Below are 92,034 nucleotides of genomic sequence, written 5' to 3'. Positions count from 1 at the left end.
AACAACATTTTGATATGTACGGGTCATACAATGCCAGTATCTTTTCAATCGAATTTACGTTGCCGTCCACAGCCGACGAGATAAGGTAAAATGACGGGCGTGTGTTATTCATCATTCATGTTCTCCTTTAATTTTTTCTTGATTTCTTCAAGTGAGTTCTTCCTACTGCGGAACGACGTTGAACGGTTAATCTTTAATCTGTCGCCGATTTCTGTATCGCTCATGCCTAAGAAGAAATACATCAACAAGATTTCTCTGTCTTTTTCAGACAGATACTTAATCGCTTCTGCTAAATTATCATCAAGGACACGAACCTCAATACCACATACATCAAAGGCGGTATAATCGCTTTCGTATTCGTCCCAGACTGCCAGCTTTTCCACGACGATTTCTGGAAGCTCATAATAGGAAATTTCCTTATTTCTTCGTCGTTTTAATTCTTTGCGATAATTACGGACAATGCCTTTCACTACACGTTTGATCTTGCAGTCAAATTGACATTGTATTGTCTTTTGGAAGTCCGACGGTTTCATATCATCACACCCCCTTTCCGTTATGACGTGAAAAGTGTTTATCCCTCTTTCCGCACCATATCTGTACAGCAAGGTGTGATTTGTTGCATGATTTTGAAAAAAAATGAAAAAATTTTTTCGGGTACAAAAAAAGCCCGCACAAAACATATAGTCTGTACGAGCTATTAAAGCTGTGAGATATTCAGTTGTTAATAAAATGCTGTTAGGTAGTGTATGACCGTATAAGATTATGCTTAAAACTTTCCATGACACAAGCCCCCTTACAGCACTTGATTTCTATTAAACTTTTGTCTTTTTTGTAATCTTGTAAATATATTCTTCTGGAGTAGGGCGTTTATTTCCAAAATATTTTCTGAAATTTGCCTGCACTTCTGGGTCGGTGCTGTTCATAGCTTCATCAATCGTCGCTTCAATATCAGCTCGAACATCAGCTAATGACACACCGCCAGCTTTTGCACCAGCTTTCAATGCTTTTTTAATATCTCGTTTTTTAAGTCCTATCATAGTATTACCTCGTCACAATTTACTGAATGTTTTAGAAATGTTTTTCAAAATGCTTATATAGAATAATCCCTAAAAATGTTTGCAGTAGGAATAAACCAAATATAATGCCTATAATCCATGCTTCAATATGAAGTAACGCAAGTACAAAAGCAACAAACAAGTACACGAAAGTCATTAACTGATATACTAAAGAACCAGCTTTCATTCTTAAAAATATTTTTCTTTCATCAACATTATTGATGTGATTTTCTCTATTTATATTTTGTAATTTTTCTTTATTTTTTGGCATTTCATAATAACAAATTTTCAATAATTGAACACCAGAAGCAAAAGCTAAACCGAACCCCATTGCGTAAAAAAGTGTAGCGTAATAATCAGTATCAATAACGAAATATCCAAAACATATAAAGATTATACCTATAATAATCTCAATGATAAATGATAATTTTTTCTTCATTGTTAATTCCACCTTTCAAAAGACTACATTTTCTGTATTAAAAAAATCGTTTTATGGTTGTTCAAATTATCCTGAATGTAAGTTTACTTTAGCTGAACATTTTAGAAAGAAAAAACTAACCAAAACGAATGTAAAAGAATTACTGGAGGGAAAAGAAACCCTGGTAAAAGGAATCAAAAACAAAGAGAAAAAGCCCTACAATGCCGTTGTAAAAATTGGGGAAAAGGGATATATTGATTTTATATCTTTCTCAAAATAAACATAAAAGCCCTTTAAAGAGGGCTTTTATATATTAATCACAAATCACTTATCACAAATCACTTATCACAAATCACAAGTGATTTGTGATTGTTGATGATAAAATAAGAATAAGAAGAAATAGAAAGAAGTGAGTGATTGTGGGAAATTTAGGCGCACAAAAAGAAAAACGAAATGATACACCAATCAGTGCAAAAAAAGATATAATGGGAGATAAGACGGTTCGTGTTCGTGCTGACTTGCACCATATCATAAAAATCGAAACAGCAAAGAATGGCGGAAACGTAAAAGAAGTTATGGAAATAAGACTTAGAAGCAAACTTAAGAGTGTGTTGATATTGCAGTATCTTAAAATTTTGTGTATAATAGGAATTGAAGTTAAATTAGATGCTAAAAATTTGTAATTAAGAAGGAGGGATTCGTCATGTTGGTATTCCAAATGCGTAATGTAGATAAAACATCTACTGTTTTGAAACAGACTAAAAACAGTGATTACGCAGATAAATAAATACGTTAGATTAATTCCTACCAGTGACTAATCTTATGACTTTTTAAACAGATAACTAAAATTACAAACAAATCGTTTAACTTCTGTATTTATTTACAGATGTAATCACTTCAGGAGTGATTACATGAACAAAAATATAAAATATTCTCAAAACTTTTTAACGAGTGAAAAAGTACTCAACCAAATAATAAAACAATTGAATTTAAAAGAAACCGATACCGTTTACGAAATTGGAACAGGTAAAGGGCATTTAACGACGAAACTGGCTAAAATAAGTAAACAGGTAACGTCTATTGAATTAGACAGTCATCTATTCAACTTATCGTCAGAAAAATTAAAACTGAACATTCGTGTCACTTTAATTCACCAAGATATTCTACAGTTTCAATTCCCTAACAAACAGAGGTATAAAATTGTTGGGAGTATTCCTTACCATTTAAGCACACAAATTATTAAAAAAGTGGTTTTTGAAAGCCATGCGTCTGACATCTATCTGATTGTTGAAGAAGGATTCTACAAGCGTACCTTGGATATTCACCGAACACTAGGGTTGCTCTTGCACACTCAAGTCTCGATTCAGCAATTGCTTAAGCTGCCAGCGGAATGCTTTCATCCTAAACCAAAAGTAAACAGTGTCTTAATAAAACTTACCCGCCATACCACAGATGTTCCAGATAAATATTGGAAGCTATATACGTACTTTGTTTCAAAATGGGTCAATCGAGAATATCGTCAACTGTTTACTAAAAATCAGTTTCATCAAGCAATGAAACACGCCAAAGTAAACAATTTAAGTACCGTTACTTATGAGCAAGTATTGTCTATTTTTAATAGTTATCTATTATTTAACGGGAGGAAATAATTCTATGAGTCGCTTTTTTAAATTTGGAAAGTTACACGTTACTAAAGGGAATGGAGATAAATTATTAGATATACTACTGACAGCTTCCAAGAAGCTAAAGAGGTCCCTAGCGCCTACGGGGAATTTGTATCGATAAGGGGTACAAATTCCCACTAAGCGCTCGGGACCCCTTGTAGGAAAATGTCCTAAGTGTGGCAACAATATTGTATTAAAAAAATCGTTTTATGGTTGTTCAAATTATCCTGAATGTAAGTTTACTTTAGCTGAACATTTTAGAAAGAAAAAACTAACCAAAACGAATGTAAAAGAATTACTGGAGGGAAAAGAAACCCTGGTAAAAGGAATCAAAAACAAAGAGAAAAAGCCCTACAATGCCGTTGTAAAAATTGGGGAAAAGGGATATATTGATTTTATCTCTTTTTCAAAATAAACATAAAAGCCCTTTAAAGAGGGCTTTTATATATTAATCACAAATCACTTATCACAAATCACAAGTGATTAATCACAAATCACTTGTGATTTGTGATTCTTAATGATACAATATTACTATACAAAAAAAGAATGGGGCGTAGTTATGGAGAAGGAAAAACTAAAAATACTTGAAGAATTAAGACGTATTTTTATCTAAATAACGAGCTGTTATAACCCATGTAATTTGTCCGATAGCAATAACTCCTGCTATCGAAAAAAACACAACTTTACTCATATATCCCATAAAGACAAGAGCAAATAATACAAGAACCAATAATGTAAGTGTTACTTTGTAAGCATTCGCAAGAGAAGCATTAGTAATTGCGATATTTCTTTCATCATTTTCTAATATTTGCATTTCTTTTGTTGGCTTACTGAATATATCACAACCCATAAAAATCAATATTATTCCAATAAGCGTTGTACCATAGACAACCAAATCTGGACGAGGTACGGGCAATAGTTGGTGTACGCCTAAACCATAAGTTAGTAAACCACCTAAAAAGATTATTACACCGATAAATAATTCAACTTTTTGTATCTTATGTTTCATTTGCTTTCCTCCTCATAAATAAATATTTCTTCAATACTCATTTGAAAGTACCTTGCAATTTTAAAAGCTAAGATAATAGAGGGATTGTAGCGTCCATTTTCTAAAGAGCCTATTGTTTGACGAGATACTTCAAGAGCAGTTGCTAAATCTTCTTGTTTAATACCTCTTTGTTTTCGTAATTCTTCTAAACGATTTTTCACAACATACCCCTTTCTTGAACAAATGGAAAGTTTGCTTTCCTTTTCTAATCTTATGATACTCCTGCAAGTAAAGAATGTCAAGCAAACTTTCCATATTTTATTATCCTACAATCTTCCAGTTGCTATCCTTATGTAGCACAAGTTCATACTGCGATATTTGTGTAGCCTTTGTCTGATTATCAAGGAATTTCACAGCAACTTTGACTTTCACATTGTCCCCGTCCTTTGTAAAGATAGGGTTTACCAGTTCAGCATAAATGTAGTCCCTGCCGATAGGCTCAAGCACATTTCCCGATACATAGTAGGCAAGCTCTTTTTCTGTGGCTGTCGGGTACAGCTTAAAGAATGTTTCAAGAAATGCAGTAGCGTCATTGACGGTATCAGCGTCTACACTTGCATTTGCTTCTGGTGTCTTAGGCTCATAATCTGATTTCTCGATTGCTGGTGCAAGGGTAGGGTTCTGAACGATTACCATATCCCCGTCAGCGTCTACATGGACTTTTACGGTATAGGTTGCTTTCACATTGCTTGTCTGTTCTCCCTCTTTTATCTGCTGATCCACTTCGTAGGTAGCAGAAAAAGTGTCCGTTCCCGACTGTTCAATACTCCATACAATCACATCTGTAACTGTGGAGCTGGTCGGTATATCGGTTCTAATGGTATCCACATTCAAGTCCTGCAATTCCTTTGTCAGATAACCGCTGATTGCCTGCGTCCTTGCTTCAATCGCTTCTTTGCTGTTACTCCATGTGTAGTAGGGCTTTGCAAAGTTCTTCACAAAATTTTCTATCCCGTTGGTGTCCTGCAAGCGAAGCTCTATGATTTCTTTTTCATGGGTCGTGTGCTGGTCGATAGCCGTAAAATTCTTATACGCCCCAAAGCTCACGCTTGCGATAAGCACCACCCACAATGCAATCACGGATTTTTTATGTGTGCCTACCTTGAAAGTACGCACCTTTTTTTCTTTGGGTTCTTTGATAGTTTCTGTCTGTTTCTTATTCTTTCTAAACATGATGAAATCCTCACTTTCTATTGTTTTACTCGTCCTGCACCGATTAAGTGCTGTTGCCAGTAACTACTACTTAGGTCTGCATATCCTATCGGGTCGCCTGCGTGGTACATCTGTGTCGGCGAAACAAGAATACCGACGTGTGTTACATAACTTCCAGCGTTATAGGTAGAATGGAAAAATACCAAGTCCCCAGCCTTTGCCTGCGAAAGTGGAAGATGTTGGGTTGCGTCATACTGTGCTTGTGCGGTTCTCGGTAAGGAGATACCAGCTTTTCCATAGCACCATTGCGTCAGTCCCGAACAGTCAAAAGAAGTGTTGGGATTGCTACCGCCATACACATATTTCCAGCCTTGATATTTTAACGCTTCATTCATGACCTTTTGTGCCAGCTCTCCCGATACCTGCGGAACAGTTAAATACTGATTGACTAATTCGACGTAAAATTGATTGCCATACTGATACCGCCAACCCCCGTTCTTCGCAACGGCTATCGGGTTGGTGTAGGTTACTTTCTTTCCACCCGACTTCTCACGGGCGAAGCTCTCTGCAAGGTTAAAGGTATGTTTCTTTCCTTTTCCTGCCACATATCCCACATAACCACCGCCATAGTTATAGGACTGTATCGCTACATTCAAATCGTCGATACCTTGATTTTTACAGGAAGAAAGCAGGGACGCAAAATACTTACACCCCTGCTTGATTGAGCTTTCCGTATCTAAAGAGTTGGGCGGTAAACCAAGACTTTCTGAACTCTGCATAACATCTTCTGCCGTACCGCCACTTTCTACTTGAATGATAGCCAGTAGCACGTTGACATACTCGGAGATACCGTTTTCTCTGGCGTATTTTTCCACCATAGGCTGATGTTTCAAGACTTCTGCGGATAAATTCATACCCGTAATGCCAGAAGAAAAGTTGCTGTTCTCGTCGTCGCTGTCCGCACTAATGAGGACACCAAAGAAAAGGACTATGGAAAAGAGGATAGGAAACAGACTGCCAATAAGAGCGATATGTTTCAGTTTCATTTTTTCTTCTGTCCTTTCTTCGTTACAAGGTTACGGTTCTTTTCGGTATGTTCCGTTGTACGCTTTGATTGTTCAAAGGTCTGTTTCTTTGTAGTACGCTCTGCTTTGTAATTCTGGCGTGTTTCCTGCGATACTACTTTTTCTACATTCTGCCTATGTACTGGCTGTGCAGGCTGGGTCGCTTTCTTATCAGAAGCACCAGAAGATAACGGACGCTCTTTCACAACATTTGTCTTGACTGGTTCACTTGCTTTTGAAGTGGTCGCTGTGGCAGGACGTTTCACTTCCTGCATTTTTTCCGCACTCGGCTTTGGAATGGTTGAAGCTGTGGCTGGTCGCTCATGGGGACGGGTAGCTCCCGTTGTCGCTGATCCGTCCGTCTTTCTTTGTCTTGCTTCTTGTGCCTTTTGAAGCTCCATACGTTTGTCAGCGATATTCTGTCTATGCTGTTCCTGCTTTTCCAAGCGTCCCGTCTGTCTGGACTGCTGTTCCTGCACCATGCCACGCTTGAAGTCTGATACGCTGGACTTTGCCTTTTCCTTTGCGGAATACACCGCATAAGCGGTCTGTGTCGGCATATCCTTGATATTCTCTTTGACAGCGTTAGCCTTGTCTTTCACTTTATTTTTCGTATCTAAGACAGCACCTACCTTTGAGCCTGCACGTTGTCCCATGCTGGAAGTGGTATTGCCCCGATTTTCTTTAGAAGCCGTATTTTTTCTTTCGGCTCTCTTGCCAGCAACGGCACTTCCAGCTACCGCACCAGCCACACCACCCGAAATACCGCCAGCACTTACCGCCCTTGCAATACGGTGTTCCATACGCCTAGCCCTATGTCGCATAAACAGATACGGTCTGCGGAAAATTCTTCGTCCCATGCTTTGACTGTCGCCAGCATTAAGTGAGAACATACTCATTAAGTCGCCCAGTTTCATATAGATACCAGCAAAACACACTATCTGCAAGAACGCCACCATGAAAAACGGATAGTCCGTGGAGATGTTATAAAACATACTGGAAATGCTGAACGCCACCGTTACAATGAGCGTAATTCCTGCCCTTGTCATAATGGTATTAAATACCCTCACGATTGCCTGCTTTGCCATGCTTTCATAGCTCGGTATCATGGAAAGTAGAAAGCTGATAGGTAAAAACATTGCAAAGATAATAAAGAGTATCTGGCTGAACAACATCATACCCGTAAGCAAGAATACAAATATCGTGATACCTAAGTTAAAGAATAGCAGGAAGAACACCATACCTAAACGGTTTACGACCTGCGGTATCGTCAGATTGTTGTTGTCATTGTCCTCGATTTCTGTTTTCACGACTTCCTCTCTGGTCTTGCCGTCCTCGTCCTCTGGACTTACTGATACCAGAGCTTCTACACGGTCTGTCCCGATTTCCTCTGCGTTGCTGTTACCAAATTGAAGCAAGAGCCACGGCTGTTCCACTTGAATGGAAAACAAGCTGTCCCGTATCAAGTCCACGCTGTCCTTGCCCTCGCTGTCAGAGTTGGGGAGCATGATTTTTGTTCCCAAGTCCAAAGAAGCGGTACTGATGTCTGATGAAAATTCATTTATCTTCTTGATGTAATCGGGAGCGTAGGCAATAAAGGAAGCGGACAACACGAACACCACCACAAAGTTAATAACAGCGTGAAGTGCCTTGCTGGTTTCGCGTTTGATAAGTCCCGTATAGGCAACATAAAGTCCCACTATTAAGATAATGAGAAGCAGGAAACCGACATAGAAGCCCGTAGAAGAAAAGCCGTTCTCGGTAACGCCTGCAAGGGTCTGTATGCTTTGTCCGATACTGTCTGCCATATCGTTAATAAAATCAAGTTTGTATGCTTCCTGCACCACATAGCCCGTAGCATTGCTTAAATAAAGGCTTATCGTCCAGACAAAATTGGTAATGCAGTAAAGTCCGTACTGCACCGATTTTCCGATACCGTCCAGCCAGTTCCATGGCAACCACGACCAGCTATTATCCACATAAAAATCAAGCTGGTAATTCGACAGCGGATATTTTGAGTAAAGATTTTCTGCGTTTATGGTATCGTCCACAAGCCCCGTCGCATGAGCCACCGTCCCCAGAAGTGAGAGCAGGATAAGGGAGAGTGCCACGACAAACAGAGCCATTTTGAGAAAGTGAAGTATCTTCCTTTTTGTGAACGCACCTTTTATCCTTTCTTTCATCACTCCACCTCATTTCTCTGTACGGGCGGTCTGGTATCAAAGGCGTGTAGCAGTTCTTCAAAGACTGGGTGTATCTGCACCACACCGACACGCCCGTATAAGTCCTGCAATAAGCATTGTCCGTTCTCCAAATCACGCAAGCGTTTCTGGTTGTTCTCGTCGTCCTTGTCGATACCGAAAAATTCTAAGGTCTGCTTTATCTCGTTGATGTCAGTAGAACGAAAGGCAAACTTCAAGCCGATATTGTTTTTCAGACTTTCCTTTGACACGTCGCCAGAAGATTGTGTAACAAAATAGACGCCTGCCTGCATAGCTCGTCCAGCACGCACCAGCTTATTTGATAAAGTTTCGCCTTGTGCCACATTTAAGAACGCCCACGCTTCGTCAAGGTCTACAATCTTAAAAATACTTCTGTCCGAATGGATAAAATCAAGGGCAAAGGTACTAATCACAATCAGCATAGACACCGACAATAATTCAATGGTCGTGTATTCCTCAAATGTTGTATCCTTATCTGGTAATACTAAGTCCGCTACTTGAATGATATTGAGTTGGTTATCCAGACTGATTGCATTTTCCACCGTACCGTCTGAAAACAGCAGGTGTGCAAAGTCGTAGTCCGTGAAGCTGTCGATATGTTCTGCGATATTTCTTGATATGGGTGTATCTTCACGGCGTAGCTCGTCTATCACATGGAGCAAGCCCCGACTGTCGCTCTGGGTAACGGAGCGTACCGCCTTACGAAGTACAGGGAATTTTTCGCCGTCCCTAGAGGAAATACCCGTAAGGAATGTTAAGATGTCGATTGCCAGACTTTCAGCGTCTTTTACATTCTTCATAATCACGAACGGGTCAAGAAGTCCTGCATTGTCCTTGTCGCTGGTAAGGTTTACGATATTGATTTCATGGGCGATTTCTGGGAGCGTTTCTTTCCAGTTGCCCCTCTCAGCTTTGGGGTCTAAAATGACTGCTTGACCGCCAAACAGCACCGCATAATATACCAGAAGATTGTTGCAGAATGACTTTCCACCGCCAAGCGAACCGACAAAAGCAGAAGCAAGAGCGTTTGTTACTGTACCTTTTACACCCTGCGAAGCTAACGACGGTTGCAGGTACACATTTCTTCCCGTATCAACGGAATAGCCCATATAGATACCCGTAGTTTCCCCTAACTGCTGGGTCGCACCAAAACCAAGACCTGCCAAGAAATCTGATTTTACATACTGCACGTAGTCATTGATATATCGCTTGCTGGCAGGAAGAAATTCAGAATGAAGCCCCAGCATATCCCCAGCAGGACGCACCAGCTTTACATTGAGGTCGTCGTAAAAATCTTTGACTTCATCACAACGGCGTTTTAATTCGTCCAAATCATCAGCCGATACACGCACTACATAAGAGAGCTTATACATACTTTCTTTTGTCTGGTCTAAGTCCGTTTCCAGCTCATCCACGCTGTCTAATGCGTCCACCACATTTGAGCTTGTTTCACTTCCTGCTTGATAAGCGTGATTGTCAAGGTCTTTCAATTCCTTTTTCTTGTTGCGGACGGTTGTTAATGCTTTACGGTTCTCCACGATTTCTACATTCATAGAAGTATCAACGGGGAATGTGAATTGCTGTTGCTGGAAATAGAAGATTTCAGACGACGGAAAATCAAGCTCGCCAACAATCGCATTGACGGTAAAGTAGGACACATAGCTTTCCCTGTCCTCATGTTCCAATCGCAAATACCGCTGGCTTTCCTCAATCACACACCTTGTCGGACGGATAAGGTCGTAGTATTTTATCAGCGTTTCTTTCTGTAATTTCTTCTTTGGTAGCTGGTACTCATAATCTTCATAGGCGATCCCGTCCCTGCCGTAAAGATGTTCCATGAGATACCCAAAATCATGGATTTCCAAGCGACGCACCTTAAAGCGACGGGAGATTTTATTTTCCAGCAACTTTTCCATTTTCATATAACGGTTGATTTCATCATTCGGCATGGAAACAAAGTCATTCATCAGCGTGTGGTTCACTTCATGGAGAAATTCCTTGAATGTCAGCCACGCCGATTTTTTGATGTTCTTCAGATTGAGCTGTTCTTCCGTAACCATGAGCTTAAAGCCAAGAAAAAAGCGGTAGTCCACTTGATTGTCCCCAATCATTGATACTAACGCTTCGGTCTGTTCGTCTATCTTCTGGCAGGCAACTTCCTTTAATTTCCCCGTAACCAGCTTCTTTGACTGCTCCTGCATACTTCGTATGGAGCTTTCCGTTGCAATCTGCAACGCATGAATTTTTCCCTCACGGGACTGTGCGATAAGCTGTCGGAAACTGTCATGCACGATAAATTTCTGCTCTGCGGATAGGAAAGAATAGTTGTATGGTATCAGCTCATAATAAGCAAACACCTCATTGTCCTTGTTCCAGACAAGGTTATTGTCAATATATTTTATCGGGAACATAGTTCACACTCCTTACTGCCGTGATTGTTTCATTCAAGGTCTGCTTATGCAGTTTTACGGCTTTTCCTGCATAAGTGATTTTCGGTCGCAGGGCATAGGTTATCTGTGATTTCAAAAAGCTGTACGGCTTCTTTCCGTCAAAGGTTTTCTGCGACATAAACCAAGTGAGAGCAACGGGAATACCAAAGTATTTGAGAAATGCTCCCTCAATCATGGAAAGTGGGGGAATATCCCCAAACAAAATGATGATAAATTCCGTAATCACAAACCATGTAATCTGTGTAAAAGTAACGGGAAAGGGCAAGTTAAAGTCATTGATTGCATACAAGACTTTTTCCACGTTCCAGATACCCGTATAAGATTTAATCTTTTTCAAGTTCTTTCAACTCCTTTCATAAGTTCTAAATGAGAAAAGGACAGCCATGTTTCAGACTGTCCCTTAAAAGAGAAATACGCTGTCAGTAGCAACAATGCTTGTCGCTGATCTTCCAGCGTTAATATGGTATCTCGCACATACCTCGGCTTGTTTCAATAAAGCAACCGCCCATATCCAAATCTCGCCCGTAGGCTTCATAGTCAATGTAGTTCTGTAAGCTGGGTGGAATGTCGCCAAGTGCCTGCAATTCGTCTATGTAGTAGTAGGCAACATCTGTCATGGTTTCACAGTTGGGATAATAGTAAATATCGTCCTTATGTTCCACGACTTCTTCCAGCGTCCCATAGTGGCTGATAAATTCGTCCAGACACTCTGCGATATAGTCTGGAAGTTCCTCTATCATTTCATACATTTCATTGAGTTCTTCAATGGAAACATACTCGCCAATCGCAATGGGGAAGTTGTCAGTATCATGGATAGCGTATTCCTCGTACTGTTCATTCAAGCCGATTTTTTCTTTTACATCTTCCTCGTCAATGGGAAATGTGAACCAAGCACCGACTAAATAGCCCTCATTGTATTTGCCAAGATTAGCAATGTAAACCGCCATATCATCAATCATAAGCACCACCTCATTTCCTACTCTGGCAGTTCAAAGATACCGTGTTCTGTTACTAAAAATTTCCCGTGTTCCTGCAAGTGAGAAGCGTAGGCTTCAAAGTCAAAGTAATATTCTTGACAGTCCTCGGATAAATGCTTAAATGTCGGGTCGTTCATCAGCTTTTGCCTTGCAACATCTATCATGCTTTTGCAGTCGGGATAAACCGTAATCACGTTCCTGCAAATATAAAGTGCTTCTAAATTTTCATACACGGTAAGAAGTGATACATATTCTTCCTGCATATCGCTTGAAAGCTGGCGGTACATAAAATCTAATTCGTTGAGCTGGTACACGCTTGTATGTTCGTGGACTTCATCAGCAAAGGGCAGTACCTTTTCGATAATGCGGTAATCCCCACTTTCTGCACCGACACCTAACTTTTCTTCAAACTCTGCAACATCTATCGGCAGGTCAAACCAGTATGATGTTGTTTCTTCGCCAGTTGTTCCTTTCGTTTCCACCAGCACCCTTGTTTCCTGCATTGTTCCTCACGTCCTTTCTGTTGTTTCATCACATCTTGTAAGGTCTGGTACGACATACCAAACACATATTTAGAAAAATCTTCTAACTGTCTTTCTTCATAATCGGCAGGGTTCAGTCGTTTCATTTCCTGCCACACCTTACGCTTGTAAGAGGGCAGGTCGGAAATATAATCACAGCCGACTTTCGTCTGCATATCCTTAAAAATATCGCTCATTTCATCACTCCAATCTAAAATTTAGGTAAGAAAAAAGCAGTCAATCCTAAGACTAACTGCTTTGTGTGTATGGATATGAAATTGTCAAACTGGGATTTATCAATATAAACTACCATGGAAAAATATAATAAAATACCAAAGTACTTAATACAATTCCGACAATATACATTTTTCTATAGTTTACTTTTTTGAAAAATATTATGGTAAACACAACAGCTCCTATAATATCCATTAACAACTGAAATAGGAATGTTTGATGTTCCAAAAAATAAATAAAAACTGCTATTGTTTCAGCAAATAATGCTCCTACTGGTAAAGAATATAATACTGAACTAAAAATATGTTCCCTATTCCAATAGTACAGAATAAATGCTGCTATTGCACAAGCGATTGACCAAACAGTAAACAATATGAATAGCCCAAAGCGGAATCCGCCGGAAAACATAGGTATAAACATTCCTAATATTGCTTGTAAAGCATAAAAACTTAATGTCATTCCAAACATATACAAGAACGAACTAATTCCTGCACAAATATTTGAGGTGCTTAACATAACGATGATAGTATTGGTAATAATCCAAAAACCAAACAATGTTTGAGGTGATGAAAAACTCCATAGTGTATCTGCGGGAAAATAATCTAACAGTCTACATATACACCCTACTAATATACCAATTACAAATATCGCTGTATAAGACTTATATGTATTTCTTAGTTTTATATTTGACACAATAGTTTTCCTCCTAAGTTCAAATTCATATTTGTCGTTTTCTTCATATCCATATTATATCACTCACATATTAGCACTACAATAAAATTTTATGCACCGATAATCTTGTTGAACAGCTCTAACAGTACATCTTTCACACCGCCGGCATTGAATACCAAGCCGACAGCAATCAAGGCAACTACCAAGAAGCCAATGAGCTTTGAAAACTCACGCTTGAACCCTAAGTAGATACCGATAACCACAATCGCCATAAGCACTAAGCTCTGTGCGTTTGATAAAAACCATTGATATAAATTTTGTCCGAAATTCATTTAATTGTCCTCGCTTTCTTTTAATTGTTCCATTTCATAGTCAGCTTCTTTGCCGACATTCAAAATACACATCAAGACTACGCCGATACCCATTCCCATAGATACCAGCAGGAAGTCTTTTAATAATACCCACATTTTTTATCACTCCTAACTTTCTACTAAATCTTTTGCAGGGGTCGTCTGCTGTTTGATTATCATTTCATGCTTTTCTGTGAGCTTTGCCTGCTGTTCGATTGTTTCCATGTAGTCTGTACCGTTTCCCTTATCAATCTTTTTCAGCATTTTTAAGGTCGGTGCTACCTGCCGTTGTACCCACCGCAATGTGCGGTCTAAGGTGTAAGGCTCTGGTTTTGTCGTCAGCTTCAAGCTCTGTCTGTTATCGCCGATAAACCAAGCCCAGCGGTCATTGAGCTTCCAGTCATTTTTTCGCTTGTCGGGTTCTTCATCAACAAACCGCACATACTGATTGATGATAGAAAAAGCGGTCTGTTCTGCGTCATAATAGGTCAGTAAATCTCGTACCGCATAATAGGCTCGTTCATTGCGAAGCCGTATTTCAAAACGGTTGATAATGTCGGCTTCTTCCAGAGGTGTCCCTAACTTGACGTACTGCTCATAGTCCTTTTCATAGATACAGAAATACACATCTGATTTCAGCGACCCAAGATAAAGGGTACGCCCCATATATTCTCTGTCGTCCTCTCTGTGCTTGATAAGCTCGCCCGACTGGTAAAACTTATAGCTTCTGGACTTTCCGATATATTCCCGTTTCCTGCATTTTTCCGCAAGCTCTGGAATATCCAAAATGCCCGTATGGTCGTTGATAGCAAGGTCGATACGCTTCATCACGCCACCGTCTATAAGTGCGTCCATAAGAAAGTCATACCAGCTTCTTTGCTGTGCCAGCAGGTAACTTTCAAACTGCCTGCAACCACGCCCCTTTAACTCTAAAAGGACACCTTTTTCTTCGTCAGCCGACGTATAGATAAAGATGTCCCCTAAAGAGTAATGCTCCGTATAACTGTAACGCCCGTAATTTTCATGGAGCATATAGTTGATATTCAGTTTTAATATATCTTTGATGATGTGCTGTATATCCAGCGTGGGAAAACGAATTTTCACATAATCAAACAGCATGGTAAGCGGTGCTTCTGGATTGAACTTTGCCAGTTCTTTATGCAGAGTATTCAGAAGTTCCTTTGACGGCTTCATTTTTCCGCTTTCTATCTTGTTGAGATATTCTCTTGTGATACCAGACGCCACCGCCAGCCTGCCTTGTGAGATACCGTAAGCAATCCGTTTTTCCCGTAATTCTTTTATCCATTGTTCTTCATTCAGAACCATACCCCCAATCTGTAAAGTGTGAAGTTTTTTAAGGCGACTTCACAGCCGATTTTTGCTAGGAAACCATGCGATAAGCCTTATGTTTCCTGTGTTTTTCGTCTATTGTCTATTTGCAAACGTACCCCTCTGTTAGATACCGAGGGGTTTTACCTGCTGGCGTGGCTTACGCCACACCAGCAACGGCTAGTCCGTGCCGTCGCCTTTCGCTTCGCACGTCGCCGTCCCGTCCTGCCTTGCTTGTGCAAGAGAGCCGATAGTCTGCAAAAAATCATGTCCTTTCGGGACTAAAGGCGTGTAAAATTCACTGATAACACTTGTTCCCACATCACAATAGCCACGCCCCTTGATACGCTTCTGGAAAAATTGCTTTTTCACATCTGAACCGAACAGCATACCGTAACCTAATTCGCTGATACGCCCAAGTCCCACACGGAAATTGAAGTTATCTCTGATACCGTCCGAGAAATACTTTGCGTCTGGACGCTGGCAGGCAACGATAAGGAAATAACCTGCTTGTCGTCCTAACATAACGATTTTCTTTAACTGGCTAAGTAAGCCCACGCTTTCTTTCGTCCCCAGCATTTCAAAAAATGCCACATATTCATCAAAGATAAGAAAGCAGGGAGGCAGTCCAAGATAGGCGTAGTTTTCGCCCGTCTTATAGTTCGGGTGTCGTTTCATTTCCTCGCTTCGTCGTACCATGCCCTCATAAAAGGCATTGACGCAATCTATCATTTCTTCTTTAGTATGGTAGACGTTTGGCATGACTGTTCCCAAGTCCGCAAGGTCGCTGTTCTTTGGGTCTAAAATGTAAAGGACAGCGTTTGTATGCAGTAAGGCTTCAATGAGCGTCAGCAGAAAATAGGTTTTACCGCCACCAGTCCCACCAGCGATAAGAGCGTGAGGGAGTGCGTCATATTCCCAGACAAGATTTTTCATCAGTCTAAGACAGCCATTTTCTGCCCGTACTTCATCAATGGTAATGCGGTTCGCTATCATATCATAAAGCAGGGTATATTCAATATAGCCGTCATGCAGGGTCTTGTCAGTCAGCTCGCAATACAAGCCACTTTCCAGCTTATCCTCTAACCGTAAAAGCTGGTCTTGATATTTTCCCAGCGTGATTTCACAGCGGATATGAAGCAAGCCTTTTTCCATTTGATAATAAATCTTTGGAAACCAGACGATTTTTTCCCTTGATCTGCTTTGCAGGTCAGTAAAAAAACCGCTGTCTTGTACGGTATCGGCTTCATACCACTTGTTTTCCAGTACCATTCTTGCCAGCTTTTGACGGTGCAGGAGCTTCTTGAAACTGTCGTAACAGAAGCGGTAATACCCAAAAGCGACCAATGCACAAACACCAGTCGCTATCAGTATAGTTATGAAGTTGTAAGGGCAAAGCGTCAAGCCGTTCTCTAACAAGCTGAAATGCTCCCAATCGGTACGCATGAGCTGTTTACTATTCAGTAGCAGGAGAACCGCCACGAATACAAACAGAAGCGTTCCTATGGAAAAGTGGTAAACAAGGTGCTTGTCGCTGGCTCTGATACGGTGTCCTTTATTCCAAATCTTACGCATAAAACAATCTCTCCTTTCTGTGTACGAAAAAAGCAGTCAATCCTAAGACTAACTGCTTTAAACTGTCTTTATTCAAAAATAAATATATCTTCTATCGGAGCTTTTACAGCTCTTGAAATATCTATTGCCAATTTAAGTGACGGATTATATTGTGCTTTTTCTAATCTCATAATAGTTTCACGACGAACACCTACAATGTCAGCGAGTTGTTCTTGTGTTAATTCTTGTGCTACACGATATTTTTTTAAATTACATACAAACTTTGCTTCCATAATTTATTCCCTTTTTTCATAACGATATAATAAATAGTTGCTAAGAAAAAGAACAAGAGCATAGATAAGTGAAACAGAAATCAGCATAAACATTGCACACCACTCAACATTACGGGAAAACATACCTATTGCCATAAGCCAGATAACTACAAATAATAGTTTAAAACCTATCTTGTAAGCTTCTAATTGTGCCTTACGTTTATTTTCTTGAAAAAGCTCATCTTCTAAGATATGAGAAAGTTTACCTTCAAAGAAAAAACTGAAAAAACCAAAAAATATGAAAAAAGCAAAAGGAAATATTTCTCCAAATTTATAGTATGTCCAAAATCCGCCAAACCCCAGAAAACCAAACATTCCACAAAATCCCCAGTAAGGAGAAATTGTTCTTGAATATCGTTTTTCCCTGCTGTTTTTTGAAAAGACATTTTTAAAGCAGATAATTACTATATAGATAGCATATAGTGCTATTAAAGCTCCAATTACTAACATAGGAATATCCTTGTAAGAAAATACATATTCCGACATATCCATATTTTTGACCCAGCGTCCATTATTGTATAATAGGGAGTAGATTGTACCAACAATAAGCAATAAAGCACACCCTACCCCCATAAAAATAATTTTTTTAATTTGTTTCTTTGACATATTTATCTCTCCTTTCAAATGAGATGTTTTTGTATCTTTATGAGATAAATATATCACTCCGCATTGTTTGTGTCAATCAAAATTGGTCAATCAAAATTAAGACAAATACATCACTTTTATTTCTTCGGCTGTCCCTGCGTTGTAGGGTTCTGTGGACTGCCTGCGTTCTGGTTGCCTTTATTCTTCAATACAATATCCTCTGCCTTTACATACCAGTCCACATCTGCACCCGTATAAGTCTTTCTTGATACCGTATCGGCTACGGGATTGACAAGCTCCACAACTGCATTGTACGGAAATTCCCTTAACGGTACTTCTGGCGGTACGGACACGGGGATAATTCCTCCATGCAGACTGCACTTCAAATCATAGATACGCTTTTTAAGCTGGGTACTCGGTGTCCCGTCCTCATTTTGTAAGAACACATCACGCACCGCTGTAAATTTTAATTCTCCAAATGTTTTCTCTTTGTCAATAACAAACCCGTTTGATAATCTCATAAATTCTTCACTCCTTTACTTCTCTTCAACTGCTACAATATCATCAGCAACTAACACATAATCGGTATGTCCCATATCCCCGATTGCGTAACCTCTGCCGTATAACTTCGGATTGACAAGTTTTACTTTCTGTTCATACTTGAACTTCTTTTCGCCAGCCTGCACGGGAATTTCCACCACAACATTTTCGCCTTTTTGTACGTCAGAATAAAGGTTATAGCTTCGTCTGGCTAAGACCCTGCGGTTATTTTTATCTCTTTCAAAGACTGGCTCACTTTCGCCTGCAAATTCAAGAGTTCCAAAAGACTGTGCCATATCTGGCACGACATATTTCATTTCCATATTGTTTTACCTCGTTTCTTTCTATTTTTGATAAATTGATTGTGATTTCTTATTCTGGCGGTTTGGGAAGTACCAGCAATCCCACCGATAGTAAAGGGTAAAATCAATGCTTACGCACCCTTGACTATCCGTGTTCTTGCAGGTAAGTAGCAGACAAGCCAGAATAAGCGGAAGTCTGCCGTTTGACAGCTTCGGCGGAGAGCGTGATTTTTCTTTCCTCATACCGTTACCGCCTTATGATTTCTTCATTTTACGGCGTTTGTAGAAGAAGATACCTGCCAGCCCAGCACCAGAAGTTAAAAGAAGTGCAAGCAGTCCGTAAAGGTTTGTGTTATCGCCCGTTTTGGGACTGTCGCTAGGTCGGTGTGGCTTCTCTGGTGTCGGCGGTGTTTCGGGTTTCTCTGGTTCTTCTGGGACTTCTGGTTTTTCCTTAAAGGTAATCGTCTGTCCCTCGTCCTCAATGTCTTTATGCTCGGTAACTTTCTTCGGCTCGTCTGGATTGCTTAAATCGTACAATTCTTCAAAAGTTACAAGCTGTTTGCCATCAAGAGAAGTAGCGTCAAAGGTAAAGGCAACTTCCACTTTCATAGTTTCGCTGTCAGCGGTAAATGTATAATCACTTTCCACACGTTTTCCGTCGATAAGAAGCTCTGCATTTTCTTCTTTCAACATCTGCCAGCCCACAAGTTTGTACTGTGTACCGATTTCTAAGCCCTCTAAGGTTACGGTATCAATGATTGTTACCTCTTTTCCAGCTTCAAGTTCTTTGTTGCCGTCCTTATCCGTAGCAGTCGTATGAATTTTGATGATACGTTCTGTAATAAGTACCGTCTGCCCGTCGTCCTCAATGTCTTTGTGTTCCGCAACTTTTACAGGTTCTTTTGGATTGCTCAAATCATACAATTCTTCAAAGGTAACAAGGTTCTTGCCACCTAAAGCAGACGCATTGAATGTATAAGAAATTTCCACTTTCATTTCTTCATCATCAGCGATAAAGGTATAATCGTTTTCTACACGTTTCCCGTCAATGACAAGCTCGGCGTTTTCTTCCTTTAACATCTGCCAGCCTTTGAGCTGATATTTTGTGCCTTTGGTAAGTCCGTCTAATTTGACAGTATCAACGATTGTAACCTCTTTTCCTGCAAGGATTGTCTTTTCGCCGTCCTTGCTGGTCGCTGTGGTATGGATAGAGATTTCTTTTTCGTATTCATCAGTCAAAGTCCCTAAATCAATCACAAGGTTATTTCTTGATACCACGATTTCAAAAGGTGGGATAAGTTTAAAACCTTTGTTGCTGTCGCATTTCATTTCTTCAATGATGTAAGTATCATAAGGCAATGCACCCTTGCTGTCGTCTGGTTCAGAAGTTCCAAACCACACACCGTCCTCGCTGGTCTTGCCTGCGTTGGTATTGTGCTTATGAGAAGCCCAGTCAGCAGAAGTGGAGAATTGCCCGTTATCATCAGTTACTACAACATGACTTTCTCCCGTCGTCTTGCTTGTGATCCGAAACGGAACATCAGCAAGACGCTTGTGTGTGCCTGCACCGATTTTTACGCCCTCAATATCCCCACGCTTAATCTGATTGTAGATAGAATGAGATTCGTCGGTTAAGTCCACGATTTTTCCATTTTCTGTGATTGTAAAATCAATCGGTTTTACACCGTCAGTTAAGTAACCGTCGGGAGCTTCACTTTCAACGATACGGAAGTTTCCATAAGGTAAAAGGTCAGAAGAAGTAGAAGCGACACCCTCAAGGTCTGTATGGATTGTTTTTACCACTTCATTTTTCTTGTATAGCTTGCCCTCAACCAAAACAGAATTATCATTTAAGGAAATGATGTCAAAGGCAGTATCTTTCAAAGTGGCACTTCCTTGTGGCTTCGTATCGCCCGTTTCTAAATCTCGTTTCTGAATTTTCACACCGCCACGGATAATCTTATCTGATACGGAAAACTGGTTACTTCCAGATAATACGGCAAGGTCGCCGTCCTCGGTAATCTGTGTTACATATAAGCCCTTAATCTGTTCGGACTTATCGCCAGCCTGCATATATGCACCATCAAGCAAGTAACCGTTTGGAGCTTTTGTTTCCTCAACGGTTAGTGTTCCTAAAGGAAGAACCGCTTTGCCGTCCTGCATATAGAAACTGTCGCCAGATACCTTGTAAGCGTCCCCTAATTTTGTGATGTAATGGGTTGTCCCGTCGCTGTCTGTTTCGGCGATTGTCTTTGTAACCCATGTACGAGTAGCTTCGGCAGGGAGATTGTCTTTGTTATAGAAGCCAGCATAATACTTCCATGTAAATTCCGCACCTGCTAGAGAAGCGTTCCCTTGCGGATTGTCTTTCTGTGTTTCCATGTCAATCTTGAAAAGCTCAATCAAAGTGTCCGTTACTTTTGGTATATCTGATACTTTCAAGGTCGCTGTCTTTCCAGCTTCAACCTTTAAGGAATATACAGTTTTATCTACTTTATATCCTGCTGGTGCAGAAAGTTCCTTGATATAAACTGTGCCAGCCTTTACCTCTACAACATCTGTATTTCCGTTTTCATCAGTCGTAAGGGTGGCAAGCTGTTTCGTGCAGTCCTTATCAGAAAAGACACCATAGGTCGCACCAGCGACAGAGTAATTCCCGTTACCGTCTGTAATACTGGTATTACTGGAAGTCTTTTGCAGTTTCGCATTTCCGACATTTAATTTCGCCCAGAATTGCCCCAATTCCTGCCCCTCGCCAGAGTAGATATAACCGCCACATTCATAGCGTCCTTTGTTTTCTTTAACAAAGGCTTTTGCACCAGAGAAAACTTCGTCCTGCGTAGCTTTTGGAATTTCATCATAAGAAGCTCGCACGTTGTCGCATTGCCAGCCAAGATGTACGCTCAATCTCTGCCAGACCACACATTGTTCCAACAGATAGACTTGCTTGTAGTTCAATTCCTTGTGAGTTTCGCCATACTGTTTGACATACTCTAAGGATAACGCCACATCTGAAATCTGGTCGGCACTCATGCGTGAGCTTGCGTCAGCTCTGGTCTTGTAGCCATTCTTAAAATCTGTATTGATGTCGATACAATAGGCAGTTTCGCCCTCGACTTTCATATAACCCTCATTGAATGTCGAACCGATAGAACCGTCATTCATTACTTTTTCAATGATACCGACACGCTCTGCACTTTCCGTCCAGTATTGCTTACTTTCTGCATGGACGGGTGTAGTCGGTAAAGCAGTAACGACAGTTGCAAGAGCTAAGAAGCCCGTACACAATCGTTTCCATGTCTTTTTCATAAATCTAATGCTCCTTTCATTTTAGGTAATAAAATAGCCGTCCAATAAGAACGGCTGGAAATAGAAAAGGAACGTCATTTTAGGCGTTCCATAGTCTATGAAATATTCAATTTTTTGTTGTTTCAATACGGATGTGCTGTACCATATCTTTGCATATCTAAGAAAACTTGCGTATCAAGGCTCATTCTTTAGTAGTAAATAAGTAGTAAATTGATGTGTTTGTTTTCTTGAAAATGCTGATAGATACTGTGTTTTAGCGGATAATCAGATTTTTATTGTGTTTTTATATAATAAAAAATGTAATTTTCTATCATATAAAAACAGCGTCACAGAAACGATTTAAATATCATTCCTGTGACGCTGTTTTTTATTATTGAAATTAAATCTCATATTTTGCTCTATGCAGCTGTCCGATTAGTTGCTTGAGCTGCTTGAATCACTGGAGCTCTTTGAATCGCTGGACTTCTTGGCAACCTGAACGCAGTTCTTTCCAAGCCATTCTTTTACTATATTCTTCAGTGCCGCATCTTTCAGATCCTGCTCTTCAAATGCTTTCTTGAGCGCATCTACATTAGAGCTGTATCCATAACTCTTGGCAATTGCTTTCAGCTCTTTATTGTAGTCTTTCTTGCTCATCTTGATGTTCTCTTTGTCTGCGATCGCTTCTGTTACCATGTTCTGCTTCATCGTATCTTTAACAGCAGCTTTTACCTGTTTGTTGAATTCTTCTTCTGTCATACCCATCTGCTGCTCAAGGAACTTGCTATAATCCATGTTGTAAGCTTTTGCATACTGTTTGTACTGGCTGATCCATGCGTTTTCCATCTTCTTCTGTTCTTTCTCGTCATACTTTTTCACTTTTGTATTAGACAGAACTTTCTCCCATGCGCCACTCTCAACAGATTCTGTATATGTATCCTGTGCTTCCTGCTCCAGTTTTTTCTTTACTTCTTTCTTATACTCTGCAACTGTCTTGGATTTACTTGAAACTTTCTTAACAAATGCATCGTTCAGTTCCGGTGTCTTGGACTCTGTGATTGCTTTTACCTTAATTGTAAAACTAACTTTCTTACCTGCAAGCTCTTCGGAATAGTTCTTTGGGAATTTTCCATTCCATACGAACTTGTCCCCAACTTTGTGTCCGATGATACTGTCTTCAAATCCCTCGATAAATGTGTTAGATCCGATCTTTAACTTCTGGTTATTTGCAGATCCGTTGTCGAATTTCTTGCCATTCATCTTACCAACGAAGTCGATTGTAACGGTGTCACCTTTCTTAACTGCACGATTCTTGATCGTCTTTGTCTTCGCATTAGACTCCCGGACAGAATCAATGAAACTTGTCACGTCCTTATCCGTTACATCGTCAGCTTTGTCTACCTCATCAATTTCCACACCCTTGTATTGTGAAATCTTCAAGTTGTCATTCTCGATTCCTTTACTGCTCTGACATCCTGACAACAGAAGAGATGCCGTCATAATTCCTGTTAATAATACTGCTGCTTTCTTTTTCATAGTTCACCTCGAAAATATATTTACGCATTCGCACATGCGAACCCATAGCCTTATTATGTTATACCACATTCTCCCCCTTATGCCTACCCTTTTCACATTTATTTCACAGAACACGCTATGTTGGCGGGCATTATCCTGTCGAATTAAAGCACCGGAGACAACAGCCTGCAGAACTGCTCTTTGAAGCGGATCAAAAGCGTTCTCTGCTCGTAAGATTTCTTTGTCACAAGAGAGCTTTTTGTCATATCATTTTCAAATGCGTCTTCCAACTGTTTTGTTGTCCTTGCACTATAGATTACTGCATTTACTTCAAAATTCAGTGCAAAGCTACGGATATCCATATTGGCAGTTCCCATGCAGGTGACAAGGCCGTCGATACACAGGCATTTGCTATGCAGGAATCCATTGTCATAAGTAAAACATCGCACGCCCGCCTCCACCATCTCACCGATATAAGAATAAGTCGCCCAGTATACAAATGGGTGATCCGGCTTACACGGGATCATCACGCGCACGTCAATTCCGGATTTTGCTGCGATAATAAGCGCGTCCCGGATATCATCATCTGGTATGAAATACGGCGTTTGTATAAAAATATTTTTTCTTGCCATATGGATCAGGCGCAAATAATTGTTACGGATCTCCTGACTATGCGAGTCCGGTCCGCTGGAAATGATCTGCACCGGATCACGCCCGTTCCGGATATAAGTCGGCAGTTCAAACAAATGATCCTCCAGAAAAATATTATCTCTCGCTGCATAATTCCAGTCCAGTGCAAAACGGACTGCAAGCGAAGTGACCGCCGCTCCTTCGATACAAATGTGGGTATCTCTCCAGTATCCGAATTTCTCATCTTTTCCCAGATACTCTCTTCCAATATTAAATCCGCCGACAAAGCCGATTCTTCCATCGATCACTGCAATCTTCCGGTGGTTTCGGTAATTCACACGAAGCTGCAGTTTTCCTAATACTGCCGGGAAAAATTCTGCCACCTGAATGCCGGCTTTTTCCAGACGATCCCAATCGCTGTTCTTCATTCCACGACATCCCATACTGTCAAAAAGGACTCGGATCTCCACACCCTGTCTAGCTTTTCTTAAAAGTACTTCCTCAATTTCCTGCCAGAGTTCATCATTCCTGATGATATAATACTGCAAATGAATATAATTTCTCGCATGATCCATCTCGGATAACAGTGCATCAAATTTCTCCCTTCCGTCTGTATACACACGGATATCGTTATTATCGGTAAGCACCGCCTCCCCTTCATTCAGATTATAGAGAATCAGGCTCTTAAAACGCTCCAGTTCCGGATCACGGAGTTTCAACTTCCGCCGATAGATCGATTCTTCCTGCCTTCGCACCGCATGTTTGATCTCGCCCTCAATTTCTTTCATCTTGAACATCCGGTCTTTATGGAAATTCTGCCCTAATACAAGGTAGAGAATAAATCCAAGTCCCGGCAGAAAATAAAGCAGCAGAAGCCATGCCCATACGGTCGTCGGATCCCGTCTTTGAAAGAAAATAATCAGAATTGAAAATACGAGATTGATGATAAATAAATGATCCATCAGCCATAAATATGCTTCACTGATCATATGACCTGCCGCAATAAACATTCTAAACACCTCCCCTGTTGTGTAAGTTCCCTGCTAAAATCTCAAATCTCTTGCACTTGCGTCAAAAGAATGATACAATGTACTTCGTGAAAAACAGATTTTAGGAGGTTCGCTGTGAGTAAATTAACGATTGTCTTATTAGTGATCTTAGTCGTTTTAATCATTGCATGCATTGCATTATATTTCCTCGGGAAAAGAGCTGAGAAGAAGCAGGCCGAACAGCAGGAACAGTTAGATGCTGTTAAGCAGACCGTATCCATGCTGGTTATTGATAAAGGTCGTATTCGTCTCAAAGATGCAGGTTTCCCGCCGATCGTACTGGAGAACACGCCGAAGTATCTTCGCCGTTCCAAAGTACCGGTTGTTAAAGCAAAGGTTGGACCGAAGGTAATGACTCTGATGTGCGATGCTCAGGTTTATCCTACAATCCCTGTTAAGAAAGAAGTAAAAGCCACAGTCAGTGGTATTTACATTACAGGTGTCAAAGGACTTCGTGGTCCGCTTGAAACACCGGAAAAGAAAAAGGGATTCTTCGCAAGACTGAGAAACAAGTAAAATGAAAATGATTTTATAAAAAGGACAGGCTTTTACCGACCTGTCCTTTTTATTTTGCTTTTACACACATCTTAATCTCACTGTCGGCAACTTTATCGCCATTAATATCCAGCTCATAATTTATCCGGATATTGATCCGGTCGTCGGATTCTTCTACTTTCAGATCCTTTGTATATATGCCAAGGAGAAGCTCACCATACGGCGTCTCATACGGAGTCATATGGATCTTGTCTTTTTCAAATACCATATGCGTGCCTGAAAGACCGCTCTTTAATATCTCAAGCTGATCTTCCCCGGATATCCGTATCTTGTTCTTAATACTTCCCGGCATACCTTCCACAACTTCTTCATATATAATGTAATGCTTATTATTCTTGAGATAATAAGCAGCCGGGGTGATGACTTCGATTGGCTCGTTGTCATCCTCCCGACCGGAAAATTCATCATAATGAAGACCGGAAATTGTTAATAATACATCCTTCGTCATCATTCTTATCTCATTCTCTTACAGCGCAAGCTGTTTTGCAATGTCATACTGATACTGCGGGATACTCTTATGCATTCCAAGTGCTTCATCAATATCGAAATCAATGTACTCACCATGTTTGTAACCAACGACACGGTTTGACTTTCCTTCCAGCAAAAGGTCTACTGCTTTTGAACCCATAATAGAAGCATACACTCTGTCTTTACATGTCGGGCTTCCACCACGCTGCATGTGTCCCAGAACAGTTGCTCTTGTTTCCATACCGGTTGCTTCTTCGATTCTCTTCGCCATATTGATAGAATCTCCGATACCTTCTGCATTGATGATGATATAGTTCTTCTTGCCACGTTTTCTGCTCTCCTGAATGTCTTTGATGATTGCTGCTTCATCAAAGTCATGCTCTTCCGGCATCAGGATCTTCTCAGCTCCGTTGGCAATACCGCACCAGAGTGCCAGATATCCGGCATCTCTTCCCATAACCTCGATAATAGAACATCTCTCATGGGAAGTAGAAGTATCACGTACTTTATCAATTGCTTCCATTGCAGTATTAACTGCTGTATCAAATCCGATTGTATACTCGGTACATGCGATATCCAGGTCGATTGTTCCTGGGAGTCCGATCGTATTGATTCCTAAGTTTGCAAGCTTCTGTGCTCCTGCAAAGGAACCGTCTCCACCGATTACAACCAGTCCGTCAATTCCATATTTTTTGCAGATAGCTGCTGCTTTCTGCTGTCCTTCTTCTGTACGCATCTCTTTACAGCGTGCTGTCTGGAGAATTGTTCCTCCACGCTCGATAATGTCTGATACGTCTCTGGCTGACAGGTCAATAATTTCCTCGTTCATAAGACCCTGGTAACCTTTTCTGATTCCTCTGACTTTCAGGCCTTTACCCAATGCTGTTCTTACTACTGCACGGATTGCCGCATTCATTCCCGGTGCATCTCCACCACTGGTAAGAACACCAATCGTACGTATTGTTTTGTCTGCCATGATCATCCCTCCATCATTTATCCTTACTTATTTTAATATAATTTATCCATCCGTGCACCATTTTACATGAATTATCAAATGTTTTCAATGTTTTTTTCGATTACTTTCACGCAAGAGTCGCCAAGATAGTTCATAAGCCTGCTTAATAAGCCAGTTTCAACCTGTACATTCCGGTTCCTTCCAAGCCGTTTTACAACACGTTCTTTCTTGCAGTAAATGACAACTTCGTCTCTTCCGTCAGAGTTTCCGATCAGGTCATAGAGCATCTGTTCCTGTGCAAGAAATGTATCTTTGTCTGCATATTGGAGCCACAGTTCTTTGCGTGTCTGGGAAAATGGAACTACCGATTCGCAGATCAGTTTGCTCGGTGCGTCATCTTCTTCCGATACGCGTCCGCGGATAAATACTTTATTTTCTTCCTGCAGATATTCTTTGTATTTTTCATAATCTCTCGGAAATACGACTACTTCCACTGTTCCGAGCAGATCTTCCAGTGTCAGGATCGCCATCGTTTTATTGGTCTTCGTATACTTAATGGCAAGCGTCGCGATAATTCCTCCGATGATCTCTTTTGCGCCATCATGTACTTTCGCTGCACCGGTTTCTTTATCAAGCTGGAAGTCCAACGTCGTTTTGGAAATACTCTTTCTCCATTTTTCTTCGTATTCTTCCATCGGATGTCCAGTCAGATAAACACCCAGCACTTCTTTTTCAAATGCAAGCCTTGTCTCTTTTTCATATTCTCCGACCTTCGGCAATGGAATATCAAATTCTGCTTTCTGGTCATCGTCCACCATATCAAACAGCGAAAGCTGTCCTGCCATGGAATATTTGCGTTCCTGGTTCACCTGATCCACAATCTGCACATAAATGATCATGAACTGTTTTCTCGTGCCTCCAAGCCCGTCAAATGCACCGGATTTGATAAAACTTTCGATCGTACGTTTATTCACTTCTTTTCCGGAAAGGCGCTCGATAAAATCTTTCAGTGTCTTAAATTTTCCGCGTTCATTCCGCTCTCTTACGATTGATTCAATGACCGGACGACCGATACTCTTAATCGCCGCAAGGCCATAACGGATTTTTCCATCCTGTACCGAAAAGTTACCGACACCTTCATTGATATCCGGTGGCAGGATCTCGATTCCCATTTGACGACAGCTATAAATATATTCTGCAACCTTCGGCGGATTATCGATCATAGACGTCATAAGCGCCGCCATGAACTCTACCGAATAATAATATTTTAACCAGGCTGTCTGATAAGACACAACTGCGTAAGCCGCCGCATGTGACTTGTTAAATGCATATTTGGCGAAATCAATCATCTCATCATAGATCTTATTTGCCGTCTTCTCGTCAATTCCATTTGCGATACAGCCCGGCACACCGCCTTCTTCGTCTCCGTAGACAAATGCCTGCCGTTCTTTCTGCATCACGTCCCCTTTTTTCTTGGACATGGCACGGCGCAGAAGATCGCTTCGTCCCAGTGTAAATCCGGCAAGATCACGTACGATCTGCATAACCTGTTCCTGATATACGATACAGCCGTAAGTCGGCGCAAGGATCGGCTCCAGCTGCGGGCAGTCGTAAGTGATCGACTCCGGATGGTTCTTTCCCTTAATATACTGTGGAATGAAGTCCATCGGTCCCGGACGGTACAGCGAGATACCGGCGATAATGTCTTCCAGATTCTGTGGTTTCAGTTCCTTCATGAACCCTTTCATACCGCCACTTTCCAACTGGAATATACCATCTGTCTCGCCGCTTCCGATGTAATCCAGTACTTTTTTATCGTTATAATCAATCGCATTGATGTCAATCTCTTTGCCGGAACTCTTTTCTGCCAGGCGCACTGCATCCTGAATAACAGTCAGCGTCCGGAGACCGAGGAAATCCATTTTCAGAAGTCCCAGCTCTTCCAGCGTTGTCATTGTAAACTGTGTGACAACCGAACCATCCGAACCTACCGAAAGCGGCACGTATTCTTCTACTGCTTTCTGACTGATCACGACACCGGCTGCATGCATGGACGTATGTCTCGGAAGTCCTTCCAGACGCATGGACATATCGATCAGCTCTTTTACCTGCGGATCGTTATCGTAAGCTTTTTTGAAATCCGGACTGGACTGTAATGCTTTCCCCAGTGTAATATTCAGTTCTTTCGGGATCATTTTGGCGATTCCATCTACAAATGCATAAGGAAGGTCCATAACACGCCCTACATCACGGATAACGCCGCGCGCCGCCATTGTACCGAACGTTACGATCTGCACCACCCGGTCAGTTCCATATTTCCGCACAACATAATCAATGACTTCCTGTCTTCGTTCAAAGCAAAAGTCCACGTCAATATCCGGCATAGATACACGTTCCGGATTCAGGAAACGCTCAAACAGGAGCTGATACCGGAGCGGATCAATACTTGTAATACCTAGACAGTAGGATACAATACTTCCGGCTGCCGAACCTCGTCCCGGTCCAACACTGATGCCATGGTCTCTTGCATATTTGATAAAATCCCATACAATCAAGAAATAATCTACATAACCCATACGTTTAATAACGCCAAGCTCGTATTCCAGACGTTCACGGATCTTCGGATCATCTCCCGGATACCGTCTTTCCAGTCCTTCATAACATAATTTATTCAGATACTCCCAGGAAGTAAAACCATCCGGCACATCATATTTCGGCAGCTTCTTCTCACCAAATACAATCTCCACATTGCAGCGGTCCGCAATCTTCTGTGTATTATCGATTGCTTCCTGTGCATATGGAAATAATTTTCGCATCTCTTCTTCGGACTTGATGTAATACTGCCCGCCTTCATAACGCATACGGTCTTCATCTGCCAACTTCTTGCCAGTCTGGATACAGAGCAGGATGTCATGTGGCTTCACATCGTCTGCGTAAGTATAGTGGATATCATTCGTTGCCACCAGTTCAATTCCTGTCTCCTGCGACATACGAAGCAGCGACTGGTTTACCAGTTTCTGCTCCTCCATTCCGTGATCCTGCAGTTCCAGAAAGAAATTTCCTTCTCCGAAAATATCTTTGTACCGGCACGCTACAGCCTTTGCCTCACCATACATTCCCCGGAGAATATTCTTCTGCACTTCTCCTGCAAGGCAAGCACTCAAAGCAATGATTCCCTCATGGTATTGCTCCAATAGTTCCATATCGACACGCGGTTTATAATAGTAGCCTTCTGTAAATCCTCTGGATACGATCTTCATTAAGTTGTAATAACCGGTCTCATTTTCTGCCAGAAGTACGAGATGATAATATCTGTCATCATTATTGCCAACTGCCTCTTTATCAAAACGGGAGCCGGGCGCAACATACACTTCACATCCAAGGATTGGCTTGATCCCTGCTGCCTTTGCCGCACGATAAAAATCGATCACGCCGAACATAACTCCATGATCCGTGATCGCCACACTGTTCATTCCCAGTTCCTTCACTCTGGAAACACATTCTTTGATTTTATTGGAACCATCCAGCAGACTGAACTCCGTATGGACATGCAGATGCGCAAAACTCATAATCTATTCCGACTCCTTTTTATTTTATAATTTATGTATTCTTATATTTCTTCATTTTGTTAAGATACCATACGAATTGTTCCATAAAACCACTCATGTGCCTGCACATAGTGGTTTCAGGCTTTTGCCCCTGGTATCTCGAATATTATACCACATTTCCACCCATGATAGCGTTTTTTGTTATCCCGAACTAAATTTTTCATAATCATAATCTGCATAACATTAGTGCACGTTGTAACGTCAGCTTTCTCTGAAGCCTATACACGCAAGAAGGCAGATAGCATATCCTGCCATCTGCCTTCTCATATCTCTTTGCGACCTGATTCTAATTAGTTGTTCATCATGAATTTGATCAGTCTGTCTGTATCTTCCGGCTCATAAGCGATGATCTCAAGCTCCGGGATCTCTCCGCCGGAGAAGATGTTTGCCATAGAAACATACTGAGATAATTTAGATTTCAGGTTCAGTCTGTCTCCTTCTCCTGTTACTAATTCAACTCTTCCTGAACAATCGTCAACTGTCTTAAAAAATGCGTCGATGTCTTTGATATTCTGTACTTTCATTCTATTGCTCTCCTTCCATTATTCACGCTTGATAAGCTCTTTTCTTTTTCTCACGCTACTAATTATACCTTATTTTTTTAGGATTTCAAGAACCTATTTTTTCGAAAGTTCAATTCCATTCTCCTTAATTTGTATCTTATGCTCTTTAAATAATCTGCCAACTGCTCTTTTGAATGCATTTTTACTAATTCCAAAAGTTTCCTTGATTTTTTCAGGATCAGATTTGTCAGTAAATGGAATACTTCCACCATTTTTTTCTACATAGTCCAGAATCATGACTGCATCATCATCCATCTGCTCAAACGCTTTCTTTCTGACACTTAGATCTAGTTTTCCGTCTTCGTGCACTTTTGTTACGCGACACTCGACTTCCATGCCGACTTTCAGATTGCCGTACGCTTCTCTCTTCGGGATCAGCGCAGAATATTTATCATCTACTGCGACAAACGCGCCAAAGTTATCACTGATCTCGTAAATGCGTCCTTTCACTTCTGCGTCTTTCTCGTATGGCGCATCTGTGCGGAGCTTATCATACACTTTCATCGTTGCGCACAGTCTTCCGCTCTTGTCCACATACAGAGCGACTAATACTTTGTCTTTCTTGGAGACTTTTGCTGTCTGCTCGCGGAACGGAAGCAGGAGGTCTTTTTCCAGACCCCAGTCCAGAAATGCACCGATTCTCGCTGTGTCAGCGACTTCCAGTACCTTCACTTCTCCCATCATCAGCTTTGGTATGCGGGTGGTTGCAATGATACGGTCGGATGAATCTTTGTATAAGAATACTTCGATCGGATCTCCGACTTCAATACCGGCAGGCACTTCTTTCTTCGGAAGCAGAACCTTCTCATCTTTTGTTCCGAGATATACACCGAAATCTACGATTTTTACTACCATTAAACTTCTTCTTTTTCCTAATTCATTCTGTAAATTCATCTTTTTCTCCTATTAGCTGAATTCAACGGTCGCAAAGATCCGATCCGACTCATCACAAAGCTCCACTACCGTTCTTGTTTCCTCTGCTGCCACTTTCGGCACAATGATATCTCCATACACTGCCGAATTTTTATATTCTACACGAACCTGCCTGATATCCCCGGTATGTTCGATATATTCCATTGCCATCTGTACATACTGACAGTTATTCACATGTTCGTTCGTATCGATATGATATTTTCGCACTGCAAACGGCTCTTTTTTCACCGCACTCTCTGGAAGTTTTATCTTCCTTGGCTGATAATCCATCTCCAGTGGCTCTCCGCTTCCGTACGGCTCTACTTCTTCTGCGGACGGCCGCACCGGGCGTCCTTTTTTCATATCCATATATGCCCAGACAGAATTGGCATATGCAAGTTTCTTTCCTTCTGCATCTGTCATGCAGAAATTACGCTTTCCCAACATGCTTTTAAATTCTGTCGCCCATGTCGCTATATTAATCTCCTGCGCAAGCCGCGGATATTCTTCGATCACGACCTGCCAGTAAGTTAGTACCCAGGCTCTGTTATGTTCCGCAAAATAGTCCACGCCAAGTCCGATACTTTCCGACTGGAATGTACTGCAGTCCTGGAAATAGTTGATAATCCCCGGTAAGGTAATACGGCCGGTATGATCGACTTCGCTGAACCGCACCTTGCTGTCAAATGTATAATGATTATTCTGCTGCACTTGCCACATAGCTCCTTTCCATTGTGATCACTGCATGATACCGGTCATTTTTTTCCCGGAGTCTGCGAGCAAACTCTTCTCTTAAGTCATTTTGTTTCTCTTTATCATATTCGTAAGGAATCACCATATCAAAGATCAGGTTCTTATGATCCCTACCTCCTACTACCCTGAAATCATGGATGCTGACACGCTTGTCCATCTCTTTTATAATCTCTTCGGCATCTTTTTTGATCGCCAGCACTTTTTTATCTTCTGTTTCAACCGGATCCATATGGATCACAAGGAAAAGTCCCATCTTCTCCATGGCTTCTCGCTCAATCCGGTCAATGACGGTATGAGATTCTTCAATATCCACATTATTCGGCACTTCCGCATGGATTGATGCCATACTCTTTGCCGGTCCGTAATTATGTACGATCAAATCGTGGCTGCCAACTACACCGTCATATTTTTCCACAAAATTCGTGATCTGTAAATAGACTTTCGGATCTACTGCCTGACCGATCAATGGCTCCAGCGTATCTTTTGCGATACCGACACCTGCCCACATAACGACAAGGGATACACCCAGACCTATAAATCCGTCGATATTATACCCGGTCAGCTTTAAAAATACAACTGAAAATATCGTTGCCGATGTCGTAATGACATCGCCGATCGCATCTGCCGACACCGCCATCATCACTTTGGAATCTATCCTTTTTCCCAATTTCTTATTAAAATAGCTCATCCACAACTTGACCGCAACGGACAGGATCAATACGACGACCGAAAATAACTGGAATCGCATTTCCTGTGGATGTCTTATTTTAGAAATGGCATCTTTAAAAAATGTAAATCCGACTTCCAGCACAAGAAATGCGACGACCAGCGCCGCAATATATTCCACTCTTCCATGTCCGAACGGATGCTCTTCATCTGCCGGTCTCTCTGCAATCTTCACTCCAACCAGACTGATGATGGATGAACCTGCATCCGACAGGTTATTAAATGCATCTGCCATAATGGAAATACTGTGCAGGAAAAATCCAATACACCATTTCAGTCCGAATAAAAAAAGATTGCAAAAGATGCCCGTGACACTCGCCAGCACTCCATATGCTGTCCGCACAGACACCTTTTCCACATCTTCATAATTTTCTACAAAATGTCTAATCAGAAACTCTGTCATGACATTTCCTCCTCTATCTGTCTGCCAGCCACCGGTTCAGCTTCTCACCGAAAAAATAGCTTTTTAACCGGAACTTTTCCGGCTTCGTCACCAGTTCATACGCATCTGCATCCAGCATTTCTCTTAAGTTCTCTCTGCCTTTTTCATCCGGTGTTACACAGACCGCCTCTGTAAAACACATGCTCGGATACAACACACACCACCAGTTATGCCCTGTGGCTTTCCCAAGTCTTATCTCTAATGCCCGGTACCATCCCTTCGGGAAGCAGATATTTCCATAGTATTTCTCCGGGAAATAGACATCTGTCAGCACTGCCTTCGCACGGTAATTTACACCCGCTTTTTTAAGCACCCGGTTTACTTCCTGCTCAAATTCCGGCAAATACTCCCTCACAAGTCGCTCTGCCTCTGCTCTTGATACTTCCTGTTCCATGCTGTCAGCATCTGCAGATGTATCTTTATTTCCATCGCTTTTCAGTAACCGGCTTCTGTATACAAGCACGGCATCCCGGACCTGCCTTTTCACTTTCTGGTCTTCGTTGCTGTCGCTGTTCGCCAGAACATGAAATCTCAATACTTCTTTTGCAAGTTTTTCCTGCGTCTTATCAATTGCTCTCTGCGCCCTGATTTCTTCACAGTCACACAACACATAAAATAAAAGACATGCGGCGCAGACGCTCAGTATAACACAGACTGCCTTCTGAATTCTATAAGTTTTTATATTTATATATCTCACCTGTTCTATGTACTCCTTTCTTTTATTGGGAGTCTTCACATTTCACAGGAATTTATACAAATATTTTCAAATCCTTTTAAACTTTTTTTGTGTGAATAACATTGATCACGGTTGCAACCTGATTGTCGATATGTTCGCACATGATGCGGGTTGCTTCTTCTTTATTTCTCTTTGAAATATTATCGATCAGTTCTTCATGCTCTGCGATAAGCTGCGGATATGCTTCTTCTTTTTTCAGATATTCCACCCGGTAACGATACATCTGCTCACGCAGATTGTTAAGCAGCAGAATCAGCTTCTGATTATCTGTTGCCGTATAAATAACATCGTGAAATGCCACATCCGCTTCCGCGATCTTTGTTACATCCTGATCATCCAGTGTATCTTTAAATCGCTCTGCTACCCGTTTCAGTTCCTCGATCTCTTCCTCTGTGATCTTCTCACACGCAAGCTGTACGGATAATTCTTCCAGCGCTTTTCTTACTTCCAGTACATCGCGCAGACTCTTCTCTGTAATGTCTGCAACTTCGGCACCTTTTCGCGGCACCATATTTACCAGACCTTCCAGCTCCAGCTTTCTAAGCGCCTCACGGATCGGTGTACGGCTGACGCCAAGCTTATTTGCGAGCTGGATCTCCATCAGACGCTCGCCCGGTTTCAGCTCTCCGCGCAGAATTGCCTGTCTTAATGTATTAAATACAACATCACGCAGAGGCAGATATTCATTCATTGTCACATTAAATTTCGGTTCTTTCATCTTTTTCTCCTTGCATTGTGTATATTCGTCACATAAACCTGTTTTGTCAGTCTCGCATCCCGGATCGCATCGGCAGCTTTTCTTGCCGTTGCTTTCTCTTCAAAGATTCCAAATACAGTTGGTCCGCTTCCGCTCATCATAGCGTTCAGCGCGCCCTCTTTTATCATCATTTTCTTAATCTGGTCGATCACCGGATAAGCATCCACAGTTACACGCTCCAGTACATTGCCCATGCTGCCTGCAACTTTCTTCAGATCTCCGGCTTTTAATCCTGCTAAAATACCGTCGATATCCGGATGATCTTCGATTTCGTGAGAATCCAGTTTCTCATAGACCATCTTCGTCGATACACTTATTGCCGGTTTTGCAATAAGAACATAGCATTTCGGCATCGGGGATAATGGCGTCAGAATCTCTCCGATTCCTTCTGCCAGCACGGTTCCGCGCATAATACAGTACGGAACATCTGCACCGAGCTTAACACCTCGTTCCATCAGTTCTTTCTGACTCAGGCCAAGTGAAAACATCCGGTTCATTCCAAAAAGAACTGCTGCCGCATTTGAGCTTCCGCCTGCCATGCCTGCTGCCACCGGAATGTGTTTATCCAATTGTATGGAAACACCTTCTTCTATATGAAATTCGTCCATCAGCATCTGTGCAGCCTGATAAGCCAGATTATTCTCATTTACCGGAAGATAATAGAGATTCGTCTCAAGTCTGATCCCCGGTGTCTTACTCTTCTTCATAATAATACGGTCATAGAGATAAACGGTCTGCATAACCATACGCACGTCATGGTAGCCATTCTCCCGTCTTCCCAGCACATCCAGACCAAGATTAATTTTTCCAAGTGCTTTCAGTTCTAATCTGTCCATCTTTTGTTCTCCTTGTACTTTTTACCCTATACCTTGTATCTTGTATACAATTTACCTACAGTATACTTAAACTTTCCTTAAAAATCAATATTTTATCCCCAGATTTCAGTCCATTCTTTTCACAGTCATTCATCTCGAGAATCCTCTCTCCGGTTGTGCCGTAACGCTTTGCGAGATCCCAGAGTGTATCTCCTTCTTTTACGATGTAGCCTACGATTCCCGGCTGTTTTTCCAGTTTTTCTGCATCAAACGGGAGGCAGATCATTTCCTGCGGGCAGCGTATTTTCACTTCTTCTTTCAGGAATCCATGAAATGCAAGTACTGCTTTTACTTCTACTTCTGCATTTCCAAGCAGTCCGACATTTAACTGTTCGATGCACCACGTCAGATCCACCTGCATCCGATCATTCGTCTCATTACTTTCCAGAAATGCAGTAAACGGAACCATTCCCTGCCATACATCAAACGGGATTTCATCGTCTGATTTGATATAAAGAAACTGGATATGCAATACACCTTCCACTTCGATTCCTTTCTCTGTAATCTGTGTACTCTCCACTTCCACTCTTCCTGTGCTGTGGCAAATCTGTAAAATATCTTCTTTAATCTCCGGAAGTGTCAGCTTCTCTGTCACTTTACATTTGGTATGATTCTGCATCAGTAATTTTTCGCACGGACAGTCCTTATATTTGATCTCACACTCACCATCCAGCGCATAGGCATCCTCCAGCACATCCATTTCTACTTCTTCATAAACGATCAGCCGCATATCCAGCGTTGCTTCCACGCCAAGAATTCTTACTTCTCCTTCCTCGTCCATGCGCGATTCCACTGCCACATCTGTAAATACCGGATACAATTGGTGATACATGGAATCTTTTGCTCCATAACACGGAATCTTTCCTTCATATGCCACCGTCTGCTCTATCCAGTCCAGCCTTCCATCCGGCGATTCATAAAAACAGAACACAAGCATTTCACCCTGCAACAGAAGTACTTCCTCCCCAATCCTTGTGTCCAGTTTTCCCGGAGTGACTTCGGTCCACAGTAATGTGCCGATATTTTCTTTTGTCCCGCCAATCTGTACTTCTTCTTTGATCCGGTATGTATCACGCTTCATCGTATGCATTTTCAGAAGTGTCTCCTGTCTCTTCTTTCTGCACAGTCCATCTGCGTATTCGCTGCCTTCTTCCCCCCGTCTTCCTTCTCTGTAAATATCGCTTGTCAGATGTTCTTCTTTCTGCTGTTCCGAACAAACCTGTAATTCTACGAGTGCTTTGATTCCGAGCTTTCTTGAATGGATCACCGTTACGGTAAGTTCCGTCTGTGAACTCTTGATAAACAAACTGCCCTCCGGCACTTTCTCTGCATAAACCAGCTCCTCAAATGGAAATCTTCCTTCCAGAGATGACAGCCGTTTCTCAGAGTCATCCGTCACATAAAGCATGCGAAACTGTATCTTTCCGCTGATCCGTATGTAATTGTCCACAATTTTCTGCTCTTCGATGCGCAATGTACCTTCATTCAGGATCACACGCTGCACATCACTTTTGGCATCCGGCACGTTATAGTCCTGATCCACATAAAACTGATCTACAATCGTTTTTCCCTGGCTGTATCCCCTAAATTCCTGCGTCTCGCATGTCAGAGTTTCATAATCTTTTTGCTCCATTTTGACAACCTCACTTTCCTGTTATTTGCTGTTGCACCATAAAAATATCCATCATATATTTATGATACCCACGGATTGTTCCGTGCTGCGCATATGGCTGCAGACCTGCCCCCCTGGTATCATTCAAATACCACCATCTTCCCGCCTGCTTTCATTTTCACCACGCAGTACGGATAGGTCTCCTTCTTTTTTCTTACGGTTCCTCTTTTCGGACCGACAAGCTCTGTCTGAAAGAAAATTGTATTGGAAGTTTCTTCTATCTTTACAACCTTCACCCGGTAACCGTCCTGCCTTTTTCTTCCATACCCGCAGAACAGATACAGACTGCCCTGATCTTCGTATGTCAGGGTAAATGGTTCCTGTTTCTTTTCTTCAATCCATTTCTTACATTCTTCCGGTATTTCCTCTCTCCGGACATTTTCATATACGGCTTTTCTTTTCTGCGTGTCATCCACTTTCCGGATTGAACAGCCACACAATATCCACAAACAGAGAACAAGTCCTGCACACAACAACCACTTCCGCATACACTCACCCTGCAATTTCTCTTTAATATCATACACAGTGAACCTATGAAAAATACCAATTTTAGTGTATACTTATAAAAGTGTTGCCACAAAAATGTGCTTTTGTACATTCACACAAACAGCTGAATTTTATTGAAACAGACTAAGGAGTACTTAATTATGAAACAATACAGACGACAGGCGGGTGTTCTTCTGCATCCGACATCACTTCCTTCTCCATATGGGATCGGAGATCTTGGACATACGGCATACCGTTTTGTTGATTTTCTGGAAGCCGCCGGACAGAAACTCTGGCAGATCCTTCCACTGACACATACAGGTTTCGGAGATTCTCCGTATCAGAGTTTCTCTGCCTTCGCCGGGCAGCCGCTTCTTATAAGCCCAGATCATTTGAAAGAGCTGGGACTTTTATTCGACCATGAACTGAAAGATGCACCTGCCGGAGACAGCGCACAGGTAGACTACGGAACGGTCATTCCGTGGAAACACAGCATTTTCCGCCTTGCATACAACCGTTTTTACGAAAGAGACGAGGGCGATCCGCTAAAGCAGGATTTCGCACGCTTCTGTCAGGAGGAAGCTTTCTGGCTGGAGGATTATGCGCTTTTCCTCGCCTGCAAAGACGCCAATGACGGAAGGAGCTGGCTGGACTGGCCGGATATGTACCGCAGCCCATCCCCGGAATACAAAGAGGAATTAAAACAGCTTTTGCAGAAAGAAGCCGGATATTACAAATTTCTGCAGTTTATCTTCTTCACAGAATGGGGCAGACTGAAAGCATATGCAAATGAGAAAGGCATCCAGATCATCGGCGATATCCCGATCTTCGTATCCATGGACAGTGCAGATGTCTGGGCAAATAAAGAACTATTCTACCTGGACGAGAAAGGGTATCCGCTCTCTGTTGCGGGAGTTCCGCCGGATTATTTTTCTGCAGCCGGGCAGCTCTGGGGCAATCCGCTCTATGCATGGGATGCACATAAGAACAGCGATTTCTCCTGGTGGATCTCGCGTATCCGCACACAGCTTAAGAATCTGGACATCCTGCGTATCGACCATTTCCGTGGCTTTGACGCATGCTGGTCTGTCCCTTACGGCGAACCGACTGCCGTCAACGGACACTGGGCGAAGGTGCCGGGCTGGGATCTCTTTGGTGCGATCTCCCAGGCACTCGGCGACGATCTGCCGATCATTGCAGAAGATCTCGGTATCATTACGGATGAGGTAAATGCGCTTCGTGAACATTTCGGATTCCCGGGCATGAAGGTTCTGCAGTTTGCTTTTGATTCTACCGATGAAAATGCATACCTGCCGCACCGTTTTGAATCTCCGGTCTGCGTCTGCTACACCGGAACACACGACAATGCTACAACACTTTCCTGGTACGAGACATTACCGGAACATTGCCGCAAAAAAGTCTGTGCTTACACCGGAACAACCGATGAGAAGAATATCGGTTATGGTCTGATAAAGGCAGCGCTTTCCAGCATTGCCACTTATGCGATCTATCCGCTGCAGGATCTTTTATTCTGCGGAGATGAAGGACGCATGAATACGCCGGGAAAAGCCGCCGGCAACTGGAGCTGGCGTTTCCGTGCACAAGATCTGAAACCGGAATACGCAGATACCCTTCGTGAACTTACCTTATTATATGGACGCTTTGATTAAGCGCCCCAGGCAAAGAAAGGATATACAAATGTTTAGATTTATTTTGGTAGTCATTACTTTATTTTTATATCTGATCCTCGGAATCCCGGTACTGGGTATCGAATGGATCATCAGCAAATTTAATCAGGAAGCTGCCGATTATCAATGTCTGCGCATGGTGCAGGCTGCATTCCGATTTATGCTTAAGATTGCAGGAACTGAGATCACTGTAATCGGCGAAGAAAGGATCCCGGATGAGCCGGTACTTTTCATTGGCAATCACAGAAGTTATTTTGACATTCTTCTGACTTACTCCCGATGCAAACGCCGCACCGGATACATTGCCAAAAAGGAAATGATGAGCTATCCTCTGCTCCGCACATGGATGAAGCGCCTTTATTGCCTCTTCCTTGACCGTGACAACCCGAAAGAGGGACTAAAGACCATCCTCAAAGCAATTGAATACGTAAAAAGCGGAATCTCCATCTGCATTTTCCCGGAAGGTACGAGAAATACCGGCGAAGAGTTAAGTGTTCTTCCATTCCACAGCGGTTCTTTTAAAATTGCTGAGAAAAGTGGTTGTCCAATCGTACCGATCAGCATGAATAACACAATCTCGATCTTCGAGAAACAGTTCCCGCGCATTAAGAAGACCCACGTCATCATCGAATATGGCAAGCCGATCTATGCAAAAGATCTGGACCGTGAACAGAAAAAACAGCTCTCACAGAACTGTCAGAAGATTATTGAAGATACCATTAAGAAGAACCAGGCATTACTCTAATGCCTGGCTTTTCTTTTTTCTTTTACTTTTTTCTCTGTAAGTGCTATAATGGAACGGAATTTATAAAAAAGGAGACAAATGGGACCATGAACAGACAAGATCTTACGTTATTGACGGACTTTTATGAGCTGACAATGATGCAGGGATACTATGAGGAGAAACAGAACGAAACCGTTATTTTCGACGTTTTCTTCCGCCAGAATCCTTGCAGCAACGGATATTCTGTATGTGCCGGATTAGAGCAGGTGATCGATTATGTGAAGAACCTGAATTTTACTTACGAGGATGTGGACTACTTAAGAAGTCTGCACATTTTCAGTGAGGATTTTCTGCACTACTTAAGCGGTTTTCATTTCAGTGGTGATATCTATGCAATTCCGGAAGGAACCGTTGTATTTCCAAAAGAGCCACTGTTAAAAGTGATCGCTCCGATCATGGAGGCACAGCTTGTAGAGACTGCGATCCTGAACATCATCAATCATCAGTCACTGATCGCTACGAAGACTTCCCGAATTGTCTTTGCGGCAGACGGCGACGGTATTATGGAATTTGGTCTGAGACGTGCACAAGGACCGGATGCCGGACTTTATGGTGCGAGAGCTGCTATGATCGGCGGCTGCGTCGGCACATCCAATGTTCTTGCAGGACAGCTTTTTGATGTTCCGGTCATGGGTACACATGCACATAGCTGGATCATGAGCTTCAAGGATGAATATACTGCATTTAAGAACTATGCGAAAATGTATCCGGATAACTGCACATTACTTGTCGATACGTATGATACTCTCAAATCCGGTGTACCGAATGCGATTCGTGTATTCCGGGAATTTAAAGAGTCTGGTCATCCCCTCAAAAAATACGGAATCCGTCTTGACAGTGGCGACCTTGCATACCTTTCTAAAGAAGCACGCAAGATGTTGGATGCTGCCGGATTCGAAGATGCAACCATCTGCGCATCCAATGATTTGGATGAGTTCCTTCTCCACGATCTGAAGATGCAAAAAGCAGCCATCGATTCCTGGGGTGTCGGTACAAATCTGATCACTTCCAAGGACTGCCCGTCTTTCGGCGGTGTATATAAGCTGGCTGCCATAAAGAATCAGGACGGAGAATTTATTCCGAAGATTAAGATTTCTGAAAATACAGAAAAAATCACAAATCCTGGTAACAAAACCATTTATCGTATCTATGATAAAGAAACAGGAAAACTCAAAGCTGATCTGATCTGTTTTGCCGGCGAAGAATATGACACCAATGAAGATCTGTTATTATTTGATCCAATCGAGACATGGAAGAAGACCAGGCTTCCGGGTGGCACATACACAATGCGTGAGATTCTCGTTCCGGTCTTCATAAATGGTGAATGTGTCTACAACTCTCCTTCTGTTATGGAGATTGCAGCTTACTGCAAGCAAGAGAAGGATACACTCTGGGATGAGACCAAACGTCTCTTCTACCCACATCGTATCCATGTGGATTTATCACAGAAATTATACGATGTGAAAAAATCGCTGCTTGATCAGATGAGCATATCTGACTAAGTAAGGAGAATTTATTTTATGAAAATTATAGTATTAGCCGGAGGACTCAGTCCTGAACGCGATGTATCACTTATTTCCGGAGCAGGAATCTGTAAAACACTACGCGAAAGTGGGCATCAGGCTTATCTGCTGGACGTTTATTTTGGACTACCTTATGATGCGGATAAACTGGACGAAGTCTTCGATCTTCCGGACGCCGGACTTGGTATTGCAGAAGGTATCAAAACAACGATGCCGGATCTCGATGCTTTGAAAAAGTCCCGACCTGATCAGTCCGACTGCTATCTTGGACCGAACGTCATCGAGCTGTGCCGTATGGCAGATATTACTTTTATGGCTCTGCACGGTTCTGTCGGTGAGAACGGAAAGTTGCAGGCTACTTTTGATATCCTCGGCATCCGTTATACCGGTCCGAATTCTCTGGGTTGTTCCCTTTCTATGAATAAACTGGTTGCCAAACAGATTTTTAAAATGAGTCGTGTAGCAACTCCGCGAGGAACTTCCCTGAATCGCCAAACAAAGGATACCCCGCTTGACGAGCTGGGATATTATCTTCCACTGGTTATCAAACCATGCTCCGGCGGTTCCAGCATCGGTGTATTTATCGTTCACACCGAAGAAGAATATCTTGATGCGATCCATCAGTCTTTTGATGTCCATCAGGAAGAAGAAGTTGTAATTGAACCTTATATCAAAGGAAGAGAATTTGCCTGTGGTATTCTCGCCGGCAAAGCACTTCCGATCGTAGAGATCATTCCTAAAGACGGTGTGTTCAACTACGAGAACAAATACCAGGCAGGCGGCGCACAGGAAATCTGCCCTCCGGTCTCTCTCGATGAGAAGACACAGAAGAAAATGAAGCGCATGGCAGAGAAGGCATTTCGCACTTTACGCATGGATGTGTATGCACGCGCTGACTTTATCGTTGACGATACAGACGGTAAGTTCTATTGTCTGGAAATGAACGGACTTCCGGGTATGACTCCGGCGAGTCTGATTCCGAAGGCTGCGAAGGCTGCCGGTTTGGAATATGGTGATCTGTGCGAGCAGATCATTGATGAATCAATCAAAGCACGCTACCAATAAGGAGGAATTTATTCTATGAAAAACCTTACTTTGGAAAATATCACCAAGGCCTGTAAAGGAACTTATCACGGCGATACATCCAAACTTTCCCAGGAAGTAGCAGGTGTCGTAATCGACAGTCGTAAAGTCGAGAAAGATTACCTTTTTGTCGCTATTGACGGAGAAAATGTAAATGCACATAAATTTATCCCGGATACAATCGAGAAGGGCGCAATGTGTGTCGTTTCCCATGAAGATCTTGGCGAAACCGATTACCCGTATATTCTGGTAGAATCTACCGGTCAGGCACTTTTAGACATTGCGAAACTGTACCGTGATTCTTTCGATGTAAAGGTTGTCGGAATTACAGGAAGTGTCGGAAAGACAAGTACAAAAGAGATGATCGCATCTGTACTTTCCCAGAAATACAATGTTCATAAAACATTAGGAAATTTCAATAACGAATGGGGACTTCCGATCACAATTTTTGAAATGAACGAGGAGAACCAGGTTGCTATTCTGGAAATGGGAGTCAACCACTTCGGCGAGATGCGCAGACTTTCTTCTGTTGCAAGTCCGGATGTATGTGTGATCACGAACATCGGTGTTGCCCACTTGGAATTTTTCAAGACAAGAGAAGGTATCTTCCAGGAGAAATCCCAGATGATCCAGGATATGAAAAATGGCGGAACCATCATTTTCAACGGAGATGATGATATTTTACGTGAATCCGGTCCGATCAAAGGTGTAGAGCCTGTATTCTTCGGAACCGGTGACAACAGTGATTTCCGCGCAACAGATATTAAACCGCTCGGACTTAAAGGAACTTCATGCACGCTCCACATGCCAAACGGAACTTCTTTTGACTGCGTTGTTCCGCTTCCGGGTATCCACATGGTATCCAATGCGCTGGCAGGTGCCGCTGTCGGATACAGCCTTGATCTGACAAATGAAGAAATCAAAGCCGGTATCGAGAATCTCCCGTCTATTCCGGGAAGAAACCACATCATCATTACCGATAAGCTGACGATCTTAGATGACTGCTACAATGCAAATCCGATTTCTACAAAGGCATCCATTGATGTTCTCGATATGGCAATCGGACGTAAAGTTGCTGTCCTTGGAAATATGGGTGAACTTGGTGCAAATGAAAAAGAACTGCACCACGAGACAGGCGCATATGCCGCTGAAAAAGGTGTCGATGTTGTATGCGCGATCGGAGACCTTGCGAAAGAAATTGCAAACGGTGCTTCCGTAAACGGTACAGAAGTACACTGGTTTGAAACAAAAGCGGATTTCCTTGCAGAGATGAAAAATATTATGAAAGAGGGAGACAATGTCCTTGTCAAAGCTTCTCATGGAATGCATTTTCCTGAACTGGTAGAAGCTCTGGAAGCATTGTAGGAGTGTAAAATCCATGGAATATCAGATATTAGCACTGGACCTCGACGGTACGCTGACCAACTCGAAGAAAGAGATCTCCAGACCTACTCTGGAAGCTCTGATCGATATTCAGGAGCAGGGCAAGAAAGTCGTGCTTGCCAGCGGACGTCCGACCAAGGGAGTTCTTCCACTTGCGAAGCAACTACATCTGGAAGACTACGGAAGCTATATTCTCTCTTTTAACGGTGCCAGAATTACCGATTGCAGAAGTATGCAGGCGATCTATAATAAGACTCTTCCGGGAGATATTGTAGAACCTCTTCTGCAGATTTTAAGAAAATATGACGGGCTGGATATTTTGTCTTATACAGCAGATAATATCCTCTCCGGAATCAAACCGAACAAATATACCGAACTGGAATCCCGGATCAATCACATGCCGATCATCGAGACGGATGATTTTGCGGCATGTATTAAAGAACCGGCGAACAAGTTTCTTGTAACAGGAGAACCGGAGATCATTGCAAAGGCGCAGAAGGAAGTGACGGATTATTTCCGTTCTTACCTCTACATCTACTGCTCCGATCCGTTCTTCCTGGAAATCATGCCTCCGCAGGTGGATAAGGCACATTCTCTCCTGAAGCTGTTATCCAGCATCGGTCTTACTTCAGATCAGATGATCTGCTGCGGCGATGGTTACAATGACATTACGATGATCGAGACCGCCGGCCTTGGCGTTGCCATGGCGAATGCACAGCCGTTGGTGCGCGAACGCGCCGATTACATCACCAAGTCCAACGACGAGGATGGCGTACTGCATGTTATTAATGAATTTTTGCGGTAGGGATACGCCTGAAGTATTTCCTTAAGTAGAATTGCTTTTCGCTTCTCCCGCCGAGGATGAATTTTCATGCATATATAAAAAATAAGGGAGCTGGGCTCCGCGGATATATTGTGTATCCGTGAAGTCAGCTCCCTTGTTGCTTTCCTTTGTTCTGGAGATATGCTCTTGGCTTGTTGGGGTATCCCTTTTAGCTTTTCTTTACCCTGAGGGATACGCTCTTGGCTTGTTGTGTATCTCTTTTTCTCTTATACTTCTTCCAATGGATACTTCTTTGTATCCCTCCGTCCTGTCACAACTTGCTTGGGGATATATCGCGCTTTTTCGATGTATCCCCTTTTATCTTCTCCGTCCTTTAAAGATATAACACACATATTTACTTCACAAGCTTGAAATCTTCTTTCTCCACAATTTCTTTCCTGTAATTGTCAAAGTATTTTCCCCAATCAGCCTTGCTGTCACCTGCATGCTTCTCGCTATACTCCTTCTCCAGCTTCTCTCTATATTTGATCTGTGGAAGAAGTTTCTGATATACCGTCTTCTCATACTTCCAATAATCTTCCGGTGAATCAAACTGTGCAATAATCTCATCAACTTGTTTCTGGCTGGATTCATCCAGTTTCTTACCTTCATACTCAGCACGCATATCACTTACATAATCTTCCACTTCTTTGTCTGTCGCCTTACAGCCTGCCTTCATTGCCTCTGTACATAATGCTGCGTTTTCTTTTTCATATTTATAAGCTTCCTTTTCTGCTTCTTCTTCGCTCATGCCTTTAGCCTTATAATATGCAATTGCTTTTTCCATATCAGTTTTTGTAATTTCTGAATAATTTCCCTTCGCATATAAGTTTTTTGCGGAAGCCTCTTCTGGATTCTTATATTCTTTTTCCAGTACTTTGCCAAAATCCGATAATGAGACCTTGCCATTTGCCTGGGAATTATTCTGCACAACACTTCCGGCAAGCGCCAGACATCCAGCAACTACGACTACTGCACTCATAACTTTTCCTTTTTTACTCATAATCTTTCTCTCCCGCGTCCATTAAATATCTGTGATTGTTTCATTGCTTTTCAGAATCCCTGCTATTACGACTTTCTTCTTTTTCTTTTCGGCTTTCTTCTTTCACTTTTTTTATTTTGTCATCCAAAAACAACCCCGAACCTATCACCGCAGTAAGCGAAAACCATTTTAATGCGCATAATAACATATCCTGTGTTCCATATTTTCTTATTTCAAGAGATACCATTACCATCACTGTAACACATACAATAAAATGAACAATATAAAGTATTAATGGACTTTCTTTCATAGATATTCCTCCAACCTCACTCGTTATCCTTATCATGCCGACATTCTATAGTCTGATATTATCATCCCAGTTTATTTTCGTCAATATATATCTAGTTTTTCTATGTATTGTTTTTCCTTTTATTAAATATAGAATATATTTATAAATATCATTATGTCAAATTTGGAAGTATACAAATAAACAAAGCATGTAAAACATATTATAAGAATCCCGCTATTAATTATTCTGAAATATGTGATGAGCTTGGTAATCCCGAAGAAATCGTAGCTGACTATTATTCAAACTGTGATTCTTCTTATCTGACCAAGAATCTTCGTTTTGCCTGCTATATCCGCAGAATGTTCGTTGCAGTTCTCATTGCGGTCATTATCGTAACGGGCGTGCGCAGCTTTTATTTGCATGAATTATACGTTCAAAGTCAAAATGAAATTCCAACTCATGTTATAGAATCTATCGAATAAAAGGAGTTTAACTTATTATGAAAAAAAATTAACATTTATTCTTATCTTTTCTTTAATGCTGTTTCCAATGAATGTATTCGCTTCTTCTGGTACATTCACATACGGATTGGGCACTTCCAAATGTATTTCCTCAAGTGTATCTGCCAAATCTAATGTAAATATTTGGAAAATCACAAGCAGTTCGTCTGGCAAATCAAAGAACACCGCCAGTGCTACAGCTACTGCAAAGCATTATTACAATAACTCCGTAGTTGACACCGTAACTCGCACAGTGAAACTGATATGTAGTTCAACCGGAAAATTTTCTTAAGGTTTATTTAATTTTTTATTAATATTTATTGTATATGCAATGCAAAAATAGTTGTTTTCTTAAGGTTTATTCTTTATAATAGTTAGCAACGGAAGGGATTGACACTATTATGCGGGCACAGAATAATTTCAAAAAGGGCGCTGTAGAGATGCTCTTACTTCATATTTTAAAAGAACAGGGAGATTGTTACGGATATCAGTTTTCCAAACTGATCAAAGAATTGTCGGACGATTATCTGACGGTTCCGGAGGGATCGCTTTATCCCGCCCTGTACAAACTTATCGAAAAGGGATATATCTCCGATTATAAAAAACCTGCCGGGAAGCGGATGATCCGTGTTTACTATCATCTGGAAGCATCCGGCGAAGAGCGACTTGCTTATCTGAAAAATGAATTTTACGAGACGAATCGTTCTATCGAGAAGATTCTTGATTATGATTTTCCGGTAGAATCTTAAAGCCACAAGTTCTACTCAAGCTGGTCAAAAGCAATATTTGTGAAAATATGCGACGTATGATATGATAAATCCTTCCATGCGACTGTATACCGACTACAACAGTCCATACATGTATGCACGCCCAATTCTCAATCCATCCAGCTTTACCTGGACCAGCAGCAATAAAGATATCGCTACTGTCAATAAGAACGGAATTGTGAAGAAAGGCTCCAAAACCGGTAAGGTGAAGATCACTGCTAAATTGAAAACCGGTACGAAGGTAAGTTTCTCCAAGACACTTACAGTGAAATAAACTGCAATAACATAATTTACTATATCAAAAACGACGGTCGTAAGTGGCTGTCGTTTTCTATTATTAAAAAGCACATCCTAACGCTTCTCATCTTCGCGTCAGAATGTGCTTCTTATTTTTTACAATCTCAAATTTTCTATCCAGGCATTTTATATTATGCTTCTGCTGTTTCTCCGTCTTCAGCTTCTTCATCATCTGCTGATGCATGAACTTCTGTTACACTTACAATCAGTGCTTCCGGATCCGTAGATAATGTAATCTCCGGATTCTTGGCAATATCCAGATCTTTTACTTTGATTGTATCACCTGCATGCATATCGCCTACATTGACTTCAATCTTATCTACAAGGTCTTTCGGTAATGCCTTAAATGCTACTTCTTCCAGATGTTCTTCCAATACACCTGTTGTTACTTTCTCGGCATCAACCAATACGATCTCAGCTACAGAGTGAACTGCTTCGTTGCTTACCAATGCCTGAAAATCTACTTCGTTGATCTGTTTTTTAATCGGATCAAACTGAATATCCTTAATCAGTACATTATGCTTTGTTCCGTCAACATCAAGCATAACCTGACTTCCTTTATTGTTCTTCTTCAGAAGGCTTTCTACTTCTTTTTTGTCCATTTTTACCGGAACAGATTCTTTCATCTCGCGGCCAAATACATTGCCCGTAACAAATCCTTCTCTTCTTAATTTCTTTGCTTTGATGTCCATGCTTCTTTTTTCAGCTTTTAAAGTATTCATTTATCTTTTCCTCCAAAAATCTGATATGCTTAGCATCCTTCGACTTTGTCTTACAATACAAAGAGGTGTGTTAAGTAGGTTTTCTTGTTACGATCTTATTATATCTCTTCTATAACAAACAGATTAACCAAATATACACTTTTTTTGAGGTGTTTTTTTGTGATTTTTTCAATTTTTCTAAATTATATAGCAATAAAGCCGGCGCCACCGGAAACGGGAAGCGCCAGCCATGAAGTTCTCTATCTCTGTTAAATTGCTCTTGTGTATTTCTCAAGCCATGCTTTCTCTTCGTCATTCAGATATGGCGAAATCACTTCGTATACTCTCGCATGATAATCATTGAGCAGCTTCTTGTCTTCTGCTGTCATGATATCCGGGTTGATGGCATCTAAGTCCATCGGAATCAGTGTAATCGCTTCAAAATACATGAACTGTCCATATTCGTTCAGAGTTCCTTTCTTTGTCAGAAGTTCGTTTTCCAGACGGATACCGTGGGAACCTTCAATATAGATTCCCGGCTCATCTGTGATGATCATGCCTTCTGCAAGCGGCTCAGTCTCGCCCGGGCGGTATTTCCAGCGGAATCCAGTCGGTCCTTCGTGGATATTAAGCAGATAACCAACTCCATGTCCTGTTCCGTGATTGAAGTTCAAATCTCTGTCCCAGAAAGGCTTTCTTGCAAGGATATCCAGAACCATACCTGTAGATCCCTCTAAGAATTTCGCATTGCTAAGCTGCAAGTTACTGATCGCAACCAATGTAAAATGGTCTTTCATGATCTGCGGCACTTCGCCTAATGCATAAGTTCTTGTTACATCTGTAGATCCTTCATAAAATCCGGCGCCTGTATCTGTTAAGAACAGCTGTCCCTCTTTCAGCTCAACGTCTGTCTCCGGAGATGATGTATAATGCACAATTGCTCCATGCTCTCCAAAGGAAGAGATTGGCTCAAAGCTCGGGCGGATGAAATTGCCCATCTCTGCACGGAACTCATCCAGCTTGTCTGACGCACTCATCTCTGTGATCTTCATCTTTCCAACATTCTCTTTCAGCCATTTCATAAATCTGACATGAGCTACACTGTCTTTGATCTGGGCTTTGCGGATGTTCTTGATCTCTACCGGGTTCTTCATTGCTTTCATAAGAATTGCCGGATTTCTCTGCTCAATTGTTTTCACATTTTCCGGAATATTATTGAAAATTGCATAGTTCAGTTTGCCTGGATCAACCATCACAACTGTATCTTCCGCAAACTTTTTCACATCTTCATAAATGTCATTGTACGGATGAAGTTTCACACCATCTGCCGCCAGTTTTACTTTCAGCGCATCATCCAGTTTACGTTCATCAATATAAAGCTCTACGCCGTCCATTGTAACGATCGCATAAGATAATACCATCGGGAAGAAATCAATATCATTTCCACGGATATTGAGTGTCCAGCAGATATCATCCAGTGTTGTCATTACATGTGTATTCGCTCCTGCATCCTTCATCTCTTTACGGATTCTTGCAAGTTTGTCAGCAACCGTCTCTCCTGCATATTTCACATCCAGATCAAATGCCGGTTCTTCTGACATTGCCGGGCGGTCACTCCAGATCTCGTCGATCAGGTCTTCCTGGTAATTCACATGTGCGTCTTTCTTTGCTGCAATGTCTGCATAGCCCTGACCTTCTCCGACAGATACTACTCTTCCGTCAAATCCAAGTGTTTCTCCAGCCTGTAATACTTCCTCGATGTAAGCATTCATCTCCGGTACACCTGGTTCTCCCATCTTCATCAGTTCCACTGTAGATCCCTCCAGCTGCTTTGCAGCCTGGATGAAATAACGTCCGTCTGTCCACAGTCTTGCCTCTGTCTTTGTGATGACTGCTGTCCCTGCGGAACCAGAAAATCCTGTGATGAACTTTCTCGCCTTGAAATGTTCCCCAACATATTCACTTTGATGGAAATCAGCGGTTGGCACTACATAAACATCAATCTTCTTCTCCTCCATCTGTTTGCGAAGTGCTTCGAGTCTCTCTGGTACTGTCATTTGTTGTTCCTTCTTTCTTATTAGATTTGTTACCCCTCTGCAATTACCATACCAATCCGTAATGCAGTCTTTTGGAAACTGTTTATAGTTTACAATAATCCTCCAATATTTGTCAAAAAATATTTTGTTATGTTATTATAAATATAACAAAAATAATCATAGTATAACTATTGATTTTCGTCATTTTGTCAGATACACTAGATATGATACCAGGGTTCAAAAGTCTAAATCCATATGAGCTTGCTCATATATGGATGACAAACTTTGGAACCCGCCACGATATGCGAACAGAATTTTTTCACTGAGGATAATTTACAATGAACATACCGATAAAGAAATCATGTTTTTACAGTGCAGTCATTATTATTCTCTCACAGCTTAGCATCAGCTTGTTCACCCGGAACTTTCAGCTATCTGTTGCTGTGATTTTTTTGTCTGCCATGACATTTCTGATCCAGGATTTTCCACTGATTCCGGTGACAGTGCTTTCAGCAGTCGGCGTCTGTTCACTCCGTATGCTGCTTGCATGGATCGTAACAGATACTACAGCACCGATTTCCCGGTATTTTCCTGAAATGACATTCTATCTTTGCTACGGTTTTCTTCTATATATATATGTTAAAAATATAACATCATGGAAATCTTCCGGCAAAAGCTTTTTCAGAAGACTGACGCAGCGAAAAGATGTGAACACAACTGCATTTTCAGAATATCCGAACCGAAATCACACACTACTCGTTCTGACCGTAATTGACTATGTGGCAAACTTTCTGGAACTGCTTGTACGTCTGGATATTTCCGCATTTCATATCCGCCTGCAGACAGGTATTTTCCTGACAGCTTTTTTCCGCTCCTGTGTGGTCTGGCTGATTCTGACACTTTTTGCAAAATACCGGATGCTCCTTTTGCAAAAGGAACATGAAGAGCGTTATCAGCGCCTCGTTCTTCTCATTTCCAAACTGAATGGGGAAATGGTCTGGATGCAGAAAAATACTTTGCTTATTGAAGAGACAATGAATCATTCTTACAAATTATATCAGGAGCTGACGGAGGCCGATGTTCCGGCAGAATTATCTACTTCCGCTCTGGCAACTGCAAGAGATATCCACGAGATCAAGAAAGAATACCTTCTGATCATGCGTGGAATTTCCGAAGCACTGAACGAGGAAGTCGAACAGGACGGCATGTATCTGGAAGAGATTTTCACACTGCTTAAGACTTCCATGTTTACACTTGCTGATTCCATGGATAAGACACTGAATTTTAAATTTATCTGCAAAACAAATTTTTATACTTCAAAACATTATGAGCTGTTATCCATTTTCCGGAATCTTCTCATCAATGCACTGGAAGCTGCACAGGAACAGACTGTAACTCTTATGATTTCCATATTTTCCCAGGATGAAGCTGTCATTTTCAAAATTACAGATGACGGTCCGGGAATCCCGGTTGAATACAAAGATGAGATTTTTAATACCGGTTTCTCAACCAAAATTAATTTTGAAACCGGGGAAGTAAGCCGTGGAATCGGTCTTGGTCTTGTGAAAGATCTTGTCGAAAAACGTCTCGGCGGTTCAATCGAACTGGCATCCGTGCCGGGAAATACAACTTTTACAGTAAGCATACCAAAGAATCAAATTGAGGTGATCAAATCATGATGTCTTTTTATTTTATAGATGACGATAAAAACATTACAAACATTTTAAAACTGATCGTAAATACGCGTGGACTCGGTGTCTGTTGCGGAAGTGCGGAAAACGCAGCAGAGGCACTGGCAGATCTGCCTGTCATGCGCCCGGACATCGTTCTTGTCGATTTCCTTATGCCGGAGATGGACGGCATTTCTTTCATCAAGCAAGCGAAAAAAATTCTTCCGGACGCAGCCTATATTATGCTGTCACAGGTTTCTTCCAAGGATATGATTGCTTCTGCCTATGAAGCCGGTGTAGAATTTTTCATCCAGAAGCCAATCAACAGCGTAGAAGTGGAATCCATCATCCGCAAAGTCAGCGACGGTCTTTCCATGAAACGGATGGTTCAGCAGATGCATAATATTTTTACTCCTGACACAAACAAATCCTCTGTTTCCAAGTCAGCAAATGAGCAGCAGATTGAGGCAAATCTGCGCACGATCCTTACACGTCTCGGAATTATAGGCGATACCGGTAGCAAAGATATTATTACGATCGTCAAATACATGTGTATGCACCCGGAAAGCGTGGATACAATGACTGTCAGCGAACTGTGCAGTAAATTCTGTGATAACCCGAAGTCCATGGAGCAGCGTATCCGCCGTACTGCGTTTAACGGTCTTGTCAATCTGGCACATCTCGGTCTAGATGATTACTCAAACGAGATCTTCGTTGATTATTCCAGTACACTTTACAATTTTGAACAGGTGCGGAAAGAAATGGATTGTATTCGTCAAAAAACTGTCAGACATGGTAATTTGAAGATTCGTCATTTTCTGACTTCTCTCGCTTTTCGTTGTCAAAATGCACAATGATTTGTAATAATCGCGCTTATTTGTATGCATATTGTCACCTATTGAAACTTTTTGTAACCGTGCATATATATTATACCTATCAATAAACGGACGGACTTATAGAATTTTTAAATCAAAGAAAGTTGAGAGGTGTAACGTATGGTAACAGTTTTATCAGGTGTAGCTTTATTGGTCGCAACATTAGCAGTGTTTTCACTGTTCAGTCTTAAGATGCCGAAGGGATCGCTTGCAATGTCAGGTATGGCAGATGCAGCCGTTGCAACATTCCTTGTCGAGGCAATTCACAGCTATATCAGCGGAGATTTGTTTGGTATTTCATTTTTAAAACAGGTTGGAACCACATCCGGAAGCATGGGTGGTGTTGCAGCGGCAATCATGGTTCCAATCTGTATGGGAGCTAACCCGTTATACGGGGTAGTAGCCGGTGTAGCCGTTGCAGGTTACGGAATCCTTCCTGGATTTATCGCAGGATATATCGTAGGATTTGTTGCACCGATTATTGAAAAGAAACTTCCGGAAGGTGTGAACGTAATCGTTGGTGCTCTTGCCGTCGCTCCAATCGCACGTATTATCGTTGTAAGTGTAGAACCGGGTGTGAACATCTTATTATCACGAATCGGTCTTACAATTTCAGCAGCAACCGATCAGTCCCCGATCGTTATGGGATTCTTGCTCGGTGGTATTATGAAAATGATCTGTACATCACCGTTAAGTTCTATGGCACTGACAGCCATGTTAGGGCTGACAGGACTTCCAATGGGTATTGCCGCAGTTGCATGCTTTGGTGGTTCTTTCACAAACGGTATGATATTCCACAAATTGAAACTTGGTAACAGAGGTAACGTAATCGGCGTTATGTTAGAGCCTTTAACACAGGCCCCGATCGTAACTGCCAATCCAATTCCTATCTATTGTTCGAATTTCTTTGGCGGCGGACTTGCAGGTATCTCAGCGGCGGTGTTCCACATTGTGAATAATGCGCCTGGTACAGCTTCTCCAATTCCTGGACTTCTTGCACCGTTTGCATTTAATGCGCCGGGAACTGTTGTAATCTCTCTTGCATTTGCAGCAGCAGGCGGTTTACTTGCAGGATTTATAGGCGGAACAGTTTTCAAACACATCCGCGAGAAGAAAGGAATACTTGTAAAAGAAATTATCGCAGAAACTACAGAAGCTGTTGAATCTGAGGAAGCGCTTGAGCCGAGCGTATAAAAAAGCCCCCTTATTTTAACAACAAAATATAGAAAATATCCCCATTGTGGCACCACACACAATGGGGATATTTTTATTGTTATTTTCTGCGCTTATTATGTCCCGTTCAAGAAGCTACGCAAGCAGACGGAACAGCTTCTTAAGATCGATTGGTTTTGATATTTCAAATTCATCTACCTGCATAATGATTCTCTCTTTCTAAGGAAAAATATATTTTGTTTATGATACCATAGAATATATGGCTTTTCTACCTCATTTTAGTAACATAACTGTTAAAAACAGGGGTTTCTAATTCTGTTGCATTTTAGCTCTGTATGTAATAGAATAGATGTAATGTCCAGCAAGTCTTTCATCCGCTCATGAGCAATCTCATGTGGATTCAGGCTTCCAAATTTGGGTATCATTATATAAATATAAAATACATTATTTATTCAAAAATTTCAGAAAGGATTTCGTAAAATGGAATTATTAAAAGCTATTCTGATTCTCGTGATTGGATTTGTATTACTTATCAAAGGAGCGGATTTTTTTGTCGAAGGAAGTTCTTCTGTCGCTAAGAAATTCCATGTTCCTGCCATGCTCATCGGTATGACGATCGTTGCTATGGGAACCAGTCTTCCGGAATGTGCAGTCAGCGTGACTGCGTCACTTGCAAATAACAACAGCCTTGCCGTCAGCAATGTCATCGGATCGAACATTTTCAATTTGATGGTTGTCTGTGGCGCCTGCGCATTATTTTCTCCTCTGACGATCCGCCAGGATACACTGAAGAAGGAATTTCCGCTCTCTATCATCTGTGCGGCACTGATGCTTGTACTCGGCTATATCGGCATGACACTCGGACACATTGACGGAATTATCTTCCTGGTTCTTTTTGTCGGCTATCTGCTCTGGATGATCCAGTCTGCAAAGAAAGCCCGTGCAGCAGTTCTCTCGGATCCGGCACAGTCAGGCCAGGTAGAACAGGCTGAATTTGTAGAAGAAAATATTGCAATCCTGCCAACATGGAAGAGTCTTGTCTTTATTATCGGAGGTATGATCGCAATCAAATTTGGCGGAGATTTCGTTGTTGATGGTGCATCGTCCATTGCTTCCAGCATGGGACTCAGCCAGACACTGATCGGACTTACGATCGTAGCTATGGGAACCAGTCTTCCGGAACTTGTCACCTCACTGGTCGCCGCTAAAAAAGGCGAAGTTGATATGGCACTTGGCAATGTCATCGGATCAGATATTTTCAATATTTTATTCGTACTCGGAATTGCAACTGTGATCAGCCCGATCTCATTCCTGATGGAAAATGTCATCGACATTATCCTGCTCATTATTATGAGCGTGATCGTTCTTGCATTTGCATGGACCAAGCAGCAGATCAACCGCAAAGAAGGTATCCTTATGCTTCTGATGTATGCAGCTTATATGGTTTATATCTGTGTGCGCTAAATACTATTGGGTCATTTAATAATACAACTTTATAATATAGTTGCCATAATTTATTAATAACACTTCTATAACGATAATACCCCACAGCCTGTATCCATTCTGTTAATAAATCGGTACAAGCTGTGGGGATTTTTTTCTTTTATTATGATGCCATGATCATTATTCATAATCTGGCTACTACATCCAATTTTACACATATCTAAAGAAGGGCATCCTTATTCGGACTACCCTTTTTTAAACTGTTTCGTATATTAAATATTCAACAGATTGCTGAATACTTTCAGTGCTCCGTCTGTCTCGTGTGCAAGTACACGTTTTGCGAGGACTTTTCCGAGCTGTACGCCTTCCTGGTCAAAACTGTTAAGGTTCCATACAAATCCCTGGAACATTACTTTATTCTCATAATGAGCAAGCAGCGCACCTAATGTCTTCGGATCAAGCTTCTCTCCGATGATAATGCTTGACGGACGTCCGCCTTCGAAGTTCTTATTGCGGTTTTCGTCAGATTTGCCACATGCAAATGCGACAATCTGTGCTGCAACGTTTGCACATAATTTCTGCTGGCTTGTGCTGTCCTGAATCACAACATCTGTGCCAATCTGGCTGTTCTTGAATCCGATAAACTGAAGCGGTACAATATCTGTTCCCTGGTGCAGAAGCTGGTAGAAAGAATGCTGTCCGTTTGTTCCAGGCTCACCGAAGATCACCGGTCCTGTCACATAATCTACCGGCTCTCCGAAACGGTTTACAGATTTACCATTGGATTCCATATCCAGCTGCTGTAAATGTGCCGGAAAACGGCTTAAAGCCTGTGAATAAGGCAGTACTGCTGTTGCCGGATAACCAAGGATGTTTCTCTCATATACTCCGATCATAGCATCCAGAAGTGCCGCATTCTTACGCACATCTTTGTTCGTTGCAGATTTGTCTGCTGCCGCTGCTCCTTCCAGGAACTGTGCAAATACTTCCGGTCCGAATGCCAGTGAAAGTACAGCTCCACCAACTGCCGATGTAGAAGAATAACGTCCTCCGATATAGTCATCCATGAAGAATGCTGCAAGGTAATCATCACTCTTTGCAAGCGGTGATGTCTCGCTTGTTACAGCGATCATATGCTTACTTGCATCCAGCCCTGCGTTCTTTAATGCATCTTTTACAAAAGATTCATTGGTCAGGGTCTCTAATGTTGTTCCAGACTTGGATACCAGTACGAAAATAGAATGTGCAACATCAATGGAATTAAGAACTGCTGCCGCATCATCCGGGTCTACGTTACTGATAAATTTAGCTTCCATTTTAAACAGACCGTTTTTCTTTGCCCAGTTTTCAAGTGCCAGATACATTGCGCGTGGTCCTAGATCACTTCCGCCGATACCGATCTGTACGACAGTTGTAAACTTCTCGCCGGCTCCGTTTACAATCTCTCCTGCATGTACTTTGTTTGCAAAATCAGCAATCTTCTCCTGCTGTTCTACATAGAATGCTCGTTTATCTACACCGTCTGCCACTACTTTATCTCCAAGCTGTCCACGTGTCAGATGATGAAGTACAAGACGGTTCTCTCCTGTATTGATTACTTCTCCGTTGTAAAGTGCTTCAAATTTATCAACAAGCTGTGCTTCATCTGCCAGTTTGGCAAGTGCATCGATCACAGTATCATCTACTTCTTTTGCAGCATAATTATAGTCAAGTCCCTCTGTCATAGAAACGCTGTAATTTTTCACACGCTCTGCTCCCTGCTCACCGGACATTGCTTCTGCAAGATTCACACGTTTTACATTTGCAAGCTCCTGATAAGAAGCCAGGGTATCTGTGTTCTTCCAATTTATCATAGTGATAGATTCCTCCTTTATTCTTACTTGTTCTCTATCTTTTACCTTTCTAGCATACCATACCGAATCTAACTTTTCAAACCTCCCATGAAAATGGTAAAAATTCTGTGATTTCCTCTCAAAATCCTCAGAATATGCTATACTTTTAAACGAACTCAGCGACTTATGAAGGAGCCTTATTTACTATGATGACAGAATTAGAAAAATACTATAATAAATTTAATGAAGAGAAGCGTCTGAATAGCCGGCACGGGCAGGTAGAATTTACAACTTCCATGAAATATATCCATGCCTATTTGCCGGATGATCCTCATGCGAAAATATTGGATGTCGGCGCAGGAACCGGACGTTACAGTGTCGCACTCGCCGAAGAAGGCTACGATGTTACGGCTGTCGAGCTTGTAAAATACAATCTTGGGATTTTAAAGCAGAAAAACAGTACCGTCAAAGCTTATCAGGGAAATGCCCTGAAGCTTTCACGATTCCCGGACAAAGAATTTGACATGGTACTTGTCTTTGGGCCGATGTATCATCTGCTCACGACAGAAGAGAAAGTACAGGCTTTGAAAGAAGCGAAACGTGTTCTGAAAGATGATGGTGTCATGCTTGTTGCATACTGCATGAATGAATACAGTATCCTGACTTACGGGTTCAGGCAGAATCACATTCTCGAATGTCTGGAAAATGGCAAGATCAGCAAAGATTTCCGTGTACAGCCGGAAGCGGAAGATCTCTATGATTATGTACGGCTTGAAGATATGGATGCCTATAATAAAGCCGCCGGTCTGAAACGGATTAAGGTCATTTCAGCCGACGGTCCTTCGGATTATATGCGTCCGGTATTAAATGCAATGGATGAAGCCACATTTGAAGCATTTATCCGTTATCATCTGACCATATGTGAACGTCCGGAGCTTGTTGGTGCCGGATCGCATACTGTAGATATTCTCAGTAAATAATATCGAAATGCATCCCGGTACAATCGTTTAAGCCGGTTCCGTCCTATACATTTTCTGATATCTTGTCAATAAATTCAAGAATGCACCCGGTAACACATGGATTTATGATGCTCCCGGAATTTCTGATGTAATTTATTGGCGGCTGTAAATGCCACTCGCTCGGATTCATAGTTGTGACTTCTTCCGGAAAGCACAAGTGCAACTTTTAATTTTAAACGATTCATTTCTGGTAAAATTTATACGAACATAGTTTCGTCATCTATGGTATAATAAAACCACTACCATTAGTAAGGGAAAGGGGAGCTTACATGAAACTTATTATTTGCGTTGATGACAACAATGGCATGATGTTCAACCGGCGTCGTCAGTCGAAGGACCGCGAAGTGCGTCATGACATTCTTGCCTATACGATGCCGGAACGGATCTGGATGAATGAATACAGTCTTGAACAGTTTGAAACGGACGATACCTCCCGGATCCAGGTTGCAAATAATTTTCTGATCCAGGCAGATGACAACGACTATTGTTTTATTGAAAACGGACAATATTTGATTGATGAATCGAGACTGGATGAGATTGTTCTGTATCACTGGAATCGTGTTTACCCGGCTGATTATTATTTTGACATTGATCTGCACGGCTGGACTCTGGCAGACCAGAAGGAGTTCAAGGGATTTTCACACGATAAAATAACGAGAGAGATATGGACACGATGAAAAAATTAAAATTATTACTTGCAAATATTATACTTGCCGGTGTGCTGGTACTCGGTGGCTGTGCAGATGCCGGGGAGAGTTCGCAGTCATCATCTTCTAAAGAAACAACCGCGCAGGAATCCGGTTCATCTGAAGATCAAAATACGAATGCCGAAGACAGTTCGGATGATACATCTGCACAGGCGGATTCCGGTAATACTGCCGGCTCTGACACTGCGGGCAAGACAAAAGCTGCCGCTTCTAAAGCAAAAGCTTCGACTGTAAGTACTTCTAAGATACCGAAGTACTCCGGTTCGCCTTATATCAAGGTTCATAACAATGTACCGTTTTTTAAGAAGTCGGACCTGACGAAAAAAGTCTTTGAGAAGTACAGCAAATTAGATGCGCTCGGCCGCTGCCGCACTGCTTATGCCAATATCTGCAAAGCAACCATGCCAACGGAAAAGCGCGGACGGATCGGTATGGTCAAACCTTCCGGCTGGCACACCGTGAAGTACAACAACGTAGACGGCAAATACCTCTACAACCGCTGTCATCTGATCGGTTATCAGCTCACCGCCGAAAATGCGAACGAACGGAATCTCATGACCGGGACCCGATATCTGAACGTAGATGGCATGCTGCCTTTTGAAAATATGGTTGCTGACTATGTAAAAGAGACAAACAACCATGTTCTGTACCGGGTAACGCCGATGTATACGGATGATAACTTACTGGCTGACGGTGTACTGATGGAAGCGGAATCTGTTGAGGACAAAGGCAAAGGCATTTCCTACTGCGTATATGTGTATAACGTACAGCCGGGAATCAAGATTAATTATGAGACTGGCGACAGCTCTGCGAAAGACGCTTCAAACGAGATGTCTTCCGGCAGCTCGAGTAAATCTTCCGGAAATACTTATCATTCTTCCAGGAAGCATACTTCCACACAGATCCGTACCGGACAGAGTTCCGCAAAAGGAACTTACATCATTAACGAGAACACGAACAAATTTCACAAACCGGACTGCCGGAGCGTGAAGATGATGAAAGATAAGAATAAGAAAACATATACCGGGAAACGCTCTGAGCTCATCAATTCGGGGTATGAGCCGTGCAAGAACTGTAACCCGTGATACTGTCACGGGTGGCTTTTCCGAATATTATAAAAATTATAAAACCGCATTACAGCAGCGATTAAACTTGCTGCAATGCGGTTTTTTACTTTCCTTTTTTTTATCTAATCGTTACCGGGTGCAAACTATCAGGATTTTGCTGTATTTTATGCTCGTTATATCCACTCTTCATTTCCGCCTGTTACTGCAAGGGAAATCAAAGCATCCATTTTCTCTACTTCATCTTCGCCCTGGATTACCTGTAATAATTTTGCCGTTTCTTCTATTACAGGCATCGGCTCATCCGGGCCGATCTCCATATCCGGCTGCTCACCGCATGCCGGACAGACCATCTGTGGTCTTACCGTAAGTGATAAGAAACGGTTCCCACACTCTTCACATTCATAATAGCCACACATCTGTGTGCCATCAGGTACATAATACATCTTTTATCCCCCTTTAAAAATACTTCTGTCTTTTGCTGATTTTTCTATCTTCTGTCAGAATCAAGCGCAAACTCTGTAATCACATTAATTGCAATAGCTGTAAGAATTCCTCATGTGGTCTGTCTGCATTCTTCTCATACCATGCAATCGCTCCGGGATCTCCACTCCGGTCCGAAAATGCCGGAAATAAAAAGCCAAACTGCGGCTCGCCCATCTCGTAATCTCCACTGACCGGCGCAAATACACCTGTCAGGAACGGATATACTTCTTCGGATTCCCACTGTTCTGTCTTGTCGTTGCCTTTTCTCGGCACATCATAGCAGCCATAAAACAGATAAAATCCATATTCCCTGTTTTGGTTAAGCTTCTCTCCCAGGATTTCGTAAAATGTTTCCAGAAGTCCGTCATTTTTGAGTTCACACTCTTTCAATGCCATCAGAAGCTGCCAAATACTTTCCGGCTTTTTTTCCGTCTTCGGAAATACATATTCTTTTAATTGCCTGTTTGTATCTGCAAACGGGATTGCCTTTGCAAGCTTCAAATTTTTTCCCTGATCCGCTTTTGATAATTTCAAGAAATGAATATTAAATGTACCATCCACATATCCTTCTTCATCAAAATACGCTCCTACAACTCTCGAAAAACAGTTACGGCTTATTGTCATGCGACGCGTCAGCTCCAGCATATCCTCCCGGTTTATTCTTCTCGTTTTTAACTCTTCTGCCATCTGTCTTTTTCCCCTTATATTCTCTATTCTTTATTATAAACGTAGCCTTTCTGCCTCGCAATCCTGTTTTTGCAAAAAAAGTTCTCCTATGATTTTTATTCGATCATAGAAGAACCTTTTAAATTCAATTCTTTTTCCTTTTTATTGCGGGGTTATAAATTTTTGTTACATTTCTTTATAGGAATCTTTACATTTTTTCAAGTTTTGTTTTAAAAAACTGAATCAAAGGTCCGTTGAAACATGCATTGATCACTGTACCAATTCCTGCAACAGCCCAGATTCCTGCTCCTGATGCGCTTGCAAATGCAATTCCAACAATTACTACAACCACATCTGAAAGTACTCTTGCTTTATGAAATGGGATTTTCTGATGTGTCAGCTTTTCAATAATGATTGCCACACTGTCATATGGTGCAATTCCCATATCCGCAACCATATATAATGCAACTCCCATTGATGCCATTAACTGGGCGAGTACAAGCGCAATTATACGAAGCGGAAGAGACATCTCTATCTGTACTACATCCTGTACCAGCCAACAAACAAAATCTGCGATATATCCGACAAAAATCATATTAATGATAGTTCCTGCACCAATGCAGTGCCTTGCCTGGAAAAATACTATTACAAGAATCACTGCATTCATCAATAACTGCCATGTTCCAAAACTCCAGCCGATAAATCCACTGATTCCAAGATTCATTGCACTGAAAGGATCTACGCCAAACCCGGACAAACGAAGGAAAGACACACACAGACCAATAAACAAGATTCCTAAAATCATCATCCCAGCCCGTTTTGTTATTTTCATTGTTCTTCTTTCCTCCTACTCCTTTTTCCCTTTTAACATATATATTCTTGATTCAAAATCCGTACACGGGACAGCATCTCCCGGCACTTCTCCTGCTGTTACATCAGAAGTGATAAGTCCAAAGTTCATCAGCTCATCTCCATAATTTTCTGTATGATTCCAGACATTTTCATAAAGCATATCCGGATTCAGTCCCTGTAAACGGACACGACTATACGGTTGATTAACTCCATTTAACACACGGTAATAACCTACAATCGCAAGTGTACGATCTTCATTGGTCACCATCCAGACGGTTTCATTTCCATCAAACGGACTCTTCAATCTGTAAAATGTTCCGAACTGCAACACTTCTCTGTATTCTTTCATAAATACAATCTGTTCTTTTACTTCTTTGATTTCTTCCTCTGTTAATTTATTCAGATCCAGCTCATATCCAAAGGTTCCAAAATATGCAACATTCGCACGGGTATGTAATGGAGTGTTACGAAATACCTGATGATTCGGAACAACCGATACGTGACTTCCCATACTGCTGAGTGGATAACACATAGAAGTCCCATATTGAATCTTCAGACGTTCAATTGCATCTGAATCGTCGCTTGTCCATCCCTGCGGAGCATAATATAACATGCCAGGATCAAACCTTCCGCCACCACTCGCGCAGGATTCAAATAATACTTCCGGAAATGCCATTGTCAGACGTTCATATAAATCATATACGCCTAAAATATAACGGTGAAATATCTCTCCCTGCCTGTCTGCCGGAAGTTTTACACTGTAACACTCTGTAATGCTGCGATTCATATCCCATTTGATATAAGATATCTTAGCTTCTGACAATAATTTTTCCATCATATTATAAATGCAATCCACAACTTCTTTTCTTGAAAAATCCAGTACATACTGATATCTTCCATGAGAAGTATTTCTTCCCGGGGTCTGAATGATCCAGTCCGGATGTGTACGATATAAATCTGAATCTTTGTTTACCATTTCCGGTTCAAACCAGAGACCGAATTTCATCCCCAGATTCTCAATTCTTTCAGATAAGCCTTTTATCCCATTTGGTAAAAGATCCGGATTTGCTACCCAGTCACCAAGACCGGCTCTGTCATTTCTTCTTGCGCCAAACCATCCGTCATCCAGTACAAATAACTCAACTCCGCATTCTTTAGCTTTTCCGGCAATCTCAACAAGCCGATCTTCCGTAAAGTCAAAATAAGTTGCTTCCCAATTATTATTCAAAATTGGTCTGGTCCGGTCTCTCCAATATCCTCTTGCCAGCCTTTTGGCATATAATTTCTGAAAAGTCTGACTCATTCCATTCAGTCCCTGATCACTATATACAAGCATTGCTTCAGGCGTCTGAAAACTCTCCATAGGTTCTAATTTCCAATCAAATCCTGTCGGATTAATACCTGCTGTAATTCTTGTAACATCATGGGTATCCACTTCTGCCTGTATCCGAAAATTTCCACTGTATATGAGGCTAACACCAATGGCTTCTCCTACATTTTCATCTGTATTCTCTCGTTTCAATACCATAAATGGATTATGCTCATGAGAGGAATTTCCACGCATACTATCGATTGCTGTAATTCCCTGTTCTAAAACTCTGTTTTTCACATAACGCTCTCTTGACCATGCACCGGATAACTGCATCCATATATAATCCTTGTCCGGAAGATCCAGACTTAAGCTCATCATATTTAATATATGTAAATTCTGATTTCCACTATTTTTTAAACGTGCACTTCTTGCTATTGCACTGTATTGTTCAAAAATAGTATATAACAACTCCAGCTGAGCACCTGTCAAAGAATCTTTCAGGAAAACACGCAGTGTCTGTGCTTCTTCTTCTGCTTCTGTGTAAGTTGCCGGAAGTCCGGAAAGTTTCGGTTTCCCGGATGAGATCTCATATCCATCATACTGAAATTCACTGATTCTGCTTCCATTTTCCTGCAATAACTCTATTGCCGGATGTCTGTAATCTGTTGTCCCATAAACCGGATATTCCTGTCTGATATGTTCCAACGAAAAACTACGATCCCACTCATAAATATAAGATGTCATTGGTCGTCCACATTTTTCCACCAAATAGGAGAAATCTGCCTTATCATGAATTCGTTTACCAAAATACAGTTGTCCTAAATGCCCATTATCTAATACGCATAAAATATAGCTGATTTTGTCATTATATAAATGAAATGTTTTTGTTTCCTCATGGAAAATAATTTTTCTCATAAACTACCTCTTTTATTTTTATATTTAAATTATGCATCCTGCTTTCTGGCATGCATTTCGTTTACTTTTCTTGTAACTTCTTCCATCTTCTCACCTTTTAAAATATAATATTTTTTGTAAATACCAAAACTAACAATTGCGAGAATAATCGGAATGATAATCATCAATACGCGGATTCCTAATACGGTTCCTGCACTTTGGGCTGTTGCTTTTGCATTGTATCCTACAATCTGAAGTCCGATTCCGGTTAAGCCACCTGCAGCAGCTGTTGCTGCCTTCATAAGAAATGTCTGTGCAGAACAAGTTACACTTTCATTACGTACTCCGAATTTTACTTCTCCATAATCAATTACATCTGCCATACAGCAAGTTGTTACACCAAGTGAAAGTCCTGAACCAAAGAACAGCAGTGCACAGCAGATTACAACCAATACCTTGCTCTGCGGAGCAACATATCCTGCTATTCCAAGAAGGATGAAACCCGCAATCGGAAGTCCACATGCAAATGCATACACTTTTTCACGGCTGATCTTGCTGGCGATTTTCGGGAAAAATACAAGTCCGGCCATTTCAGCGATGATCGCAAATCCAAAAATAGAATACAAATATTCATCATGGCAAACGCATTTGAAATAATAAACAGCAAAACTTTTTGCAATCTGTGTACAAAGATTAAATGTCAGAAGCAAACCTATAAAAGCAAGCAGCTGATCATTTTTCACAATTACGTGAAATGCCTGTTTCAAACTTGTTTTTTCTGCTGATGCACCAACTGTAGATTCTTCTTTTACATTGAATACTGTAATACCGATCGTAATGATAAATACGACTGCGATAATAATAGCAAATAAAGTGTATCCTTTTTCTGCATAAAGATTACTTTCTCCTGCAAGCTTATTCAGATGATTAATAATATAAAGACCAAATGTTGCTACTGAGAATCCTGCAAGACTTGCAAAAAATCTCGGAATGACAGATACTTTTTCACGTTCATGCGGATCATTGGTCAAGTTTGGAAGCCATGACCAATATGGAACATCCATAATGGTATAAGTCATTCCGTATAAAATATACATTACAGATACATATATATACAAGGCAGTTCCTGATAAATGAAAGCTATGGAACAGTAAAACAAATACAACAGAATTCACTAAAGTTCCGATCACCAGCCAGATTCTAAATTTACCAAACCGAGTATGTGTATTATCTACAATCATTCCCATCATCGGATCATTGATTGCATCCCAGATTCTTGCTACAAAAAACAGTACTCCGACGAATGCCGGTGCCAGATACAAAGTATCTGTAAAATAAAGCATTAAAAATGCTCCTACCAGATTACAGATGGCATCTTTTCCAATAGCTCCAATACCAAAACATAATTTTTCTCTCGTAGATGCGTATTTATACTGCGAATTTCTCTGATTTTCTTTTTGAGTCGCCATAATTCTCCTCCTCTAATATTCCTTTATTTATTTGTTATCTGAGTGAGGAATCTTGTGCACTTGTTCCTTTTTTCCATAATGCAAGTATAACGCGAAAAAAAAGACATCCGTTATACCATTTTGTTAAGAATAATATCCCAAATGTTAGGTATATGATGTCTTTCAGAACATTTTATCTATTGCTTTCTTTATTTTTCTCAATATCTTTTACATAAATCGTTTTATGTTTTTGATATTCTTCCAATTCATTTTGTGCAGAAATCAGTCTTGTTCTCGCCTTCTTACGGTTACTGTTCCGATATACACTTGGTGTCATTCCTATTTTCTGTTTGAATACTTTTCCAAATGCCAGCGAATTGCGATACCCACAGGAAACTGCAATGTCTTCAATCGACTGTTCCGTAAGTACGAGCTGTTCTTTTCCTCTCGAGATCCGAAATTCTGTCAGAAAATCTTTTGGCGAAATTCCAAGGCTGTTCATAAAAATTGTATATAAATAACTTCGGTTTAATGCCAGATATTCTGCTATATCTGCAACTGTGATACCTTGCGAATAAGAATTTTTAATATAATCAATCGCTTCCTGTACATGCATGCTTTCTTTTGTATTATCTGCATATTCTTTAATTTCAATGCCTCGTGCCAGCACCGAAAAAAACTGGTACAACTTTCCCTGGAGATAATACAGATTTTCTGCTGTTGACTGGGTATGACGAAGCATTTCAAAAACGATTTCTTTTAATTCATCTCCATATTCACATTCACAGGTCAGCTGTCGCCCGTTTAGTCCCAAATCCCGCACGAATCTGGAAGCTTCTGTCCCCCCAAATCCGACCCATAGATATGCCCACGGTTCTTCCTTGTCTGCCTGATAAAACGTCAGACTTTCCGGTTCAATTAAAAATGCCTGTCCTTCTGACAGATGATACTTGTTTTCCCCCACCTGATAGATGCCTTTCCCTTTCATTACATAATGTAATATATAATTAGGCCTGGAGGCCGGTCCATAGCTATGCAGAGGTTCACATTCTGCATAGCCACAAAAACTTAAATGAAAATCTTTAAATTTGGGTTTTAATAATTGCAATACATAAGAATCTTCCATAATAACGTCCTCTTTTTACAAACACAAAATAACTGGATGTTCTTTTCATTTTTACAAACTGATAACACCGGAATGTTCTCTCCATTTTTTCCGATATTCGCTCGGTGACATCCGGTAACGCTCTTTGAATGCACGGTTAAACGTCCGCTGGCTTTCAAATCCGCTGTCCAGGCAGATTTCTATGATTGAATCCCGGGTATTTTCCAGTCGCGAACATGCATAGCGGATTCTCGCATCATTTACATACTGATTAAAATTGCTGTGAAATGTTCCCGAAAACACACGGGAAATCGCATATTTACTTACGCACAGATCCTGTGCCATCTTATCCAACGTTATATTTTCCCTGAAATGTCCGGAAATATATGCTACTGTCTGATAGATCAAATCATCACTTCCAACCTTGGATTTTTCATCCAGATCCAGAAGCGGTACACATCTTGCAAGCACGATCTGTAAATACGCTTGCAGAATCGTGAACTCCCATTCCTGCGTCAACATCATGCGGTACAGCGCATGAATAACCTCTTCTCCCAGTTCGCTCCTTTTGATCACTGGCATGACAGGTGCATATTTCTGTAACTCTTCACCGAAGAATCCGATACTTCCTGCCGCTATATTTACAAGATAAATTTTATGTGCATCTGCGCCAAATACCTGATAATGGTGGATGATATCCGGAAATATAATTCCCATGTCTCCTGTTTCCAGATGATAAAGCTCCTGTCCGACACCCAGCTCCAGCGTTCCTTCCGTCACATAAACAAGCTCCAGCGTATTGTGAAGATGCGGCGCAACGTGACGTGCCCTCTTCTGCACTGCCTGGATATTCTGTTTTGTATTTTTATATTGTAAATGCATAATCTCTTGTCCGCCTCTTTTATTTTCTGCTTTGCTTTACTCTGTATCCAAGGTTATCACTTTGATATTTGAAATGCAATATTTGTCTACTTTTTTGTCCGATTTGGCAAGCATTATCTGTATTTTCATCTTATAATGACCATGTAATCAAGAGAAAGGAGTGAATCGATATGATGAAAAGAATTAAAAATTACTTGCACGAGGTTATGGATTTCTATGGTGCTAATTATTTATATCTCGCAGCAATGTACCGTCACTAAAAAAGGACCTGCGGACTGCATGGTCCTTTTTTCATACTTATTTTTATACTTACTTTCAGCTTATAATCTTAAGCCTTTTATTTTCTGCGGCTCGTCCTCGTGATTGCATGAGGTGTGCTGTACCAGACTTTCTTATATTTTTTAGTATTCTCTTTTAAAATCGCCTTCATCAGCTGACAAATATGTTCAACCTGGTCTTCCATCTTGTTGTCAACCGTACCGTAGATCTCTCCTGTCATGATCTTCCGATTCATTTCCGGGCTATTGTTAATTCCAAGGATTACCGGCATCTGCAAATGATGTTTTTTATAATAATCGTAGACGCCCAGTGCCATATCATCATTGTTGCATATAACAGCTTCCGCGTTGTTAATTATTTCTTTATCCAGTTTTGCAAATTTTGTTGTCGCCAGTTCTCTCTTCCAGTCCGCTGACAGATTTGCTCTCTGATTCATAGGCATATCTTCGCTCGACTCAAGAAATCCATTTGTCCGGCGAATGGCATCAAAATGTGTTTCCTCTCCTTCTACAAGCACATAGTCCAATCTCCCGTTTTTGTTCCGGTCAATCTTTCCTTTCTGTTCCTCCCAGATTTTCTTTAACATTTCTCCCTGCATGGCTCCGGCTGCTTTTGCATCTGTTCCTACATACCAGACTTTTTTTACAATTTTCAGATCCTTATCATCTGCTTCACGGTTAAATAATATGACCGGAATGTCTGCATCTTCCGCATCATTGATCATGCTTGCCGCAGAAGACGGCTCTACCAGATTGACAAGAATTACATCATACTTCTGTGCATACATGCGCTGTAGCTGCTTTTCCTGCTTCCGGCTGCTTCCTTTTGCATCGTAAATCTCGTAGGAAACTTTCTTTCCTTCTATTTTCATCTGTTCCATCTTATCCTGCAGATCCTTTATATAACTCTCCATAAAAGTATCATCCAGATCATACGCTGCAATTCCTACATGCACGTACCGGTCTTCCTTTTGCGGCATTTTCCATAGGATAGTAAGAATGACCAGGAACATGAAAAGTCCCACTAGTATCAGATTGTATTTATCCATTTTTGATTTCATTTTTGCTCCTTATCCGGCAAATAATGCATCATATTTACCGCTTTCCATCGTCTCTCTGTCAAGCTTTACCGGCTTCAGAGTGATCGTTTTCATCTTCATGCTTTCGTATCCGAGTTTATATGTATTTTCCAGCAGGATCTCCTTTTTCTTCCCGTTTTTTACCTGCTCCAGAACCGATGTCTTTACCGGAAGCCGGTACGCTTTTTCTTTACTCTCTGTAAAGGAAGCGTAATACTTAAATTCTTTTTGCATTCTATCTGTCACAGCAAGAACATCCTTATAAACATAGCCATCTGCTTGTTTCTCCAGATAGTTTTCCGGATAGACAAGCACGACACCTTTTGAATTATTTTTCTTTTCTTCTTTTATCAGCTTTTTCAGTTCTTCTGCTGACATCTGTTCTTTGTACCAGACATCTAATTTCACCTGATGATCGTATGCATAATCGCGGATTCCATCCTGTAATGCCGACAGATCTTCCGGTTCATTTTTGGGAAAAACAACTGTCATTCTGCTTCTTTTTTCTATTTTGCTGTGCTTCGTCATAAGCCCGGTTGATACCAGTGCGATAAGCAGAAGCAGCAGTATCAGAACTGCATGTTTTTTTCTACTCTGTCTCATCCGTTTCCTCCATCTTCGGAATTGTAATTGTCGCAGTTGTTCCTTCGTCCAGCTCACTCGTGATCGTGATTCCATATTCCTCACCATAGATCAGCTGGATCCGCTCATTTACATTCCGCACACCGATTCCGGATCCACGCTTGCTGGATACCACTTTATTGTGCATAATATAATCTATTTTTTCCTGCGTCATTCCAAGACCATTGTCTGCTACATCTATTCCTATATTTCCGTCCTTGTCATAAATGTGGATCTCAATCTCGCCGTCCTCATACATGCCTTCCATTCCGTGATAGATTGCATTTTCCAGAAGTGGCTGTATCGATAACTTCGGACAAAGGTATTTCAATAACGCCGGATCTGCTTTTACTTTAAATTCAAATTTATCCTTGAAGCGGATATTCTGGATTGCGAGATAGCTGGTCGCATGCTCCAATTCCTTTTCCAGAGGGATCATATCTTTTCCCTGGCTTAAGGAAGTCCGGAAAAATTTTGCAAGCAATGAAACCATCTCGCCGGCGCCTTCATATTCTTCACTGCGGATCATCCAGATGATCGAATCTAATGTATTATATAAGAAATGCGGGTTGATCTGGGACTGCAGAAGCTTCTTCTCCATCTTCTGCTTCTCTCTTTCATTCTCACGGATTTCTTCCATCTGCTTCTGTAATTTATCTGCCATAATATTGAAATGTGCACTTAAATTTTTCAGCTCACCGATTCCTTCTTCTTCTGCTTTTACTTCATAATTTCCTTTTCCAAATTCCTGCATCGTCCGAAGCAGACGGTAAACCGGATTCGTAAAACTGCGAAAAAGCAGAATATCAAGGAAGATCAGAATCACACCAACGAGCAAAAGTGTAAACCATGCCAAGGAATAGAGATTCCGGGTTTCCAGATCCAGACTGGACATGGAACTTACAAGCACAACATTCCAGCCGGTATAACCGATCTGCTGCCGCATGAGCATCCATCTTTCTCCGTCTGCCCTGTATATTTTGTAATTTTTACTCGCAAGTGCCTCCTTTATCGTCTTCTCCTTATAAAGGCCGGAAACAATCTGTTTTTCAAATGGGTGATATAATAATTGGTTATCTGCATCTAAAAGATAACAATATGCGGACTTCTGATTTTTATAATGCTGCAAAACAGAATCCATCGAATCCGTATAATAATCCAGCAGAAGAACTCCTGATTTCATACTTCCATGATCGATATATTCTACATAGCGGCTGATTTCGTAAATATAGCAGGACTCTCCATTCAGCAGTAATTTCTTCTGTCCATAATTTATCGTCTCTATGTTTTCTTTCGCCTGACGGAACCATGTCGTTTCGCGAATCTCTTCTTTCTGCATATTTTCCAGATTCTCAGAATGCCATAAATCTCTGCCGTTCGCATCATACAATGCTGCCGCATAAATCGTGTCTGTTTCCCGGTTGATACGCTGCTGCATTTCTTCGCTGAACAATCTACTACTCACATCATATTCCTTGATCTCCTGATAATATATAGAATTTGTCAGATCATTCATGTTGTCAATTTCTTTTTCCAGGCTCTGTGCCAGTGCATTTTTTTGTTTTCCTGTTTTCTCAATCGCATCTTTCTGAAAATATGTAGAAAAATAATAGGAAAATAACAGCATGCAACTAATAATACAAACTGCAATAGATGCCGACATCACAACCGGAAATACAAGTCGGATGCTTATTTTTCTATTTTTCATGTTCCGCTCCTTCCAGTTTCCTGTACTTCGCCGGTGACATACCGCAGTTTTTCTTAAATACATAGCTGAAATAATTCGGCTCCGGATAACCTACCATTGCACCGATCGCATGGCTCTTATAATCCGTCTGCAAAAGCAGTTTCTTCGCTTCTTCCATTCTGCGGCTGATCAAATAATTCAAAAATGTGCCGCCCGTCTCCTGCTTGAATATTTTTGAAAAATAGGATGTGCTGACATGCAGTTCGCCGCATACGGATTCTACGCTGAGATCCGGATTCTGGAAATTCTCTTCTACAATCTTTCTCGCATTTTCCGCCAGAATTACATTATTATCTATCTGCTTTTTCTGGATCAGCGAACGGATGAGCTGACAGTAATTCATCAGCCAGTGATCCAGTTCTTCTCCTGTACTTAAGGAAAGGATCTTCACTGCCATCTTCTTGGAACCGGCAAATTCTGTATCGGATGTGATTTGATATTTCTTATAAAATCTTGCAAATGAAAAGGATATCTCCAGAATGACAATCTGATATTCATTCAGGTTATAATGCCCCTTATGCAGCCATGCAAGTAATTCTTCCACCTGATTTTTCAGTTCTTCTTCCGAACAGTGTGTAATGCTTTTTCCAATCATTTCTACCTGTGTGTTCCAGTCATCTTCCACTTCCTGAAGAGGCATAATATCATTGTAATAAGTATAACTTTCTTCCGGAAGGACGAGGTTATAATCCAGCGCCTCCACCGCCTGTTCGTATAACACCGGCATATCTTTCAAGCGTTCTGCATTTCCACTGATCCCACAGGAAATCCTGCTGCCAAAAATACGCTCGATCAGCACAGCCGTCTCGTCGATCGTCCGGGTGATTTTCCCGATATCGTGTTTTTTGTTACTGCCAAGGATAAATATTTCTTTATCACTCATACCAAATTCATACACATTTGCAATCTTTTCCAGCGCTTCCTTTAATGTTTCTTTGATCGACAGTTCACTTAAGATATCCTTTTCCTCGCCTTTTTGCACTTTGACTACTACTACTGAATAAACAAAATCTGAAAAATCAAGCTTTAAACTTTTGATCTGTTGTTCCCGCTCTTCTACATCCATTGGCTCGGTAACAAGACGGGTGAAAAACTGCTGCCTTAAAAGTGGGAGACTCTCTGCATAGGCATGTTCCAGCCGGGCGCGGTTTATTTTCTCATCGTATTCCCTGTCCAGTTCTTCATGCATATCTGTCAGAAGCTTTCGCATCTCATCATAGTTGATCGGCTTCATAATATATTCCGACACGCCATAGCTAATTGCAAGGCGGGCATATTCAAAATCATCCCATCCGGAAAATAGAATGATCTTCGTATTCATGTAATTTTCATGTATGTTCTTCGCCAGTTCCAGACCATCCATAAACGGCATCTTGATATCACTGATCACCAGATCCGGGTGATATTCTTCCATGAGTTCCAGCGCTTCTTTTCCGTTCTGTGCCGTTCCCGCAACTGAAAATCCAAGTCCCTCCCAGTCAATACCTCTTTCCATTCCATGAAGGATCTGCTGTTCATCATCTGCTAAAATAATTTGAAATGTCCTCATTGTCACACTCCTCATATTCATCTTATATAACCAATGGCTTTTCCTCATATTATAACACAAGACAAGCCGATTTTATCCCTCTAAAATCGACTTGTCTTATTTGTTCACTATGATTATTTTATCTATTCTTCAACCACAGAACCAGTGATCTTTGCTACGACTTTTTTCATAAATTCATCACTTAATTTGTATTTACTCTTAAATACAACATATGCAAGAATAACTCCAATAGTCGGTACAACACACATTAAAATACGGATGGAATTCTGTGTTGCAAATGACTGAACAGCATTCGGAACATATCCTGTAAGTTCCAGAACAAATCCAATTGCCAGTGATGTAAATGCAGCCGTCAGCTTAACGATCAATGTCTGCAGGGAGAATACAACTCCTTCATTTCTGTTTCCGAGCACATACTCGCCATAATCTACGACGTCAGCAAGGAATACAGTTGCACATCCAAGTTCCAGACCGGTTCCTGTCTTAACAATTACACCTGCGATTGCAGTCAGTGGAATATTTGTCGGGCATACAAAGCCAACAACTAACAGAAGAATTAATCCGATCGGCGGAAGTACACATGCCATTAAGAATGCTTTCTTTCTGGATAAAATTTTTGTAACTTTCGGGAAGATCAGAAGACCTACTACCTCAGCAACAGATGCACTGATCATAAATGCAGATAACATTCCTGCATCGTTACATACATAACTGAAATAGTATGTTGCAACTCCCATGATAGCCTGAATTGCTACGTTATATAAGAGGATCAGGAGAACTGCCCATCTTAACTGGTCATTTTTCTTAATGACTGTGAAAATATCTTTGAATTTCATCTTATCTTTCTTATCGACATCATGCTGGATCTTTGGAAGATTCAGTACACATACTGCCATTGTAAAGATAAATGTTGCTGCAATGATTAATGCAAATCTGTGGTATCCTGTGTAATCTCCACCAAGGCCTTTGATGATCTGTACACCAAATCCTGCGATGATCAGTGACTGACCGATACTTGCGAAAATACGTGGTAATACAGATACTTTCTCACGTTCCTGCGGATCAGAAGTCAGGTTCGGAATAACTGACCAGTATGGAATATCCATGATTGTATAAGTCATTCCCCACAGAACGTAAATAACGGATGCGAATACGCAAAGGCTTACACCTGATAAATGGAAGTCTGTAAATACGATCACAAATACGAATGCATTGATCAGAGTTCCGATTACAAGCCACGGTACGAATTTACCGAAACGGCTTCTTGTGTTATCAACGATCATTCCCATGAACAGGTCGTTAAACGCATCCCAGATCTTTGCTACAAAAAACATAGTTCCGATGAATGCCGGTGCTACTTTAATAATATCTGTAAAATAGATCATGGAAAATGTTGCGATCATTCCATAAATCAAATCCTTACCCAATGCCCCAAACGCAAAGGAGTATTTTACTCTTCCAGGAATCTTACCCTGGTAAACTACACTACTTTTACTGTTGTTGTTCTCCATTCCCTTTATCTCCTTCTTGTGCTTTTCTTTACATGCACTTATCTTTAATGTGACTAAAGTTTAACATTCGAAAGGAAATATAAACATTTGATATTCTACTCAAAAAATATGAATTTCTATTTTTCCTCGTTCTTGCCACATGAAACCCGGTATGCTACAATGCTTTCAAGCAAGTTGGAAAACGGTCTGTTTTCCGCAAACTTATATCTACGGCACAAAGTCTTTATTGAATTATGGCAATCGAAAGGGGATGTAAAAAAACTCGATTGAGTTTTTTCACATCTCCCTTTTTAAAAATCGATAAATATTTTTACATACATGAGAGTTTTTCCCAGGATTGCAAAATCCACTCTTTCTTCGCACATTCGATTGTATATGTCAGCTCTTTCTTGCAGCCGGTTTCTCTGCGCCTTTTTTCTTCCTGCATAAATATCTCCTGAATTTTCTCCCACTTCAGATTACCGTCTCCGAGTGCAAAATGCGCATCTCTATCACCATGATTATCATGTACATGGATGTGCGTAAGATAAGGATTTAATCCCTGTGCCCATTCTTCTACCGGCTGGGCTGAATAGCAGTTGGCATGTCCGATATCCAGACACAAGCCAAAATTATCTGCCTCTACCTGATCTGCAACCGCTTTTAACGACTCCCATTTTGGATCTAATACATTTTCCAATGCAACTTCTATGTCTGAACGTCCTTCCAGAAACTGGTTCATAAATTCTGCAACACGCTCTGCCCATCCTTCCAGAAAATAAACCTGTGGATAATAACAACTATGATATACAATCTTCTCTGCGCCCAGCTCTCTTGCAGCTTCATAGGACTGATCGAAGCGAAGTCTTGTCACCTGACGGATCTGGCTGTCATACGCCGCCGGATTCAGATCCAGAAACGGACCATGCAGCGTAAGATGTGCGGTGCCCATTACGTGAAACCTCTCTTTATATTCCGGCAAATGTTCTTCCCAGTGATCCAGAACATCTGCAATGGAAAAATCGATACTCTCCACGCCCATTCCTGTCTGTTCTATTATTTCTTGCATCTCATTATCTGCGATCAGGTGACTTGCGTATATCATAGTTAATCCTTTCTTCTGTTATATTTTTTTGAAAAGTCCCTGCTATTATGATCCCGGCTGATTATTTCGCAGTGTTATTTTACTCTCACAGTTTTCACTTCACTCCATCTGGAATGATATTTTTTCCCTTTGACTGTTTTATAAGTACAGGCTTTCACATAATATTTTCTGCCTTTTTTTAATCCGGTAATTTTCTTTTTTGTTGTCTTATTACTCGGTATCACCAGTTTCTTCTCCGTGCCTTTTGCGAAATTCTTATTTGTGCTATATGCAATCTCATACCCTGTTGTCTGTATACTTTGTTTCTGCACTTTCACTGTAAATGCTTTCTTTCCGGCAGATATTTTCACAATCTTTGTACCTTGCGGCTTAATGATAAAGGACAGTTTCTTCGTGAATCTGTACTTATTATATCCATTCACTTTTACCGTATAAGTACCAACATACTGTCTTCCTGCAGAATATTTTAATTTATAGTCGCTGTCTTTCTCAAGTACTTTTCTCTTTCTGTCTTTTACGATAACTTCCGGTGTAATCTTTTTACCGGTATACACATAATTTTTCTTTTGTAAATATATGGATTTTATAAACGGAATTTTCTGATCTCCTACACTGTCTACGTAATCTCCACAACCACTGCAATAAATTTCATAACTACATTTTCCATCCTTTTTCAGTGTAGCCATTACAATATCATCCGCAACATAAACTCTTCCCATATACATATGATCGCAAATGACATCCTGTATTACGTCCGGATCAAAAGCTTCTTCATCCACACCCGTAGAAGACATGATGGTTACAAAATCCAGTTTCGGGCAGTTTTTAAATGCATATTTTTCAATTATTCTTACAGATGATGGAATCCATACCCGACTTAAATTTGGCAAATTTTCAAAAGCTCTTGCTCCAATCTTTGTTATATTATCCTTTCCTTTCACTGATTTGATTTCCACTTTCTCAATCTGATCCGCAATTCCATTCCACGGTCTGTCTTCCGGATTTTTATAATCTGGAATCTCTCCTTTCCCGGAAATCACAAGCGCAGTCTCCACCTGTTCCTTTTCATCGACTACATCCTTTTGTTCTTCCAAATACCATTTTAATGTTCCAACTTCTCCACTTATTTTGTCTGATGCATATGCAACCATCCCCAATTTTCCTGACATGAATATCAATACAAGGAACAATATTGCAGAAAGTATAACTGTAGTTACATGTTGTTTCCAATGTTTCTTTTTCATACGCGTCTCCTTTCTGTTGATTGCTTCTACTCCCCTAGTATATTATCTACAATAAGTATAAAGGATATCTCTCATTCATACAACTATCCAAAGGTCATAAAAACCTCCAGAGTAATATTTCTTACCTTTGCATAGCTTAATGTGTAATCTTCATTTTTGAAAAGATCCTTACCATTTATACAAGCATTAGATATGTAGCGGATGGAATTTTTTATATAACTTAACGCGATCACAAAAATTTGACAATATTCTTCCTGTTCATTTATTAACGATTGTGCTACAATCTTTGTTTGGAAGGTATTTCTATATAAGAAAAATGAAGGAGGTTTTTATTATGACAATACCAGAAAGAATCTCCGCTCTTCGTAAATTAATGGAAGAACGTGGTTACGACGTTTACATGATTCCAACCGATGATTTTCATCAGAGCGAATATGTGGGCGATCATTTTAAAGTAAGGGAATACATGACAGGTTTCACTGGCTCTGCCGGAACTGCCATTTTCACAAAAGACCAGGCTGGTCTGTGGACTGACGGAAGATATTTCCTGCAGGCTGAGCAGCAGTTAAACGGCACAGGTGTGAAGCTTTATAAAATGGGCGAGCCTGGTGTACCGACAGAAGAAGAATTTATCGCTTCGGTACTTCCGGAGAATGGAACACTTGGCTTCGACGGACGTGTTATCGCTATCGAAGAAGGTACTGCACTAGAAGCAGCCGTTGCAGCTAAAAATGGTAAGATCAACTATTCTGAAGATCTGGTAGATAAGGTGTGGACAGACCGTCCGGCACTTTCTGAAAAACCGGCATTTGCTCTTGGCGAAGAATACACCGGTGAGAGCACAGAAAGCAAACTTGCTCGTGTTCGCAAGGCTATGAAAAAAGCCGGCGCTGATGTGCATATCATCGCAGCTCTTGATGATGTATGCTGGATCACAAACCTGCGTGGAGATGACGTAGATTTCTTCCCGCTGCTTCTTTCTTATGCCATTGTAACAATGGATGAGATGAAGCTTTACATTGACGAGCGCAAGCTGAATGATGATATGAAAGCGGCTCTTGCAAAGAATAACATTACACTGCATCCGTACAATGCAATTTATGAGGATATCAAGAACTTAAGCGCTGATTCTACTGTTCTTGTTGATCCAAACAGATTAAACTATGCATTGTTCAACAACATTCCGGACGGAGCAAAAGTTGTACAGCAGGTAAATCCGACAATTGCTATGAAAGCAAAGAAAAATGATGTCGAGATCAAAAATATCATTAATGCACATAAAAAAGATGCCGTAGCCATGACGAAGTTCATGTACTGGCTGAAAACTAACATTGGTAAGATTGAAATCACAGAGTTAAGCGCTGCTGCCAAACTGGAAACTTTCCGTAAAGAGCAGGAAGGTTATCTGTGGCAGAGTTTTGAGCCGATCTGCGCATCCGGCGAACATGGTGCGATCGTGCATTATGAGCCGACTCAGGAAACAGATATCCCGCTTACTGAGAACGGATTATTCCTGACAGATACAGGTGGCGGATATTTAGAAGGATCTACAGATATCAGCCGTACTTTCGCATTTGGTAAACTGACACAACGTATGAAAGAAGATTTTACAACTGTTCTTCAGTGTAACTTCAATCTGGCACATGCCGTATTCCTGGAAGGAACAACCGGTTACAATCTGGATGTTCTGGCAAGAATGCCTGCTTGGAGACGTGGTATCAACTTCAACCACGGAACCGGACATGATGTCGGATACCTAATGAACATCCACGAAGCATCCTGCGGATTCCGCTGTGCAATCCGTGAAAAAGAGCATGCACCTCTGATGGCAGGTCTTGTAATCACAGACGAGCCGGGTATTTACATTGAAGGAAGCCACGGTGTCCGTACTGAAAATGAACTGCTTGTAAGAGAAGGCGAGAAGAACGAATATGGTCAATTCTTATATTTTGAACCAATCACTTACGTTCCAATCGATCTGGATGCCATCATCCCTGAGATGCTGACAGATCAGGAAAGAGAACAGCTCAATGACTACCATAAGAAAGTTTATGAGATTGTTGCTCCGCACCTGAACGACGATGAGCGTGAATGGTTGAAAGAGTATACAAGAGCCATCTAATAACGCTATATATTTGGAAAAATTGCTGTCTCCCAGGAGACAGCAATTTTCTTATAATTATTTTCTATATATGCAGTCATTTATTCTTTTTACTAATTTTACTTCTAATATTCTCCCTTATATAATTTAATTATTCAAATATATTTTGCCTGTTTTCAGAATGGAGGAATGAAAATGAAAAGAATTCTCAAAAAATCGTCACCCCTTATTATGTTTATGCTTGCATGCACACTATTATTCAGCGCAAACTCCATAGTTAATGCGGCAAGCAAAACTCCAAAAAAAATTTCTATGCATGTCTCTTCAAAGATAGTGGATATTAAAGGAGAATCAAAAATTACTATCAAAACGCTCTCTACTCAAGGGCTTGATAAAACTGTATCTTTAAAAAGCAGTAATAATAAAATTGCCACTGTATCTTCCAACGGAATTATTCATGGAAAAAAAAGCGGTAAAGTAAAGATTACGGGAACTCTTAAGAAAAACAAAAAAATATCGGACACTGTAACAATTATTGTAAAAGATTTAAAGCCTTCTCGTATATCTACATACAAAACACTTACTTTAAAGGCCGGCGAAAAAAAGGATTTAAATGTTAAGATATCACCATCCGGTGTTTATTGTCCTGTTTCTTATAAAACAACCAACAATTCTGTTGCTAAAATTTCTGCAAAAGGAATTATTACGGCCTCTAAAGATGGAAAAGCAACTATTACAATAACGTCAAAACAACGTAATAAATCTGGTAAATACATTTCAGCCAAATGCAATGTTACTGTATCTACCAGAATTAACAAGATTACATTTGAAAAGGAATCTTTAATATTAAAAGCAAAAGATTCTTCTGGAAATAATAAAGTGACCATTTCCCCTCGTAATGCCGGAAATAAATCTTTAAAATATACTTCTTCAAATGAAGCTGTTGCAACCGTTTCTGCAAAGGGAATTGTTACAGCAAGAGATTATGGTTCAGCAACTATTACTGCAATCACAATAGATGGTTCCAATATACAAGCATCTTATAATGTAACTGTCGAAAAACCAGATGCCGTATCCACACGTCAGGTTTTTGTTACTCCTGAATGGCTAAAAAGTGTTATTGACGGTGATCAGCCAGAATATAAAAACGCTTTAATTGCAGATGCTTCCTGGTTAACTGATTATTGTTCAAAAGCTCATATTCCAACTGCAATTCATATCAACTCTGATGAGGTTGAATATGTAGATTGGACGCCTTGGGGAAAAGACAATGTTGTTGGAAATAATATTGACGATCTTTGGGACTATAATCGCAACGGAAATAACTATGGGAAAATCACTTACGGTGATAATGATGGAGAAGTTCCTATTGAACAAATTTATAATTTAAGATCAGACAATGAATTAAAGACCTTTTTTAAAAGATATGGAATTACTAAAGATACAAAGGTAATCCTCTATGGTAAAAATGGAAACTCCTCTGATACTGGACGAGTTGCCTTTGCAATGCTAAGCGCAGGCGTAAAAGATGTTAAAATTTTGGATGGAGGTATTACGGGATGGGAGAAACTCAACCTTCCAACAACTACCGAAACCGTATCTCCAACTCCTGGCAATAATGATTTTGGTAATATAGAACATAAATATATTCTTTCCATTGATCAAGTAAATGAGAAATTAAAAAATGATCCAAACTTTAAATTGGTCAGCATTCGATCACGAGATGAGTTCGAAGGTGTAAAATCTAACTACGCCTACATTGAAACAGCTGGCGAACCATTAGGTGCTGTATGGGGAAAAAATATTAATGACTATGCACAAGATTCCAGCTTTGTCATTCCACTTAGCCAAATGAAAGAATATCTATCTGAAGCAAATATTGATTACGCAAAGAATGAATTGTCATTTTATTGTGGTACAGGTTGGAGAGCAACCATTCCATTCTTCCTTGCATATCAAAATGGTAAAGATAATATTTCTGTATATGACGGTGGATGGTATCAGTGGGAATTAAGATGGAAAGATAATCCCAAAGAATATCCTAGACAAAAAATTACGCCGGAACAGGCAGCATATTATTCAAAAATGATGTTTGCTAAAAAGTCTGTTTCTGTATCCATCGGTAGCACTGTAAATAATTCAGTAAATCTTTATCCAGCTTCAGCTTCAGCATCCATAAAATATGAAGTCGAAGATCCAGCTATTGCCAGTGTTGATTCTAATGGAAATATTACTGGAAAATCCGAAGGTTCAACAACATTAACTGCAACCGCATTCAATTCAAAAGGCGAACAGATTGGTAAACGAATTACTTCTGGAATCGTAGTAGAAAAATAAATATTAATTTTAATATTCAGTAAACAGGCATATACACAAAAAGAAAGATGCTGCATAATGGATTAAGTAACCCGTTACGCAGCATCTTTTTAGTATATATGCACTTTTTCGATCATATCAAAATATCCTATCTTACTTCACAGTCGCTTTCTTAATTTTTGACCATGCAGAATAGTATTTTGCATTTCCGGCTTTTTTATATGTACGGATACGCACATAATATTTCTTCTTTGATTTCAGATTACCAAGTGATGCGCTTGTTATCTTGTTCTTTGAAATCGTTTTCGTCTTGATGCTCTTCTTAAACTTCGCATCCGTTGTATACTGGATCTGATAACCGGTCGTCTCCTTCGTCTGCTTTGCCCATTTTACAGTCAGCTTTTTCTTTGCTGCATTTAAAGATTTCACAGATGTTCCTTTTGGAATGATCGTAAATGTTTTTGTAAAACTTCCGCTGTATGGTTTCCTGAACGTAATCTTCACCTTGTAGTTTCCGACTTTCTTACATCCGGATGGATAAGATACGCTATAATAAGAATTTGCAATCTTCTTACCGTTCTTATCTTTTGCAATTACAGATGGTTTCTTTACTTTTCCATCATAAGTATAGGATGCTTTTGCAAGACTGACTTTTCCAACTTTTTTCTCTGTCTCCGGAAGTTTCTCCCATTTTGCATACAATGTGAGATTCCGGTACATGTTCTTATCTTCGATCAGACCGTCCCGCTCAAACTCGGACTCCTCATCGTTCCGGGCAGACCATGCTCTCCAATATATGTATTTATAATTATTTCCGCTTCCATCTTTCTTAGAATTCCATCCGATAAATTTATATCCTGCTCTTTCAGGAATATATGGAAAGATTGCCATACTTGTTCCGCTGTCGGCGCCGCCAAGGTAATTACATTTCTTTACTTTCTCCCCATCGAGAGTTCCGCCATTGGCGTCGAAATTAAGTATATAGGATTCCTCATCCAGCGGTTCTGTACTCTTATATAAAGCAGTAATATTAACGGCATCCGAATCCTTAAATACCGATTTGTCTACAGAAGAAATCACTTCTCCATTATAGTCCCAGCCGACAAAATTACATCCTTTTCTCTCCGGTTGAAATTCTGACAGATCAAGCGTACTGAACTGATCAGCGTCATAAGTAAGTCGCAGTTTCTTTTTTCCTTGTAACGTACCTGCAAAACCATCCAGTGTAATATAATAGGTTCCGGTGTCTTTAAGCTCCTGATCTGAGAACTTCGCCACAAGCGTATATCCGTTCTCATATTCTTCACCACTAATGTCCACTGACTTCGTAAACTTATCTATACTTAAATTTTTTACAAGCTCCGATCCGTCACTTTCTCTCCAGCCTTCAAAGACGTTCTTTCCGTTAAATGCTGTAATTCCTTTTGTAAGCTCCGTGATGTCTACGGTTGTTTCTCCCGGATCAACATTAAACCGGATGAGTTTTTCGTATTCTCCGTCAATATCTGCATCCCCGTCATCCCACGGAACTGACAAAACCAGAGAATATTTCCCATTTTCACTAATCTCCATGGCGTTTGCTTTTATACTGAAAAAGCAAATTGCCAGCAGACTGACCGCAAACATTGTAAACACATATCCTACTTTCTTTCTCACATTCATAGTATGCCTCCTTTCGTGTCATTTCCCTGTTGTTATAAATAAAATGTAGAACATAGAATGTGCCTTGGCACATTCTGGCGCCTGCGGCGTTGCTGAGCGCCTGTGACGCTCGTTTAGCAACGACCGAAGTGGAACGTAGACCGCTTGCGACATCATCATTGTACGCCGCAGTGCGCATCCTGCCGAAAGCTTTTTTATATAATGGGATATCCCATTATATAAAAATAAGATGCCGGGATGTTCCGTGCCTTACACTTTCACACCACCGACATCTTATCTATATGCATAGTATCATATAAATAGACTATCTACAACGTAGTTTCCATCTTAGTCACATTTTATTTCACAACAGTCACATTTTTCGCTCCTGCTTTTTTCAGGCGCTTCTGATAGGTTTTCTGATCTGCTTTTTTCGCTTTCAGCTTCATTTTGGAATCCGTTTTGGCAAATGCCTGTTTCCCGAATTTCGCTTTTCCGGCTTTAAACTGTACAGTTTTCAGATTCTTACAACCATAAAAAGCTTTATCTCCAACCCGCTTCACATTTGCACCAAATACAACGGATTTCAGTTTTTTGTTGGATTTAAATGCTTTTGATGCTACTGCTGTAACTGTGTATTTTTTCTTTGCGATCTTGATTGCTGACGGAATCTTAAGGCTTGTTTTCTTTGCATTTGAAATTCCGATTGCTTTCACAGTTCCGCCTTTTACAGTAACGCTGCTGACTTTGTATGCGATTCCTCCGGATACCACTTTCATTCCCGGCTTCACCTGTTTCTGAGTAGCAGTTCCAACCTTCACTTTACAAACCCGGATAACCGTTCCGCTCTCCTGTATAGTAGAAACAACTGTAATCTGTGCCTCACCGTCCCTAACACCTTTTACGATACATTTATTTCCAAATGTTTCCAGCTCTACTGCCGGATCGTCACAATAATATTCTACGTCAAAGCTCTCTGTAATATCATCCGGATATGGAATTGCATTTAATACCGTATATCCACCTTTTTTCATTTTCACATCCGTTTTGTTCAAATCAAATCCGTTACAATATATCTCATCATCAACCGGCTCTATAATATGTACTTTACAGCTTGCTTTTACTTTACCGTTTTTTGTAGATGCTGTAACTACCGTATCTCCAACACCAAGAATCTGTATCTCGCCATCCCCGGAAATCTTACCGACTTTTGAATTAGAGCACTTCCATACAAGCTCCTCGTTCTCACCGTTTCCTCCGATTACATAATATGGAATAGAGAATGTATCTGTCTCATCATCATCTGTATGATCTGAATCTGTCTGTTGATACGTTTGTGTGATCTTATCATAGCCAAGTATAATCTTAGAGACTGGTTTTATTCTATCAGCACGTGTCCATTTGGCTGTGATTGTCATATCATTGTAAATTTCCATTTTCTTATCTACGCGGTACGTCTCTCCGTCGTCGTTTGCGTACCAGCCACTGAAAACGTAGCCTTTCTTTGTTCCCGTTTTAGGAAACTCAGCACTGTCTCCATCTGCTACATTCTGTATGGAAAGAACTTTTTTACCATCCATGAATTTTACCTGGTGGTATTTTGTCTGTAAGGTATTTATATTTTCATTCACCCATTTGATACGCGCCTGAATCCAGCCTTTAAGCTGATCCACACTCTGCTGGAAAGTTTTATCTTTTTCGTCTACATCATAGTTGTCGCCATACTGATAAGCATTATATTTCATAGAATTGCGGATTTTTTCTGCATACTGATCGATCTGACCGCCGTCTTTGCTGGCTTCTTCCATCACTTTTCGGATCTCTGTCCAACGCGCGATCATTTTATCAGCAAAATCTTTATCCCTAAATAACCGTCCAAACCAGACATTCTCCTTCATTGCCCAGCCTTCGCAGTTATATTCATTGTATTCATTATTGCCCCACGCTACATAATCGAAATCCCAAAGCGGTCCCCAGAATAATTTGCCATTCCGTGGTTTGTATAAATAAGTACTTGTACTGCCAAACGCATCACCGTTCATACTGAATTCCTGCATCCAGTAATAATCAATCGCTGCATCGACATCCATATATTCTGCGTAAGATTTTCCGTCCTTTTTGAAATCTTTTCCATATATCGCATCTTCTGTATCCTGCACATATTTAGAAATATAATTATACTGCGCTTCATTTTCATAATCTTCGAAAGAAGGGCTTTCGATCAGATAATCTATGCCTTGTTTTGTATGAATGATCTTTCCATCTTCATCTTTGTATGGAGACATTGAAAGCAGATATCCGCCTGTGATCGTCGGCTCATCTGTTGCAGCTTTGGATTCGTCATCTGCCTCCAGATCATCGATATCTACACGGGAGTTTCCGACGCGTACCTGTTCAGAGAGCAGATAACTTCCATAATATTGTCCATTCATAACAACATCAACATATACACACTCCGGTGTGTAAGCCATGCCAAGTTTTTTGCCCATCCAGTATGTAATCTTATTACGGATATGGCTCGGATCATAATAATCAGCTAACAGAACCCAGTGCTTGTTTTTACCCATATTAAACAGATTTGCTTTTTTATCCAGCTTAATCTTGTATGGATTCTTCCCGGTGCCCCATGTGGAATTTCCACGTCCGCGGATATATTCCATTGAATAGGTTTCAGTCTTCAGATTGTTCGTCTTTCCTTTATCGTTGGCATATTCGCAGGTGTATCCATTCGGGATCTCCACCTTCATATCACCGTAGCACTCTGTATCATGCTGCTGGTCGCCATTCATCGAATCAATGCTTCCTTTTGTCTCATCGATATTAAAATATATGGTCGGGACCGTACTTTTCGTAAATGTAATCGCACGCAGTGCCATTCCGGTTGTTGTTTCATTTTCACCCGGAACAATCTTAAACGATACTTTATGCTTTCCGGTAATTTTCTGCTCGGATACACTTGTTGTCTCGATTTTGGTGTACCATTTTTTTGCACGTTTCTGCTCTGCAGGTTTTACTTCTGCAAATGGAGTTGTGTTGTCATCCAGATAAAATTCCAGTTTTGCTTTTGTTCCTTTTACTGACAATGCATCAACATCCACTCTTCCGATCGTTCCGCCGGAGAAATCAAATTCATCCGCAAATGTAACTGTGTTGTCTGCCACATCCGTCGAATTGCCGGACACAAGAAGTCCTTCTGCTGCCTTGCTGTACGCGGCTTTTACCTGTTCCGGATTAGACAAAATAATCTTCTGTTCATTGTAAAGACCTGAAATATTCTGTATGTCAAATGCGTCTTTCGATTCTGTATCCGCATCAGACACTGTGCCATCTGCCGCATCATTACCCGCGTTACTTTCTATGCCTTTTTCATTCTGTCCTGCCTGTGCTGCCACCGGAAGCTCCGTCATAGTCGCGCACAATGCTGCTGCCATTGTTGCTGCCATAAGCCTCTTCACGAATGCGTTGCTCTTTTTCATCGCTTCTCCTCCTCGCTCTTTGTTCGGGATTGTATTTTCATTTACGAACTTAGAATACTGCATCAAAAAAGTGAAAACAATACACCTCAAAGTATCTTAAGAAAGCATTCAAGAAATCTTAATATTTATATTTCGGAAAGCTCCATTATTGTTCAGGATGCTTATCTTCATTCGGATTTTTCCGTCTGTCATATGCTTACAACAACTTTTCCAGTGTCCGTGGTGTGTAACCCATATACGGATGCATTATGGCAATCTGTATCGCTTATCTCGGCGTCGGTGTTGTCGCTATTCCGACCCGTATTATCAGCGCCGGTTTCGTCGAGCAGTACCAGCGCAAAAGCAATAATTGAAGAAGCACATCAAATCACCGTTTTTTTAGTATTGCGCGATCATTTGTCTGTGCTTCCCCAGAAAAATATGATATTAAAGTTAAATGATATTATTGTGATCCGTACGCAAGAGGAGGAGAGTTAACGCTCCTCCTTTACCATTCCCGATAATTTTTCGGATCAATGTTATATTTTGAACATTTTCGATAGAGGGTACTCAACGGCATATGGAGTACCGTTGCTACTGTTTTCATATGCCCGTGTTCCCGTTTCAGGCATTTGATGATCTCGCTACACTCCACTTTTTCAGGCGATATTATTTTCTGTACCTCTTCTTCCGGTCCTATATATTTCTGTGACAAATATCCGGTTACAATTTCATCCGGTAAATCTTTAAATTTCATTACATGGCCGGACGCCATATTTACCAAATGTTCTACCGTACTTTCCAATTCACGCACATTTCCCGGCCAATTATAATTCGTCATCACTTCTATACAGCGTTTTTCAATGTTTGTTACGTCTTTTCTTAGCATTTTACGATAACGATCTGTATAATATTGAATTAACGGCCGAATATCTGCCCGGCGTCGGCGCAGTGGCGGTACAATAATACTGATTACATTCAACTTATAATACAGATCGCTGCGAAACTGATTAACGCTGACAAGATGAAGCAGATCTTTCTGACTGCATGCAATGATACGTACACTTAATTTTTTCCCATTCTCCATCATTCCTGTTCTTAAATAAGAGAGTATTTTTACCTGACATTCTATAGATAAATTTTCTATCTCATCTAAAAACAGTGTCCCTTTGTCTGCAAGTTCTATTTTCCCGATCTGACTGTTTTCATCATCTCCAAACAATTCTATCTCCATCATTTCTTTCGGGACGGAACCACAACGGACAGTAATAAACGGACTTTCTCGCCTCTCACCTCCGGTATGGATTGCCTGCGCCAGTAATTCCCTTCCAGTTCCCGCTTCCCCGGTAATCAGCACACTGGATGACGATTTAGATGCCAGTTTTCCTAATTCTTTAACCTTTTTTATTTCTTCAGATTCCCCTACAATATCCCGGAAATAATACCGTGCCGTATATCCAACTTTCATACTGGCTTCTTTATTTGCCTCACCTACTGACGTAAATATCAGTAAAAACATGTCCTCCTGATTATTCTCTTTAATCGGAACGGCAAGCACCGAAAGAGCAATCTGCAAGCCATTTTTTAATATCAAAGTATATTGAAACTTCTGTTTTTCATGCTGTTTTTCCAATTCTATGATTTCGTTAAAATCATTTAAAAAATACTCTTCAAATTCATGTCCGACCATATCCTGCCGAATTCTAAGTAACGCTTTCGCTTTATCATTTAAACGCAAAATATTGTGTTGTGAATTAAAAAGCATAAATCCCTGCGAAAAATTCTGTGCAATAATATCTGTGATAAAATTCGATTGTGTCAATCGCAATTCGTTCTCAATTGCATGAACCATCATCAGTCCTGCACTGGATACAAGCGGCTGATATTTATCCAATGGACCGGTAATGCAAATACATCCTACCTGCTTATTTCCCAGCGAATGAATCGGCAGACTAAAACAGGCAAGATTATGATAAATAGCCCGATAATGTTCATACCCCCGCAATAAAATCGGACTGTCCTCGTAAAGCGACAACGAGACAGAGCTTGTGCCGCAGACATCCTCTGCATAATTACTGCCATTGGCTACAGACGCATGTGTCATGATCTCCAGAAGATCTTTGTTATTAGCGGAAATATTTTTCAATTGTTTTCCTTCTGCATCCGTAAGCAATACATTCTGCGTTGTATTCTTGGCAATTTCATAAAATTGTATCATATAAGGAACAGCAATTTTAATCAAATCCTGTTTTTCTTTCGTCAGATTTTCTAATTCAACCTGATTCAATAATGGCGGATTTGTCTCAAATGGATTTGCTTTTAACTTTGACCGTTTCCAGGAATTTAAAACACGATCATCCAGTCCTTCCAGATGCTCCGGCATTTCTTCATACCCGGCAACATAACGATTCCAGTATTCTTTTATTAACTCATAATTATGCTCTTTATACTCCATTTCATCGCCTCCATTTTCCTCATCATAACATATTTTGAGAAAAAAATGAGAATTTTCTTTTCAAATTAGAATATATTGAGAAATCTTTGACATTTTTTTATCAGATGCTTATGATAAATGTAACTTAAATAAATCGATTTAACGCCGGCGATATTATTTAATGGAGGATTGAATATGGCAGATTATAGTAAATTATTAGAACCTGTAAAAGTTGGAAAACATATATGGAGAAACCGCATTGTAATGCCAGCCTGTGAAACTCGCCTAAGTAACCCTGATGGTTCCAGTTCCAGAGAAATGGCTGATTACTATGGTGAACGTGCCAAAGGTGGGGCTGCCGCCGTTATTGTAGAAAATACATTTGTCGATGACAAAGAAAGCCGCAGCTCTCTTGTATCCAGTGGTATTTATAATGACCACATGATTGCTTCACATTTCTATGTTGCGGAAGCAATCAAAGCCGGTGGGGCTTCCGCCATTTTACAGCTTTCTCATGGTGGACGCCAGGCCGCTGCCGGAGCTACCGGATTACAACCGGTCGCACCAAGTGCAGTCACTTGTAAGTTTGTTCAGCGCGAACCTCGTGCATTAAGTAAAGAAGAAATCGTTGAACTGGAAGATAAATTTGCTGCCGCTGCCGTAAGAGCAAAAATGGCAGGTTTTGATGGTGTAGAAATCCACGGTGCACATGGATACCTCATCTGTTCTTTCTTAAGTCCATATACCAATAAGAGAACAGACGAATATGGTGGAAGTGAAGAAAACAGAGCACGTTTTCCAAGAAATATTATTAAAAAAGTCCGTGCTGCTGTCGGCGATGACTTTATCGTTGGATATCGTATTTCAGCAACAGAAGGTGTAGAAGGTGGCTTAACACCAGAAATAACAACTCGTTTTGCAGCAAGTATCCAGGATGATGTTGATTACATTAACGTTGCAGCCGGTATCTATGAGACTATGCAGCAGTATATCATTCCACCGAACTATGAGCCGCATGCCATGGTTGTTCCGTTTGCCAAAATTATCAAAGAGCAGGTTACAAAAATTCCTGTTATTGTAGTAAATTCACTGAATCCGGATACCGCTGAAAAAGCTCTGGAAGACGGATGTGCCGACATTATTGCAATGGGAAGACCATTGATCGCAGATCCATATCTTCCGCAGAAATTAAAAGAAGGCAGAAGAGAAGACGTTCGCCCATGCTGTCGTGGACACGAAGGCTGTGTATCCTTGTTCTTCTCCGGATGTCCTATTCGCTGTGAAGTTAATCCGGCCTGTGGACGAGAGCGTGAATATGTTCTTAAGAAAACGGAAGATCCGAAAAATGTTGTAATCATCGGTGGCGGTGTTGCCGGAATGGAAGCTGCAAGATATGGTGCTGAAGTCGGCCACAAGATTACACTGATTGAAAAAACAGATCAGTTAGGTGGTCACTTTATCGAAGCTACGAGACCTTCCTTCAAAGAAGATCATAAAAACGTTCTGGAATGGCTCATCCACCAGGTAGAAAAAGCAAACATCAAAGTAATGATGAATACAGAAGCTACTCTGGAACTGGTTCGATCTTTACAGCCGGATGTTGTCATTCTTGCAACAGGCTCTAAATACGTTTCCATTCCTGTAAAAGGTATTGAAGCTGCTCTGACACCGGATAAAGTCTTAAAGAAAACAGCTTCCGTCGGAAACAAAATTGTAGTCATCGGAGGCGGACTTGTCGGTGCGGAAACTGCTCTGGAACTTGGAAATGAAGGAAAAGATGTAACCATTTTGGAAATGCTCCCTGGTATTGTTATGCAGGATGAACCATTAAGTCAGATTTCTCTTATGAATCACTTAGCTGCAGCAAATGTTACATGCAAGACTTCTTGCAAAGTTGTAGAAATCAAAGATGGAAATGTCATTTATGAAGATGCAGACGGAAAACAAAACCGTATTGCAGCCGACACCATTATTTCCGCGACCGGTCTAAAATCCGATACAGATGCATCTGCTCCATTTGCTGACTGCGCAAAGAAAGTGGTAACTATCGGAGATGCCCGTCAGTCAAAGAAAATCTTTGAATGTTTCCATCAGGCATGGCAGGCTATTCGTGAACTTTAATTGCTTGATCATTTCACCTAACTACTAACAATAGCTAATTAAAATATCCCGAAAGGAGCCACTGATAACTGATATGCTACCCTCATATAGGACAATGAAATATAAAAGTC

The 92,034-nt window shown here is 41.0% G+C and carries 86 protein-coding genes and 1 pseudogene; 25 read left to right on the top strand and 62 right to left on the bottom strand.

The features are described 5' to 3' along the window. From DXC04_RS11710 to DXC04_RS11695, 4 genes are all read right to left on the bottom strand, one after another. A partial coding sequence (locus tag DXC04_RS11710) for a helix-turn-helix domain-containing protein (protein ID WP_243112148.1) occupies positions 1-112 on the bottom strand: 112 nt, incomplete at its 3' end. Next, positions 105-533: an RNA polymerase sigma factor gene (locus DXC04_RS11705; protein ID WP_118661085.1), complete on the bottom strand. Its 429-nt coding sequence runs from the start codon at positions 531-533 to the stop codon at positions 105-107. The genes DXC04_RS11710 and DXC04_RS11705, both read right to left, overlap by 8 nt. Positions 534-812: 279 nt before the next feature. Next, on the bottom strand, positions 813-1,037 hold the full coding sequence (locus DXC04_RS11700) for a hypothetical protein (protein ID WP_004612108.1): 225 nt from the start codon (positions 1,035-1,037) through the stop codon (positions 813-815). A gap of 31 nt (positions 1,038-1,068) precedes the next feature. Beyond that, on the bottom strand, positions 1,069-1,494 hold the full coding sequence (locus DXC04_RS11695; RefSeq protein WP_008787628.1) for a hypothetical protein: 426 nt from the start codon (positions 1,492-1,494) through the stop codon (positions 1,069-1,071). On the opposite strand from DXC04_RS11695, the gene DXC04_RS11690 reads away from it, so the two are divergent. The 5 genes and pseudogenes from DXC04_RS11690 to DXC04_RS11665 all read left to right on the top strand — a co-directional run bounded on the left by DXC04_RS11690 (position 1,469) and on the right by DXC04_RS11665 (position 3,552). Then, positions 1,469-1,753: a topoisomerase C-terminal repeat-containing protein gene (locus tag DXC04_RS11690; protein WP_008787627.1), complete on the top strand. Its 285-nt coding sequence runs from the start codon at positions 1,469-1,471 to the stop codon at positions 1,751-1,753. The genes DXC04_RS11695 and DXC04_RS11690 overlap by 26 nt on opposite strands. 205 nt (positions 1,754-1,958) lie before the next feature. Then, a pseudogene (locus DXC04_RS11685) lies at positions 1,959-2,128 on the top strand (MLS leader peptide). 48 nt (positions 2,129-2,176) lie between these two features. After that, complete coding sequence (locus tag DXC04_RS11680; protein WP_001814874.1) at positions 2,177-2,260, top strand: 23S rRNA methyltransferase attenuation leader peptide; 84 nt, start codon at positions 2,177-2,179, stop codon at positions 2,258-2,260. Positions 2,261-2,384: 124 nt separating this feature from the next. Further along, positions 2,385-3,122, top strand: a complete 738-nt coding sequence (gene erm(B), locus DXC04_RS11675; protein WP_001038792.1) for a 23S rRNA (adenine(2058)-N(6))-methyltransferase Erm(B) — start codon at positions 2,385-2,387, stop codon at positions 3,120-3,122. A 145-nt stretch (positions 3,123-3,267) separates the two neighbouring features. Continuing rightward, the gene (locus tag DXC04_RS11665) at positions 3,268-3,552 is read left to right on the top strand and encodes a topoisomerase C-terminal repeat-containing protein (protein ID WP_002326770.1); all 285 of its coding nucleotides are present in this window, start codon (positions 3,268-3,270) and stop codon (positions 3,550-3,552) included. A gap of 177 nt (positions 3,553-3,729) precedes the next feature. On the opposite strand, the gene DXC04_RS11660 is transcribed toward DXC04_RS11665, so the two are convergent. The 22 genes from DXC04_RS11660 to cls form a co-directional block, all read right to left on the bottom strand. Beyond that, positions 3,730-4,146: a hypothetical protein gene (locus DXC04_RS11660; RefSeq protein WP_008787625.1), complete on the bottom strand. Its 417-nt coding sequence runs from the start codon at positions 4,144-4,146 to the stop codon at positions 3,730-3,732. After that, entirely contained in the window at positions 4,143-4,346 is a 204-nt protein-coding gene (locus DXC04_RS11655; RefSeq protein WP_008787624.1) for a helix-turn-helix transcriptional regulator, read from the bottom strand. The genes DXC04_RS11660 and DXC04_RS11655 overlap by 4 nt, the downstream gene beginning before the upstream one ends. 100 nt (positions 4,347-4,446) lie before the next feature. Continuing rightward, complete coding sequence (locus DXC04_RS11650; RefSeq protein WP_008787623.1) at positions 4,447-5,358, bottom strand: conjugal transfer protein; 912 nt, start codon at positions 5,356-5,358, stop codon at positions 4,447-4,449. Positions 5,359-5,375: 17 nt separating this feature from the next. Continuing rightward, positions 5,376-6,383: a bifunctional lytic transglycosylase/C40 family peptidase gene (locus DXC04_RS11645; RefSeq protein WP_008787622.1), complete on the bottom strand. Its 1,008-nt coding sequence runs from the start codon at positions 6,381-6,383 to the stop codon at positions 5,376-5,378. Beyond that, positions 6,380-8,584, bottom strand: coding sequence for a CD3337/EF1877 family mobilome membrane protein (locus tag DXC04_RS11640; protein ID WP_118661084.1), 2,205 nt, complete (start codon positions 8,582-8,584; stop codon positions 6,380-6,382). Before DXC04_RS11640 ends, DXC04_RS11645 begins: the two co-directional genes overlap by 4 nt. Next, positions 8,584-11,034, bottom strand: a complete 2,451-nt coding sequence (locus DXC04_RS11635; RefSeq protein WP_008787620.1) for an ATP-binding protein — start codon at positions 11,032-11,034, stop codon at positions 8,584-8,586. Before DXC04_RS11635 ends, DXC04_RS11640 begins: the two co-directional genes overlap by 1 nt. Then, a complete protein-coding gene (locus DXC04_RS11630; RefSeq protein ID WP_004843362.1) occupies positions 11,012-11,410 on the bottom strand; it encodes a conjugal transfer protein in 399 nt (132 codons plus the stop codon). The genes DXC04_RS11635 and DXC04_RS11630 overlap by 23 nt, the downstream gene beginning before the upstream one ends. Positions 11,411-11,528: 118 nt before the next feature. Further along, a complete protein-coding gene (locus DXC04_RS11625) occupies positions 11,529-12,032 on the bottom strand; it encodes an antirestriction protein ArdA (RefSeq protein WP_118661083.1) in 504 nt (167 codons plus the stop codon). 17 nt (positions 12,033-12,049) lie between these two features. Further along, a complete protein-coding gene (locus DXC04_RS11620; RefSeq protein WP_008787619.1) occupies positions 12,050-12,553 on the bottom strand; it encodes an antirestriction protein ArdA in 504 nt (167 codons plus the stop codon). Continuing rightward, positions 12,472-12,768, bottom strand: a complete 297-nt coding sequence (locus tag DXC04_RS11615; protein WP_008787618.1) for a hypothetical protein — start codon at positions 12,766-12,768, stop codon at positions 12,472-12,474. The genes DXC04_RS11620 and DXC04_RS11615 overlap by 82 nt, the downstream gene beginning before the upstream one ends. Before the next feature lie 109 nt (positions 12,769-12,877). Further along, complete coding sequence (locus tag DXC04_RS11610) at positions 12,878-13,498, bottom strand: hypothetical protein (RefSeq protein ID WP_008787617.1); 621 nt, start codon at positions 13,496-13,498, stop codon at positions 12,878-12,880. Positions 13,499-13,587: 89 nt separating this feature from the next. Further along, a complete protein-coding gene (locus tag DXC04_RS11605; protein WP_002323342.1) occupies positions 13,588-13,809 on the bottom strand; it encodes a hypothetical protein in 222 nt (73 codons plus the stop codon). Then, the gene (locus tag DXC04_RS11600; protein WP_017143882.1) at positions 13,810-13,944 is read right to left on the bottom strand and encodes a DUF3789 domain-containing protein; all 135 of its coding nucleotides are present in this window, start codon (positions 13,942-13,944) and stop codon (positions 13,810-13,812) included. A gap of 12 nt (positions 13,945-13,956) precedes the next feature. Beyond that, on the bottom strand, positions 13,957-15,153 hold the full coding sequence (mobT, locus tag DXC04_RS11595) for a MobT family relaxase (protein ID WP_008787615.1): 1,197 nt from the start codon (positions 15,151-15,153) through the stop codon (positions 13,957-13,959). Between the two features lie 183 nt (positions 15,154-15,336). Beyond that, a complete protein-coding gene (locus tag DXC04_RS11590; protein ID WP_118661082.1) occupies positions 15,337-16,731 on the bottom strand; it encodes an FtsK/SpoIIIE domain-containing protein in 1,395 nt (464 codons plus the stop codon). Positions 16,732-16,799: 68 nt separating this feature from the next. After that, positions 16,800-17,003 (bottom strand): helix-turn-helix transcriptional regulator, encoded by a 204-nt coding sequence (locus tag DXC04_RS11585; RefSeq protein ID WP_008787613.1) that lies wholly within the window; start codon positions 17,001-17,003, stop codon positions 16,800-16,802. A gap of 3 nt (positions 17,004-17,006) precedes the next feature. Continuing rightward, positions 17,007-17,648: a DUF3796 domain-containing protein gene (locus tag DXC04_RS11580; protein WP_017143883.1), complete on the bottom strand. Its 642-nt coding sequence runs from the start codon at positions 17,646-17,648 to the stop codon at positions 17,007-17,009. Positions 17,649-17,764: 116 nt separating this feature from the next. Next, positions 17,765-18,148, bottom strand: a complete 384-nt coding sequence (locus tag DXC04_RS11575) for a YdcP family protein (RefSeq protein ID WP_008787611.1) — start codon at positions 18,146-18,148, stop codon at positions 17,765-17,767. Between the two features lie 15 nt (positions 18,149-18,163). Continuing rightward, positions 18,164-18,490: a YdcP family protein gene (locus DXC04_RS11570; RefSeq protein ID WP_005339720.1), complete on the bottom strand. Its 327-nt coding sequence runs from the start codon at positions 18,488-18,490 to the stop codon at positions 18,164-18,166. A 234-nt stretch (positions 18,491-18,724) separates the two neighbouring features. Next, a complete protein-coding gene (locus DXC04_RS11560) occupies positions 18,725-21,778 on the bottom strand; it encodes an SrtB-anchored collagen-binding adhesin (RefSeq protein ID WP_118661081.1) in 3,054 nt (1,017 codons plus the stop codon). Positions 21,779-22,192: 414 nt separating this feature from the next. Then, on the bottom strand, positions 22,193-23,293 hold the full coding sequence (gene tig, locus DXC04_RS11555; protein WP_118661080.1) for a trigger factor: 1,101 nt from the start codon (positions 23,291-23,293) through the stop codon (positions 22,193-22,195). Between the two features lie 143 nt (positions 23,294-23,436). Further along, positions 23,437-24,864 carry a cardiolipin synthase gene (gene cls, locus DXC04_RS11550; RefSeq protein ID WP_442873164.1) on the bottom strand — a complete coding sequence of 476 codons (1,428 nt, stop codon included), beginning with the start codon at positions 24,862-24,864 and terminating at the stop codon, positions 23,437-23,439. 162 nt (positions 24,865-25,026) lie between these two features. On the opposite strand from cls, the gene DXC04_RS11545 reads away from it, so the two are divergent. Continuing rightward, positions 25,027-25,467 carry a hypothetical protein gene (locus tag DXC04_RS11545; RefSeq protein WP_021859686.1) on the top strand — a complete coding sequence of 147 codons (441 nt, stop codon included), beginning with the start codon at positions 25,027-25,029 and terminating at the stop codon, positions 25,465-25,467. Between the two features lie 49 nt (positions 25,468-25,516). On the opposite strand, the gene DXC04_RS11540 is transcribed toward DXC04_RS11545, so the two are convergent. From DXC04_RS11540 to DXC04_RS11485, 12 genes are all read right to left on the bottom strand, one after another. After that, positions 25,517-25,954, bottom strand: a complete 438-nt coding sequence (locus DXC04_RS11540) for a DUF1934 domain-containing protein (RefSeq protein WP_021859685.1) — start codon at positions 25,952-25,954, stop codon at positions 25,517-25,519. An 18-nt stretch (positions 25,955-25,972) separates the two neighbouring features. Further along, entirely contained in the window at positions 25,973-26,950 is a 978-nt protein-coding gene (pfkA, locus tag DXC04_RS11535) for a 6-phosphofructokinase (RefSeq protein WP_021859684.1), read from the bottom strand. A 74-nt stretch (positions 26,951-27,024) separates the two neighbouring features. Continuing rightward, positions 27,025-30,498: a DNA polymerase III subunit alpha gene (locus DXC04_RS11530; protein WP_118661079.1), complete on the bottom strand. Its 3,474-nt coding sequence runs from the start codon at positions 30,496-30,498 to the stop codon at positions 27,025-27,027. Positions 30,499-30,827: 329 nt separating this feature from the next. After that, positions 30,828-31,061: a hypothetical protein gene (locus DXC04_RS11525; protein ID WP_021859682.1), complete on the bottom strand. Its 234-nt coding sequence runs from the start codon at positions 31,059-31,061 to the stop codon at positions 30,828-30,830. Between the two features lie 93 nt (positions 31,062-31,154). Continuing rightward, positions 31,155-31,994: a CvfB family protein gene (locus DXC04_RS11520; RefSeq protein WP_021859681.1), complete on the bottom strand. Its 840-nt coding sequence runs from the start codon at positions 31,992-31,994 to the stop codon at positions 31,155-31,157. Between the two features lie 12 nt (positions 31,995-32,006). Further along, on the bottom strand, positions 32,007-32,723 hold the full coding sequence (locus DXC04_RS11515) for an acyl-[acyl-carrier-protein] thioesterase (protein ID WP_118519952.1): 717 nt from the start codon (positions 32,721-32,723) through the stop codon (positions 32,007-32,009). After that, the gene (locus DXC04_RS11510) at positions 32,710-33,894 is read right to left on the bottom strand and encodes a cation diffusion facilitator family transporter (protein ID WP_118661078.1); all 1,185 of its coding nucleotides are present in this window, start codon (positions 33,892-33,894) and stop codon (positions 32,710-32,712) included. Before DXC04_RS11510 ends, DXC04_RS11515 begins: the two co-directional genes overlap by 14 nt. Positions 33,895-33,907: 13 nt before the next feature. After that, complete coding sequence (locus DXC04_RS11505) at positions 33,908-34,630, bottom strand: stage II sporulation protein R (RefSeq protein WP_243112147.1); 723 nt, start codon at positions 34,628-34,630, stop codon at positions 33,908-33,910. A gap of 76 nt (positions 34,631-34,706) precedes the next feature. Beyond that, entirely contained in the window at positions 34,707-35,387 is a 681-nt protein-coding gene (locus DXC04_RS11500) for a GntR family transcriptional regulator (RefSeq protein ID WP_021859677.1), read from the bottom strand. Continuing rightward, positions 35,384-36,262 (bottom strand): 4-(cytidine 5'-diphospho)-2-C-methyl-D-erythritol kinase, encoded by an 879-nt coding sequence (gene ispE, locus DXC04_RS11495; protein ID WP_117537039.1) that lies wholly within the window; start codon positions 36,260-36,262, stop codon positions 35,384-35,386. Before ispE ends, DXC04_RS11500 begins: the two co-directional genes overlap by 4 nt. A gap of 55 nt (positions 36,263-36,317) precedes the next feature. After that, positions 36,318-37,934 carry a DUF3794 and LysM peptidoglycan-binding domain-containing protein gene (locus DXC04_RS11490; protein WP_021859675.1) on the bottom strand — a complete coding sequence of 539 codons (1,617 nt, stop codon included), beginning with the start codon at positions 37,932-37,934 and terminating at the stop codon, positions 36,318-36,320. 119 nt (positions 37,935-38,053) lie between these two features. Then, complete coding sequence (locus tag DXC04_RS11485; RefSeq protein WP_118661077.1) at positions 38,054-38,461, bottom strand: protease complex subunit PrcB family protein; 408 nt, start codon at positions 38,459-38,461, stop codon at positions 38,054-38,056. 132 nt (positions 38,462-38,593) lie between these two features. On the opposite strand from DXC04_RS11485, the gene malQ reads away from it, so the two are divergent. The 6 genes from malQ (at position 38,594) to DXC04_RS11455 (ending at position 45,725) form a co-directional block, all read left to right on the top strand. Then, on the top strand, positions 38,594-40,129 hold the full coding sequence (gene malQ, locus DXC04_RS11480) for a 4-alpha-glucanotransferase (RefSeq protein ID WP_226977195.1): 1,536 nt from the start codon (positions 38,594-38,596) through the stop codon (positions 40,127-40,129). A 28-nt stretch (positions 40,130-40,157) separates the two neighbouring features. Further along, positions 40,158-40,892 carry a lysophospholipid acyltransferase family protein gene (locus DXC04_RS11475; RefSeq protein WP_118287991.1) on the top strand — a complete coding sequence of 245 codons (735 nt, stop codon included), beginning with the start codon at positions 40,158-40,160 and terminating at the stop codon, positions 40,890-40,892. An 86-nt stretch (positions 40,893-40,978) separates the two neighbouring features. Next, positions 40,979-42,433: a nicotinate phosphoribosyltransferase gene (locus DXC04_RS11470; protein ID WP_118661075.1), complete on the top strand. Its 1,455-nt coding sequence runs from the start codon at positions 40,979-40,981 to the stop codon at positions 42,431-42,433. Positions 42,434-42,451: 18 nt separating this feature from the next. Continuing rightward, positions 42,452-43,519: a D-alanine--D-alanine ligase family protein gene (locus DXC04_RS11465; RefSeq protein ID WP_118661074.1), complete on the top strand. Its 1,068-nt coding sequence runs from the start codon at positions 42,452-42,454 to the stop codon at positions 43,517-43,519. Between the two features lie 15 nt (positions 43,520-43,534). Next, positions 43,535-44,902, top strand: a complete 1,368-nt coding sequence (locus DXC04_RS11460) for a UDP-N-acetylmuramoyl-tripeptide--D-alanyl-D-alanine ligase (RefSeq protein ID WP_118661073.1) — start codon at positions 43,535-43,537, stop codon at positions 44,900-44,902. Positions 44,903-44,915: 13 nt separating this feature from the next. Continuing rightward, the gene (locus DXC04_RS11455; protein WP_118661072.1) at positions 44,916-45,725 is read left to right on the top strand and encodes a Cof-type HAD-IIB family hydrolase; all 810 of its coding nucleotides are present in this window, start codon (positions 44,916-44,918) and stop codon (positions 45,723-45,725) included. A gap of 373 nt (positions 45,726-46,098) precedes the next feature. Here DXC04_RS11455 and DXC04_RS11450 read toward each other — a convergent pair whose 3' ends face one another. Together DXC04_RS11450 and DXC04_RS11445 are read right to left on the bottom strand one after the other, a co-directional pair. Further along, positions 46,099-46,746: a hypothetical protein gene (locus DXC04_RS11450; RefSeq protein ID WP_118661071.1), complete on the bottom strand. Its 648-nt coding sequence runs from the start codon at positions 46,744-46,746 to the stop codon at positions 46,099-46,101. Positions 46,747-46,786: 40 nt separating this feature from the next. Continuing rightward, on the bottom strand, positions 46,787-47,035 hold the full coding sequence (locus DXC04_RS11445) for a hypothetical protein (protein ID WP_118661070.1): 249 nt from the start codon (positions 47,033-47,035) through the stop codon (positions 46,787-46,789). Between the two features lie 107 nt (positions 47,036-47,142). Here DXC04_RS11445 and DXC04_RS16290 point away from each other — a divergent pair, with 107 nt between their 5' ends. After that, positions 47,143-47,496, top strand: coding sequence for a DUF6120 family protein (locus DXC04_RS16290; RefSeq protein ID WP_442873198.1), 354 nt, complete (start codon positions 47,143-47,145; stop codon positions 47,494-47,496). Positions 47,497-47,511: 15 nt separating this feature from the next. Here the strand turns inward: DXC04_RS16290 and DXC04_RS15570 are convergent, their stop codons facing one another. Further along, the gene (locus DXC04_RS15570; protein WP_158580491.1) at positions 47,512-47,688 is read right to left on the bottom strand and encodes a hypothetical protein; all 177 of its coding nucleotides are present in this window, start codon (positions 47,686-47,688) and stop codon (positions 47,512-47,514) included. A gap of 227 nt (positions 47,689-47,915) precedes the next feature. Here DXC04_RS15570 and DXC04_RS11440 point away from each other — a divergent pair, with 227 nt between their 5' ends. Next, positions 47,916-48,263 (top strand): PadR family transcriptional regulator, encoded by a 348-nt coding sequence (locus tag DXC04_RS11440; RefSeq protein WP_021859663.1) that lies wholly within the window; start codon positions 47,916-47,918, stop codon positions 48,261-48,263. 76 nt (positions 48,264-48,339) lie between these two features. Continuing rightward, positions 48,340-48,555, top strand: a complete 216-nt coding sequence (locus DXC04_RS11435; protein ID WP_158580489.1) for an Ig-like domain-containing protein — start codon at positions 48,340-48,342, stop codon at positions 48,553-48,555. 154 nt (positions 48,556-48,709) lie between these two features. Here DXC04_RS11435 and DXC04_RS11430 read toward each other — a convergent pair whose 3' ends face one another. Beyond that, entirely contained in the window at positions 48,710-49,300 is a 591-nt protein-coding gene (locus tag DXC04_RS11430) for a 50S ribosomal protein L25 (protein ID WP_021859660.1), read from the bottom strand. Positions 49,301-49,548: 248 nt separating this feature from the next. Next, positions 49,549-51,336 (bottom strand): aminopeptidase P family N-terminal domain-containing protein, encoded by a 1,788-nt coding sequence (locus tag DXC04_RS11425; RefSeq protein WP_118661068.1) that lies wholly within the window; start codon positions 51,334-51,336, stop codon positions 49,549-49,551. Between the two features lie 317 nt (positions 51,337-51,653). On the opposite strand from DXC04_RS11425, the gene DXC04_RS11420 reads away from it, so the two are divergent. From DXC04_RS11420 to DXC04_RS11405, 4 genes are all read left to right on the top strand, one after another. Then, positions 51,654-52,994, top strand: coding sequence for an ATP-binding protein (locus DXC04_RS11420; RefSeq protein ID WP_118661067.1), 1,341 nt, complete (start codon positions 51,654-51,656; stop codon positions 52,992-52,994). Further along, entirely contained in the window at positions 52,991-53,842 is an 852-nt protein-coding gene (locus DXC04_RS11415) for a response regulator (protein WP_021859657.1), read from the top strand. The genes DXC04_RS11420 and DXC04_RS11415 overlap by 4 nt, the downstream gene beginning before the upstream one ends. 138 nt (positions 53,843-53,980) lie before the next feature. Further along, positions 53,981-55,054 (top strand): PTS sugar transporter subunit IIC, encoded by a 1,074-nt coding sequence (locus DXC04_RS11410; RefSeq protein ID WP_021859656.1) that lies wholly within the window; start codon positions 53,981-53,983, stop codon positions 55,052-55,054. 459 nt (positions 55,055-55,513) lie between these two features. Next, entirely contained in the window at positions 55,514-56,497 is a 984-nt protein-coding gene (locus tag DXC04_RS11405; RefSeq protein WP_118661066.1) for a calcium/sodium antiporter, read from the top strand. Positions 56,498-56,748: 251 nt separating this feature from the next. Here the strand turns inward: DXC04_RS11405 and DXC04_RS11400 are convergent, their stop codons facing one another. After that, complete coding sequence (locus DXC04_RS11400) at positions 56,749-58,329, bottom strand: glucose-6-phosphate isomerase (protein ID WP_021859654.1); 1,581 nt, start codon at positions 58,327-58,329, stop codon at positions 56,749-56,751. Between the two features lie 185 nt (positions 58,330-58,514). Here DXC04_RS11400 and DXC04_RS11395 point away from each other — a divergent pair, with 185 nt between their 5' ends. After that, complete coding sequence (locus DXC04_RS11395) at positions 58,515-59,288, top strand: class I SAM-dependent methyltransferase (RefSeq protein WP_021859653.1); 774 nt, start codon at positions 58,515-58,517, stop codon at positions 59,286-59,288. A gap of 74 nt (positions 59,289-59,362) precedes the next feature. On the opposite strand, the gene DXC04_RS15565 is transcribed toward DXC04_RS11395, so the two are convergent. Next, positions 59,363-59,512, bottom strand: a complete 150-nt coding sequence (locus DXC04_RS15565; protein WP_158580487.1) for a hypothetical protein — start codon at positions 59,510-59,512, stop codon at positions 59,363-59,365. A gap of 84 nt (positions 59,513-59,596) precedes the next feature. Here DXC04_RS15565 and DXC04_RS11390 point away from each other — a divergent pair, with 84 nt between their 5' ends. Further along, on the top strand, positions 59,597-60,004 hold the full coding sequence (locus DXC04_RS11390) for a ribonuclease Z (protein WP_117537052.1): 408 nt from the start codon (positions 59,597-59,599) through the stop codon (positions 60,002-60,004). Continuing rightward, on the top strand, positions 60,001-61,119 hold the full coding sequence (locus DXC04_RS11385; RefSeq protein WP_118661065.1) for a DNA/RNA non-specific endonuclease: 1,119 nt from the start codon (positions 60,001-60,003) through the stop codon (positions 61,117-61,119). The genes DXC04_RS11390 and DXC04_RS11385 overlap by 4 nt, the downstream gene beginning before the upstream one ends. A 155-nt stretch (positions 61,120-61,274) precedes the next feature. Here DXC04_RS11385 and DXC04_RS11380 read toward each other — a convergent pair whose 3' ends face one another. The 14 genes from DXC04_RS11380 to DXC04_RS11315 all read right to left on the bottom strand — a co-directional run bounded on the left by DXC04_RS11380 (position 61,275) and on the right by DXC04_RS11315 (position 77,856). Next, the gene (locus DXC04_RS11380; protein ID WP_021859650.1) at positions 61,275-61,544 is read right to left on the bottom strand and encodes a hypothetical protein; all 270 of its coding nucleotides are present in this window, start codon (positions 61,542-61,544) and stop codon (positions 61,275-61,277) included. Between the two features lie 79 nt (positions 61,545-61,623). Then, entirely contained in the window at positions 61,624-62,271 is a 648-nt protein-coding gene (locus DXC04_RS11375; protein WP_118661064.1) for a DUF4317 family protein, read from the bottom strand. Between the two features lie 187 nt (positions 62,272-62,458). Next, positions 62,459-63,082: a YczE/YyaS/YitT family protein gene (locus tag DXC04_RS11370; RefSeq protein ID WP_118288011.1), complete on the bottom strand. Its 624-nt coding sequence runs from the start codon at positions 63,080-63,082 to the stop codon at positions 62,459-62,461. Positions 63,083-63,097: 15 nt separating this feature from the next. Then, complete coding sequence (locus tag DXC04_RS11365) at positions 63,098-65,329, bottom strand: alpha-galactosidase (RefSeq protein WP_118661063.1); 2,232 nt, start codon at positions 65,327-65,329, stop codon at positions 63,098-63,100. A gap of 29 nt (positions 65,330-65,358) precedes the next feature. Next, the gene (gene melB, locus DXC04_RS11360) at positions 65,359-66,777 is read right to left on the bottom strand and encodes a melibiose:sodium transporter MelB (RefSeq protein WP_118661062.1); all 1,419 of its coding nucleotides are present in this window, start codon (positions 66,775-66,777) and stop codon (positions 65,359-65,361) included. Between the two features lie 172 nt (positions 66,778-66,949). Beyond that, positions 66,950-67,882 (bottom strand): AraC family transcriptional regulator, encoded by a 933-nt coding sequence (locus tag DXC04_RS11355; RefSeq protein WP_021860075.1) that lies wholly within the window; start codon positions 67,880-67,882, stop codon positions 66,950-66,952. A gap of 51 nt (positions 67,883-67,933) precedes the next feature. After that, positions 67,934-68,743 (bottom strand): helix-turn-helix transcriptional regulator, encoded by an 810-nt coding sequence (locus tag DXC04_RS11350; protein ID WP_118661061.1) that lies wholly within the window; start codon positions 68,741-68,743, stop codon positions 67,934-67,936. A gap of 337 nt (positions 68,744-69,080) precedes the next feature. Further along, positions 69,081-70,082 (bottom strand): galactose ABC transporter substrate-binding protein, encoded by a 1,002-nt coding sequence (locus tag DXC04_RS11345; protein ID WP_118661060.1) that lies wholly within the window; start codon positions 70,080-70,082, stop codon positions 69,081-69,083. A 9-nt stretch (positions 70,083-70,091) separates the two neighbouring features. Further along, positions 70,092-70,703 carry a hypothetical protein gene (locus DXC04_RS11340; protein WP_118661059.1) on the bottom strand — a complete coding sequence of 204 codons (612 nt, stop codon included), beginning with the start codon at positions 70,701-70,703 and terminating at the stop codon, positions 70,092-70,094. After that, complete coding sequence (locus tag DXC04_RS11335) at positions 70,690-72,429, bottom strand: cache domain-containing sensor histidine kinase (protein ID WP_118661058.1); 1,740 nt, start codon at positions 72,427-72,429, stop codon at positions 70,690-70,692. Before DXC04_RS11335 ends, DXC04_RS11340 begins: the two co-directional genes overlap by 14 nt. After that, positions 72,419-74,017, bottom strand: coding sequence for a response regulator transcription factor (locus DXC04_RS11330; RefSeq protein WP_118661057.1), 1,599 nt, complete (start codon positions 74,015-74,017; stop codon positions 72,419-72,421). Before DXC04_RS11330 ends, DXC04_RS11335 begins: the two co-directional genes overlap by 11 nt. 122 nt (positions 74,018-74,139) lie before the next feature. Beyond that, positions 74,140-75,528 (bottom strand): melibiose:sodium transporter MelB, encoded by a 1,389-nt coding sequence (melB, locus tag DXC04_RS11325; protein WP_118661056.1) that lies wholly within the window; start codon positions 75,526-75,528, stop codon positions 74,140-74,142. Positions 75,529-75,838: 310 nt separating this feature from the next. Then, positions 75,839-76,612, bottom strand: coding sequence for a sugar phosphate isomerase/epimerase family protein (locus tag DXC04_RS11320; protein WP_118661055.1), 774 nt, complete (start codon positions 76,610-76,612; stop codon positions 75,839-75,841). A gap of 74 nt (positions 76,613-76,686) precedes the next feature. After that, positions 76,687-77,856, bottom strand: coding sequence for a leucine-rich repeat protein (locus DXC04_RS11315; RefSeq protein WP_118661054.1), 1,170 nt, complete (start codon positions 77,854-77,856; stop codon positions 76,687-76,689). Positions 77,857-78,190: 334 nt separating this feature from the next. Between DXC04_RS11315 and DXC04_RS11310 the strand changes: the two genes are divergently transcribed. Further along, positions 78,191-79,978 (top strand): aminopeptidase P family N-terminal domain-containing protein, encoded by a 1,788-nt coding sequence (locus DXC04_RS11310; RefSeq protein ID WP_118519978.1) that lies wholly within the window; start codon positions 78,191-78,193, stop codon positions 79,976-79,978. 174 nt (positions 79,979-80,152) lie between these two features. Further along, on the top strand, positions 80,153-82,294 hold the full coding sequence (locus DXC04_RS11305) for an Ig-like domain-containing protein (RefSeq protein ID WP_158580485.1): 2,142 nt from the start codon (positions 80,153-80,155) through the stop codon (positions 82,292-82,294). A 132-nt stretch (positions 82,295-82,426) separates the two neighbouring features. On the opposite strand, the gene DXC04_RS11300 is transcribed toward DXC04_RS11305, so the two are convergent. From DXC04_RS11300 to DXC04_RS11285, 3 genes are all read right to left on the bottom strand, one after another. Continuing rightward, positions 82,427-83,935, bottom strand: coding sequence for a fibronectin type III domain-containing protein (locus DXC04_RS11300; protein ID WP_118661052.1), 1,509 nt, complete (start codon positions 83,933-83,935; stop codon positions 82,427-82,429). Positions 83,936-84,273: 338 nt separating this feature from the next. Next, positions 84,274-87,390, bottom strand: coding sequence for a CotH kinase family protein (locus tag DXC04_RS11295; RefSeq protein ID WP_158580483.1), 3,117 nt, complete (start codon positions 87,388-87,390; stop codon positions 84,274-84,276). Positions 87,391-87,877: 487 nt separating this feature from the next. Continuing rightward, positions 87,878-89,824, bottom strand: a complete 1,947-nt coding sequence (locus DXC04_RS11285) for a sigma-54-dependent Fis family transcriptional regulator (RefSeq protein WP_118661050.1) — start codon at positions 89,822-89,824, stop codon at positions 87,878-87,880. A gap of 174 nt (positions 89,825-89,998) precedes the next feature. Between DXC04_RS11285 and DXC04_RS11280 the strand changes: the two genes are divergently transcribed. Next, entirely contained in the window at positions 89,999-91,924 is a 1,926-nt protein-coding gene (locus tag DXC04_RS11280; RefSeq protein WP_118661049.1) for an NAD(P)/FAD-dependent oxidoreductase, read from the top strand. Positions 91,925-92,034: the final 110 nt, after the last annotated feature.

The sequence above is a fragment of the Dorea sp. OM07-5 genome, from assembly GCF_003481355.1.
Taxonomy (GTDB): domain Bacteria; phylum Bacillota; class Clostridia; order Lachnospirales; family Lachnospiraceae; genus Dorea_D; species Dorea_D hominis.
The sequence above is the reverse complement of the archived record's forward strand: the minus strand, read 5'-3'. Positions and strand labels throughout refer to the sequence as shown.

Excerpts from the sequence above, each read along its gene's own strand:
- DXC04_RS11705 (WP_118661085.1), bottom strand. The coding sequence starts at position 533 with ATGAAACCGTCGGACTTCCAAAAGACAATACAATGTCAATTTGACTGC.
- DXC04_RS11700 (WP_004612108.1), bottom strand. The coding sequence starts at position 1,037 with ATGATAGGACTTAAAAAACGAGATATTAAAAAAGCATTGAAAGCTGGT.
- DXC04_RS11690 (WP_008787627.1), top strand. The coding sequence starts at position 1,469 with ATGATAAATGATAATTTTTTCTTCATTGTTAATTCCACCTTTCAAAAG.
- DXC04_RS11695 (WP_008787628.1), bottom strand. The coding sequence starts at position 1,494 with ATGAAGAAAAAATTATCATTTATCATTGAGATTATTATAGGTATAATC.
- DXC04_RS11680 (WP_001814874.1), top strand. The coding sequence starts at position 2,177 with ATGTTGGTATTCCAAATGCGTAATGTAGATAAAACATCTACTGTTTTG.
- DXC04_RS11660 (WP_008787625.1), bottom strand. The coding sequence starts at position 4,146 with ATGAAACATAAGATACAAAAAGTTGAATTATTTATCGGTGTAATAATC.
- DXC04_RS11650 (WP_008787623.1), bottom strand. The coding sequence starts at position 5,358 with ATGTTTAGAAAGAATAAGAAACAGACAGAAACTATCAAAGAACCCAAA.
- DXC04_RS11645 (WP_008787622.1), bottom strand. The coding sequence starts at position 6,383 with ATGAAACTGAAACATATCGCTCTTATTGGCAGTCTGTTTCCTATCCTC.
- DXC04_RS11640 (WP_118661084.1), bottom strand. The coding sequence starts at position 8,584 with ATGAAAGAAAGGATAAAAGGTGCGTTCACAAAAAGGAAGATACTTCAC.
- DXC04_RS11635 (WP_008787620.1), bottom strand. The coding sequence starts at position 11,034 with ATGTTCCCGATAAAATATATTGACAATAACCTTGTCTGGAACAAGGAC.
- DXC04_RS11625 (WP_118661083.1), bottom strand. The coding sequence starts at position 12,032 with ATGATTGATGATATGGCGGTTTACATTGCTAATCTTGGCAAATACAAT.
- DXC04_RS11620 (WP_008787619.1), bottom strand. The coding sequence starts at position 12,553 with ATGCAGGAAACAAGGGTGCTGGTGGAAACGAAAGGAACAACTGGCGAA.
- DXC04_RS11615 (WP_008787618.1), bottom strand. The coding sequence starts at position 12,768 with ATGAGCGATATTTTTAAGGATATGCAGACGAAAGTCGGCTGTGATTAT.
- DXC04_RS11605 (WP_002323342.1), bottom strand. The coding sequence starts at position 13,809 with ATGAATTTCGGACAAAATTTATATCAATGGTTTTTATCAAACGCACAG.
- DXC04_RS11600 (WP_017143882.1), bottom strand. The coding sequence starts at position 13,944 with ATGTGGGTATTATTAAAAGACTTCCTGCTGGTATCTATGGGAATGGGT.
- mobT (WP_008787615.1), bottom strand. The coding sequence starts at position 15,153 with ATGGTTCTGAATGAAGAACAATGGATAAAAGAATTACGGGAAAAACGG.
- DXC04_RS11590 (WP_118661082.1), bottom strand. The coding sequence starts at position 16,731 with ATGCGTAAGATTTGGAATAAAGGACACCGTATCAGAGCCAGCGACAAG.
- DXC04_RS11585 (WP_008787613.1), bottom strand. The coding sequence starts at position 17,003 with ATGGAAGCAAAGTTTGTATGTAATTTAAAAAAATATCGTGTAGCACAA.
- DXC04_RS11580 (WP_017143883.1), bottom strand. The coding sequence starts at position 17,648 with ATGTCAAAGAAACAAATTAAAAAAATTATTTTTATGGGGGTAGGGTGT.
- DXC04_RS11575 (WP_008787611.1), bottom strand. The coding sequence starts at position 18,148 with ATGAGATTATCAAACGGGTTTGTTATTGACAAAGAGAAAACATTTGGA.
- DXC04_RS11570 (WP_005339720.1), bottom strand. The coding sequence starts at position 18,490 with ATGGAAATGAAATATGTCGTGCCAGATATGGCACAGTCTTTTGGAACT.
- DXC04_RS11560 (WP_118661081.1), bottom strand. The coding sequence starts at position 21,778 with ATGAAAAAGACATGGAAACGATTGTGTACGGGCTTCTTAGCTCTTGCA.
- tig (WP_118661080.1), bottom strand. The coding sequence starts at position 23,293 with ATGAAAAAGAAAGCAGCAGTATTATTAACAGGAATTATGACGGCATCT.
- cls (WP_442873164.1), bottom strand. The coding sequence starts at position 24,864 with ATGGATCATTTATTTATCATCAATCTCGTATTTTCAATTCTGATTATT.
- DXC04_RS11540 (WP_021859685.1), bottom strand. The coding sequence starts at position 25,954 with ATGACGAAGGATGTATTATTAACAATTTCCGGTCTTCATTATGATGAA.
- pfkA (WP_021859684.1), bottom strand. The coding sequence starts at position 26,950 with ATGGCAGACAAAACAATACGTACGATTGGTGTTCTTACCAGTGGTGGA.
- DXC04_RS11530 (WP_118661079.1), bottom strand. The coding sequence starts at position 30,498 with ATGAGTTTTGCGCATCTGCATGTCCATACGGAGTTCAGTCTGCTGGAT.
- DXC04_RS11525 (WP_021859682.1), bottom strand. The coding sequence starts at position 31,061 with ATGAAAGTACAGAATATCAAAGACATCGACGCATTTTTTAAGACAGTT.
- DXC04_RS11520 (WP_021859681.1), bottom strand. The coding sequence starts at position 31,994 with ATGAATTTACAGAATGAATTAGGAAAAAGAAGAAGTTTAATGGTAGTA.
- DXC04_RS11510 (WP_118661078.1), bottom strand. The coding sequence starts at position 33,894 with ATGACAGAGTTTCTGATTAGACATTTTGTAGAAAATTATGAAGATGTG.
- DXC04_RS11500 (WP_021859677.1), bottom strand. The coding sequence starts at position 35,387 with ATGAAAGAACCGAAATTTAATGTGACAATGAATGAATATCTGCCTCTG.
- ispE (WP_117537039.1), bottom strand. The coding sequence starts at position 36,262 with ATGGACAGATTAGAACTGAAAGCACTTGGAAAAATTAATCTTGGTCTG.
- DXC04_RS11490 (WP_021859675.1), bottom strand. The coding sequence starts at position 37,934 with ATGGAGCAAAAAGATTATGAAACTCTGACATGCGAGACGCAGGAATTT.
- DXC04_RS11485 (WP_118661077.1), bottom strand. The coding sequence starts at position 38,461 with ATGCGGAAGTGGTTGTTGTGTGCAGGACTTGTTCTCTGTTTGTGGATA.
- DXC04_RS11475 (WP_118287991.1), top strand. The coding sequence starts at position 40,158 with ATGTTTAGATTTATTTTGGTAGTCATTACTTTATTTTTATATCTGATC.
- DXC04_RS11470 (WP_118661075.1), top strand. The coding sequence starts at position 40,979 with ATGAACAGACAAGATCTTACGTTATTGACGGACTTTTATGAGCTGACA.
- DXC04_RS11465 (WP_118661074.1), top strand. The coding sequence starts at position 42,452 with ATGAAAATTATAGTATTAGCCGGAGGACTCAGTCCTGAACGCGATGTA.
- DXC04_RS11460 (WP_118661073.1), top strand. The coding sequence starts at position 43,535 with ATGAAAAACCTTACTTTGGAAAATATCACCAAGGCCTGTAAAGGAACT.
- DXC04_RS11455 (WP_118661072.1), top strand. The coding sequence starts at position 44,916 with ATGGAATATCAGATATTAGCACTGGACCTCGACGGTACGCTGACCAAC.
- DXC04_RS11450 (WP_118661071.1), bottom strand. The coding sequence starts at position 46,746 with ATGAGTAAAAAAGGAAAAGTTATGAGTGCAGTAGTCGTAGTTGCTGGA.
- DXC04_RS11445 (WP_118661070.1), bottom strand. The coding sequence starts at position 47,035 with ATGAAAGAAAGTCCATTAATACTTTATATTGTTCATTTTATTGTATGT.
- DXC04_RS11440 (WP_021859663.1), top strand. The coding sequence starts at position 47,916 with ATGCGGGCACAGAATAATTTCAAAAAGGGCGCTGTAGAGATGCTCTTA.
- DXC04_RS11435 (WP_158580489.1), top strand. The coding sequence starts at position 48,340 with ATGCGACTGTATACCGACTACAACAGTCCATACATGTATGCACGCCCA.
- DXC04_RS11430 (WP_021859660.1), bottom strand. The coding sequence starts at position 49,300 with ATGAATACTTTAAAAGCTGAAAAAAGAAGCATGGACATCAAAGCAAAG.
- DXC04_RS11425 (WP_118661068.1), bottom strand. The coding sequence starts at position 51,336 with ATGACAGTACCAGAGAGACTCGAAGCACTTCGCAAACAGATGGAGGAG.
- DXC04_RS11420 (WP_118661067.1), top strand. The coding sequence starts at position 51,654 with ATGAACATACCGATAAAGAAATCATGTTTTTACAGTGCAGTCATTATT.
- DXC04_RS11415 (WP_021859657.1), top strand. The coding sequence starts at position 52,991 with ATGATGTCTTTTTATTTTATAGATGACGATAAAAACATTACAAACATT.
- DXC04_RS11410 (WP_021859656.1), top strand. The coding sequence starts at position 53,981 with ATGGTAACAGTTTTATCAGGTGTAGCTTTATTGGTCGCAACATTAGCA.
- DXC04_RS11405 (WP_118661066.1), top strand. The coding sequence starts at position 55,514 with ATGGAATTATTAAAAGCTATTCTGATTCTCGTGATTGGATTTGTATTA.
- DXC04_RS11400 (WP_021859654.1), bottom strand. The coding sequence starts at position 58,329 with ATGATAAATTGGAAGAACACAGATACCCTGGCTTCTTATCAGGAGCTT.
- DXC04_RS11395 (WP_021859653.1), top strand. The coding sequence starts at position 58,515 with ATGATGACAGAATTAGAAAAATACTATAATAAATTTAATGAAGAGAAG.
- DXC04_RS15565 (WP_158580487.1), bottom strand. The coding sequence starts at position 59,512 with ATGAATCGTTTAAAATTAAAAGTTGCACTTGTGCTTTCCGGAAGAAGT.
- DXC04_RS11390 (WP_117537052.1), top strand. The coding sequence starts at position 59,597 with ATGAAACTTATTATTTGCGTTGATGACAACAATGGCATGATGTTCAAC.
- DXC04_RS11385 (WP_118661065.1), top strand. The coding sequence starts at position 60,001 with ATGAAAAAATTAAAATTATTACTTGCAAATATTATACTTGCCGGTGTG.
- DXC04_RS11380 (WP_021859650.1), bottom strand. The coding sequence starts at position 61,544 with ATGTATTATGTACCTGATGGCACACAGATGTGTGGCTATTATGAATGT.
- DXC04_RS11375 (WP_118661064.1), bottom strand. The coding sequence starts at position 62,271 with ATGGCAGAAGAGTTAAAAACGAGAAGAATAAACCGGGAGGATATGCTG.
- DXC04_RS11370 (WP_118288011.1), bottom strand. The coding sequence starts at position 63,082 with ATGAAAATAACAAAACGGGCTGGGATGATGATTTTAGGAATCTTGTTT.
- DXC04_RS11365 (WP_118661063.1), bottom strand. The coding sequence starts at position 65,329 with ATGAGAAAAATTATTTTCCATGAGGAAACAAAAACATTTCATTTATAT.
- melB (WP_118661062.1), bottom strand. The coding sequence starts at position 66,777 with ATGGCGACTCAAAAAGAAAATCAGAGAAATTCGCAGTATAAATACGCA.
- DXC04_RS11355 (WP_021860075.1), bottom strand. The coding sequence starts at position 67,882 with ATGGAAGATTCTTATGTATTGCAATTATTAAAACCCAAATTTAAAGAT.
- DXC04_RS11350 (WP_118661061.1), bottom strand. The coding sequence starts at position 68,743 with ATGCATTTACAATATAAAAATACAAAACAGAATATCCAGGCAGTGCAG.
- DXC04_RS11345 (WP_118661060.1), bottom strand. The coding sequence starts at position 70,082 with ATGAAATCAAAAATGGATAAATACAATCTGATACTAGTGGGACTTTTC.
- DXC04_RS11340 (WP_118661059.1), bottom strand. The coding sequence starts at position 70,703 with ATGAGACAGAGTAGAAAAAAACATGCAGTTCTGATACTGCTGCTTCTG.
- DXC04_RS11335 (WP_118661058.1), bottom strand. The coding sequence starts at position 72,429 with ATGAAAAATAGAAAAATAAGCATCCGACTTGTATTTCCGGTTGTGATG.
- DXC04_RS11330 (WP_118661057.1), bottom strand. The coding sequence starts at position 74,017 with ATGAGGACATTTCAAATTATTTTAGCAGATGATGAACAGCAGATCCTT.
- melB (WP_118661056.1), bottom strand. The coding sequence starts at position 75,528 with ATGGAGAACAACAACAGTAAAAGTAGTGTAGTTTACCAGGGTAAGATT.
- DXC04_RS11320 (WP_118661055.1), bottom strand. The coding sequence starts at position 76,612 with ATGATATACGCAAGTCACCTGATCGCAGATAATGAGATGCAAGAAATA.
- DXC04_RS11315 (WP_118661054.1), bottom strand. The coding sequence starts at position 77,856 with ATGAAAAAGAAACATTGGAAACAACATGTAACTACAGTTATACTTTCT.
- DXC04_RS11310 (WP_118519978.1), top strand. The coding sequence starts at position 78,191 with ATGACAATACCAGAAAGAATCTCCGCTCTTCGTAAATTAATGGAAGAA.
- DXC04_RS11305 (WP_158580485.1), top strand. The coding sequence starts at position 80,153 with ATGAAAAGAATTCTCAAAAAATCGTCACCCCTTATTATGTTTATGCTT.
- DXC04_RS11300 (WP_118661052.1), bottom strand. The coding sequence starts at position 83,935 with ATGAATGTGAGAAAGAAAGTAGGATATGTGTTTACAATGTTTGCGGTC.
- DXC04_RS11295 (WP_158580483.1), bottom strand. The coding sequence starts at position 87,390 with ATGAAAAAGAGCAACGCATTCGTGAAGAGGCTTATGGCAGCAACAATG.
- DXC04_RS11285 (WP_118661050.1), bottom strand. The coding sequence starts at position 89,824 with ATGGAGTATAAAGAGCATAATTATGAGTTAATAAAAGAATACTGGAAT.
- DXC04_RS11280 (WP_118661049.1), top strand. The coding sequence starts at position 89,999 with ATGGCAGATTATAGTAAATTATTAGAACCTGTAAAAGTTGGAAAACAT.